Source organism: Arthrobacter koreensis (assembly GCF_009193255.1).
GTDB classification, from domain to species: Bacteria; Actinomycetota; Actinomycetes; order Actinomycetales; family Micrococcaceae; genus Arthrobacter_B; species Arthrobacter_B koreensis.
In genome coordinates this window covers 172,105-286,069 of sequence record NZ_WACG01000002.1, presented here as the reverse complement: position 1 = coordinate 286,069, position 113,965 = coordinate 172,105, and the positions used below count along the sequence as shown (strand labels likewise).

At 66.7% G+C, this 113,965-nt stretch carries 107 protein-coding genes, 8 tRNA genes, 1 pseudogene and 3 riboswitches (1 of these 119 cut by a window edge); of the genes and pseudogenes, 54 read left to right on the top strand and 62 right to left on the bottom strand.

From position 1 onward, the window contains the following. The 5 genes from GD628_RS08295 to GD628_RS08275 all read right to left on the bottom strand — a co-directional run. On the bottom strand, positions 1-852 hold the start of the coding sequence (locus GD628_RS08295) for a glycerophosphodiester phosphodiesterase family protein (protein ID WP_193313227.1). Its footprint begins 1,029 nt before the window's first position; the window shows 852 of its 1,881 coding nt (coding positions 1-852); its start codon is at positions 850-852; the stop codon falls past the left edge of the window. 163 nt (positions 853-1,015) lie between these two features. Next, a complete protein-coding gene (locus tag GD628_RS08290; RefSeq protein ID WP_226802435.1) occupies positions 1,016-1,711 on the bottom strand; it encodes a potassium channel family protein in 696 nt (231 codons plus the stop codon). Beyond that, the gene (locus GD628_RS08285) at positions 1,704-3,002 is read right to left on the bottom strand and encodes a TrkH family potassium uptake protein (protein WP_226802434.1); all 1,299 of its coding nucleotides are present in this window, start codon (positions 3,000-3,002) and stop codon (positions 1,704-1,706) included. Before GD628_RS08285 ends, GD628_RS08290 begins: the two co-directional genes overlap by 8 nt. Before the next feature lie 175 nt (positions 3,003-3,177). Beyond that, entirely contained in the window at positions 3,178-4,275 is a 1,098-nt protein-coding gene (locus tag GD628_RS08280) for a DNA alkylation repair protein (protein WP_226802433.1), read from the bottom strand. 137 nt (positions 4,276-4,412) lie between these two features. Beyond that, positions 4,413-4,760, bottom strand: coding sequence for a hypothetical protein (locus GD628_RS08275; RefSeq protein ID WP_091605187.1), 348 nt, complete (start codon positions 4,758-4,760; stop codon positions 4,413-4,415). Positions 4,761-5,034: 274 nt separating this feature from the next. Here GD628_RS08275 and GD628_RS08270 point away from each other — a divergent pair, with 274 nt between their 5' ends. From GD628_RS08270 to GD628_RS08260, 3 genes are all read left to right on the top strand, one after another. Further along, on the top strand, positions 5,035-5,454 hold the full coding sequence (locus tag GD628_RS08270) for a hypothetical protein (RefSeq protein ID WP_091605189.1): 420 nt from the start codon (positions 5,035-5,037) through the stop codon (positions 5,452-5,454). A 507-nt stretch (positions 5,455-5,961) separates the two neighbouring features. Then, positions 5,962-6,127, top strand: a riboswitch (cyclic di-AMP (ydaO/yuaA leader). 3 nt (positions 6,128-6,130) lie between these two features. Continuing rightward, positions 6,131-7,066: a C40 family peptidase gene (locus GD628_RS08265; RefSeq protein ID WP_152274397.1), complete on the top strand. Its 936-nt coding sequence runs from the start codon at positions 6,131-6,133 to the stop codon at positions 7,064-7,066. Between the two features lie 342 nt (positions 7,067-7,408). After that, positions 7,409-7,921, top strand: a complete 513-nt coding sequence (locus GD628_RS08260; protein WP_176697587.1) for a CarD family transcriptional regulator — start codon at positions 7,409-7,411, stop codon at positions 7,919-7,921. Positions 7,922-8,036: 115 nt separating this feature from the next. Here GD628_RS08260 and hrpB read toward each other — a convergent pair whose 3' ends face one another. The 4 genes from hrpB to GD628_RS08240 form a co-directional block, all read right to left on the bottom strand. Then, entirely contained in the window at positions 8,037-10,715 is a 2,679-nt protein-coding gene (gene hrpB, locus GD628_RS08255) for an ATP-dependent helicase HrpB (protein ID WP_193313226.1), read from the bottom strand. Between the two features lie 75 nt (positions 10,716-10,790). Continuing rightward, positions 10,791-11,450, bottom strand: a complete 660-nt coding sequence (locus GD628_RS08250; protein WP_091605201.1) for a methionine ABC transporter permease — start codon at positions 11,448-11,450, stop codon at positions 10,791-10,793. Between the two features lies 1 nt (position 11,451). Then, a complete protein-coding gene (locus GD628_RS08245; RefSeq protein WP_152274394.1) occupies positions 11,452-12,480 on the bottom strand; it encodes a methionine ABC transporter ATP-binding protein in 1,029 nt (342 codons plus the stop codon). A gap of 10 nt (positions 12,481-12,490) precedes the next feature. Beyond that, positions 12,491-13,372 (bottom strand): MetQ/NlpA family ABC transporter substrate-binding protein, encoded by an 882-nt coding sequence (locus GD628_RS08240; RefSeq protein WP_152274393.1) that lies wholly within the window; start codon positions 13,370-13,372, stop codon positions 12,491-12,493. A gap of 77 nt (positions 13,373-13,449) precedes the next feature. Next, positions 13,450-13,569: riboswitch (SAM riboswitch) on the bottom strand. 234 nt (positions 13,570-13,803) lie between these two features. Here GD628_RS08240 and GD628_RS08235 point away from each other — a divergent pair. Then, a complete protein-coding gene (locus GD628_RS08235; protein ID WP_152274392.1) occupies positions 13,804-14,718 on the top strand; it encodes a macrolide 2'-phosphotransferase in 915 nt (304 codons plus the stop codon). A 121-nt stretch (positions 14,719-14,839) separates the two neighbouring features. Further along, complete coding sequence (locus tag GD628_RS08230) at positions 14,840-15,523, top strand: TetR/AcrR family transcriptional regulator (RefSeq protein ID WP_152274391.1); 684 nt, start codon at positions 14,840-14,842, stop codon at positions 15,521-15,523. Between the two features lie 88 nt (positions 15,524-15,611). On the opposite strand, the gene GD628_RS08225 is transcribed toward GD628_RS08230, so the two are convergent. From GD628_RS08225 to GD628_RS08210, 4 genes are read right to left on the bottom strand one after another with little or no spacing between them, the layout of a single operon-like run. Continuing rightward, positions 15,612-16,697: a sulfate/molybdate ABC transporter ATP-binding protein gene (locus tag GD628_RS08225; RefSeq protein WP_152274390.1), complete on the bottom strand. Its 1,086-nt coding sequence runs from the start codon at positions 16,695-16,697 to the stop codon at positions 15,612-15,614. Then, entirely contained in the window at positions 16,697-17,542 is an 846-nt protein-coding gene (locus tag GD628_RS08220) for an ABC transporter permease (RefSeq protein ID WP_386916494.1), read from the bottom strand. Before GD628_RS08220 ends, GD628_RS08225 begins: the two co-directional genes overlap by 1 nt. Beyond that, positions 17,529-18,305: a molybdate ABC transporter substrate-binding protein gene (gene modA, locus GD628_RS08215; RefSeq protein ID WP_193313225.1), complete on the bottom strand. Its 777-nt coding sequence runs from the start codon at positions 18,303-18,305 to the stop codon at positions 17,529-17,531. The genes GD628_RS08220 and modA overlap by 14 nt, the downstream gene beginning before the upstream one ends. After that, positions 18,302-18,712: a TOBE domain-containing protein gene (locus GD628_RS08210; protein ID WP_091605215.1), complete on the bottom strand. Its 411-nt coding sequence runs from the start codon at positions 18,710-18,712 to the stop codon at positions 18,302-18,304. Before GD628_RS08210 ends, modA begins: the two co-directional genes overlap by 4 nt. Before the next feature lie 113 nt (positions 18,713-18,825). On the opposite strand from GD628_RS08210, the gene GD628_RS08205 reads away from it, so the two are divergent. Then, entirely contained in the window at positions 18,826-19,623 is a 798-nt protein-coding gene (locus GD628_RS08205) for a putative protein N(5)-glutamine methyltransferase (protein ID WP_152274389.1), read from the top strand. Here the strand turns inward: GD628_RS08205 and GD628_RS08200 are convergent. The 3 genes from GD628_RS08200 to GD628_RS08190 form a co-directional block, all read right to left on the bottom strand. After that, positions 19,620-20,948, bottom strand: coding sequence for a pyridoxal phosphate-dependent aminotransferase (locus GD628_RS08200; protein WP_152274388.1), 1,329 nt, complete (start codon positions 20,946-20,948; stop codon positions 19,620-19,622). The two genes, GD628_RS08205 and GD628_RS08200, sit on opposite strands and share 4 nt — an antisense overlap. Positions 20,949-21,029: 81 nt before the next feature. Beyond that, positions 21,030-22,457, bottom strand: coding sequence for a YhgE/Pip domain-containing protein (locus GD628_RS08195; protein WP_152274387.1), 1,428 nt, complete (start codon positions 22,455-22,457; stop codon positions 21,030-21,032). Between the two features lie 161 nt (positions 22,458-22,618). Further along, positions 22,619-23,086: a MarR family winged helix-turn-helix transcriptional regulator gene (locus GD628_RS08190; protein ID WP_152274386.1), complete on the bottom strand. Its 468-nt coding sequence runs from the start codon at positions 23,084-23,086 to the stop codon at positions 22,619-22,621. Positions 23,087-23,413: 327 nt separating this feature from the next. Between GD628_RS08190 and GD628_RS08185 the strand changes: the two genes are divergently transcribed. Then, positions 23,414-25,276, top strand: coding sequence for an ABC transporter ATP-binding protein (locus GD628_RS08185; protein WP_091605948.1), 1,863 nt, complete (start codon positions 23,414-23,416; stop codon positions 25,274-25,276). Here the strand turns inward: GD628_RS08185 and GD628_RS08180 are convergent. Further along, complete coding sequence (locus GD628_RS08180; RefSeq protein WP_152274385.1) at positions 25,269-25,790, bottom strand: MarR family winged helix-turn-helix transcriptional regulator; 522 nt, start codon at positions 25,788-25,790, stop codon at positions 25,269-25,271. The genes GD628_RS08185 and GD628_RS08180 overlap by 8 nt on opposite strands. After that, positions 25,787-27,433, bottom strand: coding sequence for an MDR family MFS transporter (locus GD628_RS08175; protein WP_091605950.1), 1,647 nt, complete (start codon positions 27,431-27,433; stop codon positions 25,787-25,789). Before GD628_RS08175 ends, GD628_RS08180 begins: the two co-directional genes overlap by 4 nt. Before the next feature lie 271 nt (positions 27,434-27,704). Here GD628_RS08175 and GD628_RS08170 point away from each other — a divergent pair, with 271 nt between their 5' ends. Together GD628_RS08170 and GD628_RS08165 are read left to right on the top strand one after the other, a co-directional pair. Further along, positions 27,705-29,114, top strand: a complete 1,410-nt coding sequence (locus GD628_RS08170) for a cryptochrome/photolyase family protein (protein WP_152274384.1) — start codon at positions 27,705-27,707, stop codon at positions 29,112-29,114. Between the two features lie 113 nt (positions 29,115-29,227). Then, positions 29,228-30,592 carry an LssY C-terminal domain-containing protein gene (locus tag GD628_RS08165; RefSeq protein WP_152274383.1) on the top strand — a complete coding sequence of 455 codons (1,365 nt, stop codon included), beginning with the start codon at positions 29,228-29,230 and terminating at the stop codon, positions 30,590-30,592. A 14-nt stretch (positions 30,593-30,606) separates the two neighbouring features. Here the strand turns inward: GD628_RS08165 and gap are convergent, their stop codons facing one another. Further along, complete coding sequence (gap, locus tag GD628_RS08160; protein WP_152274382.1) at positions 30,607-31,617, bottom strand: type I glyceraldehyde-3-phosphate dehydrogenase; 1,011 nt, start codon at positions 31,615-31,617, stop codon at positions 30,607-30,609. Positions 31,618-31,717: 100 nt separating this feature from the next. On the opposite strand from gap, the gene GD628_RS08155 reads away from it, so the two are divergent. Together GD628_RS08155 and GD628_RS08150 are read left to right on the top strand one after the other, a co-directional pair. Further along, entirely contained in the window at positions 31,718-32,950 is a 1,233-nt protein-coding gene (locus GD628_RS08155) for an ROK family protein (protein ID WP_226802431.1), read from the top strand. Between the two features lie 37 nt (positions 32,951-32,987). Beyond that, complete coding sequence (locus tag GD628_RS08150) at positions 32,988-34,079, top strand: winged helix DNA-binding domain-containing protein (RefSeq protein WP_152274380.1); 1,092 nt, start codon at positions 32,988-32,990, stop codon at positions 34,077-34,079. 49 nt (positions 34,080-34,128) lie between these two features. On the opposite strand, the gene GD628_RS08145 is transcribed toward GD628_RS08150, so the two are convergent. Next, a complete protein-coding gene (locus tag GD628_RS08145; RefSeq protein WP_152274379.1) occupies positions 34,129-34,608 on the bottom strand; it encodes an NUDIX hydrolase in 480 nt (159 codons plus the stop codon). Positions 34,609-34,744: 136 nt separating this feature from the next. Here GD628_RS08145 and GD628_RS08140 point away from each other — a divergent pair, with 136 nt between their 5' ends. Beyond that, positions 34,745-35,575 carry a polysaccharide deacetylase family protein gene (locus GD628_RS08140; RefSeq protein WP_226802430.1) on the top strand — a complete coding sequence of 277 codons (831 nt, stop codon included), beginning with the start codon at positions 34,745-34,747 and terminating at the stop codon, positions 35,573-35,575. Positions 35,576-35,584: 9 nt separating this feature from the next. Here GD628_RS08140 and GD628_RS08135 read toward each other — a convergent pair whose 3' ends face one another. After that, positions 35,585-36,409, bottom strand: coding sequence for an SDR family NAD(P)-dependent oxidoreductase (locus GD628_RS08135; RefSeq protein ID WP_152274378.1), 825 nt, complete (start codon positions 36,407-36,409; stop codon positions 35,585-35,587). A 94-nt stretch (positions 36,410-36,503) separates the two neighbouring features. After that, on the bottom strand, positions 36,504-37,472 hold the full coding sequence (locus tag GD628_RS08130) for a bile acid:sodium symporter family protein (RefSeq protein WP_152274377.1): 969 nt from the start codon (positions 37,470-37,472) through the stop codon (positions 36,504-36,506). Between the two features lie 87 nt (positions 37,473-37,559). Here GD628_RS08130 and GD628_RS08125 point away from each other — a divergent pair, with 87 nt between their 5' ends. Next, complete coding sequence (locus GD628_RS08125; RefSeq protein WP_152274376.1) at positions 37,560-38,498, top strand: 5'-3' exonuclease; 939 nt, start codon at positions 37,560-37,562, stop codon at positions 38,496-38,498. An 11-nt stretch (positions 38,499-38,509) separates the two neighbouring features. Here the strand turns inward: GD628_RS08125 and GD628_RS08120 are convergent, their stop codons facing one another. Further along, the gene (locus tag GD628_RS08120; RefSeq protein WP_091605254.1) at positions 38,510-39,460 is read right to left on the bottom strand and encodes a zinc-binding dehydrogenase; all 951 of its coding nucleotides are present in this window, start codon (positions 39,458-39,460) and stop codon (positions 38,510-38,512) included. 165 nt (positions 39,461-39,625) lie between these two features. On the opposite strand from GD628_RS08120, the pseudogene GD628_RS08115 reads away from it, so the two are divergent. After that, positions 39,626-40,837, top strand: a pseudogene (locus GD628_RS08115) (MFS transporter); the annotation flags it as partial. Positions 40,838-40,893: 56 nt separating this feature from the next. Here the strand turns inward: GD628_RS08115 and GD628_RS08110 are convergent. Continuing rightward, positions 40,894-40,978: transfer RNA gene (locus tag GD628_RS08110), tRNA-Leu, on the bottom strand. A 130-nt stretch (positions 40,979-41,108) separates the two neighbouring features. Between GD628_RS08110 and GD628_RS08105 the strand changes: the two genes are divergently transcribed. Continuing rightward, positions 41,109-41,714, top strand: coding sequence for an ANTAR domain-containing response regulator (locus tag GD628_RS08105; protein ID WP_152274375.1), 606 nt, complete (start codon positions 41,109-41,111; stop codon positions 41,712-41,714). An 85-nt stretch (positions 41,715-41,799) separates the two neighbouring features. Here the strand turns inward: GD628_RS08105 and pyk are convergent, their stop codons facing one another. The 11 genes from pyk to hisI all read right to left on the bottom strand — a co-directional run bounded on the left by pyk (position 41,800) and on the right by hisI (position 56,831). Then, positions 41,800-43,311: a pyruvate kinase gene (gene pyk, locus GD628_RS08100; RefSeq protein ID WP_091605259.1), complete on the bottom strand. Its 1,512-nt coding sequence runs from the start codon at positions 43,309-43,311 to the stop codon at positions 41,800-41,802. Positions 43,312-43,419: 108 nt separating this feature from the next. Further along, positions 43,420-44,877, bottom strand: a complete 1,458-nt coding sequence (locus GD628_RS08095; protein ID WP_152274374.1) for a glutamate synthase subunit beta — start codon at positions 44,875-44,877, stop codon at positions 43,420-43,422. After that, positions 44,870-49,456 carry a glutamate synthase large subunit gene (gltB, locus tag GD628_RS08090; RefSeq protein ID WP_152274373.1) on the bottom strand — a complete coding sequence of 1,529 codons (4,587 nt, stop codon included), beginning with the start codon at positions 49,454-49,456 and terminating at the stop codon, positions 44,870-44,872. The genes GD628_RS08095 and gltB overlap by 8 nt, the downstream gene beginning before the upstream one ends. 256 nt (positions 49,457-49,712) lie before the next feature. Further along, on the bottom strand, positions 49,713-50,765 hold the full coding sequence (gene lgt, locus GD628_RS08085; RefSeq protein ID WP_091605268.1) for a prolipoprotein diacylglyceryl transferase: 1,053 nt from the start codon (positions 50,763-50,765) through the stop codon (positions 49,713-49,715). A gap of 2 nt (positions 50,766-50,767) precedes the next feature. Further along, positions 50,768-51,568: a tryptophan synthase subunit alpha gene (gene trpA, locus GD628_RS08080; protein ID WP_152274372.1), complete on the bottom strand. Its 801-nt coding sequence runs from the start codon at positions 51,566-51,568 to the stop codon at positions 50,768-50,770. Continuing rightward, positions 51,565-52,920: a tryptophan synthase subunit beta gene (gene trpB / locus GD628_RS08075; RefSeq protein WP_226802422.1), complete on the bottom strand. Its 1,356-nt coding sequence runs from the start codon at positions 52,918-52,920 to the stop codon at positions 51,565-51,567. The genes trpA and trpB overlap by 4 nt, the downstream gene beginning before the upstream one ends. Before the next feature lie 73 nt (positions 52,921-52,993). Continuing rightward, positions 52,994-53,827 carry an indole-3-glycerol phosphate synthase TrpC gene (gene trpC / locus GD628_RS08070; RefSeq protein WP_091605273.1) on the bottom strand — a complete coding sequence of 278 codons (834 nt, stop codon included), beginning with the start codon at positions 53,825-53,827 and terminating at the stop codon, positions 52,994-52,996. Further along, positions 53,828-54,118 carry an HGxxPAAW family protein gene (locus tag GD628_RS08065; RefSeq protein ID WP_226802417.1) on the bottom strand — a complete coding sequence of 97 codons (291 nt, stop codon included), beginning with the start codon at positions 54,116-54,118 and terminating at the stop codon, positions 53,828-53,830. A 99-nt stretch (positions 54,119-54,217) separates the two neighbouring features. Continuing rightward, the gene (locus GD628_RS08060) at positions 54,218-54,835 is read right to left on the bottom strand and encodes a Trp biosynthesis-associated membrane protein (protein WP_152274371.1); all 618 of its coding nucleotides are present in this window, start codon (positions 54,833-54,835) and stop codon (positions 54,218-54,220) included. A gap of 1 nt (position 54,836) precedes the next feature. Further along, entirely contained in the window at positions 54,837-56,417 is a 1,581-nt protein-coding gene (locus GD628_RS08055; protein ID WP_091605279.1) for an anthranilate synthase component I, read from the bottom strand. Between the two features lie 30 nt (positions 56,418-56,447). After that, positions 56,448-56,831, bottom strand: coding sequence for a phosphoribosyl-AMP cyclohydrolase (gene hisI / locus GD628_RS08050; RefSeq protein WP_152274370.1), 384 nt, complete (start codon positions 56,829-56,831; stop codon positions 56,448-56,450). Between the two features lie 90 nt (positions 56,832-56,921). On the opposite strand from hisI, the gene GD628_RS08045 reads away from it, so the two are divergent. Next, positions 56,922-57,566 (top strand): TIGR03085 family metal-binding protein, encoded by a 645-nt coding sequence (locus GD628_RS08045; protein ID WP_091605284.1) that lies wholly within the window; start codon positions 56,922-56,924, stop codon positions 57,564-57,566. 75 nt (positions 57,567-57,641) lie between these two features. Here GD628_RS08045 and hisF read toward each other — a convergent pair whose 3' ends face one another. The 4 genes from hisF to GD628_RS08025 all read right to left on the bottom strand — a co-directional run bounded on the left by hisF (position 57,642) and on the right by GD628_RS08025 (position 60,216). Further along, a complete protein-coding gene (gene hisF, locus GD628_RS08040; protein ID WP_091605287.1) occupies positions 57,642-58,412 on the bottom strand; it encodes an imidazole glycerol phosphate synthase subunit HisF in 771 nt (256 codons plus the stop codon). A gap of 12 nt (positions 58,413-58,424) precedes the next feature. Next, a complete protein-coding gene (gene hisG / locus GD628_RS08035) occupies positions 58,425-59,267 on the bottom strand; it encodes an ATP phosphoribosyltransferase (protein ID WP_091605289.1) in 843 nt (280 codons plus the stop codon). A gap of 92 nt (positions 59,268-59,359) precedes the next feature. Beyond that, on the bottom strand, positions 59,360-59,623 hold the full coding sequence (locus GD628_RS08030; protein ID WP_091605292.1) for a phosphoribosyl-ATP diphosphatase: 264 nt from the start codon (positions 59,621-59,623) through the stop codon (positions 59,360-59,362). Between the two features lie 89 nt (positions 59,624-59,712). Continuing rightward, positions 59,713-60,216 (bottom strand): hypothetical protein, encoded by a 504-nt coding sequence (locus GD628_RS08025; protein ID WP_152274369.1) that lies wholly within the window; start codon positions 60,214-60,216, stop codon positions 59,713-59,715. Between the two features lie 103 nt (positions 60,217-60,319). On the opposite strand from GD628_RS08025, the gene GD628_RS08020 reads away from it, so the two are divergent. Further along, complete coding sequence (locus GD628_RS08020) at positions 60,320-61,696, top strand: MFS transporter (protein ID WP_152274368.1); 1,377 nt, start codon at positions 60,320-60,322, stop codon at positions 61,694-61,696. A 124-nt stretch (positions 61,697-61,820) separates the two neighbouring features. Next, positions 61,821-63,047, top strand: a complete 1,227-nt coding sequence (locus GD628_RS08015) for an amidohydrolase family protein (RefSeq protein ID WP_152274367.1) — start codon at positions 61,821-61,823, stop codon at positions 63,045-63,047. A gap of 25 nt (positions 63,048-63,072) precedes the next feature. Here GD628_RS08015 and ribH read toward each other — a convergent pair whose 3' ends face one another. The 7 genes from ribH to GD628_RS07980 all read right to left on the bottom strand — a co-directional run bounded on the left by ribH (position 63,073) and on the right by GD628_RS07980 (position 69,188). Next, positions 63,073-63,555: a 6,7-dimethyl-8-ribityllumazine synthase gene (gene ribH / locus GD628_RS08010; protein WP_091605303.1), complete on the bottom strand. Its 483-nt coding sequence runs from the start codon at positions 63,553-63,555 to the stop codon at positions 63,073-63,075. Positions 63,556-63,580: 25 nt separating this feature from the next. Continuing rightward, positions 63,581-64,213, bottom strand: a complete 633-nt coding sequence (gene ribA / locus GD628_RS08005; protein ID WP_091605305.1) for a GTP cyclohydrolase II — start codon at positions 64,211-64,213, stop codon at positions 63,581-63,583. Next, positions 64,210-64,848, bottom strand: a complete 639-nt coding sequence (gene ribB, locus GD628_RS08000) for a 3,4-dihydroxy-2-butanone-4-phosphate synthase (RefSeq protein ID WP_091605308.1) — start codon at positions 64,846-64,848, stop codon at positions 64,210-64,212. The genes ribA and ribB overlap by 4 nt, the downstream gene beginning before the upstream one ends. Next, positions 64,845-65,501 (bottom strand): riboflavin synthase, encoded by a 657-nt coding sequence (locus tag GD628_RS07995; RefSeq protein WP_091605310.1) that lies wholly within the window; start codon positions 65,499-65,501, stop codon positions 64,845-64,847. Before GD628_RS07995 ends, ribB begins: the two co-directional genes overlap by 4 nt. Positions 65,502-65,504: 3 nt before the next feature. Continuing rightward, complete coding sequence (ribD, locus tag GD628_RS07990; RefSeq protein ID WP_152274366.1) at positions 65,505-66,566, bottom strand: bifunctional diaminohydroxyphosphoribosylaminopyrimidine deaminase/5-amino-6-(5-phosphoribosylamino)uracil reductase RibD; 1,062 nt, start codon at positions 66,564-66,566, stop codon at positions 65,505-65,507. Between the two features lie 2 nt (positions 66,567-66,568). Beyond that, entirely contained in the window at positions 66,569-67,252 is a 684-nt protein-coding gene (gene pnuC, locus GD628_RS07985) for a nicotinamide riboside transporter PnuC (protein WP_091605316.1), read from the bottom strand. 105 nt (positions 67,253-67,357) lie between these two features. Further along, a riboswitch (FMN riboswitch) is annotated at positions 67,358-67,504 on the bottom strand. Positions 67,505-67,595: 91 nt separating this feature from the next. Then, positions 67,596-69,188 carry an ABC-F family ATP-binding cassette domain-containing protein gene (locus GD628_RS07980; protein WP_152274365.1) on the bottom strand — a complete coding sequence of 531 codons (1,593 nt, stop codon included), beginning with the start codon at positions 69,186-69,188 and terminating at the stop codon, positions 67,596-67,598. A 135-nt stretch (positions 69,189-69,323) separates the two neighbouring features. On the opposite strand from GD628_RS07980, the gene GD628_RS07975 reads away from it, so the two are divergent. Further along, complete coding sequence (locus GD628_RS07975) at positions 69,324-70,160, top strand: SMP-30/gluconolactonase/LRE family protein (RefSeq protein WP_193313224.1); 837 nt, start codon at positions 69,324-69,326, stop codon at positions 70,158-70,160. Here the strand turns inward: GD628_RS07975 and rpe are convergent. The 6 genes from rpe to GD628_RS07945 form a co-directional block, all read right to left on the bottom strand. Further along, the gene (gene rpe / locus GD628_RS07970; protein ID WP_091605964.1) at positions 70,157-70,828 is read right to left on the bottom strand and encodes a ribulose-phosphate 3-epimerase; all 672 of its coding nucleotides are present in this window, start codon (positions 70,826-70,828) and stop codon (positions 70,157-70,159) included. The two genes, GD628_RS07975 and rpe, sit on opposite strands and share 4 nt — an antisense overlap. A 14-nt stretch (positions 70,829-70,842) precedes the next feature. Continuing rightward, entirely contained in the window at positions 70,843-72,327 is a 1,485-nt protein-coding gene (locus GD628_RS07965; protein WP_152274363.1) for an RsmB/NOP family class I SAM-dependent RNA methyltransferase, read from the bottom strand. Then, positions 72,324-73,253 carry a methionyl-tRNA formyltransferase gene (gene fmt, locus GD628_RS07960; RefSeq protein WP_152274362.1) on the bottom strand — a complete coding sequence of 310 codons (930 nt, stop codon included), beginning with the start codon at positions 73,251-73,253 and terminating at the stop codon, positions 72,324-72,326. The genes GD628_RS07965 and fmt overlap by 4 nt, the downstream gene beginning before the upstream one ends. A gap of 8 nt (positions 73,254-73,261) precedes the next feature. Further along, complete coding sequence (gene def, locus GD628_RS07955; RefSeq protein ID WP_152274361.1) at positions 73,262-73,834, bottom strand: peptide deformylase; 573 nt, start codon at positions 73,832-73,834, stop codon at positions 73,262-73,264. Positions 73,835-73,903: 69 nt separating this feature from the next. Continuing rightward, positions 73,904-74,794 (bottom strand): PD-(D/E)XK nuclease family protein, encoded by an 891-nt coding sequence (locus tag GD628_RS07950; protein WP_091605331.1) that lies wholly within the window; start codon positions 74,792-74,794, stop codon positions 73,904-73,906. 76 nt (positions 74,795-74,870) lie between these two features. Next, a tRNA-Val gene (locus GD628_RS07945) sits at positions 74,871-74,945 on the bottom strand. Positions 74,946-75,122: 177 nt separating this feature from the next. Between GD628_RS07945 and GD628_RS07940 the strand changes: the two genes are divergently transcribed. The 7 genes from GD628_RS07940 to GD628_RS07910 all read left to right on the top strand — a co-directional run bounded on the left by GD628_RS07940 (position 75,123) and on the right by GD628_RS07910 (position 76,268). Further along, positions 75,123-75,196, top strand: a tRNA-Gly gene (locus tag GD628_RS07940). A 39-nt stretch (positions 75,197-75,235) separates the two neighbouring features. Then, a tRNA-Cys gene (locus tag GD628_RS07935) sits at positions 75,236-75,309 on the top strand. 26 nt (positions 75,310-75,335) lie between these two features. Next, positions 75,336-75,407 (top strand) — tRNA-Val (locus tag GD628_RS07930). A gap of 46 nt (positions 75,408-75,453) precedes the next feature. Continuing rightward, positions 75,454-75,527 (top strand) — tRNA-Gly (locus GD628_RS07925). Between the two features lie 46 nt (positions 75,528-75,573). Further along, a tRNA-Val gene (locus GD628_RS07920) sits at positions 75,574-75,645 on the top strand. 43 nt (positions 75,646-75,688) lie between these two features. Beyond that, positions 75,689-75,762: transfer RNA gene (locus GD628_RS07915), tRNA-Gly, on the top strand. Between the two features lie 248 nt (positions 75,763-76,010). Then, positions 76,011-76,268: an antitoxin gene (locus GD628_RS07910; RefSeq protein WP_091605334.1), complete on the top strand. Its 258-nt coding sequence runs from the start codon at positions 76,011-76,013 to the stop codon at positions 76,266-76,268. 101 nt (positions 76,269-76,369) lie between these two features. On the opposite strand, the gene zapE is transcribed toward GD628_RS07910, so the two are convergent. Beyond that, positions 76,370-77,425 carry a cell division protein ZapE gene (gene zapE / locus GD628_RS07905; RefSeq protein ID WP_152274360.1) on the bottom strand — a complete coding sequence of 352 codons (1,056 nt, stop codon included), beginning with the start codon at positions 77,423-77,425 and terminating at the stop codon, positions 76,370-76,372. Between the two features lie 144 nt (positions 77,426-77,569). Here zapE and GD628_RS07900 point away from each other — a divergent pair, with 144 nt between their 5' ends. Genes GD628_RS07900 through ybaK form a run of 3 tightly spaced genes read left to right on the top strand, consistent with a single transcriptional unit; the run spans position 77,570 to position 79,575 of the window. Then, entirely contained in the window at positions 77,570-78,475 is a 906-nt protein-coding gene (locus tag GD628_RS07900; protein WP_152274359.1) for a sulfurtransferase, read from the top strand. A 39-nt stretch (positions 78,476-78,514) separates the two neighbouring features. Further along, entirely contained in the window at positions 78,515-79,051 is a 537-nt protein-coding gene (locus GD628_RS07895; protein WP_091605341.1) for a SufE family protein, read from the top strand. 5 nt (positions 79,052-79,056) lie between these two features. After that, complete coding sequence (gene ybaK / locus GD628_RS07890; RefSeq protein WP_152274358.1) at positions 79,057-79,575, top strand: Cys-tRNA(Pro) deacylase; 519 nt, start codon at positions 79,057-79,059, stop codon at positions 79,573-79,575. Position 79,576: 1 nt separating this feature from the next. On the opposite strand, the gene GD628_RS07885 is transcribed toward ybaK, so the two are convergent. From GD628_RS07885 to GD628_RS07865, 5 genes are all read right to left on the bottom strand, one after another. Next, entirely contained in the window at positions 79,577-80,065 is a 489-nt protein-coding gene (locus GD628_RS07885) for an FBP domain-containing protein (RefSeq protein WP_152274357.1), read from the bottom strand. Between the two features lie 313 nt (positions 80,066-80,378). After that, positions 80,379-81,986 (bottom strand): HNH endonuclease, encoded by a 1,608-nt coding sequence (locus GD628_RS16660; RefSeq protein WP_226802416.1) that lies wholly within the window; start codon positions 81,984-81,986, stop codon positions 80,379-80,381. 465 nt (positions 81,987-82,451) lie between these two features. After that, on the bottom strand, positions 82,452-83,075 hold the full coding sequence (locus GD628_RS07875) for a hypothetical protein (RefSeq protein ID WP_152274356.1): 624 nt from the start codon (positions 83,073-83,075) through the stop codon (positions 82,452-82,454). Positions 83,076-83,318: 243 nt separating this feature from the next. Continuing rightward, positions 83,319-83,702 (bottom strand): DUF1304 domain-containing protein, encoded by a 384-nt coding sequence (locus GD628_RS07870; RefSeq protein WP_091605355.1) that lies wholly within the window; start codon positions 83,700-83,702, stop codon positions 83,319-83,321. Between the two features lie 159 nt (positions 83,703-83,861). Further along, positions 83,862-85,109 carry an alpha/beta hydrolase gene (locus GD628_RS07865; protein ID WP_152274355.1) on the bottom strand — a complete coding sequence of 416 codons (1,248 nt, stop codon included), beginning with the start codon at positions 85,107-85,109 and terminating at the stop codon, positions 83,862-83,864. 93 nt (positions 85,110-85,202) lie between these two features. On the opposite strand from GD628_RS07865, the gene GD628_RS07860 reads away from it, so the two are divergent. From GD628_RS07860 to GD628_RS07810, 12 genes are all read left to right on the top strand, one after another. Then, positions 85,203-85,694: a hypothetical protein gene (locus GD628_RS07860; RefSeq protein WP_152274354.1), complete on the top strand. Its 492-nt coding sequence runs from the start codon at positions 85,203-85,205 to the stop codon at positions 85,692-85,694. 92 nt (positions 85,695-85,786) lie between these two features. After that, entirely contained in the window at positions 85,787-86,227 is a 441-nt protein-coding gene (gene msrB, locus GD628_RS07855) for a peptide-methionine (R)-S-oxide reductase MsrB (RefSeq protein WP_152274590.1), read from the top strand. Positions 86,228-86,368: 141 nt separating this feature from the next. Then, positions 86,369-86,692, top strand: coding sequence for a ferritin family protein (locus GD628_RS07850; protein ID WP_091605367.1), 324 nt, complete (start codon positions 86,369-86,371; stop codon positions 86,690-86,692). Positions 86,693-86,744: 52 nt separating this feature from the next. Then, positions 86,745-87,272 carry an ATP synthase subunit B family protein gene (locus GD628_RS07845; protein WP_152274353.1) on the top strand — a complete coding sequence of 176 codons (528 nt, stop codon included), beginning with the start codon at positions 86,745-86,747 and terminating at the stop codon, positions 87,270-87,272. Then, entirely contained in the window at positions 87,269-88,327 is a 1,059-nt protein-coding gene (locus GD628_RS16470) for a hypothetical protein (RefSeq protein ID WP_193313223.1), read from the top strand. The genes GD628_RS07845 and GD628_RS16470 overlap by 4 nt, the downstream gene beginning before the upstream one ends. After that, positions 88,314-89,630, top strand: a complete 1,317-nt coding sequence (locus GD628_RS07840; RefSeq protein WP_193313222.1) for a V-type ATPase 116kDa subunit family protein — start codon at positions 88,314-88,316, stop codon at positions 89,628-89,630. Before GD628_RS16470 ends, GD628_RS07840 begins: the two co-directional genes overlap by 14 nt. After that, positions 89,627-90,079, top strand: a complete 453-nt coding sequence (locus tag GD628_RS07835; RefSeq protein ID WP_091605375.1) for an ATP synthase subunit C — start codon at positions 89,627-89,629, stop codon at positions 90,077-90,079. Before GD628_RS07840 ends, GD628_RS07835 begins: the two co-directional genes overlap by 4 nt. Next, a complete protein-coding gene (locus GD628_RS07830; RefSeq protein ID WP_152274351.1) occupies positions 90,076-90,306 on the top strand; it encodes a V-type ATP synthase subunit F in 231 nt (76 codons plus the stop codon). The genes GD628_RS07835 and GD628_RS07830 overlap by 4 nt, the downstream gene beginning before the upstream one ends. Beyond that, positions 90,303-90,827 carry a V-type ATP synthase subunit E family protein gene (locus GD628_RS07825; protein ID WP_152274350.1) on the top strand — a complete coding sequence of 175 codons (525 nt, stop codon included), beginning with the start codon at positions 90,303-90,305 and terminating at the stop codon, positions 90,825-90,827. The genes GD628_RS07830 and GD628_RS07825 overlap by 4 nt, the downstream gene beginning before the upstream one ends. Then, a complete protein-coding gene (locus GD628_RS07820) occupies positions 90,815-92,587 on the top strand; it encodes a V-type ATP synthase subunit A (protein ID WP_152274349.1) in 1,773 nt (590 codons plus the stop codon). The genes GD628_RS07825 and GD628_RS07820 overlap by 13 nt, the downstream gene beginning before the upstream one ends. Then, entirely contained in the window at positions 92,584-93,987 is a 1,404-nt protein-coding gene (locus GD628_RS07815; RefSeq protein WP_152274348.1) for a V-type ATP synthase subunit B, read from the top strand. The genes GD628_RS07820 and GD628_RS07815 overlap by 4 nt, the downstream gene beginning before the upstream one ends. Continuing rightward, a complete protein-coding gene (locus tag GD628_RS07810; RefSeq protein ID WP_193313221.1) occupies positions 93,984-94,571 on the top strand; it encodes a V-type ATP synthase subunit D in 588 nt (195 codons plus the stop codon). Before GD628_RS07815 ends, GD628_RS07810 begins: the two co-directional genes overlap by 4 nt. On the opposite strand, the gene GD628_RS07805 is transcribed toward GD628_RS07810, so the two are convergent. Both GD628_RS07805 and GD628_RS07800 read right to left on the bottom strand, forming a co-directional pair. Continuing rightward, positions 94,568-95,113, bottom strand: coding sequence for a GNAT family N-acetyltransferase (locus tag GD628_RS07805; protein WP_152274346.1), 546 nt, complete (start codon positions 95,111-95,113; stop codon positions 94,568-94,570). The two genes, GD628_RS07810 and GD628_RS07805, sit on opposite strands and share 4 nt — an antisense overlap. 28 nt (positions 95,114-95,141) lie before the next feature. Beyond that, on the bottom strand, positions 95,142-96,293 hold the full coding sequence (locus tag GD628_RS07800; protein ID WP_152274345.1) for an acetyl-CoA C-acetyltransferase: 1,152 nt from the start codon (positions 96,291-96,293) through the stop codon (positions 95,142-95,144). A gap of 168 nt (positions 96,294-96,461) precedes the next feature. Here GD628_RS07800 and GD628_RS07795 point away from each other — a divergent pair, with 168 nt between their 5' ends. The 6 genes from GD628_RS07795 to GD628_RS07770 all read left to right on the top strand — a co-directional run bounded on the left by GD628_RS07795 (position 96,462) and on the right by GD628_RS07770 (position 103,538). After that, the gene (locus GD628_RS07795; RefSeq protein ID WP_152274344.1) at positions 96,462-98,090 is read left to right on the top strand and encodes a peptide chain release factor 3; all 1,629 of its coding nucleotides are present in this window, start codon (positions 96,462-96,464) and stop codon (positions 98,088-98,090) included. Positions 98,091-98,256: 166 nt separating this feature from the next. Beyond that, positions 98,257-99,630, top strand: coding sequence for a DUF6421 family protein (locus GD628_RS07790; RefSeq protein WP_193313220.1), 1,374 nt, complete (start codon positions 98,257-98,259; stop codon positions 99,628-99,630). Then, positions 99,627-100,349, top strand: coding sequence for an SDR family oxidoreductase (locus GD628_RS07785; RefSeq protein WP_152274343.1), 723 nt, complete (start codon positions 99,627-99,629; stop codon positions 100,347-100,349). The genes GD628_RS07790 and GD628_RS07785 overlap by 4 nt, the downstream gene beginning before the upstream one ends. A 42-nt stretch (positions 100,350-100,391) precedes the next feature. Then, on the top strand, positions 100,392-101,456 hold the full coding sequence (locus GD628_RS07780; RefSeq protein ID WP_226802410.1) for a threonine aldolase family protein: 1,065 nt from the start codon (positions 100,392-100,394) through the stop codon (positions 101,454-101,456). Between the two features lie 121 nt (positions 101,457-101,577). Further along, complete coding sequence (locus tag GD628_RS07775) at positions 101,578-102,204, top strand: DUF3000 domain-containing protein (RefSeq protein ID WP_091605972.1); 627 nt, start codon at positions 101,578-101,580, stop codon at positions 102,202-102,204. Positions 102,205-102,260: 56 nt separating this feature from the next. Then, positions 102,261-103,538 carry an HRDC domain-containing protein gene (locus GD628_RS07770; RefSeq protein WP_091605405.1) on the top strand — a complete coding sequence of 426 codons (1,278 nt, stop codon included), beginning with the start codon at positions 102,261-102,263 and terminating at the stop codon, positions 103,536-103,538. Here GD628_RS07770 and sigJ read toward each other — a convergent pair whose 3' ends face one another. Further along, positions 103,539-104,414, bottom strand: coding sequence for an RNA polymerase sigma factor SigJ (gene sigJ / locus GD628_RS07765; protein WP_152274341.1), 876 nt, complete (start codon positions 104,412-104,414; stop codon positions 103,539-103,541). Continuing rightward, positions 104,411-105,535 carry an NAD(P)/FAD-dependent oxidoreductase gene (locus GD628_RS07760; RefSeq protein ID WP_152274340.1) on the bottom strand — a complete coding sequence of 375 codons (1,125 nt, stop codon included), beginning with the start codon at positions 105,533-105,535 and terminating at the stop codon, positions 104,411-104,413. The genes sigJ and GD628_RS07760 overlap by 4 nt, the downstream gene beginning before the upstream one ends. 233 nt (positions 105,536-105,768) lie before the next feature. On the opposite strand from GD628_RS07760, the gene GD628_RS07755 reads away from it, so the two are divergent. The 7 genes from GD628_RS07755 (at position 105,769) to GD628_RS07725 (ending at position 113,815) form a co-directional block, all read left to right on the top strand. After that, a complete protein-coding gene (locus GD628_RS07755; RefSeq protein WP_091605411.1) occupies positions 105,769-107,130 on the top strand; it encodes a hemolysin family protein in 1,362 nt (453 codons plus the stop codon). Further along, entirely contained in the window at positions 107,123-108,163 is a 1,041-nt protein-coding gene (locus tag GD628_RS07750; protein WP_152274339.1) for a hemolysin family protein, read from the top strand. The genes GD628_RS07755 and GD628_RS07750 overlap by 8 nt, the downstream gene beginning before the upstream one ends. A gap of 80 nt (positions 108,164-108,243) precedes the next feature. After that, entirely contained in the window at positions 108,244-108,699 is a 456-nt protein-coding gene (locus tag GD628_RS07745) for a DUF6153 family protein (protein WP_152274338.1), read from the top strand. A 103-nt stretch (positions 108,700-108,802) separates the two neighbouring features. Continuing rightward, positions 108,803-109,408, top strand: a complete 606-nt coding sequence (locus GD628_RS07740; RefSeq protein ID WP_152274337.1) for a DUF305 domain-containing protein — start codon at positions 108,803-108,805, stop codon at positions 109,406-109,408. Between the two features lie 39 nt (positions 109,409-109,447). Then, the gene (locus tag GD628_RS07735; RefSeq protein ID WP_152274336.1) at positions 109,448-110,323 is read left to right on the top strand and encodes a F510_1955 family glycosylhydrolase; all 876 of its coding nucleotides are present in this window, start codon (positions 109,448-109,450) and stop codon (positions 110,321-110,323) included. A gap of 111 nt (positions 110,324-110,434) precedes the next feature. Beyond that, complete coding sequence (locus tag GD628_RS07730; protein WP_152274335.1) at positions 110,435-111,676, top strand: thiolase family protein; 1,242 nt, start codon at positions 110,435-110,437, stop codon at positions 111,674-111,676. Then, positions 111,677-113,815, top strand: a complete 2,139-nt coding sequence (locus tag GD628_RS07725) for a 3-hydroxyacyl-CoA dehydrogenase NAD-binding domain-containing protein (protein WP_152274334.1) — start codon at positions 111,677-111,679, stop codon at positions 113,813-113,815. It abuts the gene before it with no gap. Positions 113,816-113,965: the final 150 nt, after the last annotated feature.

The following is a 113,965-nucleotide window of genomic DNA, read 5'->3' as shown; positions in this document are numbered from 1 at the left end:
AATCTGGGCGGCACCCAGGGCAAGGGCTGCCACTCCGGCCGCCGCCCGGGGATAGACCAGGTCCGCGGCAAGGGTGGGCAGGATTGTCAGCACCACCAGGGCGGCACCAGCCAGCAGGGCAGCCGCCGCCGCCGTGCCGCCGGCTGCAAGCAGGGCGGGGAAGGTCCGCGCCGTCGCGCGCCGGCTCAGACGCATCGCTTTTCCGCCGGGCACGCCGTACACGGCGAACAGCGGCACCGCGAGGGAATACCGCAGCGCGGCAGTGCCCGCCACGAGCAGGAAGGATGCGTAGACCAGTGTCCCCTGCATCGACTTGAGCAGCTCACCGCTGACAAAGTTCGGAATGGCAATCGAATGCGTCAGGACCGAGAAGACGCCCGCCTGAGTCATCGGAACCACCAGGAACAGGTACATGCCGAGGGGCAGGAATCCGGGCCGGGTGAGGCGGCGCATGAGGGACAGTAGCTGGGCTCCCAGTATCCGGGGACGAAGGCCGGCACCGCGGCGCACCTGGTCCACCGCCACCACCAGGACGCTGAGCTGCAGGGAAACGGCCAGCAGCGCTACCACGCACAGTCCCGCCAGCCAGGTGACTGAAATTCCGCTGGCGAGCATTCCGGTAATTGCCTCTGATGTCACCGCATGGGCCCCCGCGGAAGCAAGTGCCTGGGTGAACATCCAATGGATCAGCGGAGAGACGAGGGCAAGCGGGATGACCTGGCTGAGGGCGTAGACGACGAGCAGGCGCCATCCACCCCGTTGCAGCACATCCCAGCCGGCCCGGAGCAGGCCGGGGACGAGCCGCCGGAATGCCAGGCCGTCAGGTGCGGTTGGCCGGGCGGTCGAGGTCATGGCGGCTCCTTGCAGGCGAACATCCTTACGTTGGAATCCAGCTAATTTTGGACAGCATCCAACTTGGCAACGAGTATATAAGCACCCTCTTTTCCGCTGCGTCATGATGGCGACACATACCGAACAACCGGGCGGCAGCGTCCGGGCGCGTGCCTTCGCCGTGTTAGCGCCGGCTAAAGCGCTCCGCCTTTCGCGCGGGCCCCGCGACGAGGAGTTCGTCGCCCTCTTCGATCAGGAGGTCGGGCTCGGCAAACCGCCACTCGCCGTCGGCCTTGCGGACCGCAACAATGACGACGCCGAAGCGCCGGCGGACCTGCGCCTGGTAGATGGTGGAGCCGGCCAGGAACTCCCGGGGGGCGGTTTCGATCACGGCGAAGTTCCCGCCCAGCGGAATGTAGTCAAGCAGGCTGCCCTGGACCAGGTGGGCCACGCGGCGCCCCATGTCCTTTTCCGGAAAGACAACGTGGTGCACACCCAGCTGCTCGAGGACCGTCCCGTGGGCTTCGGTGACCGCCTCCGCCCAGATCTGGGGCACTCCAAAACGCAGCAGCAGGGATACCGTGAGAATGCTGGCCCCGATGTCCTGGCCGATGGCCACCACAACCCGGTTGAACTCCGGGATGGACAGCTGCCGCAGCACATCTTCCCGCGTGGCATCGGCCATGACTACGTAGGTAAGCCGCCCGTCCAGGCCCTGCACCACCTGCTGGTCCCCGTCCACGCCCAGGACGTCGACGCCGTTGGCCATGAGCTCCAGGGCCAGGGCCTGCCCAAACCGCCCAAGACCAATCACCGCTACGGCGTCGGACTCACTGATCCGCTCCGCCTCCCGGCCGTTGAACAGGTTGAGCTTAGCCAATGATCGGCCTTTCTTCGGGGAGTCTGTACCTGAACCTGCGTTCCCGCAGGACGAGCGCGGAGGCGAGCAGAAGCGGTCCGAGCCTTCCTGTGAACATAAGTACCACCAGGATCAGCTCCCCTGCTACGGGAAGTGCAGTCGAGACGCCCACAGAGAGCCCCACTGTCCCGAAGGCGGAGACTGTCTCGAACAGCAGCCGGTCCATCGGATAACTGGACATGGCCATCAGTGCCCCGGTCGAGACGGCGATGACTCCGGCAGCAACAAGCACCACCACCAGCGCCTGCCGGGCGGCGTACGCGGGCAGTGCCTTGCCAAGGGCAGTCACCTGCTCATTGCCCCGCACCTCGGCGGCGACTGCGTACACCAGCACAGCGAACGTTGTTACCTTGATGCCGCCCCCGGTTCCTGCCGGTGCGGCACCAATGAACATCAGCACATCCATTCCCAGCCAGGAGAGCGGCTCCATCTGCCCAACCTCGACTGAGCTGAAGCCTGCTGTCCGGGTCTGGACGGACATAAAGAACGCGGCGAGAAGCCGCTCCGGACCGGAGAGGGCCCCGAGGGTCTGTGGGTTGTTCCATTCGCACAGGGCAAGGAACACCGTTCCGGCCGGCAGCAGGATCAGTGTTCCCCACAGCACCAGACGGGTATTGATAGTCCAGCGCAGCGGCTTACGCCAGGCACGGCGCAGCTGGACGAGCACCGGAAAGCCCAGTCCCCCGATAATGACGCCGGCGGCCACCGGAAGGCACACCAGCGGGTCAGCGGCGAAGCCCTCCAGGTTCCGGGGAAACAGCGAGAACCCGGCATTGTTGAACGCGGAGACGGCATGGAATACCCCCAGCCAGACGGCTTCGCCGGGGTCCTTGCCGTAGCCGAGCCAGAACCGAAGGGCCAGCAGCAGGGCTATCACTGCTTCGGTTACCAGGGAGATGAGAACGACGCCGCCAATCACCCTGGGTGTGCTGTCCAGGTCCTGGCTGCGGTTTTCCGCCACGGCCTGCAGCCGTGACCGGAAACTGAACCGTCCGATGACGGCAAGGCCCACTATGGACGCGAACGTCATGACACCCAGTCCGCCCACCTGGATCAGGACCAGGATCACCACATGTCCAAACGTGGACCAGTACAAGTGGGTTTCAACTACGGACAGTCCGGTGACGCACAGGGCGGACACCGCGGTGAAAAGTGCATCCGTGAAGGAGGCACTGCCGGGAACCGCACCCGAGGCAGGGAGCATGAGCAGTCCCGTTCCGCAGAGGGCTGCGGCTACGAAACCAAGGAACACCACTTGTGATGGGCGCGGGACCCGCCGGCGGCCGCCCGGCCCGGCAGGCCCAGGCACAGTTCGACAGTACGCCGCCGGTGTGCTGCGGTCACCGTTCGGCGCTGCGCCACGGACACCGTGGTCATGAATACCGGCTGCGGCAGGCGGCTCTCCGGCACCGTGCCCGCAGAAGGATTCACACCGGATCCGCCAGGTCCACCTCGAAAGCCAGCGACCCGTTGCGGATCCCGTTAACCTGGATCTCCAGCCGGTGCGTTCCCGCGTAGTGTCGGCGGGTGGTCATCTGATGCAGTGCATGCGAAGCGGAGAGGGCGCGGGATTCCCCCGGCTCCAGGTTAAGCACCGCCAGCTTGAAGGCGGCGGGGGCACTTCCGCCACGGGCCTTTACGTAGTGCACCACGTAGTCCACTGCCAGCTTCGCAGCCGTACTTCCGGTATTCGTCAGGGTGAAGCCGAAGCGGAGCTTGCCCGGGAGCGTGATGGCCGGGGTGGAGGTGCAGAGGCCGTCCACCCGGATCTCGGCGGGTTCGAATCCCAGCAGGGAGAGCGCACCCGGGTGGGCTTTTTTGACCAGGGTCCGGAGACTGTGCCGGACCAGGCGGTCCGTGTAGCGCGACGGTGAATCCAGCCAACGGGCACACGTGCGGACAGTGACCTCAGGGGCATGGCGGGCAATGTCGTTGAGGTGGTTCGCCACGGACCGGCGCACGTCCTCGCTGGGGTCATCCCGGAGAGCATCCAGGAGAGGCAGTGTGGCCTCCGGGTTCTCAAGCAGCCCGGGAACGCGGATAGCCCACGGCAGGTACGCTCGGGTTCCCTCGCTGGCGAGGCGGCGCACGTGTGGATCCGGATCCCGTGTCCAGGTACGGGCCCGGGCGAGGGTGCGGTCCATATCAGCGGCCAGGAGCCTGCGGATGGCGAACTCACTCGTCAGGCGCGGCGTCAGCTCCGCCAGCAGGTCAAGCGCGTCGTCAAAGTCTCCGGGATCCTCTCCAGCCAGTGCCAGCGTCACGGAGGATTCAGAAACCGGCCATATGATCCACCCCTTGAAGGACGCATCCTTCAGCGCTGCGCGGTACGCTGCGGCCGCTTCGGCGTAGGAGGGATAGGACTCAGTGAGTGCCGTGGCAAGGACATCCGTCCTGCCGCGGAGCGAAAGCGCGTTGAGCTCCGGCACCACTCCATGCAGCCGGTCGAGCCCCGGTGCCGGGGCGGCAGCGGCGAGGCTGCGCCGCAGGGCGGCTACTTCGGCAGGGCCCAGCAAATCATCCATGGCGCCCAAGGCAGTCCCCCGCAATCAGCCGTAGGAACCCGGCAATCCGGGTCAGCGAACCGCCGCTGGTTCCCGCGGCGGTTTCCCATCCTAGCGCTGCCGGGCATGCTCCGGCCGCTGCGCCCGGGGACGCCGACTTAGAGGTTGGCGTCCGTGTAGCTGCCGCGGGCACGCTCAGCAGGGGCGGGCGCATCGGAGGCGGATCCAAAAACTGCAGTGTAGCTGTCTACAGCTGCTGCAGGGGTTCGGTGTTCCGCGCCGTCGAACCGTGCGGTGTAGCAGTGGCCGGAGGCTGCGCCGGACAGGGGAGCATGCCGGTGTGCGGGAACTGACCCGGGCCGGCCGAAGGCTGCAACGTAATTGCCGCCCAGCGCAGCGTGGCGCCCGGCCGGAACGGTCCGTGCAATGCGGCTCTGGCCCTGCTGCCGCACTGCGGCCCGGTGCTGGATGGTGCGGGCGGGGGCGGAAGTGGTTGTCTCGAACATTGTTCTCCTCATGGGTCGGAGGCCGGGCAGCCGGGCAGCACAAAGTGCACCGGCTCCTGGGCGGCGTTGCGTCAAAAGTGGGAGCAGCCCGTCTGGCCGGGCTGCACGGGTCCTCGGTCCATTCGCGGGTGACCGGCTGTGGACGGGAAGGCCTGGCGGTAGGCGTCAGGCGTTGATAAGACTCTAGCAGTTATTCTGAGTCATTCATAAAAAGCGGGATGTCATTCACCTCTCATTTCCGCCGGGTCCAGCCGCCGCGGATAGAGTTGGAAGCATGAGCAGCACGCCCGCACGGACCCGTAGACCCGTCTTTCTCCTCATCCCGCTGGGCGCGCTGGCCGGCGTGGCGCTCGCCATGGTCAACTTCCAGCTCACTACCGCCTCCCTCGTCGAGCCTGGAGACCTCTCCAGCTATGTCCTCTGGACTATCGTGGGCGGCGCGGCCCTGGGTGGATCGTTCGCCTGCCCCGCCAGCGCAGCCGCATACGTGGGAGCTTCAGCGGGTAAATCCCCGCGGTTCTGTGCAGGCGCTGCTGGTGGGGCCCTGGCGGCGTGCTGGCTGCTGTACGCAGCCGTGTCAGCCTCCGGAGGAACGCCGGTCACCTGGCTGCTGCCTACCGCTGCCGCCCTTACTACTGCTGGCGGCATGTGGGTCATCTGGAGTGCGGTCCGGCGCTCCGTTCCCCGCGCGTAAGGCAGCGCAGGGTCTCCGTCGCAGCGCCGGTCAATCCGGGCTAATACTGTGTGAATCACCACTACGCCTGAGGGTTGAGTGCGGCATAACCGTGATCTGCAACCATCCCCGCCTGCAGGCCGGCGGGACCGTACCTGCCGGCCCGCTGGAGACCATTCAGGCGGCGGAAATGGGGAATTCCTTCACTGCGCCCCACTCTCCGGCGAGGTGCCGTTCCCCTTGAATCCGGGGCTTTTGCCCCGCACCCGGACCGGCCATGCCGTACTGCCGACCCCGCGGCAAAGCGCCGTCAGCGACCGCCCGGGGGCCCATATCGGACCCGGCTGGCATGTGGCGCGCGGGACTGCTGTGATAAGACTAGACAGCAAGGTACTCACCTAACACGCGTGACTCACTGCACACAATGGCAACACGCCGTCGTTACCGAATTGCAATCAAAAAGAAATTGCTGTTAGTGTCCTTGGCATGCCGCAGTCCTGATGCGGCGCCCCGGGCTTGTTACCTAGCTCTGCCGCTTGGCCGGGGTCCCTTTTGCAATACGACGGCAGGGGCGGGGGAACCAATTTTTTGGGTCCTTTGAATCCTTGGGGTTAAGCCGACCGGATGAGACCGGCGGCCGGGTGACTCCCATCCGAACCCGACAGCTCACCTCGCAGGTATAGGGAGAGGTAATACCTTGTCTTCTAAGAATCGCGGACGTCACTGCGCAGAGTCCAGCATCTGGACCAGCATCGCAAAGGCAGCACCCGTCAAGGCACGCACTGTAACCGGAACCGCAGCAGCCGTCGTAGCAGGCTCAGGCCTCATGTTCGGCATGGCAGCACCGGCACAGGCCAGCGCAGTCATCAACGAAACCCCGGCACCGGCAGCCAGCACCTTCGCTCCGGCCGCCCAGCCCGCAGCCCCCCAGCCCGCAGTTGCCCCGGCAGCTGAAACTCCGGCTCCGGCGGCGGCCGTAACCCACACCGTAGTGTCCGGTGACACGCTGAGCGAAATCTCGGCCTCCTACGGCGTCACCCTGGACAGCGTCCTGGCGCTGAACGGGCTGTCGCTGGCGTCCATCATCTACCCCGGTGACGTCATCTCTGTTTCCGGTGAGGCCGCCGCAGCTCCGGCAGCTCCGGCCGTGGCCGCAGCACCGGTGGAGACCTACGTTCCGGCTGAGACCTATGCGGCTCCGGCCGAGGCCGCAGCCCCCGCTGCTTCGTACACCGATCCCGGCACCTTTACCGGTTATGAGAGCAACGTCACCACGCAGGCTGTGACCCCGGCACCCGCCGCGGCAGCTTCCGGCGCCGGCGCCATCATGGTCAGCTCCGCCTACTCCCAGCTCGGCGCCATGCAGGACTGCACCGTCCTGGTGGAGCAGGCACTGCGCGCTGCAGGCCACTCGGTGGGCGACCTGTCCCCCGCGCAGCTCGCTGCCTACGGCACCCCGGTGTCCAATCCGCAGCCCGGCGACATGATCTACTACGCCAACGGCGGAGCCGGTGTCCCCCACATCGCCATCTACATCGGCGACGGCCAGGCCATCCACAGCGGAATGAACGGTAACCAGACCGTTATCGCAACCGCGAACCTCGGCTCCGGCCCGGTCTACTACCGCGCATAATCTGCGTAGCCGCCGGTTCTTGCCGGCAGCACCCAGGGCGCCCCTTTCGGATCCCGAAGGGGGCGCCCTGCTTTAATGCCGCGGGCGTCCCTGGCAGATCCGGCAACCCGGGGCAGCCCGCTCTGCTCCAGGCAGGGTGCACAAGCCCCGAACGTGAAATAATGGAACATGCCAGACTCGCGGCCGGCAGAACCTTCACCCATGTGCTGGTACCGCCTCCGCGCTCCCGCCACTGCGCCTACGGGGCCTGTAGTGGGACGGTGTTCCCCTCAGCGAGCCGGTCCATCTGGCTCGCAAAGGCGGATACCGGGTCAGGATTCGACGCAGCCAGAGGTAAACACATTGACGTTTAACGTAGGTCAAACCGTAGTCCACCCCCACCACGGTCCCGCAGCTATCCGCCGGGTTGCCACCCGCAAAGTCCGCGGCGAAGACATGGAGTACCTGGTCCTGGAAGTCCAGGCGAACAGGCTCGAGGTCTGGGTCCCGCTGGCGAAGGCTGCCGAGGTTGGACTGCGCCCGGTGCTTAACGGAGCGCAGCTTCAAAAGCTGATGGAAGTCCTCAAGGCAGGCGCTGATGCCGAAGAAACACAGTGGTCCAGACGTTTCAAGGAGAACACTGAACTGCTGGCCAGCGGCAGCATCACGGATGTTGCCCGGGTGGTCCGCAACCTCACCCTCCGTTCACTGGAAAAGGGACTTTCCCACGCCGAGCGGGACATGCTGCGCCATGCCCGGCGTCCCCTGCTCACTGAGATTTCGCTGTCCCTGGGCGTCACGGAGGATGAGGCCGCCGCGGTGCTCGACGGCGTCTGGCAGGCCTCCTCAACGTCCCTTGCTGAGCCCGTCACCTGATCCCCGTTCCCGCGCACGATTGCGGCGTGCACAGGCCCGGCAACGCGAAACCGTGTTGCCGGGCTTTTTCGTGCCCGGTCCCAGCCTCGTTGTGGTGCTGTCCGCCTGCGACGCATCACGTGCGTGTTTTGGTCCTTGCGGTAGCCGGGGCGGTCCACGGGTCCTCCGGCCAAGGATGGCGCGGATAGCGCCCGCGCATTTCTGCGCGCACCTGTGCATAGGGACCGGACCAGAAAGATGCCAGGTCATCGGTCACAGCCAGCGGACGCCCCGTGGGTGAAAGCAGATGGAACTGCAGGCGGATCCGGCCGCCGGCCAGGAGCGGGGATTCAGCCCAGCCAAAGCACTTCTGGAGTTTCACCGCCAGCACGGGAGGCCCGTCGTCGTCCACCTCCGGATAACTGATCCGTTCCTGCGTTCCGCTGGGAACCAGGATCCTCTCCGGCACCAGTTCTGCCATCCTGGCGGCCTCTGGCCAGGGCAGCAGGCGGCGCAGCGGATCGAGGAGATCGATGCCCGCTGACCGCGCGCCGCCTGCAAGTGCTTCCAGCTCCGGCCCCAGCCAGTCCTCCAGGCCGGCAAGGAGGGCTGGCTCCGAAACGTCGGGCCAGGGTGGACCCAGCACACGGTGCAGCAGCGCCAGCCGGCGGCGCAGGGCGTCGGCCGAAGCCGACCAGCCGATGGCGTCGAGGCCCTGGCCGGCCAGGGCCCGCGCCACCGCAGCCCGTCCCTCCGCGGCGGCCGGCCGGACCGGCGTGGAGGAAAGCTCAATCGAGCCGAGCCGCCGAACCCGGCGCGCGGTCACCTTGCCGGAGTCGAAGACTGCAGTAACGTCCTGCGTGAGCAGCTGGGAGGCAGCTGCTTCTGCTGCTTCCGGCCGAAGCGGTGCAGCGGCGCGGATCACTGCGCCCGTGCCTGACGCTGCGCGGCCTGCGGCCCGGGAAACCTCAGCCACCGCCAGCCAGTCATGACCGCGGAGCGGGCTGTCAGCGGGCAGTCCGGCCCGGGTGCCCGATGCCAGCAGGTACTGCTCGCCGGCGGCACCGGAAACACGCCGGGCCACCCGGTCCGGGAAAGCCAGCGCCACCATCGTCCCTACGGCGTCACAGGCGGCCGGGGATCTCTCCGTGCCTGTGCCCGAAGCAGCTTTCGCGGCCGGTTCAACGAGACGCTGCAGGCGCCGGGCCTCACGGTCGAATGCATGCGAACCCGGGTCCCTGCCGGAGCGGAGTGCAGCGAGACGCCGCACCAGGTCACCGCCGGACGGCCGGCTGTCTCCCGCGAGCATGGCAGTGATCTCCGCCGCGCTGCGCGCGCCAAGGATCTGTGAACCGTCCAGCAGCGCGCGTGCCAGGCGGGGATCGGCGGGGATGCGGACCAGCCGGTGTCCCGTGTCCGTAGCCTTGCCGTCCGCATCGACGGCGCCGATTCCCTTCAGCACGGCCTCGGCATCTTCGAGGGCGGCCGGGGGGAGCGGCTGCGGCAGCGCGAGGCCACGGCCGCCCGGTGTTCCCCAGCAGGCAAGGATCAATGCGGCAGCGGTAAGGTCCGCTGCCGCGGCCTCGGGTGTGGGATGCGCCGGCGCCGCTGCGTAGGCGGCTTCCGAATAGGCCCGAACTACCGTTCCCGGTCCCTGCCGGGCAGCGCGCCCGGCCCTTTGGCGCGCCGATGCTCGGGACGCACTTACGGTGACGAGTCCGCTCATCCCCCGCGCCGCGTCCCGCCGCGGTTCGCGCGCCAGCCCGGAGTCAACCACCAGGCGGACCCCCGGAACAGTGAGGGAAGACTCAGCGAGGGAGGTGGACACGATAATGCGCGGCCTGTCCCCGGCGGACCGCCCGGACACCGCACGGTCCTGCTCAGCAGCCGGAGCCTGGCCATGCAGTTCGAGGACTTCCGTGCCCGGGCCGGCCTCCTGCCGCAGGATCCGCGCAACATGGGACACCTCCCGCGCACCGGGAACAAACACCAGGGCATCAACGTCCGGGGTCCCGGCCAGGGCGCGTGCATGCTCCCGGACGGCGAGCCCCGCCAAGGCATCAAGGAAGGCCGGCGTGACTCCGCGTTCGTCCAGGCGTGCCGCGGCGGGCGGTTGCCATTGGACGTGGAGCGGATAGAGCGCCGAGGGGCAGTCGATTACCGGGGCAGGCACTTCGGAGGTTCCCACCAGCCCCGCGAAGTGTTCCGTGTCCAGAGTGGCGGACATAGCGCAAAGCACCAGGTCCGGCCGCAATTGGCGCACCTCCGCGAGCAGGCCTATGAGCAGGTCGGTTTCAAGGCCGCGTTCATGGACTTCATCCAACACGACGGCGCCGGCCCCTTCCAGGCCCGGATCAGCCAACAGCCGGCGCAGCAGGATCCCCGGGGTCACAAACTCCACCAGCGTTTGCGCTCCGGTCCGGTTTTCGCCGCGGACCGTGTATCCCACACGCTCCCCGACCCCGCTGCCGTCCAGCTCCGCCAGCCGGCGAGCGGCTGCGCGCGCTGCCACCCGGCGGGGCTGGGTCACGATGACGCGCGGTAACCCGCCGCCACCACGGTTGCCCGTCTGGCCGCCCGCCACCAGGTTGGCAACCAGGGGCGGCACCAGGGTTGTCTTGCCGGTGCCGGGTGGTGCCTGCACGACGGCGGCACCTCCCGGGCGCGCCGGTCCGTGCTGGTCCGCAGGATCCGCTGCGGGCCCCAGGGCCTCCGCCGCTGCCGGCAGCGAGGCCGCAAAAACCAGCCCGCGGCCCAGGACCGGGAGGTCGAAGGGTCCGCCGGGCAGTTCCAGGCCGGGTTTGGGAGTACTCACCGGACCATTCTCCCCCGGAGCGCCGTCCGGGCGCACAGGCGTGGACAGGTCCGCGCTGCTGTGGAGAGCCGGTGCTCAGCGGCGCAGCACCTTCCGTGCAGTCTGGTTACCCAGGAACTGGACCAGCTGCACCAGGACGATGATTACTGCCACGGCCGCCCAGGTCACCACCGGATTGAATTGCCGGTACCCGTATTGGATGGCAAAGTTACCCAGGCCGCCGCCGCCCACGTACCCCGCCACCGCGGACATGTCTACGAGCGCAACGAAGATGTACGTGTACCCCAGGATCAGTGGTCCAAGTGCCTCCGGAATCAGGATGGTGGCGATGATGCGCCGCCGTCCGGCGCCTACCGATCTTGCCGCCTCAATGACCCCGGGCTGCACAGTAAGGAGGTTCTGTTCCACGATCCGGCTGATACCGAACGCGGCGGCCAGGGACAAGGTGAAAATAATGGCGTTGTTGCCAATTCCGCTGCCGGTCACCGAACGTGCCAGCGGCTGGGCCGCCGCGAGGAAAATGATGAACGGGATTGGACGGAAGATGTTCACCAGCACGTTCAGCACCCCGAAGACGGCCCGGTTGGCCAGCAGGGCCCCGGACCTGGTTGTGTACAGGCCCAGTCCGATGAGGAGCCCGCCTATCCCGCCGAAGAGCAGGCTGAGGCCCACGATCCAGAGGGTTTCCCCGACGGCGGTCCATAGCTGCGGAGTGAGCGGTATCAGGTCCTCCATGTCAGCCCAGCTCCGTAACTTTGAGTCCGTGCCCGGCGGCAGCCAGGGCAGTGTCGATTGCGGAATCCCCGCCCTTGAGGGCGAGGGTCAGGTGGCCGAATGCCCGGCCGGCGACGTCGTTGATTCCGCCGTAGACCAGCTCGAAGTCCACCCCGGCAGCCGCAAGTTCCAGGAATACCGCCGCCTGTGAAGCGGAACCGTCCCGAAACGACAGCGTGACCAGCCGGCCCTCGTGCCGTGAGCGCAGTGCCTGGAGTTCCGCTGCGGACGGCACGCCGCGCACAACCGTGGAGACGAACCTGCGCGATGAATCCTGCCGGGGATTTGAAAACACGTCGAAGACCTCGCCCTGTTCCACGATCCTTCCGCGATCCATGACAGCAACCCGGGTGGCGAGGTCCCGGATCACTTCCATTTCATGCGTGATAACCACGATGGTGATGCCCAGTTCCTGGTTTACCCTGCGCAGCAGCGCGAGGACTTCGTGTGTCGTTTCCGGGTCGAGCGCAGATGTGGCCTCGTCCGCCAGCAGGATCTTCGGCGAGGCGGCCAGGGCACGTGCAATCCCGACGCGCTGCTTCTGCCCCCCAGAAAGCTGTTCAGGGTAGCTGTCGGCCTTGTCCGCGAGCCCGGTGAATTCAAGGAGCTCATTGGTGCGTTCGGCGATTTGGGCCCTGCTCCGCCCGGCGACCCGCAGCGGATACGCGATGTTGTTCCGCACGGTCTTGGAACTGAAGAGGTTGAACTGCTGGAAGATCATGCCGATGTCCTGGCGGAGTGTCTTCAGCTTCCTCTCCGGCACACCGGAGACACTGCGGCCGTCCACCGTGATGTCTCCGGACGTGCAGGTTTCCAACCCGTTGATGAGCCTGACGAGGGTGCTCTTGCCCGCCCCGGAGTACCCGATGATTCCAAAGATCTCCCCCGGTTCAATCTCCAGGCTGATGTCTTCCAGGGCGTTGACTGCCAGGTTGCCCTTCCGGGCAGCCGGATAGGTCTTAGTGACGCTGCGCAGTGTTATGAGGGCCATGGTTCCGCGTTTACTTGCCCAGGTTCCGAATGTCTTCCTGGACATCCGCGAGGGACGCCTGCAGGTCCGCCTGCGGCACTTTCAGGAAGCGGGCAGTGTTGCCCGAGGCTTTCTGGACACCGTCCTGCACCGCCTGGGTGTCCTGGTAGATTTCCACCAGCTTCTGGTACGTGGCGTTTTCCTCCTCACCCGCGCGGGCAGCGAAGATGTTCACGTACGGAATCACCTTGGGATCCGCGGGGTCGTCCTGGGCTATGGCGTCGGCAGCGCTGAGCCCGGCGTCTTCGACGAAGTCGTTGTTGATGATCGCCGCAGCAACGTCCGGCAGCGAGGTAGGCGTGAGCGAGGCTTCCAGGGTGGTGACCTTCACCTTGGACTTTGCCTCATCAATGTCATCAAGGGTGGCGAAGGCACTGCCGCCGTCGGTAAGCGAGACGAGCCCTGCGGACTGCAGCACCAGAAGACCCCGGGCCAGGTTGCTTTCGTCATTGGGCACCGCCACGGTGGCACCGGCGGGGATGTCTTCCACCGAACCGTACTGGGTGGAGTACAGGCCCAGCGGATAGATGGCGGTGGAACCCACCGGCACCAGGTCCTCGCCGGAGGATTCGTTGTAGCGCGCAAGGTAGATGATGTGCTGGAACTGGTTCAGGTCCAGCTCCCCCTCAGTCAGCGCCGGATTGGGCTGCGTGTACTCTGCGAAATCAATGATTTCGACGTCGATGCCCTCGGCCTCGGCCGCTTCCTCGTAGGTTGCCCAGTAGGGATCACTGGCACCGACGACGCCGATTTTGACGGTTCCTTCGTCACCCTCGGCTGAACCGCAGGCCGCCGCTCCCGCGAGAAGGAGCGGCACGGCGGCAAGGGCAAGGAACTTCCGGTTGATCTTCATTTTGTGGTTTCTCTCCGGTCAGGATCGCGGCGGGCCGCGAAGAAGGGGTGCGCTGGCCGCTGTGAGGGCAGTGCCCGGCGCCGTACTTGCCCTGCGGGAAGTCCCGCGGCAGGGCCGAATCTTCACCTGGAGCACCCCGCTTACGACGAGAGGGTTGCTGTCCAGCCGGCCAGGGCCTGTGGCTGGAACTCTTGATTCATGGATCACGCTAGGACCGGAAAGCCCCAGGTGCCACTCCACTGACGTTCGGCGTCGCGTGCCGTCACACGGAGACCACGTCCGCAACAGAAGGACACAAATCCGCGGTGCGGACGGTTTCGGTACGTCCGGCCCGGATTCCCAAACGGCGCCTCAATGGGTAAAGCTGGGAGGCATGGTCCCACCGAGTCTGCCAGCGGATGAGTGTGGGATGCCCCCGGAGAGAGGAAGCAATGAGCCCTGAGACGGCAGCGGAAGTCCCGCCTGCACCTAAGGAGGTCTGCGCGCTGGCAGCGTCCCATGGATTGTTCCTGGATGCAGACTCTGTTGAATTCAATGAAGCGGGCCTCGATTACCGGGTTGTCTTTGCTGCGGAGTCCGGTACCGGGAAGACGTGGGTGCTGCGGCTGCCGCGCCGCCCGGACGTTGCAGCGAACCAGGAACGTGAGGAAGCGATACTTGCCTTCGTACGGCCGCGGCTCAGCGTCGCAGTGCCCGACTGGAAGATCCAGGAACCGGACCTTGTCGCCTACCCGCTCCTCCCGGGGAGTCCGGGCCTCACCATCGGTGAAGGAAACCAGCCGGTCTGGCATTTCGACCCGGCGTCGAGCGGTTACCTCGCGTCATTGGGAGACCTCATAGCCTCCCTGCACGGCACCGACACGCTTGCCGCTGCAGCCGCCGGAGTCCCCGTTGAGACCCCGGAACAAGTCCGCGCACACTGGGCCATGGCACTCGATGACGCGCTGGCTGAGTTCCGCATTGATTCGGGCCTACTTGACGGCTGGCGGCGGTGGCTCGATGACGACGGGTTGTGGCCGGAACGTACGGTACTCACGCACGGCGAGCTGTACCCGGCCCATCTCCTCCTCGATGATGCTGACCGGATCGTCTCGGTCCTGGACTGGACCACAGCCAAAGTCAGCGACCCGGCGTTGGAGTTTATGTATGTCCGGCTCGTCTCTCCGGATTCCTTCGACGCCGTGGTGAGCCGCTACCGGGACACGGCGGGGGTTGCCGAGCCCCGCCTGGCTGAGCGCTGCAGTGCACTGATCGCTGCCGGCCCGTTGAACTACGCGATGTTCGCCCTGACCACCGGCCGGCCGGAACACCGGGAAGCCGCCCAGGCCCAGTTGCTGCAGTCCTAGGGGCGGCACATCGATTTTCCTCCACCCTGGGGTCGCCGCTGAACGGGTTTACACTGTAAACGGAACCGGATTCGCCAGGCAGTCCGGGAATGAACCGGTACAACCGCTCGGAGGCAGTCCCATGGCAGCGAACCAGCCGCTCAGCCCCGCAGGTATTGCCCGAACGGCGGCGCGGATAGCGGATGAAGAGGGCCTGGAGGCGGTCAGCATGCGCCGGGTCGCCGGAGATCTTGGTGTCTCCGCCATGGCGCTCTACCGCCACGTTGCGGGGCGCGGGGAGCTGCTCCTGCTGATGGCTGACGCCGTGAAGAGCCATTCACTGCTGCCAGAGGGCGAACAGCGGTGGCAGGACATGCTGGCCCACATGGCCGGATCCCTATGGCGGACCTTCACTGCCCACCCCTGGCTGCTTGGCATCATTCTTAGCCCCCGCAGCCTGGTCAACCTCGCCGCGCCGGCTGATGTGGAACGGCTGCTGTCCGCGCTCTCCGCCGCCGGCCTGGATGAAGACGAGGGTTTCGACTGCCTGCTGGGCATCTCGGCCGCAGTCATCGGCACCGTGACCGTTGCCGGGGCTGCCGGCCCGGCAGGTGCCTCCCCTGCGCGGGCGGGGTCTAATCCGGCTGCTTCCGCACCGGCCGGGTCCGGGCAGGACGCAGGCGAACCGGAGCCGCAGGACACTGACGGCCATCCCCGGGCCAACCGCTTCGGACACCGCAGCATCAACGACGAGGTCTCCCGTCAGTCACTGGACTTCCTGGTGGCGAATTTCATCCGTGGCATCGAATCCAGCCGAGCCAGTTGAGAGCTTTGGCGGCCTCGAGATCCTGGTGAACAATGCCCATGCGTCGGAGCAGGCTTCCATTCTGGCGTAGTCTCCCCATCAAGCTGTATTAAACGGTGCGCCACCCCGGTACCGCCGAAGCCGGGTAGCTGGTCACTGCGGACGCATCGAGCAGGAACTCCGCCTCCTCGCCCACCACCAGGGACAATTCAGCCGCGGCGGCGGGGCTGATGTCCGCCGCCAGTCCGGCGCCCCGCACCCGGATCCGGTCCCCCTGGGGCTCAAGGTCCGTCACCGTTACGCCGAGGATCTCCCGGCCCGGGTTCGCCGTGCCGGCGGCGCCGGGCCTTCGAACCGCAATGGCCGACGGCGGAAACACGGCTAGCAGCGGGACGCCCTGTACACCAGCGCCGGCGTCGGGCACTGCGAACGACAGTCCTCCGGCAGCCAGGAGGCGGTTCCCGCGGACGTTCCCCCGAACCAGGTTGAGCCCGGCAAGGCTGGCCGTGAAGGGGTTCTGCGGGCGGCGCAGCACTTCGGCCGGCGGGCCGGACTCGACGATCCGGCCTTCCTGCATTACCAGGACCCGGTTGGCCAGGGTCAGGGCATCGAGCACGTCATGCGTGACGATCAGGGCGCTGCGCCCGGCCAGCACCCGCTTCAGCAGCCTGCGCATCAGCGGAACCGTTTCAACATCCAGGGCGGCCATCGGCTCATCCAGCAGCAGCAGGTCCGGTTCCGCAGCCAGGGCACGGGCCAGCGCCACGCGCTGCGCCTGGCCACCCGAAAGTTCCCCCGGCCGTTTGGCGGCCAGTGCAGCGGCATCAGCTTCGGCGAGCCAGCGACGGGCAGCTGCCTGTGCCTTCCTGCGCGGAACACCCGTGCTGCGCGGACCAAACGCAACGTTCTCCTCCGCACTCAGGTGCGGAAAAAGCAGCGCTTCCTGGGCAAGGAGAGATGTTCCGCGTCGATATGCCGGCAGGGACATGCCTTTGCCCTTGGTGCGGTGGAAGAGCGTGGTGCCGTTCAATTCGGCCCGTCCGTCGTCGGCATGGACCAGGCCGGCCAGAAGCGAAACAACGGTCGACTTCCCCGCCCCGTTCGGACCGAGCAGGGCCACGGTCTCTCCGTCTCCAACGTCAAAACGGACGTCTATCCCCCGTTCCGGAAGCACCGCCTCGATCCGCAGCCCCATTAGTCGGCTGCTCCTGCCGTGGCGGAACGTCCGCCGGCGGAACGCGTGTCCGCGGAGCGTGCCGGAGCAGACCGGTAGGACAGCCCCACCACAACTACGGCTACCAGGACGAGCACGAGCGAAAGCGCCACCGCAGCGTCCGCGTCGGCCTCCCGCTGCAGGTAAATTTCCAGCGGGAGGGTCCGCGTGACCCCCTGCAGGCTGCCTGCGAAGGCAAGGGTGGCACCGAATTCGCCCAGGCAGCGGGCAAAGGAGAGCACCGCACCGCTTGCCAGGCCGGGGAGGACCAGCGGTACGGTAACCCGGCGCAGGACGGTCCACGGGCGTGCTCCGAGCGTCGCGGCCACGGCCTCATAGCGCGTTCCGGCGGTCCGCAGGGCGCCCTCGAGGGTGAGGACCAGGAAGGGCAGCGCCACGAAGGTCTGCGCCAGGACGACGGCGGCCGTCGAGAAGGCGACCTGGACGCCCATCGCCTCGAGTGCCCCGCCAAGGAGCCCCTGCCGCCCAAAGGTGTAGAGCAGGGCGATGCCGCCCACCACCGGAGGCAGCACCAGGGGAAGCAGTACCAGTGAACGCACCAAGCGTTTCCCCGGAAAACGGGCCCGGGCAAGGACCAGCGCCAGGGGCACGCCCAGGAGCACGCAGAGCAGGGTACTGGCAGCTGCCGTCCGCAGGCTCAGCGACAAGGCAGCTAGCGAGGATTCGGATGTGACCAGTGGAATGAACTCGGCCCAGTTGACCTCCGCTGCCACCGCGGCCAGCGGCAGCAGCAGGAACAGCGCTCCGGCGGCGGCACCGGCCAGCACCCAGCGCGGCAGCGGCACCGTATTGCTACGGGACACCAAATCCGGCCTCCTGCAGGGCTCTCCGGCCCTCGTCTGCGCCAACATAGCGGACAAACGCATCAGCCAGGCCGCTGTCTCCAGCCGCGGCCAGCCGAACCAGCGGATACCGGTTCACTGCCTCCTTCGCCTCGGGAAACGGCACCTCCTGGACCTTGCCTCCAGAGGCACGTACGTCAGTGACGTACACCAGCCCTGCATCGGCTTCTCCGGAAACCACCTTGCCCATGACGCCCGTGACGGACGATTCTTCGCTCACCGGTGCGAGCAGGATACCGGCGTTCTGGGCCAGTTTTTCCGCTGCAGCACCGCAGGGAACCTGCTCGGCACACACAACCACCTGCACCCCGGCAGCCGCGAGGTCCGCGAAGCCGGCGATTCCCGCCGGATTTCCCGCTGGCACCGCGATGGTCAGCGTATTCGTTGCAATATTCCGGGGTTCTTCGGCTGCCATTCCCGCATCCACCACCTTGGCCATGTTGGCCTCGTCGGCGGAGGCAAAAACGTCCGCCGGAGCTCCGGCGAGGATCTGGGCGGCGAGGTCCGCGGAGCCGGCCAGGTTCAGGCGCACAGTTGTCCCGGGATGTGCTGCCTCGAAGTCCTCCGCCAGCCGGGTGAAAGGCGCGGCCAGGGACGCCGCAGCGAACACCGTCAGTTCAGAGGTGCCGTTCTGTTGGTCACCGGCAGGAACCGCACACGCACTGAGGCCCAGTGTCCCGGTCAGGAGCAGGGCAGCCAGGGCCCTGCCTGGGCGGCACCGGCTCACGGGTGTTTCTTTCCCGGCGGCACTTCAACCATGACGTTCGTCGCCTTGACCACCGCCGTGGCAGTAGAGCCCAATTCCAGGCCAAGTTCGCGCACCGCCTCGGAACTCATGAGGGAAACGACGCGGAACGGACCACACTGCAGTTCAACCTGCGCCATCACTTTGTCCATGACGATCTCCGTCACCAGTCCCACGAACCGGTTCCGTGCCGAGCTGGCAATTTCCGTCGGGTCATCCGGCAGCTGGGCCTGCCTTCGGGCGAGCTGCGCGAGTTCAAGGCTGTCGATCGTCTGCCTGCCACTGGCATCCCGGTGCCCGGTCAGGGTACCGTTCTCAATCCAGCGGCGCACTGTGTCGTCACTGACCCCCAGGAACCGTGCCGCTTCGGCAACTCGCAGGCTAGGCATGCAACGACAATAAACCGCAGATGCGTTCATTTCCACTTGGTGTGGAGATATATGCGGAGATCCGGCGGCGGGAAGACCCGAACCGTGGACTATGGAAAGGACAGGGCGGCGGCATGGACGCAGACCGGGAGCTTCTCGCACGGTTCACCGCGCAGCTTCAGCAGGCGGGCTGTGTCTTTGCTGCCGAAGAAGCGGGCCTGATTCTCCGCGGCGGAGCCACGGTGAACGACGCCGAGTCCATGCTCCGGCGCCGGCTCACCGGCGAGCCGCTTGAGTATGTGCTTGGCTGGGCAGCGTTCATGGGCCGGCGCGTACGCGTGATGCCCGGTGTCTTCATACCCCGCCCGCGGACCGAGTTCCTCGCCGTTGCGGCCCTCGAGTCCGCAAGAGGGCGGACCGCCCCGGTGATACTGGACCTCTGCTGCGGCGCCGGCGCGCTGAGTTCCGTCTTCGCCGCTGACCTGCCGGATGCCGAGCTGTACGCCGCTGACCTTGCGCCGGGTGCTGTGGCCGCTGCCCGGATGAACCTGGGGACACGGGTTCCGGTGTACCAGAGTGACCTGTTCACTGCCCTGCCACGGCATCTGCACGGCAGGATAGACATCATCGTGGCCAACGCACCCTACGTCCCCACGGAACAGCAGTCCTTCCTCCCCCGCGAAGCGCGCCTCCACGAACCTGCCGCCGCACTGGACGGCGGCAGGCAGGGACTGGAAGTGCTCCGCCGGATAGCGGCGCAGGCTCCTGCCTGGTTGGGCAAGGACGGGCAACTGCTGGTTGAGTGCAGCGCCGGACAGGCACCGGACCTGGCAGCGGACGTTAGCGCCGCAGGGTTCCAACCGTTGGTCCGGACCGACCCTGACACGGCCACGGCCGTGGTTTCCGGCACACTGGCGCAGCGGATCGTTTAGACGGCTGGCTGCCCGGTTTCCTTAACGGAACCGCCGTCCATATCCGATCCTGTTCCGGCCCCGGACGTTGCTGCAGGTTCCGGCGCGGCACCGCCCTCCCCTACCGGGTCCGGGGCCCGGTGGGCGGCGAGGAACTCGGCGATCCGGTTCACGGCGTCGCGGATGTCTTCCTCCGCCGGCAGGATGACGAACCGGAAATGGTCCGGATCCGGCCAGTGGAACGCGGTTCCCTGCGAGACGAGGATCTTCTGCTCCTCCAACAGGTCCAGGACAAACTGCTCGTCGTCGTCGAACGGGTACATGGCGCGGTCCAGCTTCGGGAACAGGTACATCGCGCCTGACGCAGGCACGCAGCTGACGCCGGGAATCCCGTTGAGCAGCCGGCAGGCAAGGTCGCTCTGCTCTGCGAGCCGTCCGCCCGGCTTCACGAGGTCATTGATGCTCTGGTATCCGCCCAGGGACGTCTGGATTGCATGCTGGGCCGGAACATTGGCGCACAGCCGCAGTGAAGCCAGCAGGTCCAGCGATTCCCGGTAACCTGCGGTATCGGCCCGCTTGCCGGTCAGTGCCACCCAGCCGGCCCGGTAACCGGGCATCCGGTACGCCTTGGACAGTCCGGAGAACGTCAGTACGGGAAGGTCGCCTGCCACGGATGCGGTGTGGATATGCTCTGCTCCCCGGTAGACGATTTTCTCGTAGATCTCATCTGAAAAGAGCACGAGGTTGTGGCGCCGGGCCAGGTTGGCAAACTGCTCCAGGATCTCCCGCGGATAGACGGCGCCGGTGGGGTTGTTCGGGTTGATGATCACGATCGCGCGGGTGCGGTCGCTGATCTTGGCTTCAACGTCAGCCATGTCCGGCCACCACTGGTTGGATTCGTCGCAGGCGTAGTGCACGGCTTCGCCGCCGGACAGCATCACCGACGCGGTCCAGAGCGGGTAGTCGGGTGCGGGAATCAGTACCTGGTCCCCGGGCTCCAGGAAGGCCTGCAGCGTCATCGAAATCAGTTCGCTGACGCCGTTGCCAACCCAGATGTCCTCCACGCCGATCTGCATCAGGCCGCGGGTCTGGTAGTACTGCGAAATAGCGGTACGCGCGGAGTAGATACCCTTGGAGTCGCTGTAGCCCTGGGCTCCGCGCAGGTGGTGGATCATGTCCACCACAATCGATTCCGGGGCCTCCAGCCCAAAGGGTGCCGGATCCCCCAGATTCATCTTCAGGATCCGCTGCCCCGCCGCCTCCATCTGCTTGGCGACCGCCTGGACCGGCCCCCTCAGGTCATAACGGATGTTCTGCAAACGGCTTGAATTCTGCATAGGGGGCATGTTCGGATTTTCCCACCGCCGGGCCCCGCCGCAAAACCGGCCCCGGAACCTGAGCTTCGAGTGGGGGCGAACCCCAAAACCCTAGGCCGTGCGGGCGGCCGCGTCTCCCACATCCGCAGCCGCCTCCCGGACGCCGCGGATCCGGTCGTACAGGACCGAGAACAGCAGGCCAAGCACTACGGCTATGAGGATGATGACGCCCATCCCGATCAGTCCCGCCTGCAGGCCGGCGGAGGCTTCGGCGTCGTAATAGAGAATTGCCTTATTGGCGATCGTCATCTGGTAAAGCGGTTCACCGCGGGCTATGAACGCGAAAAACCCCGGCAGGGTTTCCAGCGGTACCACGCCGGTGGCGGCCGGAAGGCCCATGAACACCACATAGATCAGGGAGAGCACCATGCCGGCGCTGCCAAAGATCGTAATCAGGGCGAACGTCACCGCCGACACCGTGACGATGGACAGCCACGTGCTGAAGAAGAACCAGCCACCGTGCGGAAGGGGCATGCCAACGGCGTTGGCAACCCACATCATCAGTCCGGCGGTCGGCAGGCCTGCGAGGACGGCGATGCCCCACTTGAGCAGGAACACCGACCAGCGCGCCGGAAGCAGTTTGGGCCCCAGGACGTAGCGGGCGCCCAGTTCCACGGGCAGCACCCCTACGCGCGAGTCCACCAGGAAGTGCAGCGTCACCGAACCGCTGAGGCCAACCACCATCAGCAGGACGGAATAGAAGAAAGCACCCATCCCGAGCGCGGCACCATTCGGTGGTTTCTGGAACGCTCCCTCGGTGATCTGGATCGGATTGCGCAGCACCTCTGCGGAGGTCCCGTCGATTTTCGGGGCCAGCTGTTCCTGCACCTGCGCCGGGACTCCGGCCTCTGCCAGCTCGGCACTCTGGCGTTCGGTTGCCGCACCCTGGGCCTGGCGCGCCGTGTCCTCCAGCTGCTCGCCCAGACTGATGCTGGCCTGCTGCAGCGCCGGTTCGACGGCGTCTGCCGCAAGTTCGCTGGCCAGCGGGCTCGCCAGCGGATTGGTGTAGAGCATGATCTCCGGCCGGCTGGCCGCGCCGTCGGTCAACGACGAGGAAACCAGCGAGACGGCGGCTTCCGAGAAGTCCTCCTCGACCACCACCGCGGCGAAGACCTGCCCGGTGCGCAGCTGGTGCTGGGCGTCATCCCAGCTCAACGGCCGCAGCTCAATCTTGTCCGTCTTGGCGAAGTCCGCCTCCATGGTGCTGGTGATGTTTTCGCCGAAGTTTTCCTGCCCGCTGGGGGTCTCAGCTCCCTGGTCCCGGTTTACGACGGCCACCGGCAGGTGGTTGAGGTTGCTCTCCGGGCTGCCCAGCCCACCGATGTACAGCGCGGAGCCGGCCCCGCCCAGGAGGAGCAGTACCAGCAGCGGGAGAAGCCAGGTGCGCGGTGAGAAATAGGCTCCGGCCCTGCCGCCCTGGTAGCGGGTGCCTGAGGTGGGTTCTGTGCCGCGGCGTGAGTGTGGTTCGTGAGCGGGCATGGGAACTACCTCCCGGGATGCCGCGCGGTGTCACCGCACGTTCCGAACGTTGGGGGAAGCACTGTCCCTATGAACGGTACGTCCGCCCGGGTCCGGCGCACAGGCTCGGCGAGCCGGGGGGCGGCTGCGCGGCAGAACTTTCTGCGCCTGGTTTGCTGTGGCTAGGCACTCCCGTGCCTGCGATGGCGATGAGTCTCCTCCCCAGCCAGCTGCGCCAGGATCCTTTCGAGGCCGGCACGGTCTTCCTCGGAAAGTACGGCGAAGTACTCGTCTGCCTGGCGTGCCCGGTCTTCCCGGACTTCGGCGCGCATGCGGATGCCCTCGTCGGTCAGCGAGATCAGGGTGGCACGGCGGTCGGACGGGTCCGGTCCGCGCTGCACCAGTTTCTTGGCCTCCAACTGGTCCACCACTTCCGTGGCCGACCGGGGTGCGATGCGGAGGCTTTCCGCCAGGTCCTTGAGCCGGAGGCCGCCGTCGTTCCCGCTTCGCGCCACAGCGTTCAGTGCCCGCAATTGGTGCGGCGTCAGGTTGAACGGTGCCAACTGCTTCATCCACCGGCCTCTCAGGCCACGGAAGGCGGTGTGCATCAGCTCGCCCAGGGTGGATGAATCTACGGAGGAGTGCGGCATGTTCCCCAGTTTAGCCATTCGGTGAGCAGCCACACTGTGAGGTAGCCCCAGTACGGGCGCGCTATCTGCTGCCAGTTCCGAGTTCTGCCCGCAGTTGTAACCGGCAGCAGAACTGCAAACCGGTCGATTCCCTGCGAACTGACGGACTTTGCGGGCCCCAGCGGCTGGCGCAGGACCTCGTGTGACACCGCACCCATATGTGCCTATAAACCACATAATGAGGTAACCTCTACATATCCGATCGAATGCAGCCACCGCTGCGGCGCCGGAATGCACTAGGAGGAACCTTTGGCCCACAACAACAACCGTGATCACGCGGGCACCGGCATGTCCGACGGCCCAGGCGCCGTCCCCGGAACCTCCGGACCCGGCGGTTCAGGCGGAGGCGGCGGCCGCGGACCCGCACGGCTGAACCCGGCGGATTCGAAACAACTCACACGCCATCCCGTCAGCCTGCGCCGCATCGCGGCACTTTTCGTTCCGCACAAGCGGACGATCGCCGTCGTCATTGCACTGATCTCTGCGGCATCCGTAGTCAACCTTGCGCAGCCGTTCCTGGTCCGTGCAGTCATCGACGATGCCCTGCCAGGCCAGGACCTCCGGCTGCTGGTAATCCTTACCGCATCCATGGTGGGCGTTGCCGCCCTCACCAGCGCGATCGGCGTCATACAGACCTGGCTGGCCACCAAAATGGGCCAGCGCGTAATGCACACCCTGAGGGTGCAGCTCTTCACCCACCTGCAGGCACAGTCGCTCGGTTTCTTCACCCGCACCCGCGGCGGTGAGGTCCAGTCCCGCCTCACCCATGACATCTCCGGCATGCAGTCCGTGGTCACGACGACGGCGACGGGCGTGGCAGCGAACCTCACCGCCACCATTGCCACGGCCACCGCCATGGTGGCCCTCTCCCCCGGACTCAGCCTGATTTCCCTGATGGTCCTGCCGCCGGCCATCTGGCTTTCCCGCAAGGTGGCGAAGCTGCGGCGCACGGTCACCGACGAACGCCAGCGCGAACTGGCCGCCCTGCACACCCAGGTGGAAGAGGGGCTCTCCGTCTCCGGAGTCCGCCTTGCCAAGACACTGGGCACCATCCCGCGTGACGCCCGGCGTTTCAGCGCCCGCTCGGAAAACCTCGTGGGACTTGAGCTGCGCAGCCAGCTCGCCGGCCGCTGGCGGATGGCCACCATGCAGGTGGTCTTCGCCGCGATTCCCGCGGTGATCTATCTGGCCGCAGGGTTCCCCGCCACCAGCGGCGGCATGACGATAGGAACGCTGGTCGCCTTCACGGGCCTGCAGGCGGCGGTCTTCCGGCCCGTAATGGGCCTGCTGGACATCGGCGTCCAGTGGGTGACCGCACTGGCCTTCTTCAGCCGTATCTTTGAGTACCTGGATCTGGAGCCGCAGCTCAAGGCACCGGCGCACCCGGTACGGCTGGAACCGGGACTGGTCCGCGGCGAGGTGCGCTTCGAGGACGTGGAGTTTGCCTACGACGGCGGCGCACCGGTTCTGCACGGAATCAGCCTCACGCTGGCGCCCGGAACCACCACCGCCGTGGTGGGAGCCACCGGCTCAGGCAAGTCCACCCTTGCCTCGCTGGTGCCGCGGCTGAACGATCCCAGCCGCGGGCGGGTCCTCCTTGACGGCGTGGATGTGGCGCAGCTGGCCCCCGAGGACCTGTCCCGGATAGTGGGGGTAGTCTCCCAGGAGACGTACCTGATCCACGCTTCGGTACGGGAGAACCTCCTGCTGGCCAAGCCGGACGCGACCGATGCGGAGCTGCTCCACGCGCTGGCGGCCGCACAGATCGCGGACACGGTGGGCGCCCTCCCGGACGGACTGGACACGCTGGTGGGAGCCCGCGGCCACCGCTTCTCCGGCGGCGAGCAGCAGCGCCTGGCAATCGCCCGGACCATCCTGCGCAATCCGCCGGTTCTGGTCCTGGACGAGGCAACCTCGGCGCTGGACAACAGCACTGAAGCCCAGGTCCAGCAGGCCCTGGAAAGGCTCTCCGCCGGCCGCACCACGCTCACCATCGCCCACCGGCTCTCCACGGTGCAGAACGCTGACCAGGTGGTGGTGCTCGACGCCGGTCGGATTGTCGAGCAGGGAACTCCTGCCGAACTCGGCGCTGCCGCAGGGCCGTTTGCCCGGCTGGCTGCCCGGCGCAGCGAGGCTCCCGCGCTCAGCTAGCGCGCTGGACCGGGGCACCGCCGTCGCGCGCCGGCTGGCCCGCCGGGGAGAGCGGGGCCCCCATCCCGGAGCGGCCGCTTCCGCCGAGGCGGGCGAGATAGCCGGCGAACCGGTGCAGGTCCTCCGTGGTCCATGAGCCCAGCACTGCCGGATCAAGCATGATCCCTGTCTGCACGGCAGTCACCCGGTCGCTGGCGGCCGGCGTCAGCACCAGGACCCTCGCCCGCCTGTCGGCGGGGTCCGGCTGAACCTCGATGAGGCCCAGGGTCTCGAGCTGGCGCGACTGCCGGCTGATCACGCTCTTGTCCACCATGAGCAGGTCAGCCGCCGTCCCGGAGTGCAGCGGCCCGAAGCGCTTGAGCAGCTGGAGCGTCTTCAGCCCGAACAGGGACAGCGACGGATCCACTGCCCGGGCGGCCTCACGCATCCGTGTCCGGACCACCTCGGTGAGCAGGCGCAGGTTCGATTCGACCTCACGCAGCGCCCGCTCACGGGAGGGCTGCTCCGGACTCATTGTGCGGGGCGCTCCCCATCCGGCTGCCCGGACGGCGAGGACGGATCGACCAACGCAACGGACCCCGTCGCAACAGCTGAGAGGGCATTCTCCGCAGGCTCGTCCTCCCGGGCAGCAGCACCGGCGGCCTTCTTGAGCTGCACGGCATTCTGGCGGCCCAGCTGGGCGTTCGGCAGGAAGATCACCGCTACCAGGGTGACCACGGCCAGCGGCACGCTGTACATAAACACATGTCCGACGCCGACTCCGTAGGCGCTTTCCACCAGGGCGGCAATCGCGGACGGCAGTTCGGAGATCTTCGGGATGGTACCGCTGCCCAGGGCTGCCGCGGCCGCGGCCTGGTCTGCGGGGGCGAGGGCGGTGATGCCGTCCTTGATGCGGGAGGACACAATCGTGCCCAGCACCGAGCCCAGGACGGAAACGCCCACCGTTCCGCCGAGGCTGCGGAAGAAGGTGACGGCGCTCGTGGCAACACCGAGGTTCTTCACCTCGATTGAATTCTGGACCACCAGCACAAGGTTCTGCATGAGCATGCCCAGGCCCGCACCGAGGACAGCCATGTAGATTCCCACCAGCACGAGGCTGGTTTCATACGTCAGAGTGCCCAGCAGGATGGTTCCCAGCACGGTGAGCACGCCACCGGAGATCATGATGGCCTTCCACTTGCCGGTCCGGCTGATGATCCCGCCAAACAGGGTGGACGCGATCAGCAGGCCGGCCATCATGGGAATGGTCAGCAGGCCGGACTGAGTCGGCGTGGCACCGCGGGCCAGCTGCATGTACTGGGCCAGGAACACGGAGGTGCCGAACATCGACACGCCCACCGAGATGCTGGCGACCACGGCAAGGGTGAACGTGCGGTTCTTGAACATGGACAGGGGGATGATCGGTTCCGGGGACTTGAACTCCACCAGCACGGCTGCAATCAGGAGGACTGCCGAACCGGCGACCATCAGGAAGGAAGCCAGGGAGGCCCACTCGAACTGGTTGCCCGCGAGCGTCACCCAGATCATCAGCAGGGATACGCCGCCGGCGATCAGCACGGCTCCCAGGTAGTCAATGTGGACCTTGCGCTTGGCGTGCCGGGGCAGGTGCAGGGTGAGCTGCAGCAGGATGATGGCCGCGATCGCCACGGGAAGGGCGATGAAGAAGTTCCAGCGCCAGCCAAAGGCATCGGTTACGACGCCGCCAAGCAGCGGCCCGCCGACGGTTCCCACAGCCATGACGGCACCAAACAAGCCCGCGTACTTGCCGCGGTCACGCGGGCTGATGATGTCCGCCATGATGATCTGGCTCAGCGCTGCGAGCCCGCCGGCACCCAGGCCCTGCAGGACACGGAAAACAATGAGCGTTCCGGTGTCCTGGGAGAAACCGGCCAGCGCAGAACCGAGCACAAAGATGCCCAGGGCCAGCTGGATGAGCAGTTTCCGGTTGAACAGGTCAGCGAACTTTCCCCACAGCGGCGTAGAGACCGTCGTTGCGAGCAGCGTTCCGGTGACCACCCAGGTGTAGGCCGACTGGTCGCCGTCGAGATCCGAGATGATCAGCGGCAGCGACGTGGACACCACGGTTCCGGCGAGGATCGAAACGAACATCCCCAGGAGCAGTCCGGACAGGGACTCCAGCACCTGGCGGTGGGTCATGGATCCGTCGGGTGAGACCGTGCGGCGTGATTTCTTCGCTTTTTCCTGCTGTTCCGGCGGGGTTGTGGGGGCATTAACTGCGGGGGGCATCGGACTCCTGCTGATAGTTGATTTAGGTCAACTATACAAGTGGTTGCCTTAGACAACTAGTTTCGTGCCGAAGAACACAGCGTGCCCTTCCAGGACAGCTGTGGCAGTCCCCCTGCAACGTTGCTGCCGGACCGCAGGTAGGGTCTCTAGTACTGGCAACTTTCAAGGAAAGGACCCGCCCGTGGTCTCCATCGCCTGGTTCCGCGACGACCTGCGCACGGCGGACAATCCCGCGCTGCTCGCCGCAGCCCAGGACGGCAGTGCCGTGGCCGTCTACGTCCTGGACGAGGAGTCCCCGGGAATCCGCCCGCTCGGAGCCGCGGCGAAATGGTGGCTCCACCACGCATTGCAGACCCTGGGCGCTGACCTCGCGTCCCTCAACATTCCACTGGTACTCCTGCGCGGCCCCGCGGGGGAAGCCATTCCAGCCTTCGTCAGCGCCTCAGGCGCCGGCAACCTCTACTGGAACCGCCGCTACGGAGGCCCGGAACGGGAAGTGGACTCCGCGGTCAAGGAATGGGCAGCCGGAGAGGATGTCCACGCGGAAAGCTTCCAGGCTTCCCTGCTGCACGAACCCTGGACCGTCCGCACAGGGCAAGGCGGTCCGTACCGGGTGTTCACCCCGTTCTGGCGCGCCCTCTCCGCCCAGGATTTCCGGGCCCCGCTGGATGCGCCCGCAAAAGCCGGCCGCCCGCCGTCGGCCCTCCCCTCCGGCGATGACCTGGACAGCTGGGAGCTGCTGCCAAAGCACCCGGACTGGACCGCCGGACTGGCGGAGGCATGGACGCCGGGCGAATCGGCCGGGCTGGGTGCCCTCGAAGATTTCCTCGACGGACCGGTCCAGGACTACGACGACGGCAGGGACCGTCCGGCGAAGCCTGGAACCAGCCGCCTCTCCCCCTACCTGAGGTGGGGCCACGTCAGCCCGTTCCAGGTCTGGCATGCACTGGCGCAGGTGCGCGGGAACGGGCCGGGCCCTGACGTGTTCGGCACGGAAATCGGCTGGCGCGAGTTCTGCTGGCACCAGCTCTTCCACAACCCGGACCTGGCAACCCGGAACCTGCGGCCGGCCTTCGACGGGTTTCCCTGGGACCAACCGCAGGGTGCCGCAGTCACCCCTTCCATACTGCGCGCCCCCGGGCTGGACGCCGGGTCCCGTCCGGAGAACCTGGAACCGCTGGATGCATGGAAGGCCGGGCTGACCGGGATTCCGCTGGTAGACGCCGGCCAGCGGCAGCTCTGGACCATGGGCTGGATGCACAACCGGGTACGAATGGTGGCGGCCAGCTTCCTGATCAAGAACCTGGGTATCCACTGGCGGGTGGGCGAGGAGTGGTTCTGGGAAACCCTCGTGGATGCAGACCCAGCGAGCAACCCGGCGAACTGGCAGTGGGTTGCCGGGTCCGGTGCAGATGCCGCTCCCTTCTTCCGCATCTTCAACCCGGAGACGCAGGCAAAGCGGTTTGATCCAGAGGGCGCCTACATCTCCCGGTGGGTGCCCGATGCCCTGTTGCCGGGTTACCCCGAACCACTGGTGGACCTGAAGGAATCACGGCAGCATGCGCTCGACGCTTACGAGAGCATCCGCTGACCCGCTCCCCAAAGCCGTCCTAACAGCACTTGTATGGCCGGATGCCCTATCGGCGGACGTGCCGGCCGGGCTAGCTTTGGCTGGACATCAACCGTCCAGCCATGGAGGCAAGGATGTCCCGGGATCGGGCTGGCACTCAGGACGGAGCGGTCCGCACGCGCCGCGCCACCGTTGAGGCAGCCTTCGACTGGGGGTTCTTCGTGTTCGGCGGGCTGGCGGCTATCTGGTTTGCCGTACTGCTCCTGGACGAAAGCCTCAGCTTCCGGCGGATCTGGTTCCTGGTGTTCTTCTGGGCCGCACTGGCCTACCTCGTGCTGCCGCGGCTGCACAGGATCCTGACCAGCATCTACATACCGGACTACTTCATGGGCCGCACCCGGACCAGTGACGGGCTGTTCGGCGACCCGGTAAACCTCGCGTTCAACGGAAACGCCGGGCAGCTCCATGCGCTGATGCGCAGTGCCGGCTGGACCGAGGCGGACCCGGTGGATTTTGCCAGCAGCCGAAAGATCATCACCTCCACCCTCTTCCGCCGCAGCTACGACGCGGCACCGGTCTCACCGCTCTTCCTGTTCGGACGCCAGCAGGACTTCGCCTACCAGCAGGAAGTGGACGGCAATCCCGGCAAACGGCACCATATCCGCTTTTGGAAGTGCCCGGACGGCTGGAAGCTGCCCGGGGGAATCGCCGTCGACTGGCTGGCTGCCGCTTCCTATGACCGGGCCGTTGGACTCTCCTACTTCACGCTGCAGGTGACCCACCGGATCAGCCCGGATGTGGACCATGAACGGGACCACGTCGTTGAATCCGTCCTGGCAGCCTCCGGCGAGGTTTCCCTGACGGTCATCCAGGACTTTTCCTCGGGCTATCACTCACGCAACGGCGGCGGGGACAGCATCCGCACCGACGGAAACCTGCCTGTTCTCGACACCGGTGCCGTGCGCGGTGCCTATCAGGACCAGTCCGGCGGCAGACGGGCGCGCCACCGCGCCGGACGTCCGGCACCGATTGTGGTGGGCGCGGTGCTAATCCTGCTGCGCGTGGCTGCCGCGCTGGCCGTAGCCGGACTGCTTTTTACCGGATCCGCGGAACGGACCTGGGTGGCAGACCTTGCCGGGGATGACCGCGAACTGTTTGCCGCCGCGGACGTGTATGTACCGGTCGGCATCGTCCTGCTGGTGTTCTCCGCGTTTGAAGGCACCCTGGCACTGCTGGTGGTGCGCGGAACCAACTGGGCCCGGATCACAGCGATGGTCCTGAGTTCGATCTCCATCATCCTGCAGGGCGCAACGTTTATCGCGGGCGATCCGGACCAGGTCCTGCAAAGCGAGCGGCCGGCCTATGCGCTGGACGTGCTCATCCTCCTGGCCCTTTCAAGCGACCGGGCCCGGAAGTTCTCCCACCTTAAGCGAAAGGGCAGAAACGGCTCGTTTCAGCGTTCAAACGAGCCGTTTCTGCCCTCTCGGCGGGGGGATTGAATCCCCGGACAGCACTAGCTGAGCTTGGAAGCCACCAGCGCGGTGAGGTCCACCAGACGGGAGGAGTAACCCCACTCGTTGTCGTACCAGCCAACGATCTTCACCTGGTTGCCCTGCACCTTGGTCAGGCCCGAGTCAAAGATGCAGGATGCCGGATCCCCGACGATGTCCGAGGAGACAATCGGATCCTCGGTGTAGGTGAGGATGCCGGACCAGCGGTCCGAAGCGGCTGCGGCACGGAAAGCCTCATTCACTTCCTCGGCAGTGGTTTCGCGGCTGACCGTAACGGTCAGGTCCGTGGCGGAACCCGTGGGAACCGGAACGCGCATGGCGTAGCCGTCCAGCTTCCCCTTCAGCTCCGGAAGGACGACGCCGATGGCCTTGGCTGCGCCGGTGGACGTGGGGATCACGTTCAGGGCTGCGGCGCGGGCGCGGCGGAGGTCCCGGTGCGGGGAATCCTGGAGGTTCTGGTCTGCCGTGTAGGCGTGGATGGTGGTCATCAGGCCCTGCTCAATGCCGAATTCACGGTTGAGCACGTCTGCCATCGGGGCCAGGCAGTTGGTGGTGCAGGAAGCGTTGGAGATGATGTTGTGCTTCTCGGCGTCGTAATCGCCGTCGTTCACGCCCATCACTACGGTGAAGTCCTCATCCTTCGCGGGAGCGGAGATCAGGACCTTCTTCGCGCCGGCGGAAATGTGCTTCCCGGCGTCGGCTGCCTTGGTGAACAGGCCCGTGGATTCGATGACGATGTCCACTCCCAGCTCAGCCCACGGCAGGCTGCCCGGATCACGTTCGGCGAGGACCTTGATGGTCTGGGTTCCAACCTTGATGTCGCCGTCCACCACGCGTACGTCTTCAGCGAGGCGGCCCGCAACCGAGTCGTACTTCAGCAGGTGCGCCAGCTGCTCCGGATCTGCCAGGTCATTGACCGCAACAACGGTAAAACCGTTCTCGCTCTGCAGCGCGGCGCGGAGGAAGTTGCGCCCGATGCGGCCAAAACCGTTGATTCCAACTCGAATACTCACAAGGGCCTCCTGAAGGCGTGGGGACTAAATTTAGAGACTAAATATATGAACTAGTACAATTATGCTGTTATTCCCGCCACTCGTCAAAGGGGCCCTAACTTTGGATGTTTCTGCCAGCACTCCGCAGCTGCTGCGCCGCACCAACCTGCGCTCAGTCCTTGACGTACTGCGCACCGTACCGTCCGCTACGGGAACGGACCTGATCCAGGCCACGGGCCTCACGCGCGCCACGGTCATCGCCGTCTGCGACGATCTCATTGCCCGCGGCTGGGCACGGGAGGCCGCGTCTCCCCGCGCAGGAGGGCAGAAGGGGCGGCCCGCACGGCGATTCGAATTCAATGAGAGCGCCGGTTTTGTCCTGGGGCTCGACGTCGGCCTGGCCACCGTACGCGTTGTAGTCTCCGATCTCGCCGGAAACGTCGTGGGTGGAACCGAGTCCCGTTTCCCCTACCACGGAGGTACACCGGCTGACCGGCGGTCTGCGGTTATTGCGGCTACGCGGGACGCACTGGCGGACGCCGGCGTGCCGGCTGCAAGCGTCCTGGCCGTTGCCCTGGGAATCGCCGCGCAGGTCACTCCGGAGGGAACCATCGCCCCCGGGCAGGAACTGGCACCCATGTTCGATCTTGGCCTGACACAGGAATTCGCCGAAGGATTCGGCTGGCCGGTCCTGGTGGAGAATGACGCGAAGCTGGCTGCCCTCGCCGAGCGCTGGCGGGGAATCGGTGCGGATGAAAGCAACCTGGCCGTCATCCTTGCAGGCGAACGCCTCGGTACGGGAGTCATCGAATCCGGCAGGCTGGTCCACGGCGCCCTAGGCCGGGCGGGAACCATGGGAGGCCTTGAACTGGTTGAGGGCGTAGGCAACCAGGACGGCATCGCTAAGCTGGCACGCCACTGGGGCACGGCGGCACTGGACGCCGGGCACGAGGGAATGATCCGTGCCCTGATCGGTGAACATACGAACCGTGTCTCGGCTCGTTACGTCTTCGAGGCGGCCGCCGCCGGGGACGAAACCGCAGCGCAGATCCTGGACCGGATCGCCAGGCGCATGGCCCGGGTCCTGGCGCTGGTCTCCACCTTCTTCGACCCTCGGCTCATAGTCATTGGCGGCGCTGTGGCCGCCTCGGCCACGGCACTGCTCCCCGGCATGACCGACGAACTTGCCCGGTACGTGCCGGACCCGCCGCGCCTGGCAGTTTCCGAACTGGGCGAAATGCTGGTTGCCACCGGAGCCGTCCGGCTGGCGCTTGACCATGTGGAGGCACGGCTGCTTGACCTGAGGCCGGGCAACGGCACTGCTCCTTCCCCGGAGGCGGTACCCTCCGCCTAGACTTGCCGTGCACTGCCACCGGCACAGCGGAGGAGAAATGGAAACCCTAACGCGTACCGAGCTGCTCCTACGCCGGACCGGGAGCCAGGCGCTGGGCACGCAGGCGCAGGCCGCAAGCCCCGAAGCCGCCGTCGGGCGTCTTTTTGCCCTCCAGGGCCAGGACCTGCCCGGTGTCCTGTGGTCGCTGGGCCTTCGCAGCGGCGCTACCCAGGAGCAGGTCCGGACAGCATTCGACTCGGGCGCCCTGGTCCGTACCTGGCCGTTCCGCGGCACGCTGCACGTGCTCGCGGCCGAGGACGTGCACTGGCTGCTGGCCATGACAGCGGAACGGACACTCCGCTCCGCTGCCCGGCGGCGTGCGGAACTTGGGCTCGATGACCGGACCGTGGAACAGGCGCGGGCCGTGGCCCGGAATGCTTTGGCGGACCGCAGCGCGCTGGGCCGGAAGGAGCTGCTGGCCCGGTTCGAAGGCGCGGGAATCCGAACGTCCGGGCAGCGCGGCTATCACCTGCTGTGGCACCTTTCGGTCTCCGGCACCACCGTGCTTGGGCCGTTCAAGGGCGCCGAGCAGCAGTTCGTCCTGCTCGAGGAGTGGGTGCCGCGGCGTCGCGGCCTCGACGGCGATGCGGCGCTGGCTGAGGTGGTCCGGCGGTATTTCCGTGGCCGTTCCCCCGGCACTGCCGCTGACCTCGCCTGGTGGACCAAGCTCCCGGTCACCGCCATTCGGCGCGGTATTGCCGCGTGCGGGAACGGGCTGGAGAAAGTGGAATACGACGGCGGCGTCCACTGGCAGCCCGTCCCGCCCGTGACCGAGGAGACGCGGATGAGGACAGCCGTGCTGCTTCCGGGTTTCGATGAGTACCTGCTGGGCTACACGGACCGCAGCGCTGCGCTGGCTGCAGAGCATGCACCGCTGACCGTGCCGGGCAGCAACGGTGTCTTCAAGCCAACCCTGGTACTGCGCGGCCGGATCTCAGGTGTGTGGTCCCGCAAAACCTCCCGGGCCTCCACCGAGGTCACTGTGCACCCCTTCCGTCCGCTCAACGGCCGCGACTGGAAAGCCGTCGAAGCGGCAGCCCTCGGTTACGGGCAGTTCCTCGGCACTCCGGTGACGCTTCGGCGGGCCTGAACCCCGGAATTCCGGCAGTGAACCAGCCCCGGCACCGAGGAGGGGAAGTTCAGCGCAGCCGGGACAGCAGGGCGTCCAGGACCTGAGCCTGGCCCTTAACCAGTTTGAGCCGGGCTTCAGGGATACTAAACCACCCGGCCCGGTCCACTTCCGGGAAGTCCCGGACGTTGCCCGATCCGGCGGGCAGCTCGACGGCAAAGGTGTTGCTGTGGACGGCCCTGCCGGGGAAGTCGGCGACGGCCGTGAAAACCGTGACGGACTTGGCCGACGATTGCCGGAAGGTGCCCAGCAGGTCATATTCCGCCGCCGGAGCCGCCCAGCCCATTTCCTCCCCGAACTCGCGGAGGGCTGCCGCGAGCGGATCCTCCGGAGGAGTGAATTCACCCTTGGGTATGGACCAGGCGTGCTCATCACGGCGGGCCCAGAAGGGCCCGCCCATATGGGCAATCCACACATCGACGCCGCATTCGTCACCCGCAGCGCGCTCCCCGTCCTCGCGGTACAGCAGGATCCCGGCACTGGTGCGCATGCTGCTGTGTCCTTTCCCTGCCTACGAGGAACACCAGTCTAGGAGCTCCCCGGCCGGGCGGGGCATTCGCACCATGGCGCAGCCATTTGGCACGAGCCCCCTGTTTCACATGGGTGCACATGCCTACGCTGGTGCGGTGCCCCTGAATCCCGGGAAGCTCCCGCCCCTCGTGAACCGCCGGACTGCGCTTGCAGCCTTCGGAGCCATGGCAGCGGCCGGACTGACGGCGTGCAGCGGAACGGAAGCGGCGCCGGCGCCCCGTCCGTCGTCACCGCAGGCACCCTCCCCGGCCCCGAACACGCCCGAGCCGCCGTCCGCCGCCGTCGAGCCTCCCCCGCCGCCCGCTCCGCCCGTCTACGTACCGGACTATCAGCTCCCGCCAGCGGTGGATGGCTTCGCGCCGGTGGTCAGCCGGATACCCACCAACCATCCGGTGGTCTTCCTGACCATTGACGACGGCATGGTCCGTACTCCCGAAGCCCTCGCGCTGGTCAAGGAATACAACTATCCGGCTTCCATCTTCCTGGCCAGGACGTTCGTGGAGGCCGATCCCCTTTACTTCGCCCAGTTTCCCTTCGCCCGGATCCAGAACCACACCCTGCACCATGACACGCAGATGGCCTACCGGATGGGCTACGACCAGCTGTACGGGGAAATCGCGGGCATGCAGGACTACGTGGCCGAGCATTTCGGCCGGGTTCCCACCCTGTTCCGGCCGCCCGGCGGCGCGTACTCGGCCGCCATGCAGCAGGCTGCCGCGGCTGCCGGCTTGAAGGCCATCATTACCTGGGAAGCCAAGGCCAGTGCCGGCTCCATGCAGTACCAGGTGGGCACCGCCCTGCGTCCCGGCGACATTGTCCTGATGCACTTCCGGCCGGAATTCGCAGCGGACCTGAACGCCTTCCGCGCCGCCCAGCAGGCGGCCGGCCTGGACGTCATCCTGCTGGAGGACTTCCTGGGCGTCTAGTGCCTCCGGCTAGCCCTCCAGCATGGCCACGGACCGGTTCCACAGGTCCAGGGCCAGTGCATGGTCACCTGCCAGCCTGTTCGCCCGTGCAGGTTTGGACCGCACGAAATACCTGCCGGTAGGGTAATCGGCACCCGGTGTGCCCTCGGCGAGGAACACCAGGGTCTGTGCACCCTTTTCCGGGCTCTGCAGGAACCGGCCAAGGATTCCCTGGTAGACAGAGCGCATGGCGGATCCCTCGGCACTGGAGAAACCGGACGCTATGACTCCGGGGTGGAAGGCCGTGGAGGTTGCCCCCGCGGCGCGGTAGCGGCGGTCAAACTCCTCGGTGAAGAGGATCTGCTCCAGTTTCGAGTTCCCGTAGGCCCGCTGCGGGGTGTAGTTCCTTTGCTCTTCCAGGTCCGTGATGTCCAGCTTGGCGAAGAGCCGGTTCGCTGCGCTGGAGGTATTGATGACGGTTCCCCGTGAGTCGAGCAGGCGGTTGGTCAGCAGCCGGGTCAGGAGGAACGGGGCCAAATAGTTCACCTGGAACGTCATCTCGTGTCCGTCAGCAGTGACCTGGCGCTCCTTCCCGAAGATGGCTCCGGCATTGTTGGCCAGCACATCGATCCGGGGATAACGCTGCAGCAGGTCGGAGGCGAGGCTGCGGACCTGGCTGAGGTCGGCAAAATCAGCGGTGAAGTATTCACTGCCAATGTCCTCGGCGACTGCAGCGGTCTTCTCTAGCGATCGCCCCACCGGGACAACATGGTGCCCGTCCGCGGCGAGCCGCCGCGCGGCTGCCGCGCCCACGCCGTCGGACGCGCCGGTGATCACGATGGTCTTGGGAGCCACACGGGCCTGCTTTCGTTGAAATGCCGGGACTGGCTCACCTTAGCGGTGTCCGGCCGGGCACCGGTAGCCGGTGCCCGGTTTTTCGCCCACAGCCTTACGACGCCGGGCGGCGGCGCCAGTAGGCAGCCATCAGCGCACCGGACACGTTGTGCCACACCGAGAACACCGCCGCAGGGAGGGCTGCCTCCGGACTGAAGTACTCCCGGGCGAGTCCCGCTGCCAGACCCGAGTTCTGCATCCCCACCTCAACGCCCATGGTGCGCCGGGACGGCACCGGAAGCCGAAACAGGCGTGCGGCACCGTACCCAAGTCCCAGCCCGAGTCCGTTGTGGAGGACGACGGCCAGCAGAATCAGCCACCCGGCGGTCAGGATGGCTGCCGCACTTCCGGCCACCACGGCCACTACCACGAAGGTAATCCCCGCGACGGAAACCCAGGGCAGGACGGGAAGAACCCGGTCCACGGTCCGGGGCATGAGGTAACGGATCAGCAGGCCGACCAGCACCGGCACCAGGACAATCTGCACGATCGAAAGTGCCATTGAACCGGCGTCTACCGCCATGTACCGCCCGGCGAGCCACAGCGCCAGCAGCGGCGTGAACAGCGGCGCGAGCAGGGTGGAGACGGAGGTCATGGCAACCGAGAGGGCCACGTTTCCGCGGGCCAGGTACGTCACGACGTTGGAGGCAGTACCACCCGGTGCACACCCCACCAGGATGACGCCGGCAGCAAGTTCAGGGGGAAGCCGCAGCGCCCAGGCGATGCCCAGGCCAAGCAGCGGCATGACCAGGAACTGCGCCACCACGCCCAGCAGCACAGGCAGCGGCTGGCGGACCACCATGGCGAAGTCCGGCAGGGTCAGGGTCAGGCCCATGCCGAACATGATCACCATGAGCCCGGGATTGATCAGCGGGGCAAGTGACGTGAATGGATCCGGAAAAGCCAGGGCCACCGCTCCCCCGGCGAGGATCAGCAGCGGAAAGACCGTTACGGCTATGCGCGCACTGCGCTCTTCAGCTGCCTGGACTGGCTGCGGGACGGCGGTCTTCGGGTTGCCGGGCATGGCCAATATGCTGGCACAGCCCGTTGCCTGGCGGTGGAAGACTCGCCGCCGCGGGTATGAGGGGCCGATCCGTGGCAGGATGCGGTTATGCCTGAACGCCTGATGCTCCTTGATACGGCCTCGCTGTACTTCCGCGCCTTTTACGGGCTCCCGGATTCACTTCGTCGCCCGGACGGGACGCCGGTCAATGCGGTGCGCGGACTGGCGGACATGATCGCCCGGCTCGTCGGCGAGTTCGAGCCCACCCATGTGGTTGCCTGCTGGGACGAGAACTGGCGTCCGAAGTGGCGGGTGGACCTGCTTCCGTCCTACAAGGAACACCGGGTTGCCCGCGCGGTAGCGGACGGGCCGGATATCGAGGAGGTTCCCGGCGCGCTCGAGGCCCAGATTCCGCTCATCAGGGAGGTCCTTAGCCTGGCTGGAATCGCCGTCGTCGGCGTCGCGGACCACGAGGCGGACGACGTGATCGGCAGCTACGCGGCACAGGCGTCCATGCCTGTGGACGTGGTCACCGGGGACCGGGACCTCTTCCAGGTCATCGACGACGCGGCAGGCGTACGGGTTCTCTACACCGCGGGCGGCATGAAGAACCTGAAAATCATGGACGACGCCGCCGTCGTCGCCAAATACCGCGTGCTTCCGGAGCAGTACGCGGACTACGCGACCCTGCGGGGCGACAGCTCCGACGGGCTGCCCGGTGTTTCCGGCATTGGGGAGAAGACTGCCTCCTCCCTGCTCGCGGAGTTCGGCAGCCTCGAGTCACTGCTCCAGGCCGCACAGGACGCCGACGGCGGTGTCTCCTCCGCCGTGCGGGCCAAACTGGCCGGGGCCCGGGAATACCTCGAGGCCGCGCCAACCGTCGTGCGGATTGTGCGCGGCCTCGAAGTGCCGTCTCTGGCGGAGGCCGGTGCCCGGCTGCAGCTTCCCGGCAAAGATGCCCGGGCCCGGCTAGAGGAACTGGCCGGGGAATGGAACCTCGGCAGCTCCATCAGCCGCCTGCTGAAGGCCCTGGACCCGGCCGCCTAGGACAGTGCCATTCAGTACTGCGCGATGAAGCGTCCGATGACGCCGCCGGCGCGCAGCTTGTCGATCGCATCCGGAATCTCGGCGTGGGTAATGATGTTCATCGGCGGGTTCAGTTTGCCGGACTTCATCAACTCGTAGAGAGCTTCAAGGTCTTCCTTGGTGCCTGACTTGGAGCCCTTGATGCTCAGCTGGTTGATGATGACCGGGTAGGTGTTGATGGTTGCTTCCAGCCGTCCCATGCCCACCTGGACCAGTGTTCCGAACTCGGCAAGGGTTTCGATGGCCTGGGACGTGGTGGTACCGAAACCGGCGTAGTCCACGATCAGGTCCAGTCCCTTGTCTTTGAACTCGGTGATGGACTCGGCTACGCCGGCCAGTCCGATCTCATCGGCGAGTTTGCGGGTTTCGGCGTTAATCTCCGCACCGTACACCTCGGCGCCGGAGAGCACAGCCACGCGGGCACCGATATAGCCGAGACCGCCGAGACCGATGACGCCGACCTTCATCCCGGCCTTGGCTCCGCCGACTGCCATGATTGCGTGGTACGCAGTCAGGCCCGCATCGGTTGCCATTGCCGCCAGGTCGAACGGAACCTCGTCCGGAAGCTTCACCAGGTTGTCATCGGTGGCAACCAGCTTGGGCGCGAATCCGCCGTCCCATTTGCCGTAGCCCAGGGCGTCGCCGTCGCTCATGACCGGGGCAAGACCCACCCGGTCACCGACCTTCCAGTGCTCCATGCCGGGGCCAACCTCGGTAATCACACCGGCGTTTTCGTGGCCCATGGTGCGCGGGAGTTCGAAGAACAGGGGCATCCATCCCGGATCATCCAGGGCAGTGACATCGGAGTGGCATACGCCTGCTGCCTTCACCTCGACGACCACCTGTCCGGGGCCGGCGTGGGGTTCGGGGACTTCGTTGAGTTCCAGGGGCTTGTTTGTGCCGGTGAACTGCCATGCCTTCATGGGGCGTCTCCTTTTCGTTCGGTTCAGTGGAGGCCCTGATCAAGATGCCGTCCACATTTTCACCCTACGCCCGCCGAACTGCCCGGCAAGGCAGTTCCGGCTGTGAAGAGCAGCACGCCGGTGCCGTTCTTCCTAACCGCCGCGGGATATCCTGCGGAGAAGACAATGACGCACGGACGGGGACAAATGCACGAACAGCCCAGCACGCCGGCGTCCGGTTTCCAGGTTCCTGTACTTCCGTCCCAGCGGCGTGTTCTCGGCGTCCTGGTGGCGGGGCAGGTCCTGGGCGGAATCGGCATGGGAGCCACGCTGTCCCTGGGCGCCCTGCTGGCCGCGGCCCTGTCCGGCTCCCCGGCCTGGTCCGGGATGGCAGCGACCATGAGCACCCTGGGGGCGGCCGCGGCAGCGGTTCCACTGGCCCGGCTGGCGCAGGCACACGGACGCCGGGCGTCCCTGTCCACCGGCGCCCTGGTCTCCGCGGCCGGTGCAGTCACTGCAGTAGGATCAGCCGTCGCGGGGTTCTTTCCGCTGCTGCTGGCAGGCCTGGCCCTGCTCGGGGCAGGCAGCGCCGTCAGCCTCCAGGCCCGCTTTGCCGCGGCGGATCTGTCGGAGCCGGGGACCCGCGGCAGGGACCTGTCCATCGTCCTATGGTCCACGACCATCGGTGCCGTTCTGGGCCCGAACCTCTTCGGCCCGGGAGAAGCGCTGGGTTCGGCTCTGGGCCTCCCACCACTGACCGGTGCCTTCGTCTTTTCCCTCGCGGCCCAGCTGGCGGCGGCGGCCGTGTACCTCGCCGGGCTGCGGCCGGACCCGCTGCTGGCGGTGAAGGCTCTTCGCGCCGCGGCGGCGGAAGCCTCCGGTGCCGCACCAGTGTCGAAGCGTTCCGGCCCGGCCGTACTGCGCGGCAACCCGGCGGCACGCTATGCGGTTGCGGCAATCGCGCTGAGCCATGCGGTGATGGTTGCCCTGATGTCCATGACGCCCGTGCACCTGAGCAGCCACGGTGCCGCCATCAGCGTGGTCGGGTTCACGATCAGCCTGCACATTGCCGGGATGTATGGGCTCTCGCCGGTCTTCGGCTGGTTCTCCGACCGTGCCGGGCGCCGGAAAACCATCCTGCTGGGGCAGCTCCTGCTCCTGGGTGCGCTGCTGCTCGCCGGGACCGCTTCGGAGTCCACGGCCGCAGTCACGCTCAGCCTGATCCTGCTGGGACTGGGATGGTCCGCTTCCGTTGTCTCTGCGTCGGCACTGCTTTCGGACTCCGTGGATGTGCAGGAGCGCCCGGCAGTCCAGGGAATCTCGGATCTCGGGATGAATGCGGCGGGAGCCCTGGGCGGTGCCCTGGCTGGTCCGGTACTGGCCGCTGCGGGCTATTCCGGCCTTGGCTACGCCGCTGTGGCGCTGGTGGCCGTGGTGATTGCCTGGAGTGTTTTTGGTGCCCGAAGTGGGACTCGAACCCACACACCTTTCGATACTGCATTTTGAGTGCAGCGCGTCTGCCAATTCCGCCATTCGGGCAGGCCCTGTGACGTTGATCAAACGGATTGATTCCCCGTGTTGGGCGCGAAACCACTCTACATGCAGATAGGCTGTTTTCGTGAACTACCGGCAGCCACCGGTAGCGCCGTCGTCTTTCCAAGGAGCATCTGTGTCTGAGTCATCCGAGTCCGTACCGTCCAACACTCCCGCGCGGCGCGTCCTCGTTGCGGAGGACGAGACGCTGATCCGCCTGGACATCGTTGAGATCCTCACCGGCGAGGGTTACGAGGTTGTCGGCGAGGCGGACAATGGCGAGAAAGCCGTGCAGATGGCCACCGAGCTGAAGCCGGACCTGGTGCTCATGGACGTGAAGATGCCCGTCATGGACGGTATCAGCGCAGCCGAGGCGATCGTAAAGGCCCGCATTGCTCCGGTAGTGCTCCTGACCGCGTTCAGCCAGAGGGAGCTTGTGGAGCGCGCCCGCGAGGCCGGTGCCATGGCCTACGTGGTGAAGCCCTTCACCCCTGCGGACCTGATTCCGGCGATCGAAATTGCGCTTTCCCGCCACGAAGAAATCAAGGCCCTGGAGAACGAGGTCACCGACCTCAAGGAGCAGTTCGCCACCCGCAAGCTGGTGGAGCGCGCCAAGTCGCTGCTAACCACCAAGATGGGTCTCACCGAGCCGGAGGCGTTCCGCTGGATCCAGAAGACGTCCATGGACCGCCGCCTGAGCATGCGCGAGGTTGCAGAAACCATCATCAACCAGGTCAACTAGTTTTCGGACCGCCCTGGGCGGTAAGGACGCGCAAAAGCCCCGCCGGGATAATTCCCGGCGGGGCTTTTGCGTGGACTGCGGGGTCCTAGATGGGCTTCGCCTTGCCCTTGTTGGCTTCCTTGACCGGCCAGGGACCAACCTTCTCCTTCTCACGGCGCCGCCCCTCGCCCTGCTGCCCGGTGTCCGCAGCGTCACCGACGCGGTGCACCTTGATCAGGTTGGTGGAGCCGGCCTGTCCGGGAGGCGAACCGGCGGCGATGACCACCATGGCCTCTTCCTGGACGATCCCCTTTTCCAGGAGGGTCTGGTCAACCTGCTGGGTCATCTTGTCCGTATGCTCCACGAACGGAACCAGCATCGGCTGGATGCCCCAGAACAGGGACATGTAGTTCAGCGTCGACTCGACCGGGGTGAAGGCAAACACCGGCTTCTTCGGGCGCAGGCGGGAAAGCCGGCGTGCGGAGTCGCCCGACTGGGTGAAGGTGCAGATGCACTCGGCGTCCAGCTGGTCCGCGATCTCGACGGCGGCCCGGGTGATGGCACCGCCGCGGGTACGCGGCTTGCTGCCCAGCGGGGGCACGCGGTTCAGGCCGTGCTCCTCAGTGGACTCGATGATGCGGGCCATCGTCTTGACGGTGTCAATCGGGTACTTACCCACGGACGTCTCCCCGGAAAGCATGACGGCGTCGGCACCGTCCAGGACAGCGTTGGCGCAGTCGGACGCTTCGGCGCGGGTGGGGCGCGGGCTCTCGATCATGGATTCGAGGACCTGGGTGGCCACGATGACAGGCTTGGCCCAGCGGCGTGCCAGTTCGATGGCGTTCTTCTGGACCAGCGGCACATCTTCGAGCGGCAGCTCCACACCGAGGTCGCCGCGGGCAACCATGATGGCGTCGAACGCGTCGATGATCTCTTCGATGGCGGCTACGGCCTGCGGCTTTTCGATCTTGGCGATGACCGGGATGCGGCGGCCTTCCTCGTCCATGATTTCGTGGACGCGTGCCACGTCGACGGCGTTGCGCACGAAGGAGAGGGCAACCATGTCCACGCCGCGGCGGATCGCCCAGCGGAGGTCTTCCTCGTCCTTGTCGCTCATGGCCGGGACGTTCACGGCAACGCCGGGGAGGTTGATGCCCTTGTTGTTGGAAACCGGTCCGGGAACGGTGACTTCGGTGACGACCTTGGTGTCGTCGACGGCCGTGGCACGCAGGCCGACCTTGCCGTCGTCGATCAGGAGGATGTCGCCTACGTTGACGTCTCCGGGCAGGCCCTTGTACGTCGTCGAGCACAGTGAAGCGGTGCCCGGAACGTCTTCGATGGTGATGGTGAACTCGTCACCGCGGTTCAGGTAATGCGGTCCGTCCGTGAACCGTCCCAGGCGGATCTTGGGACCCTGGAGATCGGCGAAGATGCCGACGGGCTTGCCGAGTTCCTCGGAGGCCCGGCGCACGTTCTCGTACGTGTTGTTGTGGACCGAATGGTCACCGTGGCTCATGTTCATGCGGGCTACGTCTACACCCGCACGAAGCACGGCTACGGTGTTTTCGTAACTGGCTATGGCAGGACCAAAAGTTGCAACGATCTTTGCGCGTCTCATATTTCCTAGCCTAGTCTCCTGAGTGGCTTTATGCAGTCCGGGACCCTCCTGGACGGCCTGCAGCAAAGGCGCCGGACGAAAGTGTCCGGCGCCTTTGCGCTTGGTTTACTACAACGGTGCGATAGCCCGGTCGCTGGGAGCGACGGGGGCCGGCAGCCTGGTGGAGCCCTCCAGCCACTTGTCGACGGCCGCAGCGCAGGCGCGGCCCTCGGCGATGGCCCAGACAATGAGTGACTGCCCGCGCCCGGCATCTCCGGCCGCGAACACCCCGGGCGTGGCGGTCATGTAGTAGCCGTCCCGCTTGACGTTGGAGCGTTCGTCGAACTCGGTGTTCACCTGTTCCGCCAGTCCTGCCGGTTCCGGGCCGGTGAAGCCCAGGGAGAGGAAGACGAGGTCAGCCGGGATGATCCGCTCGGTTCCGGCCTTCGGCAGGCGCCTGCCGTCCACGAACTCGGTTTCGGCGACCTTGACGCCGGTAAGCTTCCCGCCCTCCCCCACGAATTCGACGGTGGAGGCGAGGTACGTCCGCTCTCCGCCTTCCTCGTGAGCGCTGGCGACTTCGAAGAGCGTCGGGAACATGGGCCAGGGCTGGTGGGCCGCCCGCTCCGCCGGAGGCTGCTTGCCGATTGCCAGGGTGGTAACGGATGCAGCCTGCTGCCGGTGCGCGGTGCCGATGCAGTCCGCACCGGTGTCACCGCCGCCGAGGATCACTACGTGCTTGCCTTCGGCGCTGATCTGGTTCTTGACCTTCTCGCCTGCAACCGCGCGGTTGGACTGCACCAGGTAGTCCATGGCGAAATGGACGCCGGAGAGTTCACGGCCGGGAATGGGCAGGTCTCGCGGGACCGTGGCACCGGTGGCGATGATGACGGCGTCGTACCGGCGGCGCAGCTGCTCCCAGGAAATGTCCTTGCCCACCTCGACGCCGGTACGGAACCGGGTGCCTTCGGCGCGCATCTGCTCCAGGCGGCGGTCCACCTGCATCTTTTCCATCTTGAAGTCCGGGATTCCATAGCGGAGAAGCCCGCCAATCTTGTCATCCCGCTCGTAGACGGCAACGGTGTGGCCGGCACGGGTGAGCTGCTGCGCGGCTGCGAGCCCGGCCGGGCCGGAACCAACGACGGCGATCGTCTTGTCCGTCAGCCGTTCCGGGGCGTGCGGTTGGACCCAGTTCTCGTCGAACGCCTGGTCGATGATGGAGACCTCAACCTGCTTGATGGTCACCGGCGGCTGGTTGATGCCCAGCACGCAGGACGCTTCGCACGGCGCAGGGCAGAGCCGGCCGGTGAACTCGGGGAAGTTGTTCGTGGCGTGGAGCCGCTCGATCGCTTCCTGCCCCTTGTCCCGCCACGTGAGGTCGTTCCACTCCGGGATGAGGTTTCCCAGCGGGCAGCCCTGGTGGCAGAACGGGATGCCGCAGTCCATGCAGCGGCCCGCCTGTTCCTGGAGCACGCCCTTTTCCTGGCGTTCATAGACTTCCTTGTAGTCCATGATGCGAACTGAAACGGGCCGGCGGGGCTGTGTTTCGCGCTCCCGTACCTTCAAAAATCCGCGTGGGTCAGCCACCGGTTACCTCCAGAATCTTGGTCCATGCTTCGGCGCCGTCGGGGTCCAACCCCGCCTCGGCCGCGGAAGCACGGGCGTCTAGCACGGCTGCGTAATCCCGCGGCAGTACCTTGGTGATGCGGGAAACCGTGGTCTCGAAGTCCTCCAGCAGGCTGGCCGCTAGAGGGGATCCGGTTTCTTCCGCGTGTTGAACCAGCAGGCCGCGGATGATGTCCGCATCCTCGGCGTCCGGCTGCAGCAGCAGCAGTTCGCCGTTGTCCAGGGCGTCCTTGTTCACCCGTGCCGGTTCCAGGTCCACCACGAAGGCGGTGCCACCGGACATGCCGGCTCCGAAGTTGCGGCCGGTAGAGCCCAGGATCAGGGTCTGTCCGCCGGTCATGTATTCGCAGCCGTGGTCACCGATGCCTTCCACGACGGCAGTGGCACCGGAGTTGCGGACCATGAACCGTTCGCCCACCTGGCCGCGGAGGAACATCTCGCCGCTGGTGGCACCGTAGCCAATCACGTTGCCGGCAATGACGTTGCGTTCCGCCGGGAAGACGTTGCCGCGGTCCGGACGGACAATGATGCGCCCGCCGGAGAGTCCCTTGCCGACGTAGTCATTGGAGTCGCCGTACAGCCGGAGGGTGATTCCGGCCGGCAGGAAGGCACCCAGGGACTGGCCGGCCTGTCCCGTGAGGGTGATGTCGATGGTGTCCGTGGCCAGGACGTCCGTGCCGAACGTCCTGGTGACCGTATGGCCGAGCATGGTGCCCACGGAACGGTCCGTGTTCACCACGTCCAGCGCGATCCGCACCGGCTGGCGGCTGGACAGTGCGTCGGCGCTCATCTCGATCAGCTTGTTGTCGAAGTGCGCGTCCAGTTCGTGGTTCTGCGGAACCAGGCTGCGCAGCGGCGCACCTGGATCCACTTCGTGGCCGCGCAGGATCGGTTCAAGGTCCAGGCCGTCCGCTTTCCAGTGGTCTACGGCAGCGCGGGTGTCCAGCATTTCGCTGTGCCCGATCGCCTCTTCCAGGCTGCGGAAGCCCAGTTCGGCGAGCAGCTCGCGTACTTCCTCGGCCAGGAACTCGAAGAAGTTGACTACGAACTCCGGCTTGCCGGTGAAGCGGGAACGCAGTTCGGGGTTCTGCGTGGCGACGCCTACCGGGCAGGTGTCCAGGTGGCAGACGCGCATCATGATGCAGCCGGAGACCACCAGCGGCGCGGTGGCAAAGCCGAACTCCTCACCGCCGAGCAGGGCTGCAATGACGACGTCGCGTCCCGTCTTGAGCTGTCCGTCCACCTGGACCACCACGCGGTCGCGCAGTCCGTTGAGCATCAGGGTCTGCTGGGTTTCGGCCAGGCCGAGTTCCCAGGGCGCACCCGCATGCTTCAGCGAGTTCAGCGGCGAAGCGCCGGTGCCGCCGTCGTGGCCGGAGACCAGCACGACGTCGGCCTTGGCCTTGGTCACGCCGGCTGCCACGGTGCCGATCCCGGCCTCGGAGACCAGCTTCACGTGGACCCGTGCGGATGGGTTGGCCCGCTTCAGGTCATAGATAAGCTGGGCGAGGTCCTCGATCGAGTAGATGTCATGGTGCGGCGGCGGTGAGATCAGGCCGACGCCGGGCGTAGAGTGCCGGGTGCTGGCAACCCACGGGTAGACCTTCTGCGCCATCAGCTGGCCGCCTTCGCCGGGCTTGGCGCCCTGGGCCATCTTGATCTGCAGGTCATCCGCGTTGGTCAGGTACAGGCTGGTAACGCCGAAGCGGCCGGACGCAACCTGCTTGATGGCGGAACGGCGCTCGGGGTCGAGCAGCCGGTCCACGTCTTCCCCGCCCTCGCCGGTGTTGGACTTGGCACCCAGCCGGTTCATGGCGATCGCCAGTGTCTCGTGAGCTTCCTTGGAGATGGAGCCGTAGCTCATGGCTCCCGTGGAGAAGCGCTTCACGATGCTGGAGACCGGCTCGACGTCCTCCAGCGGGACCGCCGGCCGCTCGCCGATCCTGAAGTCCAGCAGTCCGCGGAGGGTCATCAGGTTCTTCGCCTGGTCATCCACGCCCTGCGTGTACGCCTTGAAGACGTCGTAGCGGCGCTCCCGGGTGGAGTGCTGCAGGCGGAAAACGGTTTCCGGGTTGAACAGGTGCGGCGGGCCTTCGCGGCGCCACTGGTACTCGCCGCCGTTTTCGAGGCTGCGGTGCGGTTCCTCGATTTCGTCGGCAGGGTAGGCGGAGGTGTGGCGTGCCGCGGCTTCGGCCGCGATCACGTCCAGTCCGACGCCGCCAAGCTGGGTCTGGGTGCCGTGGAAGAACTCGTCCACCAGTTCCTGGCCCAGGCCGATGGCTTCGAACGTCTGCGCGCCGCAGTAGGAGGCCACGGTGGAGATGCCCATCTTGGACATGATCTTCAGGACGCCCTTGCCCAGGCCCTTGATCAGGTTGGCGACGGCCTGCTCCCGGGTGACGCCCGTGATGTCGCCGTTGCGGACCAGTTCCTCGCAGCTTTCCATGGCCAGGTACGGGTTCACGGCGGAGGCGCCGTAGCCGATCAGCACTGCTACGTGGTGGACCTCGCGGACGTCGCCGGCTTCCACGAGCAGGGAGATCTTGGTGCGGTTGGCGCTCTTGAGCAGGTGGTGATGCACTGCTGAAAGCAGCAGAAGGGAAGGGATAGGCGCCCACTGGGCGTTCGAGTCGCGATCGGAGAGCACAATGTACTGCACCCCGCGGTTCACTGCACCGGAGACCTTTTCACAGATCTCGCTGATGCGTGCGCGCAGCTCCGATTCACCGCCGTCGGGCCGGTAAAGCCCGCGGACCTTCAAGGCAACCTTCTCGCCGTCCTCGTTCCTGAGGTTGGCGATCTTGGCGAGCTCGTCATTGTTGATCACCGGGAACTTCAGGGCGATCTGGTGGGTTTTTACCTGGCCCAGGGCCAGCAGGTTGCCGTTCGGCCCAATCGAGCTCTGCAGCGAGGTGACGAGTTCTTCGCGGATGGCATCCAGCGGAGGGTTCGTGACCTGCGCGAAGGACTGCACAAAGTAGTCGAAGAGGAGCCGGGGCCGCTTCGAGAGCACCGCGATGGGAGTATCCGAGCCCATGGCGCCCAGTGGTTCGGCACCGCTGCGGGCCATGGGGCCGAGCAGGATGCGCAGTTCTTCCTGGGTGTAGCCGAAGGTGCGCTGGCGGCGGTTGATGGAAGCCTTGGTGTGCAGCACGTGCTCACGCTCGGGCAGCTCTTCCAGGGAAACCTGGTTCTCCCGGACCCATTCGGCCCAGGGATTGGCGGCGGCGATCTCGGCCTTGATTTCCGAGTCCTCCACCAGGCGCCCTTCGGCGGTATCCACCAGGAACATCTTGCCCGGCGAGACGCGGCCCTTGCGGACCACCCTGGCCGGATCGATGTCCACCACGCCAACCTCGGACGCCAGGACTACCAGGCCGTCCTCGGTGATCCAGTACCGCGCAGGACGCAGGCCGTTGCGGTCCAGCACGGCGCCAACCTGGTCTCCGTCGGTGAAGGAAACGGCCGCCGGACCGTCCCACGGCTCCATGAGCATTGAGTGGTACTGGTAAAAGGCGCGGCGGGCGGGATCCATGGTCGCGTGGTTTTCCCAGGCTTCGGGGATCATCATCATCACCGCGTGGGTGATCGGGCGCCCGGAAAGCATCAGCAGTTCGGCAACCTCATCGAAGGACGCCGAGTCGGACGCACCGGGGGTGCAGATCGGGAACAGTTCCTCGGGTGTGTCCCCCAGCAGCGGACTCTTGAGCTGGGACTGGCGGGCGCGCATCCAGTTGCGGTTGCCCTTGACCGTGTTGATTTCGCCGTTGTGCGCAATGGTGCGGAACGGCTGGGCCAGGGGCCAGGAGGGGAACGTGTTGGTGGAGAAGCGCGAGTGCACAATGCCGAGCTTGGTCTTGAACCGCGGATCGGAGAGGTCCGGGAAGAACGGCTCCAGCTGGGCCGTAGTAACCATGCCCTTGTAGACCATGGTCTTGGAGGACAGGGACGGGAAGTACACACCGAACTTGTTCTGGGACCGCTTCCGCACGCGGAAGGCACGCGCGTCGAGGTCCGTGCAGTCCCCGTCTTCCGGGGCAAGGAATACCTGGACGAAATACGGCATGCACGCCCGTGACATGGCGCCCACCAGGTCGGCAACGACGGGCACCTCGCGCCAGCCAAGAACTCTCAGTCCCTCGGACTCGGCGATTGCCTCGACGCCGGCACGGGCTGTTTCCTGCTCGCGGTCTTCGGTGGGAAGGAAAGCCGTGCCAACGGCGTACCCGCCGGGAGCGGGAAGCTCGAAGCCGGCGACGGCGCGGAAGAATTCGTCGGGAACCTGGGTGAGGATGCCGGCTCCGTCGCCGGTGCCTTCGTCAGCGCCTACTGCGCCGCGGTGTTCGAGGTTGCGCAGTGCAGTGAGCGCCGCGTCAACGATGTCATGCCCGGGCTCGCCGCGGAGCGTGGCGATGACGGCCAGGCCGCACGCGTCCTTCTCGTTCTCGGCGCGGTACAGGCCTGAATCTTCCGGGTAGGCCGCGAACCGCTGGAACGGAGACACCACCTGGGCGGCCTGCGGGGACGTTGCGTCAGTCATAGGGTAAGTCCTTCCCCCTGTTGAGCGTTGGGAGGGGACGACGTTGGCCCCACACGGCCGGCATCTACCGTCCGGTGTGTTGGATGATTTTACGGTCGCTTAGGTGTGAAAGCCCTGCATGCTGGGATGGGGCCGGCTCACAATCGAAGGAACCGTCCGGTGTCCTGCCGGGGTTGTCCCCGGCACGGTTACCGCTAGCCGCCACCGCGGTGTGGCATCCGGACCGGCGGCGGGTGGTAACCCGCGCTGCACGGTCCTAGTTGGCTGGGCCCGAGTCTTCGGGCCGCTGAGGCTTGGCTGCCTCATTTTTTGTCTCTGCGACAGTAGCACGCGTGTCATGCGTTTGTGATCCAGAATTCACATTCGGGGAATCTGTTTCGCTCTTGTTATCAACCGCGGAATTGTTACCGCGGCCAGCAGTTTCACGGCCTGCAGGGGTGTGTCCGGGCAGCATCAGGGACGGTTCGGGCTGCTTGCGGGCCCGCACGCTGAGGTAGGTGAACATGCCGATCGACACCAGGAAGATCAGGATGGAAGTCCAGACGTTCAGGCGCTGCGTGATGCCCAGGATGGTGATCATTTCCGCATCGTCAATGCGCAGCATTTCGATCCAGACTCGCCCGGCGGTGTAGAACGCGGCGTAGAGCCAGAACAGGCGTCCGCCGCGCAGCCTGAAGCGGCGGTCCAGCACCAGCAGCAGGGCGACGCCCGCGAGGTTCCACAGCGATTCATAGAGGAACGTGGGATGGAACAGGGTCCCCGGTGCCGCGCCGTCGGGGAAGTTTGTGTTGTTGGGGTCAATCGCCAGGCCCCACGGCGCGTCCGTGGGACCGCCGAAGAGTTCCTGGTTGAACCAGTTGCCCCAGCGACCCACGGCCTGGGCAAGGAGCACGCCGGGCGCTGCGACATCGGCAAAGGTGGAGAGTTTGATTCCCGCCCGGCGGCAGCCGATCCAGGCGCCGACCGCCCCAAGGGCGATCGCGCCCCAGATTCCCAGGCCGCCCAGCCAGATCTGCGGGATCAGGGCCAGGTTTCCGTTGGGACCAAAGTAGGCGTCAGGCGAGGAGATGACGTGGTACAGCCGCCCGCCGATGATGCCGAACGGTATGGCCCAGATGGCGATGTCCCAGACGGAGTCCGGCGGCAGCCCCCGCCGCTTCCAGCGGACGGACGTCATCCACAGGGCCAGGATGATTCCGGCCAGGATGCACAGCGCGTACGCATGGATGGTCAGCGGCCCCAGCGAGAAGCTGCTGAACTCGGCGGGCGGGCTCGGGATTGCGGCCGGAACCGCCAGGGACATCGGCATGGTCAGTTCTTTCGTGTTCCGGTACTGAGTTCGCGGGTCAGCTCACCGACGGCGGCCGGTCCGCCGTCGCGGAGGGCAGCGACCAGCGCGGTTCCGACGATGACGCCGTCGGCATAGGAGCCGATCTCGCGCACGTGGCCGGCGGTGGAAACGCCAAGGCCCACGCAGACACGTTCGGCGCCTGCGGCGCGGGCGGCACGAACAACTCCTTCGGCGGCGTCGGACACCTGGTTGCGGGTGCCGGTCACGCCCATGATCGAGACGGCGTAGACAAAGCCGCGGCTGGCTTCGACGGTGGCCTTCATGCGGTCAGCTGTGGAGGACGGCGCCACCAGGAACACCCGGTCCAGGCCATAGGTGTCAGACGCTTCGATCCATTCGCCGGCTTCGTCCGGAATGAGGTCCGGCGTGATCAGTCCGGCTCCCCCGGCTTCCGCAAGCCGGCGGGCAAACTCGTCCACACCCATGCGCATGACGGGGTTCCAGTAGGTCATGACCAGCACCGCGGCGTCGGTCTCGGCGGTGATGCCGGCGACGACGTCGAACACTTCCTGGACCCGGAAACCGCCTTCCAGGGCCTGGCTGGTGGCCGCCTGGATGACGGAACCGTCCATGACGGGATCCGAGTAGGGAATACCGATTTCAATGAGGTCCGCTCCCCCGCGTGCCAGTTCGATGCCGGCAGCGATGGTCTCCTGGACGGACGGGAAGCCTGCCGGAAGGTAGCCCACCAGGGCGGCGCGGCCGTCGGCGCGTGCCCGGTCGATTGCGGCGGCGGACTTGCTGGCGGTCGAGACGCTCACAGCTGTTCTCCTTCTTTGCCGATTTCGGCTTCAGCTGACTTCTCATCCAGCAGGTTGAACCATTCGGCGGCGGTGGCTACGTCCTTGTCGCCACGGCCCGAGAGATTGACCAGCACGATCTTCTCCGAAGCGTCGCCGTCTTCGGCGGCCAGCCGCTGGCCCACCTTGATGGCGCCGGCCAGGGCGTGCGATGACTCGATGGCCGGGATGATGCCTTCGGTTCGGCAGAGCAGCTTGAAGGCCTCCATGGCCTCGGAGTCGGTGACCGGTTCGTAGGAAACCCGTCCGATGTCCGCGAGGTAGGCGTGCTCCGGTCCAACGCCGGGATAATCCAGCCCTGCGGAAATCGAATGGGATTCGATGGTCTGGCCGTCTTCGTCCTGCATCAGGTAGGTGCGGGCGCCGTGCAGCACACCGGGGCGGCCCAGGGTGATGGTGGCCGCGTGGCGCGGGGTATCCACACCGTCGCCGCCGGCTTCGAAGCCGTAGATCGCAACGGACGGGTCATCCAGGAAGCCGTGGAAGATGCCGATCGCGTTCGATCCTCCGCCGACGCAGGCGCAGACGGCGTCGGGCAGTTTCCCGGTCTGCTCCAGCATCTGAGCGCGCGCTTCCTCGCCGATGACCTCGTGGAAGTAGCGGACCATGGCGGGGAACGGGTGGGCGCCGGCCGCGGTGCCCAGCAGGTAGTGCGTGGTGGAAACGTTGGCCACCCAGTCGCGCAGGGCTTCGTTGATGGCGTCCTTGAGGGTCTGGGAACCATTGGTCACCGGAATGACCGTGGCGCCCAGCAGTTCCATGCGGGCAACGTTCAGGGCCTGCCGCCGGCAGTCCTCCGCTCCCATGTAGACCACGCATTCGAGGCCCAGCAGGGCAGCTGCGGTGGCGCTGGCCACGCCGTGCTGGCCGGCACCGGTTTCGGCGATGATGCGCGTCTTGCCCATGCGCTTGGCGAGCAGTGCCTGGCCCAGGACGTTGTTGATCTTGTGCGAGCCGGTGTGGTTCAGGTCTTCACGCTTGAGGAAGATACGCACACCGCCGGCGTGCTCGGCGAAACGCGCGGCTTCGGTGAGCAGGGAGGGACGGCCGGAGTAGTTCTTGTTCAGCTCGGCGATCTGGGCGGTGAACTCAGGGTCTGCCTTTGCCTTTTCGAACGTTTCCGTCAGCTCATCCAGGGCTGCGATGAGGGATTCGGGCATCCAGCGGCCGCCGTAGGCACCAAAGTAGGGTCCGGCGGCGTGGCGCAGGGACTCCCCGCCTGCCAGGAAAGAGTCCGTCACCTGCCCGTCCACGGTTTGTTCTGGCGTGCCTGCCGCGGCGGCGGGAGTGCTGTTTTCCGGGATCCCGGTCATGGAGCTGTCCTGTCCTGCTCTAGTCCGTGGGCCGCTGAGGGCGGTTTACGGAAAGTTTGTCGAAAGTAAGTCCTCAGCGTCCGCTGGCCTGCAGCCGGTCGGCGATAGCCCCGGCTCCGGTTTCCATGAACTCCGCGATGGTGGCTGCGGGGTCATTGTGCTTCACGAGCGCTTCGCCCACGAGTACCGCGTTGGCGCCGTGAGCTGCGTAGTGCGCGACGTCGGCTGCGTCCCGTACACCGGATTCCGCCACCACTACCGCACCGGCGGGGATGGATTCGGAAAGCGCGGCGAAGACGGACCGGTCCACGTCGAGGGTCTTCAGGTTGCGGACGTTCACGCCGATGATCCGGGCTCCGGCTGCACCGGCCCGCTGGATTTCCTCGGCCGTGTGCGCCTCGACCAGGGCGTTCATGCCCAGTTCGTGGGTCAGGTCCAGGAAGGAACGCAGGTCCTCGTCATTTAGGGCTGCCACGATGAGCAGCACCAGGTCCGCGCCGTGGGCCCGGGCTTCCCAGATTTGGTAGGGATCCACGGTGAAGTCCTTGCGCAGCACCGGAATGCTGACGGCGGCACGGACGGCGTCGAGGTCCGCCAGGGAACCCTTGAAGCGGCGCGCCTCCGTGAGGACGCTGATGACCGACGCGCCGCCCTGTTCGTAGCGCCGGGCCAGGTCCGCGGGGTCCGCGATGTCGGCGAGGGCACCTTTGGAGGGGCTGGACCGCTTGACCTCGGAGATCACGCGCAGCGAGGCGCGGGGGTTGTCGTTGCCGCCCAGGGCAGCATAGGCATCAAGTGCAGGAGCGGCCTGGGCGGCGCGCTCCTGCACCTTTTCCAGCGGCATCTCATGCTGCCGCTGGGCCATGTCCTCGCGGACACCGGCAATGATGTCGTCGAGAACTGACACTTAGTGTCCGCTGTTCTTCAGCTTCGAGCCGCCGACGCCGTAGCCGGCCTTGCGCATGGCGAAGCCTACGATCAGGCCGACCACCATGACGCCGAGGCCGATGTTGAACCAGAGCCAGCTGGCGATGACGAAGCCGATACTGGAAACCAGGGCACCGGCCATCATGATCAGTACGCAGGTCCAGGCGGCCGGGGTGTTGCCGTGGCCGATGGTCTCGTCATGGATGCTGGCGTGTACCTCGGCGTCGTTCTCGGGCTTGGTGTCCTGCTGGTGAACGGCGTTTGTGCTCATGGTAAATCTCCTCGTAAACGGGTCTGGCATCCATTCTGCCATTAGCTGGCAGAAACTCTCGTACTTGTTGCGCCGCGTGCTGCGCGGCCCAGGCTCCGCTCAGCGGAAGTTGGTGGGGTCTTCACCTTTGGTCAGGCGGTCCCAGCTGTCGATCTCGTCGATCGGCGGCTGCGTGGACTTCTCCTTCACGGCAGCGCCGGTGGCCGGCTGTGCTGCGTAGCGTCGGGAGACAGCCCAGGTCCTGGCCGCGACTGCCAGCCACACGGCCGCCAGCGCGATGAGCACACCGGCTGCCGCGGCCAGGTACGGCATGGCAGTGAGCGTGATGTCAGCGCCTGCACTGTTGCTCACGCCGATGGCCTTGCCCACGGCTCCGGCGGCACCCTGGGCGGGGTCCGCAATCACGGAGACGCTGGCCGCAGTGATGCCGACGCCGGCAATCAGCAGCACGGCGGCGATGACCCAGCGGGCCACCTTCCCGGCGATGGAGGCTGCCAGTGCTGCGGCCAGCGCGACGACGGCAAAGGCGGTGACGGCGGTGGCCGCGTCGCTGCCGCTGACGGCAATGTCAGGAGTTTCCACGGCGGCCTGCGGGAGGACGACGTCAAGCCACGTCTGGGTGGTGGTGCCGAACGCCGCCGCGCCCAGCAGGACAGTGCCCAGAACCACCGTTGACTTGCGCCGCCAGCGCGGGGCGGCGGCCGGTTTGGTGCTCACTTCAGTTGTCCTGTCTGTTGAAGATCTGCCTGGCGACCGTGGGAGTCACCGGCTCCAGTCCCCCGGCGATCAGCGCGGCGCGCAGCGGTGCTGCGGCCTTGTTGACCGTTTCCTGCGCCTCGGCCTCGAGGTCCGAGTCCGCGACGATTCCGCCGCCGGCCTGCACATAGGCCTTCCCGTCGCGCAGCAGCGCGGAGCGGATGGCGATGGCCATGTCCATGTCCCCGGCGAAGTCCAGGTAGCCCACCACGCCGCCGTAGATGCCGCGCCGGTGGGGTTCAAGCTCGTCCAGCAGGCGCAGTGCGCGCGGCTTCGGCGCCCCGGAGAGCGTGCCGGCCGGGAAGGTGGCGGAGAGCACGTCATAGGCGGAGTGCTGCGGCGAGAGCTCGCCGACCACCGTGGACACCAGATGCATGATGTGGCTGAAACGCTCCACTTCCATGAACTGGGTGACGTCCACGCTGCCCGGGCGGCAGACCTTGGAGAGGTCGTTGCGGGCCAGGTCCACGAGCATCAGGTGTTCGGCCCGTTCCTTCTCGTCGGCCAGCAGTTCCTCAGCCAGCGCGCGGTCCAGTTCCTGCGTTTTTCCGCGCGGCCGCGATCCGGCAATGGGGTGGGTAATGACTTCACTGCCGGTCACGGTCACCAGTGCCTCGGGCGAGGAGCCGACGACGGCGAACGGGTTGCCCCGGGAATCCTCGAAGTTGAACAGGTACATGTACGGGCTGGGGTTGGTGTTGCGCAGCACCCGGTACACATCCAGGGCCTCGGCCCGGCAGTCCATTTCAAACCGCCGGGAGATGACCACCTGGAACACCTCCCCGTCCACGATGGCTTCCTTGCCGCGTTCAACCGCCTGCAGGTATTCGGGCTTGGGCCAGGATTCCTTGACCCCGGCAGTCAGCGCGCTGACGTCCACCGTGCCGCCGTCGAGCACCGTGACGGCCTGGGGCGAGTGCGCTGCGAGGCGGTCCAGCATGCTGTGCAGCCGCGCGACGGCGTCCTGCCAGGCATCGTCCACACGTTCGTCCGAACCGTCGAAGTTGATGGCGTTGGCCACCAGCAGCACCGTGCCGTCCGAGTTGTCGTGGATGGCCATGTCCGAGACCAGGTTCATGGCGATTTCCGGCAGGTCCAGGTCATCCACGGGCGGCGACGTCAGCTTCTCCCAGTGGCGTACCGATTCCCAGCCGACAAAACCGACCAGGCCGGAGGTAAACGGCGGCAGGCCTTCGAACCGGTCGGTGGCCAGCAGCTGCAGGGTCGCGGCCATCGCCTCGACCGGGTTCCCGTCCACGGGCACCCCGGCGGGCGGCTCGCCCAGCCAGCAGGCTGCACCGTCACGGGTGGTCAGGGTGGCACGGGAACGGGCACCGATAAAGGAGTAGCGGGACCAGACACCGCCGGTGGCGGCGGACTCCATCAGGAAGGTGCCGGGCTCACCGCCGGTGAGCTTCCGGTAGATGCCAATGGGCGTGTGCGCATCGGCCAGCACTTTCAGCCGGACCGGGACAACGCGCCGGTCAGCAGCCAGCGCCCGGAATTCCTCCAGGGAGGGGGAGATAACACCTAGATCCTGCATGTATCGGGCTTTCGGTTTTGAAGGGAAGTTTTAGGAAGAGACCGGAAGGCCGCGGCCTTCGAAGCAGGTCCTGGTGCCGGTGTGGCAGGCAGCACCCACCTGGTCCACGCGCACCAGAAGCGCGTCGCCGTCGCAGTCCACTGCCACGGACTTCACGTGCTGCACGTGGCCGGACGTGTCGCCCTTGCGCCAGTACTCCTGCCGGGAACGGGACCAGAAGGTCACCCGGCCGCTGGTCAGCGTGCGGTGCAGTGCTTCGTCGTCCATCCAGCCGAGCATCAACACCTCCGAAGTGTCATGCTGCTGGATGATCGCAGCAATTAGCCCGGCGTCGTCGCGCTTGAGCAGTGCAGCCACGGCGGGGTCCAGTTCGGAGTCCGGGCGGGGGGTCTGGGGGGTGGTGTCTGTTGCCATCGCTACGATTCTAGTGGCTTTGGCCGCACCGGAGCCGAATGGCCGCGTTTGGCGGGCAATGCAGGGTGTTCCATGCTAGTTTCAGCAGTGATGCAATTCGTAGAACCCTCACGTGAAGTCTTGGCCGAAACACTGCTCGCGGCCGGTCCCCACGCGCCCACGCTCTGCGAGGGGTGGGAGACCCGGCATCTTGCTGCGCACCTTTACCTGCGCGAACACCGGCCCGCCTCTGCCCTCGGATTTTTCGTGAAGCCGTTCGCCGGCAAGACGGCAAAGGCCATGGATACCCTCGCGGCGAAGGCTTCCACTTCCGAGGGCTACGCCAAGCTGGTCAAGTCCTTCCGGTCCGGCCCGCCGCTGCTCTCCCCCATGCAGCTCAAGTCAGTGGACAACAGCGCGAACCTCGTGGAGTACTTCGTTCACACGGAGGACATCCGCCGGGCCGGCGACCGCTGGGCGCCGCGTGCCCTGGACTCGGAATACTCCGAAGCGCTGTGGTCTGAACTGCTCAAGCGTGCGGCCCTGCTCTACCGCGGCGTCGACGTCGGCATTGTCCTGGTCCGCCCGGACGGGCCGCGGCACGTGGCCAAGCGGGCCGCTGTTTCCGTGGCGATCGTCGGCGAACCGTGTGAGCTCCTGCTGCACGCCCACGGGCGCACGCAGCAGGCGCTGGTGATGTTCGAGGGCCAGCCCGACGCCGTCGCTCTCCTGGAGAGCGCCGAGATCGGCCTTTAAGCGGTTCCGAAAACCACCTCATTCAACGAAAACAGGGCCCGGCAGAGTTGCCGGGCCCTGATTCCTTAAGCCTTGTTACCGGACGGGATAGCCCGCGTCGGAAATGGCCTTCTTGACGTCGGCAATGGCGTTGTCCGGGCCGAAGTGGAAGATGGACGCCGCCAGGACCGCATCCGCACCGGCTTCGATTGCCGGCGGGAAGTGCTCCGGCACTCCGGCACCGCCGGAGGCGATCAGCGGCACCTGTACGGCTGCGCGGACGGCGCGGATCATTTCCAGGTCGAACCCGTCGCGGGTCCCGTCGGCGTCGATTGAGTTCAGCAGGATCTCCCCCACACCGCGGTCGGCGGCCTCCTTGGCCCAGGCAACGGCGTCAATCCCGGTGCCCTTGCGCCCGCCGTGGGTGGTGATTTCGAATCCCGACGGCGTTGAACCGTCATGCGTGCGGCGTGCGTCCACGGACAGCACCAGAACCTGCGAGCCGAAGTGCCGGGTGATCTCGTCAATGACGTCCGGCCGGGCGACGGCCGCGGAGTTGATCGAGGCCTTGTCCGCGCCGTAGCGCAGCAGCCGGTCCACGTCCTCAACGGTGCGGACACCGCCGCCCACGGTCAGCGGAATGAAGACTTCCTCGGCGGTGCGGGAGACGACGTCGAACACCGTTTCGCGCGCACCGGAAGACGCGGTGACATCGAGGAACGTCAGTTCGTCCGCCCCTGCCCGGTCATAGCGGTGCGCAAGCTCGACCGGGTCGCCGGCGTCGCGCAGGCCCTCGAAGTTGATTCCCTTGACCACGCGGCCGGCGTCGACGTCGAGGCAGGGAATGACGCGGATGGCAACGCTCATGACTGCGCTCCCCTAGATCCGGCAGGCGTGGATGGTGCTGACCAGGATGGCGCGGGCGCCCAGGTCGTACAGTTCATCCATGATGCGGTTGGTGTCCGACTTCTTGATCATGGAGCGCACGGCAACCCAGTCCGAGTCCCGCAGCGGGGAGACGGTCGGCGATTCGAGGCCCGGCGTCAGGGCTGCGGCTTCCTCCACCAGTTCCTTGCGGACGTCGTAGTCCATCATCACGTACTGGCGTGCCACCAGGACGCCCTTGAGACGGCGCTTGAGCACATCGAGTCCGGCAGGGCTGGCACCCTTGCGGCCAATCAGCACGGCCTCGGACTTGAGGATCGGCTCACCGAAGATTTCCATGCCCGCTGCACGCAGGGTGGTTCCGGTCTCGACGACGTCGGCAATCGCGTCCGCAACGCCCAGGCGCACGGAGGATTCGACGGCGCCGTCCAGGCGGACCACCGAGGCATCCACGCCGCGTTCGGCAAGGTAGTCCCGCAGCAGTCCGTCGTAGCTGGTGGCTACGCGTTTGCCGTTGAGCTCTTCCAGGGATCCGAACTCCCCTACCGGTCCGGCAAAGCGGAACGTGGAAGCACCGAAGCCCAGGCTCATCAGCTCTTCGGCCTCTACCTGGGCGTCCAGGAAGAGGTCGCGGCCGGTGAGTCCGACGTCGAGCGTTCCGGAGCCGACGTACACGGCGATGTCCCGGGGACGGAGGAAGAAGAATTCGATGTCATTGTCGGGATCGACCATCACCAGTTCGCGGCTGTCACGGCGCTGGCGGTATCCGGCCTCGGAGAGCATCGCGGAGGCGGATTCGGAAAGGGCGCCCTTGTTGGGCACGGCTACACGGAGCATGTTCTTTGGTTCTTTCGCTGGAAGTCAGAGAGAAACTGGGCCTGCCGGCGGGCCACACACTGTTTGAGGGGTGCTCAAAAAGCAGCGCGTGGCTAGAGATGCTTGTAGATGTCCTGCAGGGTGAGGCCTTTGGCCAGCATCAGGACCTGCAGGTGGTAGAGCAGCTGGGAGATTTCCTCCGCAGCGGCTTCATCAGATTCGTACTCGGCAGCCATCCAGACTTCTGCGGCCTCTTCGACTACCTTCTTGCCGATGCCGTGGACGCCGGACTCGAGTTCGGCGACGGTGCGTGACCCGGCAGGCCGGGCAGCCGCCTTCTCACTGAGTTCGGCAAATAGCTCTTCGAAGGTTTTCACAGATCAAGGGTACGCTCTGCGTCACAATCTGCCCCACTCCGGCCCGCGTGTGTGACGAACGCCGCTTCCCGCGGGCACGGCTGCGGGAGCTATCCTTCCGCCGGCCCCTTCGCGTCCTTGTCCTCTCCGGCTTCCCTGGCGTCCAGGATTTGGTCCATTCCCAGGGATGCCAGGGCCGCGATCGCCGCCATGACGTACCGCGGACGGGTTGCACCGCGCCTGCGCAGCCAGGTCTCTATGCGCTCATCCACGAGCAGGCTCAGCGCCAGGAACGCGCTGGATATGATGCCCACTGCGGCGGCGAAAGCGGTTAGCGTGAACGTCATTTTCCGGGCGGAACCCTTGTTTGTGCGCACGTAGGAAGGAGCAGCAGCGGAATCTGGAGGGGTAACCAGATCCACCCTTCCGGCGGCTGCCAGCTCGCGTCCCTGCCGGGCTCCCCTCAGCACCGCTGCGGCCGTGATGAGGCCGGTGGCCGCGCCGGGAACCAGGACATAGGCACGGCGCACAGCGGGTGACCAGCCGGCCGGACTTTTCAGGGTGAGTGCACCGGACAGGGCGGCCAGCGTGAGCGAAAGCGGAAGATTCTTCATGGCCATCACGGTACAGGCAGGCAGGGACGAACCACCTTCGGTCCAGGTCTCCCGGCTGGAATGATGGGAGCAGAAGCCATCCAGTCCTGAAAGGACGAACCATATGGCGGACACTGCACCGTCCCCCGCCGGCAGCCGCACCCGCGTGCTCGTTGTCGCCATCCTCGCCTCCTTCGTGGCGTTCCTCGACGGCAGCATCGTCACGGTGGCGCTGCCTGCCATCGGGGAGGACCTCGGCGGCGGGCTTGCCACCCAGCAGTGGACGGTCAACGCCTATCTGCTCGCCCTGGGCGCGCTGATCCTGCTTGCCGGGTCGCTCTCGGATTCCTTCGGCCGGCTCCGCGTGCTCACCTGGGGACTGATCGGCTTTGGTGCGGCGTCGATCGCCTGCGCCCTCGCCTGGGATCCGGGAATCCTCGTCATCGCACGCGCAGTTCAGGGCATGGCGGCCGCGCTGCTGGTCCCCAGCAGCCTGGCGCTGATTACGACGGCGTACGGCGGACCGGCGCGCGCCCGCGCCATCGGTACGTGGACGGCGTGGACCGGGACCGCCGCCATCATCGGCCCGCTCCTGGGCGGGATCCTCGTTGACTGGGCTACCTGGCGGCTGATCTTCGCCGTCAATGTGCTCCCCGTAGCCCTGACCCTGCTGCTGATGCTGGGCCTGCAGGACAGCCCGCGGCGACGGACCGCGCTGGACCTGCCCGGTGCCCTGCTCGCGGTGGCCGGGCTGGGCGGCTCCGTCTACGCGCTGATCGAGCAGGACCGGCTGGGCTGGGGCAACCCGGCGGTGTTCCTGCCGCTCGCCTTCGGTTTGGCTGCGCTGGCCCTGTTTGTCCTCCGTGAGGCACACACCAGTGCACCCATGATGCCGCTCGGCCTCTTTCATGCCCGCAACTTCCGCTACGGCAACCTGGTGACCGCCGCAGCGTACGGTGCACTGTCCCTCGGCACCTTCGCGCTCACTGTCTTCGTGCAGGAAGCCGCAGGATTCAGCGCACTTGAAGCCGGCCTGATTTCGCTTCCGGTACCGCTGGCGATGCTCGCGTTCTCTACCTACTTCGGAAATCTCGCAGGCCGGTACGGGCCGCGGATCTTCATGACAGCTGGACCGCTGATTATGGGCGCCGGGTTCCTGCTCATGCTGGCAGTCTCCCCGCCGCTGAACTTCCTCACCCAGCTGCTCCCCGGTCTGCTGCTGTTCAGCCTGGGACTGGCGGTCATGGTCGCTCCGCTGACCGCCGCGGTGCTGGGTGCGCTGGATGAGACTGATGCCGGCATCGGGTCCGCGGTGAACAACGCTGTCAGCCGGGTGGCGGGTTTGGTGACTGTTGCGCTGCTTGGAACTATTTCCGGCGGGTCCCTCGACTATTCCGGCTTCCGGCAGACGGCACTGGCAACCGCGGCTCTGTTCCTGGTCGCAGGGCTTATCGCCTTCCTTGGGATTCGGACGCCCGAACGGGATAACAGCCCGGCCTAGCGGCGCACGGCGCGTCCGCTGACAAGGTGCGCACCGAGTGAAAGGATCACCTTGTGCGGGAATAGCGTCCCGCACTGATATCCGGCCGGCCAGGCCCACCTTCCGCGACAGGACAGCGATACCCTTGACCGTCACCCTCCGCAACGTCCGCCCCTGGGGCGGCGAACCTGCCAACGTCACACTGGACGGCGGGGTGATCACGGCCCTAGAACCTGCGCGTCCGCAAGCCACCGGCACCAAGGGCACCGGAAGTCCAGCGGTGGAAATCGACGGTGCCGGACGCATCCTGCTTCCCTCCTTCTCGGACGTCCATGTGCATCTGGACTCCACGCGCATCGGCCTGCCGATGCGTCCGCACACCGGGGCACCGGGCGTGTGGGGAATGATGCTGAACGACCGCAAAAACTGGCGCAGCGCCGAATCCTCGGTGACGGACCGTGCCACCACCTGCCTGGGTGCGATGATTGCCCGGGGAACCACCCGGGTCCGCACGTTTGCGCAGGTGGACGTCGACGCCGGCCTGGAACGCTTCGAAGGCGTCCTCGCAGCTCGGGACGCCCACCGGAACCGCGCCGACGTCCAGGTCATCGCGTTCCCCCAGGCGGGACTACTCCGCGAAGCCGGCAGCGCCGAGGTCCTCGAGGAAGCCCTCAAGCTGGGGGCCGACGTCGTAGGCGGCATTGACCCCTGCTCCCTGGACCGTGATCCCGTCCGGCATCTGGACATCGTGTTTGGCCTGGCCGAGAAGTACGGCGTTCCGGTGGACATCCATCTGCATGAGCCGGACCAGCTTGGCCTGTTCAGCGCCCAGCTGATTGTGGAACGCACCAAGGCACTCGGCATGCAGGGCCTGGTGACGATTTCGCACGGCTACGGACTGGCCGACCTCCCTGCCGGCCAGCTGCAGGAACTCATCGACCAGTTCGCGGCCCTTGACATCTCCATGGCCACTATCGCTCCCGCCGGGCAGCCGCTGCCGCTGCAGCAGCTCGCGGCAGCCGGAGTCCGCGTGGGACTGGGACAGGACGGCCAGCGGGACTACTGGTCCCCCTACGGCAACGCTGACATGCTGGACCGGACGTGGCAGCTGGCGTTCACCAGCCGGTTCCGCGCCGATGAGCTCATAGAGCATTGTGCCGCCGTCGCCAGCATTGGCGGCGCCAGCGTCCTCGACCCGCAATCGCGCAGGTTGTCATCCGTTGCCGACCGCCCGGGGCTCAGTGTGGGGGACCCGGCTGAACTCGTGTTGGTCGAAGGGGACACGGTGACCGGAGCGGTCATGGACAGGCTGCCCGGCCGCACCGTCATCCACCGGGGGCGGGTAGTTGCGGACGGTCTGGAACTGGTCTGAACAGCGCCGGCACCCGCCTCGAGTCCTAGACCCCGGCCCCACGCAGCGCGTCCACGGTATTCACCGCAGCGGCAAACGCCTCATAACCCTTGTCCTCTGAGGAGCCGTCAAGCCCGGCACGGTCCAGCGCCTGTTCCTCGGTGTCACAGGTCAGCACCCCGAATCCAACCGGCGTTCCGGTACGGACACTCACCTCGGTCAAGCCCTGGGTCGCCGAGGAGCACACATAGTCGAAGTGCGGGGTTCCGCCGCGGATAACGACGCCGAGGGCCACCACGGCGTCGAAGTGCGGTGCCAGCCGCGCGGCAGCCACGGACAGCTCGTAGGTGCCCGGGACCCGGATCAGTGTGGGGCCAAGCCCGGCGTCGGACGCCGCGCGCAGGGAGCCTGCAATCAGGCCGTTCATCACTTCGGTGTGCCAGCTGGCGGCAACGATTGCCACCTTGATATCCAGTCCCTTGGCCTTGATGCTGCTGACGTCATTATCGGGGGCGCCGTGTCCGCTCATGTCTGTTTTCCTTTGCTGGAAGTGGTTAACCCTGCTGCACGGGATGTGCCCGCAGCAGGTTCAGGTGGTGGTTCATGCGGTCCCGCTTGGTCTGCAGGTACCGTTCGTTTTCGGCCCGGACCGGCACCTCGGAGGGCACCATCGCCTCCACGGTGACGCCATGGACTTCGAGCCGTTTCCGCTTAGCCGGGTTATTGCTCAGGAGCCGGATGCGGTCCAGGCCCATCGCCAGCAGGATTTCCGCCGCTGCCTGGTAATCGCGGGCGTCCACCGGCAGGCCCAGCTGCTCGTTTGCTTCCACGGTGTCCGCACCGGCTTCCTGCAGTGCATACGCCCGCAGTTTGTTGGCCAGGCCGATTCCCCGGCCCTCGTGGCCGCGCAAGTACAGCACGGTGCCGCCGTGCAGGCTGACCAGTCCCAGGGCCTGTTCAAGCTGTTCCCCGCAATCGCAGCGGTAGGAGGCAAGGACGTCCCCGGTCAGGCACTCCGAGTGCAGCCGCACCAGGGGGCTGCCGGCGTCGGGCGCCGTCCCCCGGGCGGAGACTGCCAGGTGTTCCGCTCCGGTCCGGGGATCCGTCCAGACCTGGGCGGTAAAGTCTCCGAACGCGGTGGGCAGCTGGACGACGGGTCCGGGCACCACAACTGCGCTGTCCTTCATCGCTCTCCTCCTGCTGACACGGGCACGGCGGCCAGATACGCCGCCAGGTCCTCGATGGAAACCAGCGGCAGGCCGTGCTCATCCGCGAATTCCCGCAGTGCCGGCAGGCGCATCATTGATCCGTCGTCGTGGACCAGTTCGGCAATCACTCCCACGGGCGTGCAGCCGGCGAGCCGGGCCAGTTCGACGGCGGCTTCCGTGTGTCCGCGGCGGGCACGGATCCCGCCGTCGTGGGACCGCAGCGGAAAGATGTGTCCGGGACGGTTCAGTCCGGACGCTGCGGACGCCGGATCCGCCAGGACCCGCGAGGTCAGCGCGCGGTCCGCGGCGCTGATCCCGGTGCTGGTACCTTCCGCGGCGTCGCAGGAAACCGTATACGCGGTGCCCTTCACGTCCTGGTTCACCGCTGTCATGGGCGGCAGGTCCAGCCGGTCCGCCCAGTCCCCCGGCATCGGAACACAGATGACGCCGGAGGTGTACCGCACGGTGAAGCCCATCAGCTCGGCGGTGGCGTGCTGGGCCGCAAAGATAATGTCGCCCTCGTTTTCGCGGTCCTCATCATCCACCACAACGACGGCGCCGCCCGCCGCCACGGCGCGCGCTGCGGCGTCGATGCTGTCCAGCCGGATACTCATGGCTGCACCATCCCTTCAGCGGCCGGGGCGGAAGCGGGCGGCGAGGCAAAAGCCAGCAGGCGCTCTGCGTACTTCGCGAGCACATCAACCTCCAGGTTCACCGGGGATCCGGGTTCCAGCGCCCCGAGACCGGTCTCGGCCAAGGTGGTGGGAATGAGTCCGACTTCGAACCAGGGAGCCGGGTCCTGCGGCGCGCTCACGGCGGTGACAGTAAGCGAGACGCCGTCGACGGCGATCGAGCCCTTCTCGGCGATGTAGCGGGCCAGCTGCGGCGGCACGCCGAACCGGAGCCGGTCCCAGCTGCCCAGGTCCTCGCGTTCCAGCAGCGTTCCCACCCCGTCCACATGCCCCTGCACCACGTGTCCGTCCAGTCTTCCGCCGGCTGGAACACAGCGTTCAAGGTTCACTTTCCGCCCCGGGACAAGCTGCCCGGTGGTGGTGCGGTCCAGGGTTTCGCCCATGACGTCCAGCAGGATCCGTGCGCCGTCCAGCGCGGTGGCCGTGAGGCAGACACCGTTGACGGCGATTGAACCGCCCGGTTCCAGCCCGGCGGACGTCCCCGGGGCCTCAATGACCAGTACCTTACCGGCGCCGGTGGTATCGGTTTGCAGGGAAACTACGCTGCCCTGTTCAGCAACAATTCCGGTAAACACGTTCTAGTCCTTTGGTTCGTTCACGAAGTCTGGCAGTGGTTCAAGATGCAGCCGGAGGTCCGGTCCCACGGGAACGGCAGCCCCGCCGCCGGCGGAATCCCAGCGCCAGCGCTGGATGTGCGCCATGGATGCGATGCCCAGACCGGCAAATGCCGTTGTGCCCGCGCCCAGCAGCGCAGGGGCGGTGTAGGCCAGCAGCTCATCGGCGAGTCCGGCACGCAGGAACGCTCCGGCCACGGTTCCGCCGCCCTCCACCATCAGGTGGCGCACGCCGCGCCCATACAGTTCAGCCAGGACGACGGCGGGATCATGCGTTGGGATCTGCACGAACCGCCCGTCCGTCCCCCGGACCCGCGCCCCGCTGGAAACCGGAATGCGGCCCATGACCACGCGCAGCGGCTGTTTCTCCGTCTGGCTGCCGTCCGGGTTGCGGGCGGTGAGCTGCGGGTCATCTGCGCGGATGGTCCCGGTTCCCGCCACAATGGCGTCCACCCGCAGGCGAAGTCCCTGGGCGTCGGAGCGCGCCTCGGCTGACGTTATCCACTGGCTGGTCCCGTCCGCAGCGGCCGTCCTGCCGTCCAGCGTCTGCGCGGTTTTGACGGTCACGAACGGACGGTGCGCTGCAGCGGCTGCCGCCCACCGGTGGTTCAGCTCCCGGGACTCGTCCCCACGCAGCCCGCCTTCAACGTCCACCCCGCCGGCCGCAAGCGTGGCTGCTCCCCCGGCGGCGGCGTCGTTAGTATCCGCCGCGGCGTAGGCCACCCGGGCAATCCCGGAGCGGAGGATGGCCTGTGAACACGGCCCGGTGCGGCCGGTGTGGTTGCACGGTTCAAGGGTGGCAACCATGGTGGCGCCGCGCACGTCCGCCCCTGCCGCTGCCGCAGACGCCAGCGCGGCGGCCTCGGCGTGCGGTGTTCCGGCGCCCCGGTGGTATCCGGTGGCCAGGACCTCCCCGGATGGGGCTAGGATGACCGCACCCACCAGCGGGTTCGCCCCGCGCACACCCCTGCGGGCGAGCTGGAGGGCCTGCGTCATGGCCGCCGTTTCCGCCTCGGAGAAGGCCATGGCTACCGCACCGTGGGATCCGGCATTGAAACCTGCACCTGGGGCTTCTCGTTCGCCTTGGCGCGCCACCAGACAAAGAAGCCGATTAGGGTGAAAATGCCGTAGAAGAGATACATGAACGCCGTCGCGTAGTAGCCGGCGCTGAAGAGCAATGGCACGCCGACGATGTCCACGGCCACCCAGATGAGCCAGAACTCCACCCAGCCCTTGGCCATCCCGTAGGTGGCCAACAGGGAACCGACGAAGGTCCAGGCATCTGCCCAGACCGGTTCGTAGGATCCGAGCATGCCGAACACCGGGGTGAGCGCGGCCGTGCCCAGGACCAGTCCGGCCACCAGGCCGATGCGCGCCTTGCCCGAGGCCCACTGCGGTGTGACAGCGTCAGCGCCGGAGCTCCGGCTGGCCTGCCAGCGGCGCCAGCCGTAAATGGCGACGGCAATGAACATCACCTGGCGGCCGGCCTGACCGAGCAGGTTGGCCGTGCTCGCGTCACCGAAAATGGACCCCAGGAAGACGGTCAGCAGCAGAACGTTGCCGGCAATGCCCACCGGCCAGGCCCAGATTTTCCGGCGCATGCCGCCGAGGGCGCTGAGGAGCCCGAAGATGTTTCCAAGAAGTTCGCGCACCAGCAGGGAAGAGCTCCCCACGGGGATCTGCGCGTCAAAGAGCCACCGCAAAAAATCCAATGTCGTTCCTTATCCCGTAGCGGCGGCTCCGGGGGTACGACAGTGCGGTGCATCGACTCCACCGGGTACCCGAAAGGGCACCGCGGCGCGTCGGCGCAACAAACTGTACGTGCTTCTCCCATCCAGACTTTAACTGTCGGTACCGGAATTTCACCGGTTCAACCGTCCGTCCTGCTGAGGGATCCCAGCTGGACGTGCGGGTCGCGGACTATAACCGCCGGTTCGGAATTACACCGACCCCGGAGCACGTTTGTTAATTCATTCTTGCACAGGTGGTTTGGTCGGGTTCAAGTTTTACGCCCCGGGCGTCATGCCCGGACCTCCGGTGTCACACCGCCCGGCATCAGGCAACCCGCAGGTCGATCTCCCCCGGCGCTTCGCCGCCGGCGCCAAACACAAGCTGCCGGTTGGCCACCTTGTCCGTGAAGAAACGGTCGTGGCTGACCACTACCACTGCTCCCGGAAAATGCAGCAGCGCCTGCTCCATCACCTGGGTGCTGGAAAGGTCCAGGTGGTTGGTCGGTTCATCCAACAGCAGCACCGAGGCGCCGGAGAGCAGGCACTGCGCCATTGCCACCCGGGCCTTCTGACCGCCGGAGAGGTTTCCGATCTTCTGCTTGAGGTCCGCTTCGGAGAACTGGAACATCGCCAGGAACCGGTTCACTGACTTCTTCGTCGCTTTCAACGCCAGGCTGTCCGGCATTGCGTTGACAGCGTGCGTAACCGTGTCGGCGTCGTCCAGTTCCGCCAGGACCTGGTTGTAGGAGACCATCCGGGCTCCGTGCGCCCAGGTGACCTTGCCGGCGTCGGGCGTTTCTTCCCCGGTGAGCACGCGCAGGAGGGTGGTCTTGCCGCTGCCGTTTGCGCCGAGGACCACCAGCCGGTCGCCGCGCTGGATCTCGAAGGAGACGCCGCTGAACAGGGTCCGGTCCCCGTAGGACTTGGACACGTCCTGCACACGGCACAGGTTGTCCTTCACATGCAGTCCTGAATAGATCTCGGTGATGATCTGGTCCACCGGCCGCGGTGCACGTGACTTCTTGATCTTCGCGAGTTTCGCGCCGAGGGTCCGGCCGCCGGCCTTCGCTGCTTCCCGCCGGTCTGCAATGCCCTCTGCTTCGAAGGCGAGCAGCTCCGACTCGTGTACGAACTGGGAGGCCAGCGTCTTGAGCCGGAACTGCTTCTGGATGACGTATTCGGCGAAGTTCCCCGGGTATTCGTGCAGGTGGTAGTTCTCCACCTCGATGATCCGGGTCACCACGGCATCCAGGAACGCGCGGTCATGGGACACCACGACGGCGGCGCCGCGGAAGTCGCGGAACCAGCCTTCCAGCCACTGGACGCCGTCAACGTCGAGGTAGTTGGTGGGTTCGTCCAGCAGCAGCACGTCCGGTGCCTGCAGCAGGATCCTGGCCAGGGCGGCACGGTTCCGCCAGCCGCCGGAGAGCGCGTCGATGGGGCAGGTGCGGTGCGCTTCGCTGAAACCCAGGGTGGTAAGGGCAGCGTCGATGCGGCGGGGATAGTCCCACCCGTCCCGGTGGTCCATTACCTCGAACAGCTCGGCCTGGCGCCGGATGAGCTTGTCCATGGTTTTCTCATCCGGGTCGGCGCCCAGCGCGGCATCGATCGAGGCAAGTTCCGCTTCGATCGCCTGAATCTCCGTGAACAGGCCGTTCAGGACTTCGGTGACCGTGGATTCCCCGGCGAGCTCCGAGAACTGCGAGAAGTAGCCAATTTTCAAGCCGTCGTCCAAGTTGACCGTGCCCGAGTCGGGTTCGATCTGCTGCAGGATCAGCTTGAGCAGGGTGGACTTGCCGGAACCGTTTCTGCCGATCAGGCCTACCCTGTCCTTGGGCTCCAGCCGGAAGAAGACCTCCCGCAGGATCTGGTTCTTCTCGAAACCAACGTTGACGTCCTGCAGCCTGATCAGGCTCATTCGTGGGGTCCTCTCGGGATGGAAGCAAGCCACTCATCTTATCGGTCCGGCGGTTACCCCTGTTCCCGCATGCCCGCGCCGACGCATACTGAAGGCGTTTGGCAGGCCGCCCACAGGTGCAGGAGGTGCCCCGCAATGGCGCAGGCAACAACGCTGGTTTCCGGACTGGGCATGGGAGAGTCCGCCCGCTGGCACGCCGGGGAGTTCTACTTCGCCGACTGGACCGCCGGCACCATATCAGCGCTCGACGCCGCCGGGAATGTCCGCCGCGTGGCCGGGGTGCCGTCCTTTCCCATCACTTTCGACTGGCTGCCGGACGGCCGGATGACGGTGGTTTCAGGGTCCGACGGCGCGGTGCTGGTGGAGGTTCCGCACGCCGGCCTGGTTCCCATGGCCAGCCTGCGAGGCCTCTCCCCGCACCCCTGGAATGAGATAGCCGTGCACCCTTCCGGGAATGTCTACGTCAATGGAATCGGCCAGGACTACGCGGGGGAACCGCAGGAGAACGGTCTGATCGCCTTGATCCGTCCCGACGGAACCATCCAGTCCGTGGCAGGCAACCTGGCGTTCCCCAACGGCATGCTGGTCTCTGCCGACGGTAGGTCGCTGGTGGTGGCCGAATCCAACGCCGGAAGGCTTACGTCCTTCGGGATCCGGCCGGACGGAACGCTCGGCCCACCCCAGCCGTGGGCCGCGGTGGCGGGCAGCGCTCCGGACGGCATCAGCTGGGACGGCAGCGGCGGCATCTGGTTTGCCGAGGTTCCCGGTGAGCGCTGCGTACGGGTCCAGGAGGGCGGCGAGGTCCTGCAGACCGTCCAGCTGGAGGACGGATGCTTCTCCTGCGCCTCAGGCGGTGATGACGGCGGACTGCTGTTCATGATGACTGCCCAGTGGCCGCAGGCAATGGACCCCGGCTGGGAGAAGACGGGGCGGGTCATGGTGCAGCGGGTGAGGCCGCAGGCAGTTTCCTAGACCGGACGGTTTACGGCGCTTGCCTGATTCCGGAGCTTGGCGATCGCTTCGTTGGGGTCCCCCGTGCCGTACACCGCAGATCCGGCAACGAACACATTGGCACCCGCTTCGGCGGCGCGCTCGATCGTATCCGGAGCGATTCCGCCGTCCACCTGGATAGCGATCGGCAGCCCCGAACCGCGGACGGCTTCGGCTGCCCGGCGGATCTTGGGGAGGGTCACGTCCAGGAACTTCTGGCCGCCGAAGCCGGGTTCAACAGTCATGATCAGCAGCATGTCCAGTTCCGGCAGCATGTCCAGGTACGGTTCCACCGGGGTGGCCGGCTTCAGGGCCATGCCGGCCCTGGCTCCGCGGTCGCGCAGCTCCCGGGCCAGCCGGATCGGTGCGGCGGCTGCCTCAACGTGGAATGTGACCGACGCCAGGCCCGCCTCGGCGTAGGCAGGTGCCCAGCGGTCGGCGTCGGCGATCATCAGGTGCGCGTCCAGCGGCAGCTTGCTGACCGCCTGGATGCGCTGGACCACGGGCAGCCCAATGGTCAGGTTGGGGACAAAGTGGTTGTCCATGACGTCCACGTGGACGGCGTCGGCGCCGCTGATGCGCTCCAGCTCAGCTTCCAGGTTCACGAAGTCGGCGGACAGGATGCTCGGGTTGATGCAGCACTTGCTCACGGTGTTCTCCTTGCTCAAATCTTCCGGCGGATCAGGGCCAGGAACATCGCATCGGTCTGGTGAATGTGCGGCCACAGCTGGGCGGTGGACTCGTGGCCGGCTTCCAGTGCTCCGGGCAGGCTCACGGCGTCCAGTGCAGCGCCCGCGTCCAGCAGCTCGAGGTCATTGCGCTTGCGGAGTACGTCCGCCACCACGGCCTTGGTTTCCGCCGGGTGCGGCGAGCACGTCACGTACGCCACCACTCCCCCGGGCTTCACGGCGTCAACGGCGGTGGTCAGCAGTTCCCGCTGGAGTGAGCCGAGTTCGCCGACGTCGCCGGGCTGGCGGCGCCAGCGCGATTCCGGGCGGCGGCGCAGCGCACCAAGGCCGGTGCAGGGAGCGTCAACGAGGATGCGGTCGAAGGTTTCCGGATAGTCCTCTGCCACGGTGCGGCCGTCGCCGGTGCGCACGTTCCAGGTTTCCCCCGGAACGGCTTCGAGCGCCTGGCGGACCAGCTGCGCACGGTGCGGCGCCGGCTCGTTGGCCAGGATCACCGCACCCTTTTCGTGGGCCAGGGCTGCCAGGAGGGTGGCCTTCCCGCCGGGGCCGGCGCACATGTCCAGCCACTTCTCCACGCCGTCCTCATCCGGCTCAACACCGTCCAGGTCAAGCTCGGCCAGCGCACGGGCCACCAGCTGTGAGCCCGCGTCCTGCACGCGGGTAGTGCCGGCGCGCACGGATTCGAGGCGTCCGACGTCGCCGGCGGCGTAGAGCGCGGAGTCCTTCACCAGTTCGCCGTCCACCGCACCGGCTTCGCGGGCTTCATCCAGGCTGCCGAGTCCGGGCAGGGCCACGAGGTTCACTACGGGTGCATCATTGTCGGCCTGAAGCAGGTCGGTAATTTCATCGACGCTGCGGCCGTGCGCGACGAGGGACTGGCGCAGGGCACGGACAATCCATTCAGGGTGGCTGTACTCAATGGCCGAACGCTTCACGGGATCCGGTTCCTCCGCGGTCAGCAGGGCGGTCCACTCGTCCAGGTTCCGTGCTGCGACCTTGCGAAGGACGGCGTTGATCAGGGCCGATGGACCGGCTCCGATCACGGCCCGCGCCAGGCCAACGGTCTGGTCCAGTGCGGCGTGGGCCGGAACACGCATGGCAAGCAGCTGGTGGGCTCCGATCCGCAGCGCGTCCAGCACGGCTGGATCCAGCCGGTCAAGCGGGCGATCCACGCAGCGGGCCAGGATGGCGTCGTAGATGCCCTGGCCGCGCAGGGCGCCGTAGGCAAGTTCGGTGGCGAATCCGGCGTCGCGCTTGTCCAGGCGGTGCCTGCGGATGCTCTTGGGCAGCACGAGGTTGGCATAGGCGTCCTCGCCGGAGACGGCGCGGAGCACCTCGAACGCAACCAGGCGGGCCGGATCCGCGGCGCGGGTCCGCTGCGACGGCGCGGCGGTGGTGCGGCCTCGCACGGACGGGCGGCTGCGCTGGTGTCCCTTGGCGTTGCGGTCGTTGCTGCTCACTCGAAAACCACGTCCTCACGCTGGCCCAGTCCGCGGGCCCAATCGGCCCCGGACATCATTTTCTTTCCTGCGGGCTGGACCCGCTGAAGTTCAAGTGCGCTGCTTCCGGTACCTACCAGGGCAACGGCAGCGCTGCCGGAACCCAGCCGCACCTGGCCGGGAGCCAGGTCCGTGACGTCCGGGCGCGGAATGGCGGCACCGATCTTGAACCGGGCTCCGTCCCAGGTGGTCCAGGCGCCGGGTTCGGGCGTGACTCCGTTGATCCTGCGGCGCAGGGCCAATGCAGGCTGCTCCCAGTCCAGGTGCCCGTCTTCGAGCGTCAGTTTGGGGGCCAGGCTGATTTCACCGCTCTGCGGAACGGGTACGGCGCGCCCGGCCTGGATCGCTGCCAGGGTCTGTGCGAGCAGCACGGCCCCGCTGTGCGAGAGGCGTTCGAGCAGTTCCCCGCTGGTCAAGGCCGGGTCGACGCTCTCGGTGAGCTGCCCGAAGACCGGTCCGGTGTCCAGTCCCTTTTCAAGCAGGAAGGTGCTGGCACCGGTGATCTCGTCTCCGGCAATGACGGAGTGCTGTACCGGGGCGGCTCCGCGCCAAGCCGGCAGCAGCGAGAAGTGCAGGTTGATCCAACCGTGGGCCGGTATGGACAGTGCCCGCTCGGGGATGAGGGCCCCGTAGGCAACGATCGCAGCGGCGTCGGGCGCCAGCGCGGAGATCGCGGCAACGGCGTCGTCATCAATCCGGTCTGCCTTGATCACCGGGAGACCGAGTTCGTCCGCCCGGGCCGCGACCGGCGACGGGGTGAGGACGCGCTTGCGTCCCAGCGGTGCATCGGGCCGGGTCAGGACACCAACGACGTCGAATCCCGCATCCAGCAGGGCGTTCAGGGAAGGAACGGCGACGGCCGGGGTTCCGGCGAAAAGTACCCGCATGCCTGCCGCTACGCTCCCGTGCTTTGGCCGAAGGTGCCGAAGCTGGAGCCGACGCTCTGGGCGCGCTGGGTGACGGTGCGTTCGGCAATCGAATCGTAGTCCGCCATCCGGATGGCGCGCAGGGCTGCCTTGCGGTCCTCGCCTGTCAGCCGGTCGATGAACAGCACGCCGTCAAGGTGGTCCGTTTCGTGCTGGAATGCCCGGGCAAGCATGCCTTCGCCTTCCAGCGTGACGGGATTGCCGTCCTTGTCCTGGCCGGTGACGCGGGTCCAGCGGCGGCGCGGAACGGGGTAGCCCAGGCCCGGGATGGACAGGCAGCCCTCCACCTGGTCTTCCTGGAAATCTTCGCTGAGTTCCAGAACGGGGTTCACCACGTGTCCGGAGACGCCGTCGATCCGGTAGGTAAACACGCGCAGGCTGACGCCAACCTGGGGGGCGGCGAGGCCGGCGCCGTCGACGTCGTCCATGGTTTCCTCCATGTCCGCGACCAGCTTGGCCAGTTCCGGACCGAAGTCCGTCACTTCCTCCGCACGGGTCCTCAGGACGGGGTCGCCGATGATCCGAATCGTCAGGATTGCCATCTGGAATATGTTCCTTACTCTCGCGAAGTGCTGCGTGGTGGTGCTCGGGCGCAAAGCCCGGCTACCAGTCTAGTTGGACGCGGGCTGACCGGCAGGTACGGCGTGTGAACCGGCGGCCTGCACCGGCGGCGGAGCGATCGGGAGCAGCGCCCGTCCTGCGGCAGCGGCGTCGTAACTTGTCTGCCAGAGCCGGCGCAGGGCACAGAACTTGTACCAGTGCTGCGGCAGAACTTCAGGGTTCGCCCGCATGGGACGCACCTCTGTCTGTCCCACGGCGACTCCCAGCAGGACCGGGCTCTGCCCGTACGCCCACGGCTCCCAGGTTCCTGCGGCGGCGTCCACGAGGGATTCCTCCGCTTTCATTCCGGCCACCAGCTGCATGACCACCTTGTCATCCAGTGGCTTGACCTGCCCGTCGCGGTCCGTGTTCTTGGTCTTGTAGTCGATCAGGCAGAGGCGCCCGCCGATCTTCGCCACCAGGTCCAGGGTTCCCGCGTAGCCCAGTTCGTGGTTCCAGATGGTGATCTCCGCGGCCACCGGTTCCACCTGGTAGAGCTGCCACCATTCATCGAAACGATCCGCGAACTGGTGTTCCCCATGCTCGGCCAGCGCCGAGCGCGCCTCCGTAACCTGGTGCGGCTGGTCGAGTGCTCGCAGCGCAACCTGCTCACAGTAGTAATGCACGCGCGTTCCGCGTTCCGCCGCTGCGTCGCGGTAGCGTTCGGAGGCGCGCGACGCTTCCTGGACGATGGTGCGCAACTGCGACGAGTTGCCGATCGCCAGCGGCAGGCCCGGATGCTTGACGGCAGCATTGGCGGCCATGTAGCTGTGCCAGCCATCCAGTGAGGTACTGCCCTGGGCGATGACAGTCGTAATGGACGGAACCGCCGGAGCTTCGGTGAGGGAGCGCGAATACATGCGCCCGAACTCTGTTGCATGGGCCAGTGCTGGTGCAGTCATATAAACAGTCTGCCACCCGCTTCCGACGTTTAAACAAAACAGGCACCGGAGCCTGTCCGGTGCCTGTTTCCTGTTCTGGTGGGCGATACTGGGTTCGAACCAGTGACCTCTTCGGTGTGAACGAAGCGCGCTACCACTGCGCCAATCGCCCTCGCGGCAGTTGCCTTTGAACTGCTGCAACGTCTAAAGATGCTAGCCCACAATCGCCCCTCGTCAAAACCGGATACAGGCAACGCGCCGGAGCACGCCCGATTGGACGAACGCCGAAACGTCCTATAGAGTTTTTCTTCGTTGGAAAGCGGCCGAACGCCGTAAAAACCCCCAACATGCGGACGTAGCTCAGCTGGCTAGAGCACCACCTTGCCAAGGTGGATGTCGCGGGTTCGAATCCCGTCGTCCGCTCGCAAGTCACTGTATTGCCGGCCCTCAAAAGCTGGTCACGGTGGGGTGGCCGAGAGGCGAGGCAGCGGCCTGCAAAGCCGTATACGCGGGTTCGAATCCCGTCCCCACCTCCACGGTTACATGCAACACCCATTCATGGGCGCGATTGGCGCAGCGGTAGCGCGCTTCCCTGACACGGAAGAGGTCACTGGTTCGATCCCAGTATCGCGCACGAGGTTCAGCACCTTGTGTTTTACACGAACGCTGGACATTCATTTGCGGACGTAGCTCAGCTGGCTAGAGCACCACCTTGCCAAGGTGGATGTCGCGGGTTCGAATCCCGTCGTCCGCTCTCCTGTACTGTAAAGGCACCGGTTACGGCGCCAGGACGGTATCAGGCGCGATTGGCGCAGCGGTAGCGCGCTTCCCTGACACGGAAGAGGTCACTGGTTCGATCCCAGTATCGCGCACGGAAGGTCAGCACTGGAGAAATCCAGCGCCGGCCTTTTGTCTGCGGACGTAGCTCAGCTGGCTAGAGCACCACCTTGCCAAGGTGGATGTCGCGGGTTCGAATCCCGTCGTCCGCTCAGAGAGAGAAGGAGCAGGCCATTGCGGCCTGCTCCTTCTCTGTTTAACGTGATGAACGGTTCCGGCGTTTTAGGCGACGCGTCTCGGATCCCGGCCCCCCGGAGCCACTCCCGCTCTCTCCACTGACCCGTCTTCCACTGCCCCAGCCTTCCACTGCCCCAGCGAAGTCCTTGGCGTTGACCCTCAGGGGGCTTACTATTGGACGGAACGGGAAACATCTGGTTTCCCCTGTGGAAGGAGGTGATCCGTGTCTGCATTTGACGCGCTCAAGGGCAAGGCCGGACTGCTGAAGGATAAGGCTGCCGAGTTTGTTGGCGACAACGCTGACAAGGTCAAGGGCGGCATCGATAAGGCAGGAGACTTCGTCGACCAGAAAACGGGCGGCAAGTACTCGGACAAGATCGACGGCATCCAGGGCAAGGCCTCCGAAGCGGTAGACAACCTCGACCGCAAGCAGGGTCCCGATACTGGAAACCCGCCCGGACAGACTCCTCCGGCCGCCTAAAGGCCCGAGCACGGCAAAAAGGCCCTGGTTCCGCTTCCTGCGGAGCCAGGGCCTTTCGTCGTTTCTGCCATGGGTGCCGTGCGGGGCCGGCCGGGTTTCTCCTAGGATGCCTCGCCCGTCTGGCCTTCACGGGCCAGGGCGGTCAGGCGGGACACGGCGCGGAAGTACTTCTTCATGTATCCTCCGGCCATCATTTCCTTGGTGAACAGCTGGTCGAAGGGCACGCCGCTGGCAAGGATCGGAACGTCCTTGTCATAGAGGCGGTCCGCCAGCACCACGAAGCGCAGCGCGACGGACTGCTCGGAGATGGTGTGGACGTTGTGCCAGGCAACGGCGTCGATGCCGTCAATCAGCTGGCGGTAGCGGCTGGGGTGCACGTTCGCCAGGTGCGTCACCAGGTCCGCGAAGTCATCCTCAGCCACCGTCTTGCCGTCGAACTCGGCTGCGATCCGCTCCGCCATTCCGGCCTCGTCCAGCGGTGGCGGGGACTCCGGCAGGCCGCGGTGGCGGTAATCCTCGCCGTCGATGCGGACGACGTCGAACTGGTCCGCCAGCACCTGGATTTCGCGCTGGAAGTCCACGGCCGCGAAGCGGCCCTCGCCCAGCGAACCGGGCAGGGTGTTGGACGTCGCCGCGAGCTTGACGCCGGCGTCGGACAATTCCCTCATGAGCCGGGACATCAGCACCGTGTCTCCGGGATCATCGAGTTCGAACTCGTCAATGCAGACCAGCTTGTACGCCGAGAGCGCCTCAACGGTCTTGCGGAAGGAAAGCGCACCCACGAGGTTGGTGTACTCAACGAACGTGCCGAAGGCCTTCGGGCCCTCCACCGCGTGGAAGAGCGAGGCGAGGAGGTGGGTCTTGCCCACGCCGAAGCCGCCGTCCAGGTAGAAACCCGCCTTCGTCTCCGGCTTCTTCGCACCAAAGAGTTTGCGGAAGCCGCTGGGAGCCGGTGCGTCGACGCTGGCGGCGAAGGCGCGCATCGCTGCGACGGCCTCGGCCTGCGAGGGCTGGGACGGGTCGGGAATGTAGCTGTCGAAGGAGACTTCACCGAACCTGGGCGAGGGGAAGAATCCCTGCAGGAGTTCGTCCGTGGAAACCTGGGGAGTCCGCTTTGTCAGCTGCTCCACTTGTCCTGCTGCGCCCAAACCATCCATCCGATTCTGCTAGGGGTACCGGCATTTGCTGCCGTAGCAACGATACGCCACTGCGGCAGGTGAACTGTCCCCAAGGAAGTTTTAGGACGCGCGCATCGTTAGGCTTGGTAGTAAACCCGTCGTCGTACCCAAAGGGGACCATTCATGCCGCTGCCCGCAGATCCGAATCCGAAGTTCGCCGACTACGCCCACCCCGAAAGGCTCGTGTCCACCGGCTGGCTGGCCGCGAACCTGGATGACCCGGATCTGGTGGTGCTGGAGTCCAACGAGGACATCCTGCTCTACGACACCGGCCACATTCCCGGCGCCCGAAAGATCGACTGGCACACGGACCTGAACGACGCCGAGACCCGGGACTTCGTTGACGGCGCCGCATTCGCGAAGCTCATGGGCGAAAAGGGCGTGACCCGCGACTCCACCGTCGTTATCTACGGCGACAAGAGCAACTGGTGGGCCGCCTACGCCCTCTGGGTCTTCACACTCTTCGGCCACGAAGATGTGCGGCTGCTCGACGGCGGCCGGGACAAGTGGATCGCCGAAGGCCGTGAGCTGACCACGGACAAGCCGCAGGTCACCGCAACCGACTATCCCGTCGTCGAACGCAACGATTCCCCGGTTCGCGCCTACCTCACCGATGTGCTCTCTCACCTGGGCAACGGGCCGCTGATCGACGTCCGCTCCCCCGCCGAATACACCGGCGAACGCACCCACATGCCGGATTACATGGACGAAGGCGCCATGAAGGGCGGCCACATTCCCACTGCCGTGTCCGTGCCATGGGGCAAGGCTGCTGCCGAGGACGGCACCTTCCGCAGCCGGACTGAACTGGATGCCCTGTACGGCGGTGAAGCCGGGCTCCAGGCGGGTGACGACGTCGTTGCCTACTGCCGCATCGGAGAACGTTCCAGCCATACTTGGTTTGTGCTGAAGCACCTGCTCGGCTTCGAATCGGTCCGCAATTACGACGGGTCCTGGACCGAATGGGGCAACGCGGTGCGCGTGCCGATTGTCCGCGGCACAGAGCCCGGGGCTGCTCCGGCTGCGCCCTAGAGACCTGCCAGTCATCCACAACCGAAAGTACTTGGTTCTATGAGCACCGCTATTCCCTCCTCCGCCCAGCCGGCCGTTCCGGCGGAGCTGCAGGAGATCATCGACGATTTCCAGGCCATGACCGAGCCTGAACGGCTTGAGCTCCTGCTTGAGTTCTCCCGTTCACTGCCGGAACTGCCTTCGCGCCTGGCAGACCATCCGGAAATGCTCGAACAGGTTGTTGAGTGCCAGTCGCCGCTGTTCCTGACCGTCGAAGCGGGCGAGTCACCGGAGCATCCGGTGGAGCTCTTCTTTTCCGCGCCGCCTGAAGCGCCGACCACCCGCGGGTTCGCCGGCGTGCTGCACGAAGGCCTGAACGGACTCTCAGCCGCGGAGATCCTCGCCGTGCCGGCAGATGTGCCTGACCGGCTGGGCCTGACCCGGGCCATCACCCCGCTGCGCATGCGCGGCATGTCCGCCATGCTGGGCCGGATCAAGCGCAAGGTGGCCGAGCAACTCGCCGCCGGTTCCGCCGGTTCCGCGGGTTCGGCGGGTTCGGAGGCCACAGGCACAACCGTCGCAGACGCAGCGGGGTAGAAGGCGTGGCCGGCGGCAGCAGGAAGAACGGACACGGCGCGACGCCGGCCACCCATGCACTGGATGCTGCCGGCGTCGCGTACCGCACCATGGGCTACCGCCATGACGCGTCGGCGGCCTCCTACGGTCTGGAAGCTGCCGAGAAGCTCGGTGTTCCTCCCGAAGCGGTCTTCAAGACGCTCATGGTGTCCCTGGGGAACCGCCTCGCGGTGGCGATGGTCCCGGTCGAGGCCATGCTTGACCTGAAGAAGGTCGCCTCCCTGCTGGGCGTCCGCAAGGTCTCCCTGGCCGACCGCGCCGAGGCCGAACGGCGGACGGGCTACGTGGTGGGCGGCATATCTCCGCTCGGTCAGCGGCACCACTCCCCCGCCGTCATTGACGCCAGCGCCGAAGGCCTGGAGCTGATCTACGTTTCCGGCGGCAGGCGCGGTTTCGAGATCGAGCTCTCACCCTTCGACCTGATCCGCCTGACCGAAGCGCAGACCGGACCCATCGCGACGTACAAGAACCAGCACTCGGGCTGAACTAGCTGCGCACCTTCTGGATGAATTGCGCGGTGCGTTCGGCCAGCTTGCGGATCCGTTCAGCCTTGACGAGTTCCGGGTCCGGGTGGATGGGCGTGGGGAGCACGTCCGCCCGGACGTTTCGTGAACAGCTAAAGGCGCTGTGGATGAGCGTTCCCACTGAGTTGCCGTTCTTTCCGGATGCGCCGGCCTTGGGCGCTACGAACAGGTAGACGTCATCGTTGTCTTCCAGGTCCTCGCAAAGAGCGCACATGGCCTTCCTGCCCGCGGACACGAGCTCCGGCGCGCGGAGAAGGATGGTTACCGGTTTTCCGTCGAGCTCGGTGACGAGGTACGACCGCTGCGGCATCTTGTGGTCCCGCCACCCGTACTGGTCGATGTTCTCCCAATCGACTTCGTCGAAATCGGCCGGGAAATTCACTGCCGCGGTCTGGGACCGGCTGGCGTTGATGAATGATTTGCGGATGGCAGCTTGAGTCAGGGCTTTCATGGTTTTGGCTTTCGTTTCTGGTGCTCGGAGAGGGTAGCTCTCTGGGCGCTGGTGCAGGCGGCTCTCCAGGCTTCGCCGTGCCCAGGACCCAGCCTGTCGGGGCGGGATCGGTGGGCGGAGTGCGGGCGTGCTTCGTCTACCGGCAATGGGACGGAGGAAGCCGGACAGGGGCCGTACCTGCAATGGGTGGTGTGCGTGCTAGGAGCGTGGCGCACAGTAGGGCCTGAGGCCCACCAGCGCTTCCGCTGCGCAAACGCAGCCGGGTACCGAAACGATCATGCGAGAAAGCGTAACAGGTACTGCCCGAGCCGACTCAGCTGGCCCCGCCAATTGCGGATGCCACGCCCGGAAGCGGCGGCGCCATGGAGGAGTAAGTGTGCCCGGTGGGCGTCGTTGTTCGGACGGTATGCCGGGGCGAGACGTCATTCCTGCGGGAGCTGACTGGAGTGGACGATGAATTCCATCCTGGTGCTTCCTTGGCCTGGTTGCAGGATTCGCAGAGTCCCTGTCCGTTGGCGTAGCTGGTGCGTCCGCCTTCCGCATGGGGTTCTATGTGGTCGATGTGCCGGATCGGTGCGTCGCACCAGGGTGTACGGCAGGTTTGGTCCCGGGTGCGGATCATGCGTGCCAGGCCGGCCGGGAAGGCCCGGGCCTTGGATTCCATCGCTGTCAGTTCCCCGGATACCCGGTCCAGGTAGAGGCGCCGCAGGGTCACCGGGGTTCGCTGTTCGTCATGTGGAGGCGAAGCTGGGGCACCTGCACCGGCACCGGCACCGGGTGGAGGTCCCTGCCAGCCGGCCGCCGCCGGGGGAGATTGCTGGTAGTTCCCAAGTCCGAGGGCGGAGCGGATCAGGTCCCGGGCCCATGCTCCGGGGACGATCCCGTACCCGGGGAAGTAAGCGGGCGCATCCCTGCCCGACCCTCCCAATGGCCCAGCCGTGCCGCCAGCATCCCAAGGCCCCAGCGTTCCAAGTGATCCTGTTCCGGACCGGCCCGGCCCTCCGGGTGCTACCGGCACTCCAACGCCGCTCAGCCGTCCAGGCGCTACCGGCGCTCCAACGCGGCCCAGCCGTCCAGGCGCTACCGGCACTCCCGTCCTTCCGGGCGAAGCATCCACGCCGGGCACGGTTTCCCCGTGCCGGTCGGTGAACAGGGTCCGGTCGGGAAACGGAGTCCGGCCGGTGAACAGGGTTCGGTCGGTGATGACCAGCTGCACTTCTACTGGAACCCGGTCTGCTGCTGCCTGCCCGGTCACGCGTTCAACGAGGGTATCGGCCATGATCTGGCCCCGGCCCCGCGCATCCCCTGAGGCACGCAGCGAATCTGCTGCCCGGGACAGTGCGGCGTAGACGGCCACTCCCTGCGCGACTGGCAGCAGCCCGGTGACAAAACACATGGTGTCCGGTGCCGGGCGGCAGGAAACATACCGGTCGGAGACGGCCTTCGCGTTGCGCCGGACCTGGGAGGCGGGATCGATGGCCTGGGTGATGGAACGGATCCGGGCGATCAGTTTCCGGTCGCCCACTCCGTCAAGGGAGTCCGGGTCCTTGCAGATCAGTTCGTCTACCCGGTGCCGGTCTTCCAGGTCCAGGCAGGCGGTTTCCCGGACGAGCAGGGTTGCCCGCCATTCACTGAGCACCCCGGATGCCAGTGCGGCGAGGGTGTGGGGCATTTCGTGGACCAGTGCTTTGCCGAGTCCCAGGTGCCGGCTGCCGCGGTGCGGGGAATCCCTGCGGGCCAGGGCGATCTGCGCTCCGACACCACGCCCCAGGTGGGCTGCCGGGACACCGGCACGGGACTGGACCCGGCGCTGGGACGCGTCGAGCACGGCCGCAGCACAGGCCTGCACCGCCGCGGCCGATGACTTCAGTTCCTCCAGCACCCGCAACAAATCCACCAGCTGTGAATCGGCCGTCTCCAACAGGTCGGCACCTGCGAGCGCGGCAGAGAAGCTTCGAACTCTCGCTGCGAGCTGCCGTCCAGGTTCGACTGGACTGCAGCCATTGCCAGCACTGACAGGAAGTGGATTCCCAGTGACACATGGAACCTTGGTGTACATACCCCCTGAATTCCGTAGCGGTGGCGCCGGGGGCGGCTGGAATGATTCGAACATGTGTTCGAGTATAGGGCCCCTCCCCTCGCACCAAAAGAGCGAACCTGCGGGTTCCAGTACTCGCCTTGAGCACCCGCGAGCGCGTGTAAGCTCGGCTTCCTTCGCAGGATCAAACCCGGCAGAGTACCTGGAGACTCTGGGGACAACTCATGGGCGAACCAGCCCAGCATGACGGACTGTGGAGGGGACAACGGTGTGCACGAACGGCAGTGTTTTCATGGGGAACGTGTCCACACGCGTCCCGCAGTGGAGGCCCTCCTGAACTGCCCGGGCTCAGAACCCGTTCCCGGAACCTCGTCCAACCCGCCAGCTACCCGCAAACGCCGCGACAGCCACCAGTCCGAGCATCGGGAGGACAACCCACGATTCGGCAAGGAAGAAAGCCGCCAGGTACGCAGCGAAGGCCATTACACCGGTCGCTGCGGTCCGTGTCTCGCGGGTACGCAAAGCGAGTGCCAGAAGCGCCGCGCCATAGACCCCGCTATACGTCGTGCTCCACAGCAGAAGCGCCAGGAACGGTGCCGTGAAACCAAGCAAAGCCAGGGCGCCGCGCTGCCGCCGCACGTTCAAGCGGTTCTCCTTCTTGGCGACGAGGACGTAGGCCGCGAATATCACCACGGCGGGAACTATCAGAGGCAGCAGACTCCAGAACGGATACAGCACCCCCGGAAAGAGGAAAGACAGGTCGGCGGGCTCCCATGGCGCCCTGAAGACGGCATTGCCACTCAGGACGTAGAGGAGGGACAACACCGTCCCGACGCCGACGGCGGACATCAGCGCAGCGCCGCTGTAGGCATCCGCAGCCACAGCGGAGCCAGCCGCTGATCCGATCTGATCGCCCGAACGCGCCCCCGGCTCACTCACCGAACTCTGGATCTGTCTCTCGTGCCCCGGCATGGAGGGAAATCTAGCACGGAGGCCGACGACGCCCGACGGCGGCACCAGCGGACACGGCCGGCGGCGCCCGCCTGGTCAACGTCCCGGTCAACGTCCCGGTCCACGTCCCGGTCCGGCGGCCCACCCGACGAAACACCCCCGGGCACCACCCCCGGGAAACACCCCCGGGAACCGCGCCCAGGAAAGGGCCTATCCCTGCCACGCAGCAAGGAACCCGCCCCGCCCCCTGACCAAGGACCAGTCTCAAAGCCCCGCTATCAGGAACACGAGGGTCAGCAGCGCGGGGCCGGCCTGGATCAATGCCGGACGGAGCATCCGGGAGTCCTTCAGAAGCAGCACCACGCCGGCAAGCATCATGGAGGCAGCGGCGTAGCCGACGAGGGTAGCCCCTACGGCGACGTTCCCCACCCCCAGCAGGATGACGCCGAGGATCGCTCCCACGGCAAGGAAAAGATTGTAGAAGCCCTGGTTGTAGGCGAGCCCCTGGGTATGGGCCGCCTGTTCGCCGTTGGGAATCCGGAACAGCTCCATGGTCGCGGGGGCCGTCCACCGGATCGACTCAAGCACAAAGATGTACACGTGGATGGCAGCGGCAATGAGTGCGAAGACGGACGCGACGACGAGCATGGGTTCCTCCTACCGGCACCCGGTACCGGAGAACAGTGGACAGCAGGGACAGCCGCCCGGCGCCGTTTCCGGCTTCCCCTATGCTCGCATCCGGCACAGCCGGCCACAATGAGCCGCCGGCAACACGGACGCTCAGCAGAAGAACAGGCTGGCTGAATCCTAGCGGTGCTCAGCCGGACGGCGGGTCCGGCCGATAGCTGTCTCCAACCATCCGGCCACGGTGTCCTCCCAGCGGGCAGGGTCAACGTTGTATTCGCGGGTATGCCCGCCCTGCGGGAAACGGACGAAAGTCACCAGGTCCGGATTCTTCTCCGCCAGGTCCGCAGAGGGACCCACGGGAACAAACTCGTCCCGCTCGCTGTGCACGATCAGCACGGGGGTCCGGATTTCCTCGGCCCGGGACACCCAGTCCATGCTCCGCAAATCCAGCGGTGCCGCGAGCCCGGTCAGTGTCCGTCCGGCAGCGTTGGAGATCAGCCACTGCCCCAGCCTGCCAACCTGCGCGGGAATCCGGTTCAGGCGCGCGTGGTGGGCCAGAACCTCCACCCAGTTCACTACCGGACCATCAAGCACCAGGGCACGGATGTGCCGCTTGAGCGGTGAAAGGTCCGCGGTCTGCAGCGCGATTGCTCCCCCCATGGACCAGCCGAAGAGAACGACGTCGCGTGCACCGTTCTCGAGCGCGTAGCGGATGGCTGCTTCGACGTCGCGCCATTCCGTCAGGCCCAGGCCGTAGCGGCCGTCGGAGGCGTAGGGGGCTTCGCCGTCGTTGCGGTAGGAAATCAGCAGGCTGGTCATGCCCGCGCGCCGGGCTGCACCCAGCCCGCGGATCGTTTCGGTGCGCTGGGCACCGCGTCCGTGGACCATGATGGCCCAGGTACCCGAATCGTCCAGCGAGCGCACCAGCCAGGCCGGCGCCGTGCCGTTCTCGACGTCGATCTCTACGTCCTCCTGCGGGAATCCGGCCGCTGAAGGCGACGGGTGAATGGCACCGGACCACCATCCCCGGACGGCCGAGGCGATGTCCCCCGAATAGACCTGTTCGACGTCGCGCTGCACGGTCCCTTCCCGCGGCACGTAGGAACGGATCTCGCCAATCCGGGCATGTCCCTCACCGCGGTTCCAATACAGGCCGTAGGTTCCGGGAACGGTCGTGTCCTCGTTGGCGGGCAGGATCACCTGCAGTCCGTGCGGTGAGTCGATCACCGCGAGGATTTCGAGGTTCTCATCCCGCTCCCGGCGGGGAGTGACTATTTGCCGCGCGAAGTAGACGGCCAGTCCCGACGTCGCAGCGAGCACGGCGGTGGACGCAGCAACGCCCATGCCGGCACCGAAAGCGGTCCATTTGACCCACGGCGGGGTCATTGCGGAGGAGGATTCGGTCACTTCGGAAGGAGAGAGAACCATGACTTCATTGTTACCGACTTTCCGCCGGCAGGGTAAACCCGGCTGGGCGACGTTCCGGGTGGCGCTGACGCCCGGAAAAGCTAGGCTGGCAGGATGAACCCTACGATTCTGGTGCTAACGGAAGAAACGCTGAACGAAGCCGATGCCCGCAACCTGGGTTATCTGGCGGAGGACAACCCGGTCCGGTTCGAAATCCTGGTACCGGCCGATCCCGGACGGAACATGCTGGTGGACGTCCTCGACAACCTCAGCCTGCTGGATTTCGCCGCTGCTTACCGCAACATCGCCGGGCCGCACCTGAGCGAGAAACAGGAGGTCAAGGCCGCTGAGCAGGAGCTCGCGGAATCTCTGGACCTGCTGCGCGGCCTGGGTTTTGACGCCGACGGGCGGGTCACAGGACAGAATCCGGTTGAAGCCGTGGTCGAGGAAGCGCGGCGCTCGCAGGCCCAGCAGGTAGTTGTCATCACCACTCCACACGCGGTGGAAGACACCTTCGGCACGGACTGGGCCAATGAAGCACAGGACCGCCTGGGCGTGCCGGTCCTGCACCTGTATTCGGGATCTACCTTCATCGGGGACTCCTAGGCAGACGGGAGGAACCCGGAGCCGGGATTTATTGGCCGGCTCCGGACGTTGCAGCGAACATGAGCACTAAAGGAACGAACAGTGAGGCGGCAATGAACAGCAGCAATGACACCGGTACTCAGTTCCCGGTCCAGAAGTCCGACGACGAATGGCGGGCCGAGCTGACTCCTGCCGAGTACCAGGTCCTCCGCCAGGCGGGCACGGAACGCCCGTACACCGGCGAATACTGGGACACCAAGACCGAGGGCGTCTACGCCTGCCGGGCCTGCGGTGCCGAACTGTTTACCAGCAGCGAGAAGTTCGATTCGCACTGCGGCTGGCCCTCCTTCTTCGCGCCGCTGGCCGAAGGCAAGGTTCGCTACCTGCATGACCGCAGCATGGGCATGGACCGCATCGAAGTCCGGTGCGCGAACTGCGACTCCCACATGGGACACCTGTTCGAGGGCGAGGGTTTCGACACCCCCACCGACCAGCGGTACTGCATCAATTCGATTTCCATCAAGCTGGTCCCCAAGGCCGCAGACGGGAACTGACCCCCGAGGGGCACGGTTGCCCCCCGGCCATTGTGCCTCCCAATAGCCCGCCGTACGCTCGAATAACGCGCCGAACCCGTTTTCGGCCCAGCGTACGGCGGGTTTTTTGCTGCCCGCCCGTCTGGCCAGCCAGGAGCTGCAATGGGAACAGACCAGTACCACGAACCGCCGGCGGAGCTGTCCGCCGAGACCCGGACGTTTGCCAGGATGTGCGCCAGCCTGAGCGAGGAAGCCGAGGCGATCGGCTGGTACGTGCAGCGCATCTCCGTGGAGCCCGACGCCGAATCCCGGGCCATCATGCAGGACTCCCTCGGCGAGGAGTTCAAGCACTTCTCCATGGAACTTGAATTCCTGCTCCGCAGAACGCCCCAGTGGCGGGACATGGCACGGGGCATCCTCTTCACCGACGGCGACATCGTTGCCCACGGCGAAGCCTCGGAGGCAGCTGCAACCGACAGCGAGTAGGTCCGGAGCAGGAAGCTTTCCCCCTGCCGAACCCCCCGGAGGTGAATGGGCAATGGCACGGCCAACCATCCTGGACCGGTTCCGCCCGGTCGGCGCGCCCGGCCCCTCCGGGCCCGTAGGTGTTCCATCCACGGACCAGGAAGGCCCCGACGCCGAACTGCTGCCGGTCTTTGCCGCGCTCCAGCCGGATACCGAAGAAGGCAAAGCCCGCGTCGAGGCGGCCACGGCCCGCGCCGAGGAACTGCTGGCCGACGCACGGCGGCAGGCCGACGCCGACGTGGCCCAGGCGCGGCTTGATTCCGGGTCCGTCCGCGCCCGGGCCGCAGAAGAGGTAACCCAACGTGCCGCGGACCAGGAAAAGGAACTCCTTTCGGCGGCTCGGGACCGGGCCGATCGGCTTGGGCGGGCAGCACGGGAACGGATTCCGGAGCTTGCCGCGAGGATCGCCGGCTCCATTGCCCGTGACTACCTCGGCGAAGACTCCCCCGACGCCGGACACGACGGCGGGACCGACGCCGGACACGACGGCGGGACCGACGCCGGACAAGGCAACAGCACACACACCGAGGACACACAGTGAGGTCCGACTGGGTGGCCGCATCTGTGCGTGCGAAGGCGATGGCACGCCGGCGGGCCGGGGCAGGACTGTGCCGGGAGGCTGCAGCCCTGGGCTCGCTGCCGCAGGCCCTGGGGCTCTTCGAACAAACCGGTTACGGCCCGGAACTCATCGCGAATCCGAACACCGCAACGGAGCGGACCCCCGCCAGGGCGGCATACGCAGCGGCAAGCGGCACGGAAGTTAGCCTGGCCGCTGCGCAGCACGCAACGCGCCGCAGCGTCCTGTGGCAGCTGCGCGTGCTTGCCGGCTGGCTGCCGGTCTCCGGAGCGCGGATGGTTCGGGCTGCCGGAGCCGTCTTCGAACTCGGGAACATCACAGTGCTTTCCCGGCGGCTCCGGGATGCCGAATCCGCCGAAAGGGATGACCCGCTGCGGCGCCGCGCGGCCCTCCCGGAGTACTTTGACCTGGGCGGACTGGCTACCGCTTGGCCGAGGCTCGCACGGGCGGGGACCTACTCGGAGCTGGTGGAAGCCCTGCGGACAAGCCCTTGGGGAGACCCGGGTACTCCGCAGGACCTCGCGGACACACTGACGGTCGTCTGGCTCCGCCGGCTGGCGGCCAGTGCACCCCAAACCCGCCGCTGGATGGTGGCCGCCGCGGCGCTGCTGGCTGCCCGCCGCGTGCTCGCGGTACCCGGTGCGCAAGACACCGCAGGCGGCCGGATGGAACCGGGTAACCCCCCGGAAGGAAACCGCCTGAACACCCTGCTGCAGCCCATGATCGGCACGGCCTGGACCGAGGCGCAGGATGTGGCGTCCTTCCGCGCGGCGCTGCCCGCCGCAGCTGCCGGCGCCCTGTCCGGAATTGAGGACCCCGGTGAACTCTGGCGGACCGAGGCGTCACTGCGGGCACAGGCCGAGGAGGAGGCGTTCGCCCTGCTGCGCTCCGGGCTGCCCGGCCCGGACATCGCCGTCGGGGCCATCACCGTCCTGGCCATGGATGCCTGGCGTGTCCGCGCGGCGCTGGCCGCGGCAGCTGTCGGCGCGGGCAGCGAGGTGCTCGATGCAGTGGCGTGAAACCCTCAGCCCCATCCGCATGGACCGTGTGGCGGTCATCGCCCCCACGGACCGCACCCGTGACGCCCTGGAAGAGGTGGCCCGCAGCGCCGCCGTCGAACTTGAGCTTCCCTACACGCCCGGTGACGGGCCGGAGGAGATTGACCGCGCTGCCGGAGCGGCGGTGCAGAACGGCGCGGTAACCGGGCTGGTGGGTTGGGCGCCGTCGCGCCGGGTCCCTGAACTGCAGCAGGCGCTGAATCCTCTGGGCGCCGGCGTCGTTCCGCTCAAAGCGCCCCGCGGCGTCCAGCCGCCCACCCTGCTGACCGGAAATGAACACCGCACCCGGCAGGCGCCGAAATTTTCCCGCCTGCTCGTGGACACCTACACCACCGTGCCGTATGCCGACGTGGACCCGGCGAGGCTGGCCGGGCTCGCGTACGTGGTCATGTTCGGCATGATGTTCGGGGACGCCGGGCAGGGGCTGCTGCTGGTCCTGGCCGGACTGATCGTCCGCTCAGGCAGGATCGCGAAAATCCGCCGCTTCCAGCGGTCCTGGCTCTTCATCTTCGGCGCCGGACTGGCGGCGGTCTTCTTCGGGGTGCTGTACGGGGAGTTCTTCGGCCCCACCCACGTTATTCCGGTGCTGTGGCTGGAACCGGTGGAGAATCCCATACCCCTGCTCATCGCCGCCTTGATTTTCGGTGCCGTGCTGCTCGCCTTCGCCTTCACCCTCGGCACCATCAACCGGGTGCGGGAAGGCGGCTGGGGCTATGCGCTCTATGCCCGCACAGGGCTGGCCGGCGCGTTGCTCTTCCTCGCCGTCGGCATGCTGGCGGGTGGGCTGGTTGCCGGCTGGACTCCCATGATCGTGGCCGCCGCCGTCCTGGCGCTGCTGGCGCTGGTGCTGATCTTCACCGGCCTGTTCGTGGAGGCGGGAGGAGGCGGCACCGGGACCATGCAGGCGTCCGTGGAACTGGTGGATACCGTCATCCAGCTCGCGTCAAACCTGGTGTCCTTTACCCGGCTCGCCGCATTCGGCCTGACGCACGCGGCGCTGATGTCCATCGTCTGGCAGGGAACCACCGCGCTGTGGCATCCGGACTGGCGGGCCGTGCTGGCCGTGCTGGTGTTCCTCGTGGGCAACGCAATCACGTTCGCGCTGGAAGGCCTGGTTGCTGCGATCCAGGCCCTGCGGCTGGAGTACTACGAGCTTTTCTCGCGCATCTTCACGGATGAAGGCCGTCCGTTCAAACCCTGGAGCCCCCGGCTGCCCGAATCCGAGGCCTCCGGTTCGTCCACCACTGAAAGGCAAACGCCATGAATCCCTGGTTTGCCGGTATCCCCCTGGCACTGATCATCACCATCCTGCTGGCCGGAGGAGCGCTCTGGCTGCTCCGGCGCCGTCGGGGAGCAGGCATCAAGGTGATGCTCGGCGTGAACGGGCTGATCATGGCAGGAGCGCTGGCCCTGCTGGCCGCGGCCTTCGCGGCTGCACCGGCGTCAGCATCCGGCGGGGCCGCGGGAACAGCGGTTTCCATGGCGACCGACGGATCCGACAGCTCCAGTGCCGCCCTGATCGGCGCCGCGATCGCCGTCGCGGGTTCCTCGATTGGTGCCGCAATCGCCGTGGCGTACACCGGATCGGCTGCGCTCGCAGCCATGAGTGAACGCCCGGAGATCTTTGGACGGGCCATGGTGGTGGTGGGACTGGCGGAAGGCATCGCGATCTACGGGCTGATCATCTCCATCATCCTGATCGGCCAGGCATGAGCGCCCGGGCGGTCATCGCCGCGCTGGGCGCGCCGGAGATACTGGCCGGGTACGAGCTCGCCGGCGCACGGCTGATCCCCGCGAAGACGGACGAGGACGTGCGGCAGGCCTGGTCCACGCTCCCGGAGGACACCGCCGTCGTCCTCCTGACGGCCGACGCCGCTGCCGCCCTGGCCGGGCACCTGGACAATGCCGCGGCACCCCTGACCGTGGCGCTGCCCGCATGAGCACCCTTCCGCGCACCGCCGCTCCCGCGCTGGCGCCCATCCGCGAGGCCATCCGTTCCGGCTCGGCAGCGCAGGCCCAAACCATCCTGGACACCGCCGAGCGCCAGGCAGCGGAAATCCGGGAACGCGGACGGTCGGAAGCAGGGCAGATCCGCAGCCGTGCCGAGGCGGACGGCCGTGAGGCGGCGCGGGCCGAGGCTGTGCTTCGTTCCGCCCGGGCGCGCCGCGAAGCCGGCAGGACGGTCCTGGCCCGCGAGGAGGAACTGCGCGAAGAACTGCGCCGCCAGGTCCTGGCCGAGGCGGCCAGGCTCCGCAGCGACCGGCGCTACCCCGCCCTGCTGGAGGCACTGCGGGACCAGGCCCGGCAGCTCCTCGGCGCCGGCGCGCGAACCAGCGAGGCCCCCGGCGGCGGCATCACGGCCAGCCTGGGCTCACGCAGCGTCGACCTGTCCCTGCCTGCGCTGGGCAGCGCAGCGCTTGAACGCTATGCCGGGGAGGTGCGTGACCTGTGGCAGGAGTAGGGACTGGAGGCACCGGCAACGGGGCCCAGGCCGGCGGGACGGGGCGGGTTCGGCGGGTCAGCGGACCGCTTGTTGAAATCAGCGGCCTCCCGGACGTCTCCATGCTGGAAGTGGTGGCACTGGGGCCTGACCGGATCTCCGCGGAGACGATTGCCGTCAACGGCAGCGACGCCGTGCTGCAGGCCTACGAATACACCGGCGGCCTCAAGGCCGGAGACGCTGCGGAAGGAACCGGGCACCAGCTTTCCGCCCTGCTCGGACCGCACCTGCTGGGACAGGTTTTCGACGGCCTGCTCCGGCCGCTGTCCTCCGCTCCCCTGTGGCTGAGCGCAGACCGGCAGGACGCCGCCGAGGACCGGCAGCTTCTGGACCGCCCGTGGAAGTTCGAGCCGCAGGCCACGGTCGGGGACACGGTCAGCCCGGGGCAGGTGCTCGGCACCGTTGCCGACGCGGGAAGCGTGCCGTTCCGGGTCACCGTGCCTTCGGGCGTAGAGGGGGAACTGACCTGGCTGGGCAACGGCCTGCTGCGTCCACTCGAGCGCGCCGCCGTAGTGGGCGGCACCGATGTCAGCCTGGCCCAGCGCTGGCCGGTCCACCTCCCCCGCCCGGTCTCCTCCCGCCTCTCCGACGCCGTGCCGATGCACACCGGGCAGCGGGTCCTTGACCTGATGTTCCCCCTTCCCCGTGGAGCGGCCGCCGCGGTGCCGGGAGGGTTCGGCACCGGCAAGACACTGCTGCTGCAGCAGATCGCCAAATGGTCCGACGCCGATGTGATTGTGTACGTAGGCTGCGGCGAGCGCGGCAATGAGATGGCGGATGTGCTCGATGGACTGGGCAGCCTGGAGGATCCCCGCACCGGCGGCGCACTCCTGGACCGCACCGTCATCATTGCCAACACGTCCAACATGCCCATGATGGCCCGGGAAGCGAGCATCAACACCGGGGTTACCGTCGCGGAGTTCTTCCGGGACATGGGCTACCACGCGGTGGTCATCGCCGACTCCACCTCGCGCTGGGCCGAAGCCCTGCGCGAGTTCGCCAACCGCAACGGTGACCTGCCGGCCGAGGAAGGATACCCGGCGTCGCTGGCATCCGAACTCGCAGCCTTCTACGAACGCGCGTCCCTGGCCATCACTCTGGGCGGGGGCACCGCATCCGTCACGGTCATCGGCGCCGTCTCTCCCCCGGGCGGGGACATGAGCGAACCGGTGACCACCGGAACCCAGCGCTTCGTCCGTTCGCTGTGGCAGCTGGACCGGGAGCTGGCCTATTCGCGGCACTATCCGGCCGTAAGCTGGCGCGGGTCCTTCTCCCGGGACGCCGACGCCCTGGGACGCTGGCACGCAGCCAACGGGGATCCGGAATGGGCCTCCCGCCGGGCCCGGGCCGGCCTCATCCTGGCCGAGGCGGACCGCCTGGCTGCCCTGGCCGAAATTATCGGAACGAACTCCCTGCCCGGCCACGAGCAGGTGGTGCTGCTGGGCGGGCGGCTGCTGCGCGACGGCGTGCTGGTGCAGAATGCGCTCAGCGCCAACGACGGCTACTGTTCCGCCGCCAAGGGCGCGGCCCTGCTGCAGGCCGTGCTGGACACCGTAGACGCCTGCCAGGAACTGGTAGCCCGCGGTGTTCCCCCGGCCACCGTCGATTCGTTCGATTTCTCCCCGCTGCTGCGCCTGCGCGAGTCCGCCGGGCCGGCCGACGCCGACGGGGTCGCCGAGCGCGCCGCGGACTTCCTCGCCGGGCTGAAGGAGCTGCGATGACCGTGCCAAACCGCAACCTCGTTTCCCACCGCGACGTCCGCGAACTGCGCGGTCCGCTCATGGTTGTGGGCGACGCCGACGGCGTGGGCTGGGACGAGTTCGCCGGCGTCGACGTCGAGGGCGGCCCGGAACGGCATGCCCTGGTGCTGGAGGTCAACGGGGACCAGGCCCTGCTGCAGGTGCTTGAGGGCACCGACGGAATGCGCCTGGGCGGCATCTCGGTGCGTTTCCAGGGCAGGCCCCTGCACATACCGGTGGGACCGGAATGGCTTGGCCGGGTCTGCAACGGACGCGGAGAACCCCTTGACGGCGGCCCTCCGGTTACCGCTGACACCGTGGAGCCGGTAGGTGGATGGCCGCTCAACCCGGTGTACCGGATCCCGCCCAAGGAAGCGGTCATAACGGGGATCTCCGCCATCGACGCCCTCACCACGCTGGTCCGCGGGCAGAAACTTCCCATCTTCTCCGTCGCCGGGCTGCCGCATCTGACCCTCGCCACGCAGATCGCCGCCCAGTCCCGCTCCGGCGGCCGGAACTTCCGGGTGGTCTTCGCTGCCATGGGCATGACGCACGCGGACATCGCCTACATCCGGGACCGGCTGGAGGAACGTTCCGCGGCCGGGGAACTGGTGCTGCTGCTCAACGCCGCTGACGACCCGGTGATTGAGCGGATCCTCACCCCCCGGATCGCCCTGAGCATTGCCGAGCACCTGGCCTATGAGGAAGGCAGCGACGTCCTGGTGGTCATGAGCGACATGACCAGCTACGCCGAGGCCGTGCGGGAAGTCTCCGCCGCCCGCAAGGAAATCCCGGCACGCCGCGGCTACCCCGGCTACCTCTACAGCGATCTGGCGACCCTGTACGAACGCTGCGGGCGTGTCCAGGGCAGGGAGGGGTCCGTGACGATCGTCCCGGTCCTGACCATGCCCTCGGGGGACATGACGCATCCGGTTCCGGACCTCACCGGCTACATCACCGAAGGGCAGATAGTGCTCTCCCCGGACATCAGCGCCCGGGATATTTACCCGCCGGTAGACGTACTGTCCTCCCTCTCCCGGCTGATGCGTTCCGGGGCGGGCAAGGGCAGGACGCGGGAGGACCACCTGGATGTGGCGGCGCAGGTGCTCGCCGCCATGGCCAGGGCCCGGCAGGCTTCGGAACTGGCCGAACTCGTCGGTGAGGATGCGCTGGGTGAGGCGGACCGTGCCTACATAGCGTTCCGCTCGGCCGTGGAGGAGAAACTGCTGAACCAGGGAGTGGACGAGTACCGCTCCCTGGAGCAGACGCTCGGCCTGGCGTGGGAAGCCCTCGCCCTGCTGCCCCGCCGCGAGTTGAGCATGATCTCCAACGAGTTGCTGGACAGATACCTCCCGGGACCGCTCGGAGGGGCCCGGCTGTGAGCGGGACCGGGCGGGCAGCGCGGGCCGAAACCGAACGCCGGCTCGAGACGGCCCGGCGCGGGGCGGAGCTGCTGGACCGCAAGCAGCAGATCCTGCGGATCGCCATCGGCAACAGGGCCGAATCATCCGAGCAGAGCCTGCGGCGCTTCCACGCGGCTGCGGCCCGCGCGGCCCGCTGGCTGGGACGGTCCCTGGCCCTGGACGGACTGGGACCCATCCGCGAAGCGGTGCCGGACACCCTTGCCGAGGCCGATATCCGCTGGGGCGGAGCCATGGGAATCGCCTACCCCGAGGGCGCCGCCGTTACACTGCCGCACCGGATGCCCTCCACGGGTTCCTCCGCGCTCGCCTACGCTGCCGCGGCACACCGGGAGGCGCTCGCTGCCGCCGTCGTCCATGCCGCCGATGCACGGGCGCTGCTCCTGCTCAGCCGGGAACTCGCCGCGACCCGCACCCGGCAGCGCGCCGTGGAACACCGCTGGATACCGAAGCTGGAAGCGGACCTCGAACGGATCCTGCGCAGCCTCGCTGAACAGGAACTTGAGGAGAGCCTGCGGCTGCGGTGGGCGGCGGGTGCAATCTAGGCCGGGACATCCTCCCAGTCGAACGGCGTGACTTCTCCGCTGGCCCAGTCCTGCCGCAGAATGGCGTAGGCCACCGAGGCCACCCGGCTGCCTTCCGCCGTCGGCCAGCCCAGCCGGTAATGCGCTTCCTTCAGGAACCCGGCGCGCAGGAAAGTCCTGCGCATCGCCAGGTTGTCCTCCCGGGTCTGCCCCTCGAAACGCACCGCCTCCGGGAACCGCTCGAACACCAGGGCACACAGCGCCTTCAGGACTTCGGTTCCCCGTCCGCGGCCGCGGAACTCCTCCGCCAGCCGAAGGTCGAACATGGGGGTGTCCTCCTCCAAGTCGTCCAGCACCACCAGTCCGATCCGCTCCGGACCGTCCTCGATCCAGAATCCGATTGACTCCGGGCTCCAGAAGCGGCCCTCCTCCACCAGCTTCCGGGCGGATGCTTCGGTGTGCACCGGCAGGACGTGGAACGGGAAATGGTTGGAGGTCAGGAACCGGACCAGCGCCCGGGACTCATGGTCGGACTGCACCATGGGCACAAAACTAATAGCCATGGCCGAAGTCTAGGAGACGCGGCGGCGTTCAGCCGAGGCGTTCGATGATCGTGACGTTGGCCTGGCCGCCGCCCTCGCACATGGTCTGCAGTCCGTAGCGCCCGCCGGTGCGCTCCAGTTCGTGGAGCAGGGTAGTCATTAGGCGCGCACCCGTGGCGCCGATCGGGTGACCCAGGGAGATCCCGCCACCGTTGACGTTTACCCTGGACATGTCTGCGTCCAGCTCCCGCTGCCAGGCCAGGACCACGGAGGCGAACGCCTCGTTGATCTCGATACGGTCCATCCGATCCAGGGACATGCCGGTGCGTTTGAGTGCGTGCCGGGTGGCTTCGATGGGAGCGCTGAGCATCATGACCGGGTCATCCCCGCGGGCAGAGATGTGGTGGATGCGGGCGCGTGGTGCCAGGCCGTACCGGCGCACGGCGTCTTCCGAAGCCAGCAGGAGCACTGCGGCGGCGTCCGAAATCTGCGACGACGTCGCGGCGGTCAGCTTGCCGCCGTCGCGCAGCGGTGCCAGGGATTCGATCTTCTCCCGGTTGGGCACGCGTGGGCCTTCGTCCGCCGTGATCCCGGCGACCGGGAGGATCTCGCGGTCGAAGCGGCCCTGGGCCTGGGCGGCAAGCGCCCGTTCATGGGAGCCGACGGCGAAGTCCTCCATTTCGGCGCGGCTGAGGCCCCAGCGGTCCACCATCATTTCCGCGCCGATGAACTGCGAGATGGGCTGCGTACCGTATCGGGCTTCCCAGCCCGCGGAACCGGCAAACGGGTTGGGGAAACCGAGCTCCGCCGCGGCCGTGTTGGCGAAGCCGATGGGCACCGCGGACATGTTCTGCACACCGCCGGCTATCACCAGGTCGCTGGTGCCGCTCATCACGGCCTGCGCGGCATAGGAAATTGCCTGCTGCCCCGACCCGCACTGGCGCTCGACAGTGGTTCCGGGCACCCGCTCGGAGAGCCCTGCGGCCAGCCAGGCGGTGCGGGCTATGTCCATGGCCTGCGGACCCACCTGGTCGATGCATCCCAGGATCACCTCGTCGAACTCATCGGATTCCAGTCCCGTGCGCCGCACCGTTTCGCCCAGGACGGCAGCGGCCAGGTCCGCCGGGTGCATCCCGCTCAGTCCCCCGCCGCGCCGTCCCACCGGAGTACGCAACGCATCGATAATGAATGCCTCAGCCATGGCCGGCCCCTTTGCCGCTCGATCGTCTGTGTCCTGCACCACGTTACCGCTCCGCTGCCGGAGCCCGCCGCGGAAACGGCTAGAATGGAAAGGCTGTCATCACGGGCAGCGCTGCCGCGGGCCCCCAGCCCCGCGGCCCTTCTTCCCACCACATGTGAAAGCAGCGGAGTGTCCCAACAGGTATCCACCACCGTCAGCGCCACCGCCACCAAGGAGATCCTCAAGGAGTCCGCCCGCCGGCGCACCTTTGCCGTCATCTCCCACCCCGACGCCGGCAAGTCCACCCTCACGGAAGCACTTGCCCTTCACGCCAGGGTCATCGGCACGGCAGGGGCCACCAATGGCAAGGAGAACCGCCGCGAAACGGTCTCCGACTGGATGCAGATGGAAAAGGACCGCGGCATCTCCATCAGCTCCACGGCCCTGCAGTTCGCCTACCGGGACACCGTCATCAACCTGCTGGACACCCCGGGCCACGCCGACTTCTCCGAGGACACCTACCGTGTCCTCGCTGCCGTAGACTGCGCGGTCATGCTGGTGGACGCCGCCAAGGGCCTGGAAACCCAGACCATGAAGCTCTTCGAAGTCTGCCGCGCGCGCAACCTGCCGATCATCACTGTCATCAACAAGTGGGACCGTCCCGGCCTGGACCCGCTGGCGCTCATGGACGAAATCACCGAGCGCACCGGCCTGGCCCCCATGCCGCTGACCTGGGCGATCGGCATCGCCGGCGACTTCCGCGGAGTCTGGGACCTGCAGAAGGACGAATACGTCCACTTCGAACGGCAGAACTCCGGCGCCTCCCTGGCCAAGGAAGAACACTTCACCCCGGAACAGGCACTGGAACGCGAAGGCGACGCCTGGACCGACTCCCTGGATGAGGCCGAACTCGTCATTGACGGCCGGGAATTCGACCGGGACGCCTTCCTCGACGCCAAGGCCACCCCCATCCTCTTCTCCTCCGCAGCCCTGAACTTCGGCGTCAAGCAGATCCTTGATGCCCTCGTGGACCTGGCCCCGTCAGCTGGACCGCGCGAGGACAAGGACGGCGGCCTGCGCCCTGTCGAGGCGCCCTTCTCCGGATTCGTCTTCAAGGTCCAGGCCGGAATGAACCGCGCCCACCGGGACCATGTAGCGTTCATCCGTGTCTGCTCCGGAATCTTCGAGCGCGGAATGGTGGTGACGCATTCAAACACCGGAAAGACCTTCGCCACGAAGTACGCCCAGCACCTGTTCGGCCGCGAACGTGAAGTGATTGACCAGGCGTACCCGGGCGACGTCGTCGGGCTGGTCAACGCTTCTGCACTCCGGGTGGGCGACAGCCTGTATGTGGAGGAACCGGTGGAATATCCCCCCATTCCGTTCTTCTCCCCCGAACACTTCCGGGTTGCCCGGTCCCAGGATCCCAGCCGGTACAAGCAGTTCCGGCGAGGCATCGACCAGCTTGAGCACGAAGGGATCATCCAGGTGCTCCGCTCCGACCGGCGCGGCGATCAGGCGCCCGTGCTCGCCGCCGTCGGCCCCATGCAGTTCGAGGTGGTGGAAGACCGCATGACACAGGACTTCAACGCCCCCATGCGCTACGAGCAGCTCTCCTACTCCCTCGCCCGGCTCACTTCCGCCGGTGCAGCGGAAATCCTCTCCAACGTGCACGGTGCCGAGGTACTGGTACGCACCGACGGAGCGTTCGTCGCGGTATTCAATGACATCTGGGCGCTGCGCCGTGTGGAGAAAAACCACCCGGAGGTTCCGCTGGCGGTCATCGGCACGGAGTCACCGAACAGCCGCGGCTACTGACGGATACCCGAAGAACCGCTGGGCCAAATCCCGCAGCCAAAAGCGGGAAGCATAAGCGTTGCTTATTGGAACGCGCATCGAGGCTAAGTTTGCTTGATTTGTGGCTACGCTGGGGCCATCGCATCTTCCCGCGCCGGGGAGTTCGTGCAACCGGAAGGTCCCAGCCATGTCATCCACTGCTTTTTCCTCCCCCGCAGGCCAGCTCGCTGCCCCTGAGGACTCTGCCGCGTGGCTGCGCCTGAAGGACGCGGCGACCCGGTTCGCGCAGTTCCAGGAACAGGACGGATCCGTGCCGGAAGAACACCGGGACGCGGCGGCGCCGCTGCTGCAGTCCGCGCGGAACGCCATAGCCGAACTGTCTCCGGCTTTCCCGCACGACGCCGAGTACCTGGACCTGGTGGTCCGGGACCTGGACCGCTGGCTGGAGGCAGGGCTCGGCGTGCCGGACTTCCTCGATTCCCTGCTGGCCTTCCAGCCGCAGCTTGACCGCACCGACGGCCTGCTCCACCTGGTGGTTTTCCCCATGTACACGCAGAACGGCTCCCGCTCCCGGCTGCTCGAAGCAGTACTGGTCGAGGTAATCTGGCCGGACTTCATCGCCGAGCTGGAAGCCGGCGAGTACTCGAACAAGCTCTTCGTCCCGATCCGCTTCCGCGACTTCACCCCGGGCTACGACACCAACTCGGCCGTCCTGTTCCCGGAAACCGTCGCCGTCCGCGAAACTCCGTCCTTCACCTGGGGCGCCATCTTCGCGGACCGGGAAGCCGCCCGGTTCCGCCGCGTCCTGCGGGCGGCCGCGGAAATCACGTCGCTGGAACTTCCGGAAGGTGCGGCCGACCTGCTGGACAGCCAGCAGCTCACCGAGGAAACCTTCGTGATGTGGGACCTCATCCACGACCGCACCCACATGCGCGGCGACCTGCCCTTTGACCCGTTCATGATCAAGCAGCGCATGCCCTACTTCCTCTACTCACTGGAAGAGCTCCGCTGCGACCTTACGGCGTTCCGCGAGTCCGTCAGGATCCAAAAGGACGACGACGCCGATCCCAAGGCCCGCAGCACCGCACAGCTGGTGCAGTACGCGGTCATTTTCGACCGGATCTTCCGCTTCGCCATTACCGGCTCCCGGGTGCGCAACTATGACGGCCTCGGCGGACAGCTGCTCTTCGCCTGGATGCACCAGCACCGCGTGCTGCACTGGACCGACGGCAAGCTCAGCATCGACTGGGACGAGGCGCCCGCCGTCGTAGTCAAGCTGGGCGAGGAGATCGAGGACCTGTACTGGCGTTCGATTGACCGGCCGAAGACAGCGCACTGGCTCGCCGCGTACGCTCTGGTTTCCGGCACACTGACACCCCACCCCGCCTCCCGCTGGGCCAAGGGTCCGGACGCGCTGCCCCTCGAGGGACCGCCCCGGGCATTGACGGACCAGGTGCTCGACGACGAATTCCCGCTGTCAATGTTCTACGAGGCACTGTCGAAGAAGATGGCACCTGTCATCGAATCGACTGCCGGAATCACAGGGAGCAGCACGCCATGAGCACCGCCGGAGCAGGGGCTGCCGGACTGCAGGGACTGAGGGTCCTGGTGGCCGGAGCCTCCTCCGCCTCCGGAACCGCGGTCTGCAAAGCGCTGGCCGGTGCAGGCGCGAGCGTGGTGGCCGTTGGCTCCAGTGCCGGGCGGCTGGCCGAGGCACTGGAGGATGTTCCCGGCGTCGAGCTGCGGACCTGCGACCTCAGCCGGCAGGGCGACGTGGACGGACTCGCCCGGGATCTGGCGGCCGAGGGCGGCGCGGATGGGCTCATCCACCTCGTGGGCGGCTGGCGCGGCGGCGGGACCCTCGCGGACCAGACCGATGAAGACTGGGATTTCCTGCAGCAGAACATCATCACCACGCTGCGCAATGTCAGCCGGAGTTTCATCGGACAGCTTGCCGCTTCCCCGCACGGCCGCCTTGCCATCGTCTCTTCCACCGCCGTGGAGGCGCCCACGGCAGGCAACGCCGGATATGCCGCTGCCAAGGCTGCGGCCGAGGCCTGGGTCCAGGCCATTGCCGCGGGTTTCAGCGGAACCCGGTCTGCCGCCGTCGTCTTCGTGGTGAAAGCCCTGGTCAACGAATCAATGCGCGCAGCAGCGCCGGAGCGGAAGTTCCCGGGTTACACCGGGGTGGACGAACTCGCTGCCGCGTCCGTGCGGCTCTTCACCTCCGACGCCGCACAAATCAACGGAAAGCGCATCAGCCTGGTGCCGCGCACCTGATCCGTTTTCGCCAATGCCCCACCTTGAGGAATACTGACACCCGTGACTGATACTGCTTCCCTGCATGACACTGCCCTGCGAGCCTTTGCCTCGGACAACTACTCCGGAGTCCACCCGGAAATCCTCGACGCAATCACGGCCGCGAACCTCGGCCACCAGGTCGCCTACGGGGAGGACGTCTACACCGCCAGGCTCCGCGAAGTCTTCACCGACCACTTCGGCAGCCGCATGCGTGCGTTCCCGGTCTTCAACGGCACCGGCGCGAACGTCATCAGCCTGCAGTCCCTGCTGCCCCGCTGGGGCGCGGTCATCTGTGCCTCCACAGCCCACATCAACGTAGATGAAAACGGCGCACCGGAGCGTGTTGGCGGCATGAAGCTCCTGACCGTCCCCACTCCGGACGGCAAGCTCACTCCTGAGCTGATCGACCGCGAGGCCTGGGGCTGGGGCGACGAGCACCGCGCCCAGCCGCTGGCAGTTTCCATCACCCAGTCCACCGAGCTGGGCACCCTGTACACCGTGGACGAAATCCGTGCCATCGCGGACCATATCCACGCCCGCGGCATGAAGCTGCACATGGACGGCGCCCGGCTGGGCAATGCCGCCGCGGCGCTGGGTGTGCCGCTGCGCGCCATCACCGCCGACGCCGGAGTGGACATCCTCTCGCTGGGCGGAACCAAGAACGGCATGATGTACGGCGAGTGCATCGTTGCCCTGGACCCGGATGCCGCCCCCGGCCTGGACTACCTGCGCAAGATGAACATGCAGCTTGCCTCCAAGATGCGCTTCGTCTCGGCCCAGTTCATCACCCTGTACGGCACGGACCTGTGGCAGCGGTCGGCATCCACCGCCAACGCCATGGCGGCCCGTCTGCGCGCCGCAGTGGAAAAGATCGACGGCATCACCCTGACCCAGCCCACCCAGTCCAACGCGGTCTTCGCGGCCCTGCCCGCCGGCGTGGCGGATAAGCTGCGGGACAAGTTCCGCTTCTACGACTGGGACCAGGCCACCGGAGAGGTGCGCTGGATGTGCACCTTCGACACCACCGAAGCCGATGTGGACGCCTTCGCGGCAGCCATCGCAGAAGAGGTCGCAGCGGCCCGCTGAACCGGCGCACTTTCGGTACGGGCCCTGCCTGCGTAAGGTGTAGCCACGTAACGAATAGGACACACCGGCGAGTCTGCGATCCCCGCAGGCGGGACCGCCGTAACCTTCGAGGGTGAGTGCGATTGGTGACCTGTCAGAGGTGCCCCCGGATTTCCTGACAGCCCTGGGGGCCCTGCGCCGGGCGAAATGCCGCCCGGAACTGCGGCTGGAAGAGATTCCGGCCCCCACTCGGCTGGCCCCGTTTGCCGTTTCCCTGGCCGCGGACGTCACTGCGTCCGGCCCCCAGCCGGTCAGCGGAACCTTCCACGGCCCGGTGGGGCCCGTCCTGCCGGAGAGCCGGGAACTGGCCACCGGGCGCTTCATCCTGCTGCATGATCCGGACGGAAGCGACGTCTGGAACGGAACCTTCCGGATCGTCACGTACATCCGCGCCGAACTTGAACCGGACATGGGAAATGACCAGATGCTCGGCTCCGTAGCGTGGACCTGGCTCGTGGATGCCCTGCAGGAGCACGGGGCGCGCTACTCCTCCGCCGGGGGCACCGCCACCCGGATCCTCTCCGAAAGCTACGGCACTCTTTCGGAGCGCAGCGACGCGATCGACATTGAGCTCCGGGCGTCCTGGACCCCGGACGGAGCCGACGTGCAGGCGCACCTCGAAGCGTGGTCGGACATGGTGTGCACCTTCGCGGGGCTGCCGCCCCTGCCCGACGGCGTGTCCCCGCTGCCGCGGAGACGGCTGAACTAGCCTCGACCAGCCAAAGAAACAGGTATACGGCCAGTTCTCGATAGACTGAAGTTCTTATGACCGCGCAAACTTCCGGCAATCCGGCTTCAGAGCTGTCCGCAGACGAACCTGTTGCCGCACCCCTTCCCGTCCTTGATGCTCCGCGTGAGGGCGTCCCGCTTGTCATCGACACCTTCAGCGGGCTCGAGCGTGCTGCCCGTGCGCTGGCCGCCGGCACCGGCCCCGCCGGGGTCGACGCAGAACGCGCCTCCGGCTTCCGTTACGGCCAGCGGGCCTTCCTGGTGCAGATCCGGCGTGAGGGTGCCGGAACATGGTTGATCGATCCGGAACCCCTGCGGGACCTGAGCATCATCAACGAAGCGCTGTCCGGAGTTGAGTGGATCCTGCACGCTTCCACCCAGGACCTGCCCTGCCTGTCTGAACTGGGCATGTGGCCGGACAAGCTCTTTGATACGGAACTCGCCGCCCGGCTGGCCGGCCTCCCCCGTGTGGGACTGGCGGCCGTGATTGAGAACCTCCTCGGCTTCAGCCTTGCCAAGGAACACTCCGCCGCAGACTGGTCCACCCGTCCCCTGCCCGAGCCCTGGCTGCGCTACGCCGCCCTGGACGTGGAGGTGCTGGCCGAACTCCGCGAGGAGCTGATCAAGCTCCTGGAAGCGGACGGAAAGCTTGCCTTCGCTGAGGAGGAGTTCGAGGCGATCCGTACCGCGGATCCCGCACCGCCGCGCACCGATCCGTGGCGCCGCACGTCCGGGATGCACCAGCTGCGCGACCGCCGCCAGCTGGCCGCAGTACGCGAACTCTGGACGGAACGTGAGCACCTCGCCGAGCGGCGCGACACCGCGCCGGGCCGGCTGATTCCGGACGCTGCCATTGTGGCCGCTGCCAGGGCCATGCCCTCAACGGTGCCGCAGCTGCTCTCCACGCCGGGCTTCCATGGCCGTGCCGCCCACAAGGAAGCACCGCGGTGGCTGCGCTGCATCGCTGCGGCACGGGAGACGAAGGACCTCCCGCCGCTCCACATTCCCACCAACTCCCCGCCGCCGCCGCGCGTCTGGGCCAGGAATGACCCTGCCGCAGCTGCGCGCCTGCTCACCGCCAAGCCCCGCCTCGCTGCCGTGGCGGAACGCCTGGACATGCCGGTTGAGAACCTGCTGACCCCGGACCACCTGCGCCGGCTGGCCTGGCGTCCGCCGTCCGTGATCGACCTGGACACCGTGACTGCCGCCCTGCGGGAACTGGGCGCACGCGAATGGCAGATCCAGCAGACCGCCGCGGTACTCACCGTCGCGTTCCTGGACCCGGATCCGCTGCCGGAGAAAGAGAAGGACTAGCTACTGCAGGCGCAGGAGCTTGTCGGGATTCCGCATGGCATAAACCCCGGTCACCAGACCGTCCTGCCGTTCCAGCTGGAAGACGGTGGTTACTGTACCGTCCTCGCGGAAGGCCACGGCCGGCAGCCCGTTCAGCTCGACGAACTCCGGGGCCGCATCCGCACCGAATTTGGCAGCCAGCCCGAGCAGCAGGGCGGCAACCTTCTCCTGACCGTAGACCGGCCGGCGGGCGGCGCTGACTATGCCGCCGCCGTCGGAGTGCAGCACGACGTCCGGTGCGAGGACCTCCAGCAGCGCCTGGATCTGCCCCGTCAGCGCAGCCTGCAGGAAACGTTCGACGGCGGCTCGGTGCTCTGCCTTGTCCGGCGGGTTCCGCGGCACACCGGACCGCACTCTTTCCCGTGCCCGGTGTACCGTCTGGCGGACGGACGCCTGGGAGGATTCGAGCACCTCCGCTATTTCGGCGTAGCGGAAGCCAAAAACGTCCCGGAGCACCAGGGCCACCCGTTCCGGCCCGCCCAATTGCTGCATCAGTACCAGCATTGCGGTGGACACATCGGCTCCGGTCAGCGCCGAGGCCTCCGGGTCGTAGGGCCCGGGCGCATCCTGGCCGGTAGGCAGCGGTTCCGGCAGCCACTCCCCCGGATACTCTTCCCGCCGCCGGGATGCCGCACGGACGGCGTTCAGCGCCTGCCGGGACGCAATCCTGGCCAGGTATGCCCGCGGGTTCCGCGGCACGCCGCTAGCCGCTGAGTACCGCAGCCAGGTTTCCTGCACCACATCCTCGGCGTCGGAGACGGAACCGGTCACGTCGTAGGCAATGGTGAAGACCAGCCGGCGGTGGGCCAGGAACTCTCGTTCCCGCTCCTTGCTCATACCTGCTGCATCACCGGTGATACCGGCTTCATCCGCGGGCCCGCCGGCCATGTGTATCCTCCGCTTCGCCTGGCTTCGCCGCGGATCCACCGTAGTGTCATGCGGCACAGTACTTCTTTTAGCATCGCAGCGGCTTTTCCGTGAAGGTGGATCCGCCGCGGCGTGTACCCGGCATGGAGCAGCTGGACAGCACCGTCGGACCGGCCGAGCGAGACGCACTGCCCCAGGAAGCCGCTGCTGTGCGCCGGAAGCGGCGCCCCGGCACGCGACCGCAGGATGTTCGATGCCGCTTCGGCACCCATCGGCATCGCTGTGGCACAGGTCTGCGGAAGGTAGCCGTAGCCGGGAGCCGTGATGACGGCTGCGTCGCCGGCACCGAAGATCCGCCCGTGTCCCGGAACGCGCAGCGACGAATCCACCGTGAGCCGGCCCGCGGAGTCGACGGGCAGCCCGCTGCGCGCTGCGAGGTCGGGGACTCCGAATCCGGTGCACCACAGGACCGCCGCGGCAGCCGGGACGTTACCTTCCTTCACAGCCTGCTGCCGAACCGCAATTCCCGCCCGCTGCAGGCTGCGCAGCACTCCCGCGCGCGCCCCTGCGGAAAAGTGCGGCACCACCAGTCCGGCGGCATAAAGCGTCACCGGATTCCCCGGATGTGCCCGCGCCGTTTCGGCGGCAGTTTCGACAGCAGTCAGGCCGCCGCCCACCACTGCGACGGCGTCTCCCGGCTGCAGGGTGCTGAGCCGCTGCCGCGCAGCTCCGGCCCCGTCCAGCCGGTCGGGTGCCAGTATTCCCGCAGGGACGGAACTGCTGCCGCTGCCCACGGCGTAGACGAGCCAGTCGTAGTCCAGGTGAGTTCCGCCGGAGAGCTGGACCCGGTGCTCTCCGGCATCGATCTTCACGGCCGTTCCCCGGATTAGTTCCACGTCCGGGTGCAGCAGGCTGCTGAAGGACACCGTCGCGTCGGCCCTGATGCCTGCAGCGAACTCGTGCAGTCGGATCCGCTCGGTGAAGCGCGGCTCGGGAGTAGCCAGGCGCACCCTGATGCCGTGCCCGGCCAGACGGTTGGCTGCCATGACGCCGGCATATCCGCCGCCGAGGATTACTGCTGTGGTGTCCATTGGATTTCCTCCTGCAACTCGCTGCTGCGCTCCTTGTGCTGACGCAGATAGGACACCGGCCGGGGCTGTTTTGTGACAGCAGATCGGCAAATGTTTCCTATCCACCGTCTGGCTAGGCGTTTTCAGGATTTTCCTAGGAAAAGTCCGTAAGATCTTGGCTACTATGGACGATCCTTCTCATAAACCCATGCCCTCCTGTGTGCCAGACGACTTGGTTCTAGGAGGGCAGCCCCATGTATGAATGGCTCATGATCGGCGTCGGCCTCCTGCTGACCGTCGGTACCGGCCTCTTTGTGGCTTCTGAATTCGCCCTGGTCAACCTGGACCGCAGCGACCTGGAGGCCCGACAGGCCGCCGGGGAAAAGCGTCTTGGTCCCACGATCAAGGCCCTGAAGATCACCTCGACCCATCTTTCCGGTGCCCAGCTGGGCATCACCCTCACCACCCTGCTCTCCGGTTACACCTTTGAGCCGGCCATCAGCGCGCTCCTGCGCGGACCGCTGCTCGGCGCCGGCGTACCCGAGGCAGTTGTCGGCGGCACCGGCGCAGTGATTGCCATCGCCGTCGCCACCCTGCTGTCAATGATCATTGGCGAACTGGTGCCGAAGAACTTTGCCCTGGCGCTGCCCAAGGCAACCGCCAAGGTGGTTGTTCCGTTCCAGGCCCTGTTTACCACTGTCTTCAAACCGGTCATCCTCGTCTGCAACAACACAGCCAACAAGGTCATCCGTTCCTTCGGCATCGAACCGAAGGAAGAGCTCTCCGGCGCCCGCAGCGCCGAGGAGCTCAGCTTCCTGGTCCGGCGGTCGGCCCTTGAAGGCGTCCTGGACCAGGACCACGCAGAGCTGCTGCACCGCACGCTGCGCTTCACCGACCACACCGCCGAGGACGTCATGACTCCGCGCGTGCGCATGGTCGGCGTCCAGGCCACGGACACGGCAGAGGACATCATTGCCACGGCCGTGAACACCGGATACTCCCGTTTCCCGGTCCTGGGCCGGGATTCGGATGACATCCTTGGTGTGCTGCACGTGAAGCAGGCTTTCGCGCTGCCCCTGGAGGCACGCGCCACCACAACGGCGGCAGACGTGATGGTTCCGCCGCTGCGCGTTCCCGAATCCATGGGGGTGGACTCCCTGCTGGGCATCCTGCGCAGCCAGGGGCTGCAGATCGCCGTGGTGACCGATGAACACGGCGGCACCGCCGGCGTCGTCACCCTGGAGGACCTCGTGGAGGAGATCGTCGGCGAGCTGGAGGACGAACACGACCGCGCGCGCGTCGGCGTCGTCCGCACCGGACGCTCGGTGACCTTCGATGCCTCCCTGCGCCCGGACGAGCTGCTGGACCGCGCGGGAATCACCGTGCCGGAAGGCGAGGACTACGAGACGCTGGCCGGCTTCGTCACGCACAGCCTGGACCGGATGCCCGAGCTGGGCGATGAAGTGGAAGTCGACGACGGCGTCCTGCGCGTCGAGCGCGTCCTCGGAACGCACGTTGAACGGCTGCGCTTCACGCCGAACCCCGGGTCCGAATCACCGCGCAGTGCGCACGACCGCCTGGTCGACACCCTGACGAAGGAAGCCATCCATGAATGAGTACCTGCCCGGCATCATCTGGCTGTTCGTGCTGCTGGCCGTGAACGCCTTCTTCGTGGGTGCCGAATTCGCCGTCATTTCCGCCCGCCGCTCCCAGATTGAGCCCAAGGCGGCACAGGGCAGCAAGGCCGCCAAGACCACGCTCTGGGCAATGGAGCATGCCACCCTGATGCTGGCCACCAGCCAGCTGGGTATTACGGTCTGTTCGCTGCTGATCCTGAACGTGTCCGAACCTGCCATCCACCACCTGCTGGAAATCCCGCTGGCCAATACGCCGCTGACCCCTGAGGCCATCAGTGTCACGGCCTTCATCGTGGCGCTGCTGCTGGTCACCTTCCTGCACGTTGTTGCAGGCGAGATGATCCCCAAGAACATCTCCTTCTCGGTGCCCACCCGGGCAGCACTGCTCCTGGCTCCTCCGCTGGTGCTCGTGGCCAAGATCTTCAAGCCCGTCATCTGGACGCTGAACTCCATTGCCAACGGTGTGCTGCGCCTGTTCAAGGTGGAGCCGAAGGACGAGGCAACCAGCACCTACACGCTGGATGAAGTGGCCACCATTGTGGAACAGTCCACGCGCGAAGGCGTGCTGGACGACGCCACGGGTGCCCTGACCAACGCCTTCGAGTTCACCTCAAAGACCGTTGCCGACGTCGAGGTACCGCTGGCAGAAATGGTCCTGGTTCCCGCCCAGCCGACCCCGGCTGATATCCAGGAGGCGGTGGGCAGCCACGGCTACTCCCGCTACATCCTGGCCGACGCCGACGGCGGGCTCACCGGCTACCTTCACCTGAAGGACGTCATGGACCTGAACACTCCGGAGAAGTTCAACGCCCCGGTTCCCGCTAAGCGCATCCGCCGCCTTGCTTCGGCGTTCCGCGGCAGCGAGCTGGAAGATGCGCTGGACACTATGCGCCGCACCGGCTCCCACGTGGCCCGGGTCTTCGACGCAGACGGCAACACCACCGGTGTCCTGTTCCTCGAGGACATTATCGAAGAGCTGGTTGGCGAAGTGCAGGACGCAACAACCGTCTAGCCTGCCAAGCTGTCCAAGGGCCGGAACCGCATACCGCGGTTCCGGCCCTTATAGGTTCCACTGTTAGACTCCGGGACATCATGAGGGGAACCATCCGCACCGCAGCTGCCCTGGCTTTGGACGTCCGGGCACTGGCGCGGCTTGTGCTGCCGGCAGTGGGCCTGCTCGCGATTCTCGCCGGGATCCTCGGCATGCACATGGCCTTCGACCCCCAGCCGACTGCGGAGCACGCGTCCCCGCACGCGGCAGCGGCCGGACCCACGTCCCAGCACTCCCAGGTATCGGTCCCTGACGCCAGTGGCGCGTCCGGTTCCAGCGGGCATCATGCCGACGGCTGTGCGCAGTGCGGCCCCGCGGGGTGCATGGCAGGACTGTGCATACTCTTCCTGCTCCTCGTCAGCCTCGCGGCATTGCTGAACCCGCTCCGACGGCTGATCCGCGGACGGGAGACTACCGGCAGCCCTGGCTTCCTGCCCACCGCCAAGGCACCTCCCCGGGCTCCATCACTCGATCAGCTCTGCATTAGCCGGACGTAGAATCCCGGCCCCGGCGCAACGCCGGGCCTCGCCTGCGCGTCCTTCCCCGACGCGCAGGCCTGAATGCACAGTCTTAGGAATCGATCCCCAGAAGGAACCCACCGTGAACAAGCACGCCTTTTTTCCCACAGCCGCCCTCGCCGCCGGCCTCGTCCTCTCCGGTTGCGCTACCCCTGGCACGTCCGGATCTGCGTCTCCGTCCGCGGACGGCCGGAGCCACCATGCCAGCCAGTCCCCTGACGCCGGGGCTTCGCACAACAGTGCGGACACCATGTTTGCCCAGATGATGATTCCGCACCACGAACAAGCGGTCGTCATGAGCAGCATGATGCTCGACAAGGAGGACCTCGATCCCCGCGTCACGGAACTGGCTCGGGAGATCAAGGCAGCCCAGGGCCCGGAAATCCAACAGATGGAGGATTGGCTGGAAGCCTGGAACGAGCCGCGCGCCCCTCTGGAAGGGCATTCAATGACAATGGACGGGATGCTCGGGGAAGACCAGCTCGCCGCCCTGGAGCAGGCCCGCGGTCCGGAGGCCGCCAGGCTCTTCTTGACAGGGATGATTGCCCACCACGAAGGGGCGGTCGAGATGGCAGAGGAAGAGATCGCAGCCGGGAAGGACGCCGGCACTGTTGAACTGGCGGAAACCATCGCAGCGACGCAGAAGGCGGAGATCGCCCGGATGCAGGCCCTGCTTCAGGACCTCTAGACCCTCCCTCCCTCCAAGAACCACTGATTGGAAACCGCCATGACTTTGCAACGATCCACCCCAGCCCGCCGCCGTACGGCCCTCGGTGTGATTGCCCTATCCCTGTCCGCTGCCCTGGTTGGCTGCAGTGCGCCCGCAGGCGGCAGCCAGGACGGAGCCAAACCGCCCTATCCAAGCCATGTCCACGCACTGGCGCTGGAACCCGGGACCACGAATGTGCTGATCGCCTCCCATGAGGGGATCTACGAGGTGGCAGGGAACCAGCTGACGCCTTCCGGAGCGGACATCGATCTGATGGGCTTCGCCGTGGACGCCGGCGGACGGTACCTGGCCTCAGGACATCCCGGGCCCGGGACGGACCTGCCGGACCCGGTTGGCCTGATCAGCTCGGATGATGGCTTGAGCTGGACCCAGGTGTCCCTGGCCGGAGAATCCGACTTTCATGCCCTGGCCGCCACCGCAGACGGAATCATCGGATTCGACGGTTCCCTGCGGCAGAGCACCGATGGCTCTGCGTGGACCGATGCGTCCCCGCAGCTTCAAGTCCACAGCCTGGCGGGGTCCCCCGCCGGGACGCTCGCGGTAGCCACCACTGAGGACGGCCCGTACACATCCAACGACGCCGGAAGGAACTGGGAGCCGCTTCCCGGAGCTCCGCTGATCATGTTGGCAGCAGTCACGGACGATGCCCTGATAGTGGGAGTCCTTCCGGACGGAGGAATTGTCACCAGTTCCGACGAGGGCGCCTCATGGACTGCGGCCGGACAGGCTTCCGGATATCCGGTGGCCGTGACGGCGGCAGGCACAGCCGATGATCTGCAGATCTGGGTCATGACGGATTCAGGGCTGCAGCACTCGGCTGACGGCGGGAAGACTTTCACCTCACTGGTTCAGGCGCCGGGGGCAGCATCATAGGCTGACTGCAAGGCCCGGGGCGGGAACCTGCCCGCCCCGGGCCTTGCAGCCTAAGTTACCCGCGAGTAACATTGAGCGTGAGCTAATCCACATCTCAAAGAGGAGCAGTACGTGAGCCCACAGAGCCGAGCACGGCAGATCAGGGACGTCGTTTTCGTCGACGGCGTTCGGACCCCTTTTGGACGCGCCGGCGAGAAGGGCATGTACGCCGACACCCGCGCCGATGACCTGGTGGTCAAGTGCATCCGTGAACTCATGCGCCGCAATCCCTCCCTTCCGCCCGAGCGGGTGGACGAGGTAGCCATTGCCGCCACCACCCAGACCGGAGACCAGGGACTGACCATCGGCCGTACCGCGGCGCTGCTGGCCGGCCTCCCCCGCACCGTTCCCGGCTTTGCCATTGACCGCATGTGCGCCGGTGCCATGACTGCCGTGACCACCACCGCTTCCGGCATCGGCTTCGGCGCGTACGACGTCGTCATCGCCGGCGGCGTGGAGCACATGGGCCACCACCCGATGGGCGACGGCGCAGATCCCAACCCGCGCTTCGTCACCGAGCGCCTCGTGGACCCGGCCGCCCTGAACATGGGCAACACCGCCGAGAATCTGCACGACCGCTTCCCGGACATCACCAAGGAACGCACCGACGCATACGCTGCCGCCAGCCAGGAAAAGCTCGCCAAGGCCTACGCCGGCAACCAGATCCAGCCGGACCTGGTTCCCGTTGCCACCAAGAAGGCCGGCGCCGGGTGGACCCTCAGCACCGTTGATGAGGGCCCCCGCCCGGGAACCAAGGTCGAGGACCTCGCTACCCTGCGCACCCCCTTCCGCCCGCACGGCCGCGTCACCGCGGGCAACGCCTCCGGCCTGAACGACGGCGCCACCACGGCCCTGCTTGCTTCGGCCGACGCCGCCGAGGAACTCGGCCTGCCGGTCAAGATGCGCATGGTCGGCTATGCCTTCGCCGGTGTGGAGCCGGAGGTCATGGGCATTGGGCCGGTGCCGGCCACGGAGAAGGCGCTGAAGCAGTCGGGCCTGTCCATCGAGGACATCGGCCTGTTCGAAATCAATGAGGCCTTCGCCGTGCAGGTACTCTCCTTCCTGGACCACTTCGGCATTGCGGACGACGATCCCCGGGTGAACCGCTACGGCGGTGCAATCGCCGTCGGGCACCCGCTGGCGTCCTCGGGCGTTCGCCTGATGACCCAGCTGGCCCGCCAGTTCGAGGAAGACCCCTCGGTGCGCTACGGCATGACCACCATGTGCATTGGCCTGGGCATGGGCGCCACCGTCATTTGGGAAAACCCCAACCACCCCGACTACAACACCGAGTCCACGGAGGCTTCGAAGTAAATGACTGCCACTGATTTCCAGCGCCTCGCCGGGCTCTTCCCCAACGAGGTTGTCACCCACTCCTACGTTTCCGACGTGGAGCTGCCGGGAGGTGCCGGCACGTTTGCACTCATCACCCTGGACAACGACGTAGACCACTCCCGCCCCACCACCCTGGGCCCGAACACCCTGCTGGAGCTCGGCCGCGTGCTTGACTCACTCAGGGAGCGCGTCGGCAAGGGCGAGATCGTCGGCGTCGGCGTGACCGGCAAGCCGCATTACCTCGTCGCCGGTGCGGACCTTTCGGCAGTAAAGACACTGGCCGAATACGAAGACGGCGTCGCCATGGCAGCCCTGGGCCACGAGGTCTACGGGAAGCTCGGAACACTCGGCGTTCCCAGCTTCGCGTTCATCAACGGCGTGGCCCTCGGCGGCGGGTTGGAGATTGCCCTGCAGTCGGACTACCGCACGGTCTCCACCGGCGCCGGTGCACTGGCCCTGCCGGAAGCGTTCATCGGCCTGGTCCCGGGCTGGGGCGGCGTGTACCTGCTGCCGCGCCTCATCGGACCGGAGAATGCCGTCAAGGTGATGATCGAGAACCCGCTCAGCAACAACCGCACCCTCTCCGGTCCTGCTGCCTACAAGCTCGGGATCGCCGATGCCCTGTTCGAGCCGGCCGATTTCCTGGAGCAGTCCCTCGCCTGGGCCTCCCGCGTTCTCACCGGGGCGGAGACCGTGAACCGGCCGAACGCCGTCGAACCTTCCGAAGTTTCGGACCGCTGGGAAGCCGCTGTGGCAGCCGGCCGGGCATTTGTGGAGGCGCGCACTTCCAATGCAGCTCCGGCCCCGGCGAAGGTGCTGGACATCTTCGAGGCCGGCAAGGACTGGACCCGCGAACAGTCCCGCGAGGCTGAATGCGATGCCCTGGCTGAACTGATGCAGACTCCACAGTTCCAGTCCACCGTGTACGCGTTCCTGGACCTGGTGCAGAAGCGCGGCAAGCGTCCCGCCGGCGCGCCGGACAAGAAGCTCGCCCGCCCCGTGACCAAGGTCGGCGTCGTGGGGGCAGGCCTCATGGCCAGCCAGCTGGCACTGCTCTTCGCCAAGCAGCTCAAGGTCCCCGTAGTGATGACGGACATCGACCAGGAACGCGTGGACAAGGGCGTTGGCTACGTCCACGCCGAGGTGGAGAAGCTGCTCGGCAAGGGCCGCATCTCTGCGGACGCGGCGAACCGCACCAAGGCCCTGGTTACGGGATCCGTCTCCAAGGAGGCCTTCTCCGACGCTGACTTTGTCATTGAGGCCGTCTTCGAGGAAATGTCCGTCAAGAAGCAGGTCTTCGCCGAGGTGGAGGCAGTCGTCTCCCCCGAGTGCATCCTGGCCACGAACACCTCCTCGCTCTCGGTCACCGAAATGGCAGCGGACCTGCAGCACCCGGAGCGCGTAGTGGGGTTCCACTTCTTCAATCCGGTGGCCGTGATGCCGCTGCTGGAAATTGTGCGTGCCCCGAAGACCGACGACGCCGTGCTGGCCACCGCATTCGTTCTCGCAAAGCAGCTCAAGAAGACCGCCGTGCTGGTGAAGGACGCGGCCGCATTTGTGGTGAACCGCATCCTGGGCCGCATGTTCGGCGAGATCACCAAGGTGTTCGATGAGGGTACCGACGCCGCAACGGCGGACAACGCGCTGCGCCCCATGGGCCTGCCTATGACGCCGTTCAGCCTGCTGGCCCTGGTTGGCCTGCCGGTGGGGCAGCACGTCCAGGAATCCCTGCACGCTGCCTTCGGCGACCGGTTCTATGTCTCGGAAAACTCGCAGAAGCTGATCGACGCCGGCATCAAGTCACTGTGGCAGAAGGACGAGGACGGGAAGCCGTACGTGCCGCAGGAAACCCTTGACCTGCTGTCCTTCGGCGACTCGCCGTCGACGTCCGAGGAAGTCCTGCGCCGCACGCAGGACGCTCTGGCCGAGGAAATCGGCCTGATGCTGGACGAAGGCGTCGTCGCCGGGCCGGAGGACATCGACCTCTGCGTCATCCTCGGCGCCGGCTGGCCGATGCACCTGGGTGGCATCACGCCGTACCTGGACCGCGTTGGAGCATCTGACCGGGTGAACGGGAAGCTCTTCAACGCCGGTGCTGTGCCGGTGCCTGCTTCCTAGCGTTTCTGTTCCACCCGCTTGGCACGCGCCGGGCGGACCGGAACGGCGGCAACGAAATTCCTGTGCTCGCAGAGCTCGCTTGGAGTATTATAGCCGCCTAACCCGGTCCGTCCGGCGCTTTTGCTGTGCGGAACGGCCGTGCTGCAGCCT

Coding starts and splice junctions, on each gene's coding strand:
- GD628_RS08280 (WP_226802433.1), bottom strand. CDS start 4,275: ATGGATGATTTGCTGGGCCCTGCCGAAGTAGCCGCCCTGCGGCGCAGC.
- GD628_RS08275 (WP_091605187.1), bottom strand. CDS start 4,760: ATGTTCGAGACAACCACTTCCGCCCCCGCCCGCACCATCCAGCACCGG.
- GD628_RS08270 (WP_091605189.1), top strand. CDS start 5,035: ATGAGCAGCACGCCCGCACGGACCCGTAGACCCGTCTTTCTCCTCATC.
- GD628_RS08250 (WP_091605201.1), bottom strand. CDS start 11,450: ATGGAGGACCTGATACCGCTCACTCCGCAGCTATGGACCGCCGTCGGG.
- GD628_RS08245 (WP_152274394.1), bottom strand. CDS start 12,480: ATGGCCCTCATAACACTGCGCAGCGTCACTAAGACCTATCCGGCTGCC.
- GD628_RS08240 (WP_152274393.1), bottom strand. CDS start 13,372: ATGAAGATCAACCGGAAGTTCCTTGCCCTTGCCGCCGTGCCGCTCCTT.
- GD628_RS08235 (WP_152274392.1), top strand. CDS start 13,804: ATGAGCCCTGAGACGGCAGCGGAAGTCCCGCCTGCACCTAAGGAGGTC.
- GD628_RS08230 (WP_152274391.1), top strand. CDS start 14,840: ATGGCAGCGAACCAGCCGCTCAGCCCCGCAGGTATTGCCCGAACGGCG.
- GD628_RS08225 (WP_152274390.1), bottom strand. CDS start 16,697: ATGGGGCTGCGGATCGAGGCGGTGCTTCCGGAACGGGGGATAGACGTC.
- GD628_RS08210 (WP_091605215.1), bottom strand. CDS start 18,712: ATGCCTAGCCTGCGAGTTGCCGAAGCGGCACGGTTCCTGGGGGTCAGT.
- GD628_RS08205 (WP_152274389.1), top strand. CDS start 18,826: ATGGACGCAGACCGGGAGCTTCTCGCACGGTTCACCGCGCAGCTTCAG.
- GD628_RS08200 (WP_152274388.1), bottom strand. CDS start 20,948: ATGCCCCCTATGCAGAATTCAAGCCGTTTGCAGAACATCCGTTATGAC.
- GD628_RS08195 (WP_152274387.1), bottom strand. CDS start 22,457: ATGCCCGCTCACGAACCACACTCACGCCGCGGCACAGAACCCACCTCA.
- GD628_RS08190 (WP_152274386.1), bottom strand. CDS start 23,086: ATGCCGCACTCCTCCGTAGATTCATCCACCCTGGGCGAGCTGATGCAC.
- GD628_RS08185 (WP_091605948.1), top strand. CDS start 23,414: ATGTCCGACGGCCCAGGCGCCGTCCCCGGAACCTCCGGACCCGGCGGT.
- GD628_RS08180 (WP_152274385.1), bottom strand. CDS start 25,790: ATGAGTCCGGAGCAGCCCTCCCGTGAGCGGGCGCTGCGTGAGGTCGAA.
- GD628_RS08175 (WP_091605950.1), bottom strand. CDS start 27,433: ATGACCCACCGCCAGGTGCTGGAGTCCCTGTCCGGACTGCTCCTGGGG.
- GD628_RS08165 (WP_152274383.1), top strand. CDS start 29,228: ATGTCCCGGGATCGGGCTGGCACTCAGGACGGAGCGGTCCGCACGCGC.
- GD628_RS08150 (WP_152274380.1), top strand. CDS start 32,988: ATGGAAACCCTAACGCGTACCGAGCTGCTCCTACGCCGGACCGGGAGC.
- GD628_RS08145 (WP_152274379.1), bottom strand. CDS start 34,608: ATGCGCACCAGTGCCGGGATCCTGCTGTACCGCGAGGACGGGGAGCGC.
- GD628_RS08130 (WP_152274377.1), bottom strand. CDS start 37,472: ATGCCCGGCAACCCGAAGACCGCCGTCCCGCAGCCAGTCCAGGCAGCT.
- GD628_RS08125 (WP_152274376.1), top strand. CDS start 37,560: ATGCCTGAACGCCTGATGCTCCTTGATACGGCCTCGCTGTACTTCCGC.
- GD628_RS08120 (WP_091605254.1), bottom strand. CDS start 39,460: ATGAAGGCATGGCAGTTCACCGGCACAAACAAGCCCCTGGAACTCAAC.
- pyk (WP_091605259.1), bottom strand. CDS start 43,311: ATGAGACGCGCAAAGATCGTTGCAACTTTTGGTCCTGCCATAGCCAGT.
- gltB (WP_152274373.1), bottom strand. CDS start 49,456: ATGACTGACGCAACGTCCCCGCAGGCCGCCCAGGTGGTGTCTCCGTTC.
- lgt (WP_091605268.1), bottom strand. CDS start 50,765: ATGCCGATGTCCCTGGCGGTTCCGGCCGCAATCCCGAGCCCGCCCGCC.
- trpB (WP_226802422.1), bottom strand. CDS start 52,920: ATGACCGGGATCCCGGAAAACAGCACTCCCGCCGCCGCGGCAGGCACG.
- GD628_RS08065 (WP_226802417.1), bottom strand. CDS start 54,118: ATGAGCACAAACGCCGTTCACCAGCAGGACACCAAGCCCGAGAACGAC.
- GD628_RS08055 (WP_091605279.1), bottom strand. CDS start 56,417: ATGCAGGATCTAGGTGTTATCTCCCCCTCCCTGGAGGAATTCCGGGCG.
- hisI (WP_152274370.1), bottom strand. CDS start 56,831: ATGGCAACAGACACCACCCCCCAGACCCCCCGCCCGGACTCCGAACTG.
- GD628_RS08045 (WP_091605284.1), top strand. CDS start 56,922: ATGCAATTCGTAGAACCCTCACGTGAAGTCTTGGCCGAAACACTGCTC.
- hisF (WP_091605287.1), bottom strand. CDS start 58,412: ATGAGCGTTGCCATCCGCGTCATTCCCTGCCTCGACGTCGACGCCGGC.
- hisG (WP_091605289.1), bottom strand. CDS start 59,267: ATGCTCCGTGTAGCCGTGCCCAACAAGGGCGCCCTTTCCGAATCCGCC.
- GD628_RS08025 (WP_152274369.1), bottom strand. CDS start 60,216: ATGAAGAATCTTCCGCTTTCGCTCACGCTGGCCGCCCTGTCCGGTGCA.
- GD628_RS08020 (WP_152274368.1), top strand. CDS start 60,320: ATGGCGGACACTGCACCGTCCCCCGCCGGCAGCCGCACCCGCGTGCTC.
- ribH (WP_091605303.1), bottom strand. CDS start 63,555: ATGAGCGGACACGGCGCCCCCGATAATGACGTCAGCAGCATCAAGGCC.
- ribA (WP_091605305.1), bottom strand. CDS start 64,213: ATGAAGGACAGCGCAGTTGTGGTGCCCGGACCCGTCGTCCAGCTGCCC.
- ribB (WP_091605308.1), bottom strand. CDS start 64,848: ATGAGTATCCGGCTGGACAGCATCGACGCCGCAGCGCGCGCCGTGGCG.
- ribD (WP_152274366.1), bottom strand. CDS start 66,566: ATGGCCTTCTCCGAGGCGGAAACGGCGGCCATGACGCAGGCCCTCCAG.
- GD628_RS07980 (WP_152274365.1), bottom strand. CDS start 69,188: ATGAGCCTGATCAGGCTGCAGGACGTCAACGTTGGTTTCGAGAAGAAC.
- GD628_RS07975 (WP_193313224.1), top strand. CDS start 69,324: ATGGCGCAGGCAACAACGCTGGTTTCCGGACTGGGCATGGGAGAGTCC.
- fmt (WP_152274362.1), bottom strand. CDS start 73,253: ATGCGGGTACTTTTCGCCGGAACCCCGGCCGTCGCCGTTCCTTCCCTG.
- def (WP_152274361.1), bottom strand. CDS start 73,834: ATGGCAATCCTGACGATTCGGATCATCGGCGACCCCGTCCTGAGGACC.
- GD628_RS07950 (WP_091605331.1), bottom strand. CDS start 74,794: ATGACTGCACCAGCACTGGCCCATGCAACAGAGTTCGGGCGCATGTAT.
- zapE (WP_152274360.1), bottom strand. CDS start 77,425: ATGGATGGTTTGGGCGCAGCAGGACAAGTGGAGCAGCTGACAAAGCGG.
- GD628_RS07900 (WP_152274359.1), top strand. CDS start 77,570: ATGCCGCTGCCCGCAGATCCGAATCCGAAGTTCGCCGACTACGCCCAC.
- GD628_RS07895 (WP_091605341.1), top strand. CDS start 78,515: ATGAGCACCGCTATTCCCTCCTCCGCCCAGCCGGCCGTTCCGGCGGAG.
- GD628_RS07885 (WP_152274357.1), bottom strand. CDS start 80,065: ATGAAAGCCCTGACTCAAGCTGCCATCCGCAAATCATTCATCAACGCC.
- GD628_RS07875 (WP_152274356.1), bottom strand. CDS start 83,075: ATGCCGGGGCACGAGAGACAGATCCAGAGTTCGGTGAGTGAGCCGGGG.
- GD628_RS07870 (WP_091605355.1), bottom strand. CDS start 83,702: ATGCTCGTCGTCGCGTCCGTCTTCGCACTCATTGCCGCTGCCATCCAC.
- GD628_RS07865 (WP_152274355.1), bottom strand. CDS start 85,109: ATGGTTCTCTCTCCTTCCGAAGTGACCGAATCCTCCTCCGCAATGACC.
- GD628_RS07860 (WP_152274354.1), top strand. CDS start 85,203: ATGAACCCTACGATTCTGGTGCTAACGGAAGAAACGCTGAACGAAGCC.
- msrB (WP_152274590.1), top strand. CDS start 85,787: ATGAACAGCAGCAATGACACCGGTACTCAGTTCCCGGTCCAGAAGTCC.
- GD628_RS07850 (WP_091605367.1), top strand. CDS start 86,369: ATGGGAACAGACCAGTACCACGAACCGCCGGCGGAGCTGTCCGCCGAG.
- GD628_RS07845 (WP_152274353.1), top strand. CDS start 86,745: ATGGCACGGCCAACCATCCTGGACCGGTTCCGCCCGGTCGGCGCGCCC.
- GD628_RS07840 (WP_193313222.1), top strand. CDS start 88,314: ATGCAGTGGCGTGAAACCCTCAGCCCCATCCGCATGGACCGTGTGGCG.
- GD628_RS07835 (WP_091605375.1), top strand. CDS start 89,627: ATGAATCCCTGGTTTGCCGGTATCCCCCTGGCACTGATCATCACCATC.
- GD628_RS07830 (WP_152274351.1), top strand. CDS start 90,076: ATGAGCGCCCGGGCGGTCATCGCCGCGCTGGGCGCGCCGGAGATACTG.
- GD628_RS07825 (WP_152274350.1), top strand. CDS start 90,303: ATGAGCACCCTTCCGCGCACCGCCGCTCCCGCGCTGGCGCCCATCCGC.
- GD628_RS07815 (WP_152274348.1), top strand. CDS start 92,584: ATGACCGTGCCAAACCGCAACCTCGTTTCCCACCGCGACGTCCGCGAA.
- GD628_RS07805 (WP_152274346.1), bottom strand. CDS start 95,113: ATGGCTATTAGTTTTGTGCCCATGGTGCAGTCCGACCATGAGTCCCGG.
- GD628_RS07800 (WP_152274345.1), bottom strand. CDS start 96,293: ATGGCTGAGGCATTCATTATCGATGCGTTGCGTACTCCGGTGGGACGG.
- GD628_RS07790 (WP_193313220.1), top strand. CDS start 98,257: ATGTCATCCACTGCTTTTTCCTCCCCCGCAGGCCAGCTCGCTGCCCCT.
- GD628_RS07785 (WP_152274343.1), top strand. CDS start 99,627: ATGAGCACCGCCGGAGCAGGGGCTGCCGGACTGCAGGGACTGAGGGTC.
- GD628_RS07770 (WP_091605405.1), top strand. CDS start 102,261: ATGACCGCGCAAACTTCCGGCAATCCGGCTTCAGAGCTGTCCGCAGAC.
- sigJ (WP_152274341.1), bottom strand. CDS start 104,414: ATGAGCAAGGAGCGGGAACGAGAGTTCCTGGCCCACCGCCGGCTGGTC.
- GD628_RS07760 (WP_152274340.1), bottom strand. CDS start 105,535: ATGGACACCACAGCAGTAATCCTCGGCGGCGGATATGCCGGCGTCATG.
- GD628_RS07755 (WP_091605411.1), top strand. CDS start 105,769: ATGTATGAATGGCTCATGATCGGCGTCGGCCTCCTGCTGACCGTCGGT.
- GD628_RS07750 (WP_152274339.1), top strand. CDS start 107,123: ATGAATGAGTACCTGCCCGGCATCATCTGGCTGTTCGTGCTGCTGGCC.
- GD628_RS07745 (WP_152274338.1), top strand. CDS start 108,244: ATGAGGGGAACCATCCGCACCGCAGCTGCCCTGGCTTTGGACGTCCGG.
- GD628_RS07735 (WP_152274336.1), top strand. CDS start 109,448: ATGACTTTGCAACGATCCACCCCAGCCCGCCGCCGTACGGCCCTCGGT.
- GD628_RS07725 (WP_152274334.1), top strand. CDS start 111,677: ATGACTGCCACTGATTTCCAGCGCCTCGCCGGGCTCTTCCCCAACGAG.